Source organism: Tritonibacter scottomollicae (assembly GCF_032924845.1).
Taxonomy (GTDB): Bacteria; Pseudomonadota; Alphaproteobacteria; order Rhodobacterales; family Rhodobacteraceae; genus Epibacterium; species Epibacterium scottomollicae.
On the sequence record NZ_CP136702.1, the window covers coordinates 57,672 to 160,278 of the forward strand.

At 59.9% G+C, this 102,607-nt stretch carries 94 protein-coding genes and 1 riboswitch (1 of these 95 running past the window's edge); of the genes, 44 read left to right on the plus strand and 50 right to left on the minus strand.

The window, feature by feature from the left end; all coding sequences use genetic code 11:
• Together R1T40_RS00190 and R1T40_RS00195 are read left to right on the plus strand one after the other, a co-directional pair.
• Positions 1 to 2,702, plus strand: the 3' portion of a protein-coding gene (locus R1T40_RS00190; protein WP_317384063.1) for a PEP/pyruvate-binding domain-containing protein. 1,357 nt of this gene lie to the left of the window's left edge; only the last 2,702 of its 4,059 coding nucleotides appear in the window; its start codon lies beyond the left edge, outside the window; it ends in the stop codon at positions 2,700 to 2,702.
• Between the two features lie 66 nt (positions 2,703 to 2,768).
• Complete coding sequence (locus tag R1T40_RS00195) at positions 2,769 to 3,686, plus strand: MurR/RpiR family transcriptional regulator (protein WP_317384064.1); 918 nt, start codon at positions 2,769 to 2,771, stop codon at positions 3,684 to 3,686.
• 50 nt (positions 3,687 to 3,736) lie between these two features.
• Here the strand turns inward: R1T40_RS00195 and R1T40_RS00200 are convergent, their stop codons facing one another.
• From R1T40_RS00200 to R1T40_RS00210, 3 genes are all read right to left on the minus strand, one after another.
• On the minus strand, positions 3,737 to 5,158 hold the full coding sequence (locus tag R1T40_RS00200; protein WP_106164656.1) for an alanine/glycine:cation symporter family protein: 1,422 nt from the start codon (positions 5,156 to 5,158) through the stop codon (positions 3,737 to 3,739).
• A 101-nt stretch (positions 5,159 to 5,259) separates the two neighbouring features.
• A complete protein-coding gene (locus tag R1T40_RS00205) occupies positions 5,260 to 6,210 on the minus strand; it encodes an asparaginase (protein ID WP_317384065.1) in 951 nt (316 codons plus the stop codon).
• A 171-nt stretch (positions 6,211 to 6,381) separates the two neighbouring features.
• Complete coding sequence (locus tag R1T40_RS00210; protein WP_317384066.1) at positions 6,382 to 7,569, minus strand: pyridoxal phosphate-dependent aminotransferase; 1,188 nt, start codon at positions 7,567 to 7,569, stop codon at positions 6,382 to 6,384.
• Positions 7,570 to 7,801: 232 nt separating this feature from the next.
• On the opposite strand from R1T40_RS00210, the gene R1T40_RS00215 reads away from it, so the two are divergent.
• Entirely contained in the window at positions 7,802 to 8,455 is a 654-nt protein-coding gene (locus R1T40_RS00215; RefSeq protein WP_317384067.1) for a hypothetical protein, read from the plus strand.
• A gap of 105 nt (positions 8,456 to 8,560) precedes the next feature.
• Here R1T40_RS00215 and phnE (R1T40_RS00220) read toward each other — a convergent pair whose 3' ends face one another.
• From phnE (R1T40_RS00220) to phnD, 4 genes are all read right to left on the minus strand, one after another.
• Positions 8,561 to 9,373 (minus strand): phosphonate ABC transporter, permease protein PhnE, encoded by an 813-nt coding sequence (gene phnE / locus R1T40_RS00220; protein WP_106164659.1) that lies wholly within the window; start codon positions 9,371 to 9,373, stop codon positions 8,561 to 8,563.
• The gene (phnE, locus tag R1T40_RS00225; RefSeq protein WP_106164660.1) at positions 9,370 to 10,164 is read right to left on the minus strand and encodes a phosphonate ABC transporter, permease protein PhnE; all 795 of its coding nucleotides are present in this window, start codon (positions 10,162 to 10,164) and stop codon (positions 9,370 to 9,372) included. The genes phnE (R1T40_RS00220) and phnE (R1T40_RS00225) overlap by 4 nt, the downstream gene beginning before the upstream one ends.
• The gene (gene phnC / locus R1T40_RS00230; protein WP_106164661.1) at positions 10,161 to 10,934 is read right to left on the minus strand and encodes a phosphonate ABC transporter ATP-binding protein; all 774 of its coding nucleotides are present in this window, start codon (positions 10,932 to 10,934) and stop codon (positions 10,161 to 10,163) included. The genes phnE (R1T40_RS00225) and phnC overlap by 4 nt, the downstream gene beginning before the upstream one ends.
• A gap of 120 nt (positions 10,935 to 11,054) precedes the next feature.
• Positions 11,055 to 12,038, minus strand: a complete 984-nt coding sequence (gene phnD / locus R1T40_RS00235) for a phosphate/phosphite/phosphonate ABC transporter substrate-binding protein (RefSeq protein WP_317384068.1) — start codon at positions 12,036 to 12,038, stop codon at positions 11,055 to 11,057.
• 247 nt (positions 12,039 to 12,285) lie between these two features.
• Here phnD and R1T40_RS00240 point away from each other — a divergent pair, with 247 nt between their 5' ends.
• Entirely contained in the window at positions 12,286 to 13,011 is a 726-nt protein-coding gene (locus R1T40_RS00240) for a response regulator transcription factor (RefSeq protein ID WP_106164663.1), read from the plus strand.
• 12 nt (positions 13,012 to 13,023) lie between these two features.
• Complete coding sequence (locus R1T40_RS00245) at positions 13,024 to 15,531, plus strand: ATP-binding protein (protein WP_317384069.1); 2,508 nt, start codon at positions 13,024 to 13,026, stop codon at positions 15,529 to 15,531.
• A gap of 3 nt (positions 15,532 to 15,534) precedes the next feature.
• Here the strand turns inward: R1T40_RS00245 and R1T40_RS00250 are convergent, their stop codons facing one another.
• Positions 15,535 to 16,296 (minus strand): IclR family transcriptional regulator, encoded by a 762-nt coding sequence (locus R1T40_RS00250; RefSeq protein WP_106164738.1) that lies wholly within the window; start codon positions 16,294 to 16,296, stop codon positions 15,535 to 15,537.
• 152 nt (positions 16,297 to 16,448) lie between these two features.
• On the opposite strand from R1T40_RS00250, the gene R1T40_RS00255 reads away from it, so the two are divergent.
• The 7 genes from R1T40_RS00255 (at position 16,449) to R1T40_RS00285 (ending at position 24,826) form a co-directional block, all read left to right on the plus strand.
• A complete protein-coding gene (locus R1T40_RS00255; RefSeq protein WP_317384070.1) occupies positions 16,449 to 17,972 on the plus strand; it encodes an ABC transporter substrate-binding protein in 1,524 nt (507 codons plus the stop codon).
• A gap of 109 nt (positions 17,973 to 18,081) precedes the next feature.
• Positions 18,082 to 18,999, plus strand: coding sequence for an ABC transporter permease (locus tag R1T40_RS00260; RefSeq protein WP_106164666.1), 918 nt, complete (start codon positions 18,082 to 18,084; stop codon positions 18,997 to 18,999).
• A gap of 1 nt (position 19,000) precedes the next feature.
• A complete protein-coding gene (locus tag R1T40_RS00265) occupies positions 19,001 to 19,897 on the plus strand; it encodes an ABC transporter permease (protein ID WP_106164667.1) in 897 nt (298 codons plus the stop codon).
• Between the two features lie 3 nt (positions 19,898 to 19,900).
• On the plus strand, positions 19,901 to 20,896 hold the full coding sequence (locus tag R1T40_RS00270; protein WP_317384071.1) for an ABC transporter ATP-binding protein: 996 nt from the start codon (positions 19,901 to 19,903) through the stop codon (positions 20,894 to 20,896).
• Positions 20,893 to 21,876: an ABC transporter ATP-binding protein gene (locus R1T40_RS00275; RefSeq protein WP_106164669.1), complete on the plus strand. Its 984-nt coding sequence runs from the start codon at positions 20,893 to 20,895 to the stop codon at positions 21,874 to 21,876. The genes R1T40_RS00270 and R1T40_RS00275 overlap by 4 nt, the downstream gene beginning before the upstream one ends.
• Positions 21,873 to 23,438 carry a gamma-glutamyltransferase gene (locus tag R1T40_RS00280; protein ID WP_317384072.1) on the plus strand — a complete coding sequence of 522 codons (1,566 nt, stop codon included), beginning with the start codon at positions 21,873 to 21,875 and terminating at the stop codon, positions 23,436 to 23,438. The genes R1T40_RS00275 and R1T40_RS00280 overlap by 4 nt, the downstream gene beginning before the upstream one ends.
• On the plus strand, positions 23,435 to 24,826 hold the full coding sequence (locus tag R1T40_RS00285; RefSeq protein ID WP_317383987.1) for a M20 family metallopeptidase: 1,392 nt from the start codon (positions 23,435 to 23,437) through the stop codon (positions 24,824 to 24,826). The genes R1T40_RS00280 and R1T40_RS00285 overlap by 4 nt, the downstream gene beginning before the upstream one ends.
• A gap of 100 nt (positions 24,827 to 24,926) precedes the next feature.
• Here R1T40_RS00285 and R1T40_RS00290 read toward each other — a convergent pair whose 3' ends face one another.
• Positions 24,927 to 25,451, minus strand: a complete 525-nt coding sequence (locus R1T40_RS00290) for a CBS domain-containing protein (RefSeq protein ID WP_106164672.1) — start codon at positions 25,449 to 25,451, stop codon at positions 24,927 to 24,929.
• A 78-nt stretch (positions 25,452 to 25,529) separates the two neighbouring features.
• Here R1T40_RS00290 and R1T40_RS00295 point away from each other — a divergent pair, with 78 nt between their 5' ends.
• Positions 25,530 to 25,712, plus strand: a complete 183-nt coding sequence (locus R1T40_RS00295; RefSeq protein WP_106164673.1) for a hypothetical protein — start codon at positions 25,530 to 25,532, stop codon at positions 25,710 to 25,712.
• A gap of 60 nt (positions 25,713 to 25,772) precedes the next feature.
• Here the strand turns inward: R1T40_RS00295 and R1T40_RS00300 are convergent, their stop codons facing one another.
• On the minus strand, positions 25,773 to 26,855 hold the full coding sequence (locus R1T40_RS00300; protein ID WP_317383988.1) for a ParB/RepB/Spo0J family partition protein: 1,083 nt from the start codon (positions 26,853 to 26,855) through the stop codon (positions 25,773 to 25,775).
• Between the two features lies 1 nt (position 26,856).
• Positions 26,857 to 28,227 carry an AAA family ATPase gene (locus R1T40_RS00305; RefSeq protein WP_317383989.1) on the minus strand — a complete coding sequence of 457 codons (1,371 nt, stop codon included), beginning with the start codon at positions 28,225 to 28,227 and terminating at the stop codon, positions 26,857 to 26,859.
• Positions 28,228 to 28,899: 672 nt separating this feature from the next.
• Here R1T40_RS00305 and R1T40_RS00310 point away from each other — a divergent pair.
• Positions 28,900 to 30,189: a replication initiation protein gene (locus tag R1T40_RS00310; protein ID WP_317383990.1), complete on the plus strand. Its 1,290-nt coding sequence runs from the start codon at positions 28,900 to 28,902 to the stop codon at positions 30,187 to 30,189.
• A gap of 125 nt (positions 30,190 to 30,314) precedes the next feature.
• Here R1T40_RS00310 and R1T40_RS00315 read toward each other — a convergent pair whose 3' ends face one another.
• The 6 genes from R1T40_RS00315 to R1T40_RS00340 form a co-directional block, all read right to left on the minus strand.
• Complete coding sequence (locus tag R1T40_RS00315; RefSeq protein WP_106164676.1) at positions 30,315 to 31,163, minus strand: ABC transporter permease; 849 nt, start codon at positions 31,161 to 31,163, stop codon at positions 30,315 to 30,317.
• 3 nt (positions 31,164 to 31,166) lie between these two features.
• The gene (locus R1T40_RS00320) at positions 31,167 to 32,024 is read right to left on the minus strand and encodes an ABC transporter permease (protein ID WP_317383991.1); all 858 of its coding nucleotides are present in this window, start codon (positions 32,022 to 32,024) and stop codon (positions 31,167 to 31,169) included.
• On the minus strand, positions 32,024 to 33,115 hold the full coding sequence (locus R1T40_RS00325; protein WP_317383992.1) for an ABC transporter ATP-binding protein: 1,092 nt from the start codon (positions 33,113 to 33,115) through the stop codon (positions 32,024 to 32,026). Before R1T40_RS00325 ends, R1T40_RS00320 begins: the two co-directional genes overlap by 1 nt.
• A gap of 156 nt (positions 33,116 to 33,271) precedes the next feature.
• Positions 33,272 to 34,336, minus strand: a complete 1,065-nt coding sequence (locus R1T40_RS00330) for an extracellular solute-binding protein (RefSeq protein WP_106164679.1) — start codon at positions 34,334 to 34,336, stop codon at positions 33,272 to 33,274.
• A gap of 246 nt (positions 34,337 to 34,582) precedes the next feature.
• Positions 34,583 to 36,097, minus strand: coding sequence for a malonate--CoA ligase (locus R1T40_RS00335; protein WP_317383993.1), 1,515 nt, complete (start codon positions 36,095 to 36,097; stop codon positions 34,583 to 34,585).
• A 17-nt stretch (positions 36,098 to 36,114) separates the two neighbouring features.
• On the minus strand, positions 36,115 to 37,362 hold the full coding sequence (locus R1T40_RS00340) for a malonyl-CoA decarboxylase (RefSeq protein ID WP_317383994.1): 1,248 nt from the start codon (positions 37,360 to 37,362) through the stop codon (positions 36,115 to 36,117).
• A gap of 177 nt (positions 37,363 to 37,539) precedes the next feature.
• Between R1T40_RS00340 and R1T40_RS00345 the strand changes: the two genes are divergently transcribed.
• Positions 37,540 to 38,193, plus strand: coding sequence for a GntR family transcriptional regulator (locus R1T40_RS00345; RefSeq protein WP_317383995.1), 654 nt, complete (start codon positions 37,540 to 37,542; stop codon positions 38,191 to 38,193).
• A gap of 115 nt (positions 38,194 to 38,308) precedes the next feature.
• Here R1T40_RS00345 and nqrF read toward each other — a convergent pair whose 3' ends face one another.
• From nqrF to R1T40_RS00375, 6 genes are read right to left on the minus strand one after another with little or no spacing between them, the layout of a single operon-like run.
• A complete protein-coding gene (nqrF, locus tag R1T40_RS00350; protein ID WP_106164683.1) occupies positions 38,309 to 39,532 on the minus strand; it encodes an NADH:ubiquinone reductase (Na(+)-transporting) subunit F in 1,224 nt (407 codons plus the stop codon).
• Positions 39,533 to 39,545: 13 nt separating this feature from the next.
• On the minus strand, positions 39,546 to 40,154 hold the full coding sequence (gene nqrE / locus R1T40_RS00355; protein WP_106164684.1) for an NADH:ubiquinone reductase (Na(+)-transporting) subunit E: 609 nt from the start codon (positions 40,152 to 40,154) through the stop codon (positions 39,546 to 39,548).
• Positions 40,154 to 40,807, minus strand: coding sequence for an NADH:ubiquinone reductase (Na(+)-transporting) subunit D (locus R1T40_RS00360; RefSeq protein WP_106164685.1), 654 nt, complete (start codon positions 40,805 to 40,807; stop codon positions 40,154 to 40,156). The genes nqrE and R1T40_RS00360 overlap by 1 nt, the downstream gene beginning before the upstream one ends.
• Entirely contained in the window at positions 40,807 to 41,619 is an 813-nt protein-coding gene (locus R1T40_RS00365) for a Na(+)-translocating NADH-quinone reductase subunit C (RefSeq protein ID WP_317383996.1), read from the minus strand. The genes R1T40_RS00360 and R1T40_RS00365 overlap by 1 nt, the downstream gene beginning before the upstream one ends.
• A complete protein-coding gene (locus R1T40_RS00370) occupies positions 41,612 to 42,811 on the minus strand; it encodes an NADH:ubiquinone reductase (Na(+)-transporting) subunit B (RefSeq protein WP_317383997.1) in 1,200 nt (399 codons plus the stop codon). Before R1T40_RS00370 ends, R1T40_RS00365 begins: the two co-directional genes overlap by 8 nt.
• Positions 42,812 to 42,815: 4 nt before the next feature.
• Positions 42,816 to 44,159, minus strand: coding sequence for a Na(+)-translocating NADH-quinone reductase subunit A (locus R1T40_RS00375; RefSeq protein ID WP_317383998.1), 1,344 nt, complete (start codon positions 44,157 to 44,159; stop codon positions 42,816 to 42,818).
• 210 nt (positions 44,160 to 44,369) lie between these two features.
• Between R1T40_RS00375 and R1T40_RS00380 the strand changes: the two genes are divergently transcribed.
• From R1T40_RS00380 to R1T40_RS00410, 7 genes are all read left to right on the plus strand, one after another.
• Positions 44,370 to 45,359 (plus strand): FAD:protein FMN transferase, encoded by a 990-nt coding sequence (locus tag R1T40_RS00380; RefSeq protein ID WP_207796954.1) that lies wholly within the window; start codon positions 44,370 to 44,372, stop codon positions 45,357 to 45,359.
• Positions 45,360 to 45,399: 40 nt separating this feature from the next.
• Positions 45,400 to 45,639: a (Na+)-NQR maturation NqrM gene (gene nqrM, locus R1T40_RS00385; protein WP_106164690.1), complete on the plus strand. Its 240-nt coding sequence runs from the start codon at positions 45,400 to 45,402 to the stop codon at positions 45,637 to 45,639.
• Between the two features lie 374 nt (positions 45,640 to 46,013).
• Positions 46,014 to 46,172, plus strand: coding sequence for a YqaE/Pmp3 family membrane protein (locus R1T40_RS00390; RefSeq protein ID WP_106164691.1), 159 nt, complete (start codon positions 46,014 to 46,016; stop codon positions 46,170 to 46,172).
• A 4-nt stretch (positions 46,173 to 46,176) separates the two neighbouring features.
• Positions 46,177 to 46,623: a DUF4112 domain-containing protein gene (locus R1T40_RS00395; protein ID WP_317383999.1), complete on the plus strand. Its 447-nt coding sequence runs from the start codon at positions 46,177 to 46,179 to the stop codon at positions 46,621 to 46,623.
• Positions 46,624 to 46,681: 58 nt separating this feature from the next.
• On the plus strand, positions 46,682 to 47,710 hold the full coding sequence (locus R1T40_RS00400) for a sodium:calcium antiporter (protein ID WP_106164692.1): 1,029 nt from the start codon (positions 46,682 to 46,684) through the stop codon (positions 47,708 to 47,710).
• 115 nt (positions 47,711 to 47,825) lie between these two features.
• Entirely contained in the window at positions 47,826 to 48,431 is a 606-nt protein-coding gene (locus tag R1T40_RS00405; protein WP_317384000.1) for an exopolysaccharide biosynthesis protein, read from the plus strand.
• Positions 48,432 to 48,542: 111 nt separating this feature from the next.
• Positions 48,543 to 48,743, plus strand: a complete 201-nt coding sequence (locus tag R1T40_RS00410; protein ID WP_317384001.1) for a hypothetical protein — start codon at positions 48,543 to 48,545, stop codon at positions 48,741 to 48,743.
• A gap of 159 nt (positions 48,744 to 48,902) precedes the next feature.
• On the opposite strand, the gene R1T40_RS00415 is transcribed toward R1T40_RS00410, so the two are convergent.
• Positions 48,903 to 49,085, minus strand: a complete 183-nt coding sequence (locus R1T40_RS00415; protein ID WP_106164695.1) for a DUF3008 family protein — start codon at positions 49,083 to 49,085, stop codon at positions 48,903 to 48,905.
• Between the two features lie 189 nt (positions 49,086 to 49,274).
• Positions 49,275 to 50,198, minus strand: coding sequence for a PRC-barrel domain-containing protein (locus R1T40_RS00420; protein WP_317384002.1), 924 nt, complete (start codon positions 50,196 to 50,198; stop codon positions 49,275 to 49,277).
• A 524-nt stretch (positions 50,199 to 50,722) separates the two neighbouring features.
• Between R1T40_RS00420 and R1T40_RS00425 the strand changes: the two genes are divergently transcribed.
• Complete coding sequence (locus R1T40_RS00425; RefSeq protein WP_317384003.1) at positions 50,723 to 52,288, plus strand: phospholipase D-like domain-containing protein; 1,566 nt, start codon at positions 50,723 to 50,725, stop codon at positions 52,286 to 52,288.
• Between the two features lie 100 nt (positions 52,289 to 52,388).
• On the opposite strand, the gene R1T40_RS00430 is transcribed toward R1T40_RS00425, so the two are convergent.
• Positions 52,389 to 53,294, minus strand: a complete 906-nt coding sequence (locus tag R1T40_RS00430) for a formate/nitrite transporter family protein (RefSeq protein WP_317384004.1) — start codon at positions 53,292 to 53,294, stop codon at positions 52,389 to 52,391.
• A gap of 421 nt (positions 53,295 to 53,715) precedes the next feature.
• Here R1T40_RS00430 and R1T40_RS00435 point away from each other — a divergent pair, with 421 nt between their 5' ends.
• Positions 53,716 to 55,425 (plus strand): mechanosensitive ion channel family protein, encoded by a 1,710-nt coding sequence (locus R1T40_RS00435; RefSeq protein WP_317384005.1) that lies wholly within the window; start codon positions 53,716 to 53,718, stop codon positions 55,423 to 55,425.
• Between the two features lie 104 nt (positions 55,426 to 55,529).
• Here R1T40_RS00435 and R1T40_RS00440 read toward each other — a convergent pair whose 3' ends face one another.
• Positions 55,530 to 56,285 carry a sulfite exporter TauE/SafE family protein gene (locus R1T40_RS00440; RefSeq protein WP_317384006.1) on the minus strand — a complete coding sequence of 252 codons (756 nt, stop codon included), beginning with the start codon at positions 56,283 to 56,285 and terminating at the stop codon, positions 55,530 to 55,532.
• Positions 56,286 to 56,362: 77 nt separating this feature from the next.
• Between R1T40_RS00440 and R1T40_RS00445 the strand changes: the two genes are divergently transcribed.
• A complete protein-coding gene (locus tag R1T40_RS00445) occupies positions 56,363 to 57,052 on the plus strand; it encodes a FadR/GntR family transcriptional regulator (RefSeq protein WP_317384007.1) in 690 nt (229 codons plus the stop codon).
• A 16-nt stretch (positions 57,053 to 57,068) separates the two neighbouring features.
• On the opposite strand, the gene R1T40_RS00450 is transcribed toward R1T40_RS00445, so the two are convergent.
• From R1T40_RS00450 to R1T40_RS00465, 4 genes are all read right to left on the minus strand, one after another.
• Positions 57,069 to 57,626 carry a PqiC family protein gene (locus tag R1T40_RS00450; protein WP_317384008.1) on the minus strand — a complete coding sequence of 186 codons (558 nt, stop codon included), beginning with the start codon at positions 57,624 to 57,626 and terminating at the stop codon, positions 57,069 to 57,071.
• A gap of 1 nt (position 57,627) precedes the next feature.
• On the minus strand, positions 57,628 to 59,712 hold the full coding sequence (locus R1T40_RS00455) for an MlaD family protein (protein ID WP_243395044.1): 2,085 nt from the start codon (positions 59,710 to 59,712) through the stop codon (positions 57,628 to 57,630).
• On the minus strand, positions 59,709 to 60,344 hold the full coding sequence (locus tag R1T40_RS00460; protein WP_165798143.1) for a paraquat-inducible protein A: 636 nt from the start codon (positions 60,342 to 60,344) through the stop codon (positions 59,709 to 59,711). The genes R1T40_RS00455 and R1T40_RS00460 overlap by 4 nt, the downstream gene beginning before the upstream one ends.
• An 82-nt stretch (positions 60,345 to 60,426) precedes the next feature.
• Positions 60,427 to 61,056, minus strand: coding sequence for a paraquat-inducible protein A (locus R1T40_RS00465; protein WP_317384009.1), 630 nt, complete (start codon positions 61,054 to 61,056; stop codon positions 60,427 to 60,429).
• Positions 61,057 to 61,652: 596 nt separating this feature from the next.
• On the opposite strand from R1T40_RS00465, the gene R1T40_RS00470 reads away from it, so the two are divergent.
• Entirely contained in the window at positions 61,653 to 62,603 is a 951-nt protein-coding gene (locus R1T40_RS00470; protein WP_317384010.1) for a diacylglycerol/lipid kinase family protein, read from the plus strand.
• On the plus strand, positions 62,600 to 63,403 hold the full coding sequence (locus tag R1T40_RS00475; protein ID WP_106164705.1) for a metallophosphoesterase family protein: 804 nt from the start codon (positions 62,600 to 62,602) through the stop codon (positions 63,401 to 63,403). The genes R1T40_RS00470 and R1T40_RS00475 overlap by 4 nt, the downstream gene beginning before the upstream one ends.
• Positions 63,404 to 63,467: 64 nt before the next feature.
• Here the strand turns inward: R1T40_RS00475 and R1T40_RS00480 are convergent, their stop codons facing one another.
• Entirely contained in the window at positions 63,468 to 63,806 is a 339-nt protein-coding gene (locus R1T40_RS00480; RefSeq protein ID WP_317384011.1) for a type II toxin-antitoxin system RelE/ParE family toxin, read from the minus strand.
• On the minus strand, positions 63,803 to 64,063 hold the full coding sequence (locus R1T40_RS00485; RefSeq protein ID WP_317384012.1) for a type II toxin-antitoxin system ParD family antitoxin: 261 nt from the start codon (positions 64,061 to 64,063) through the stop codon (positions 63,803 to 63,805). Before R1T40_RS00485 ends, R1T40_RS00480 begins: the two co-directional genes overlap by 4 nt.
• Before the next feature lie 175 nt (positions 64,064 to 64,238).
• Between R1T40_RS00485 and R1T40_RS00490 the strand changes: the two genes are divergently transcribed.
• The 3 genes from R1T40_RS00490 to R1T40_RS00500 all read left to right on the plus strand — a co-directional run bounded on the left by R1T40_RS00490 (position 64,239) and on the right by R1T40_RS00500 (position 66,235).
• The gene (locus tag R1T40_RS00490; RefSeq protein WP_106164708.1) at positions 64,239 to 64,793 is read left to right on the plus strand and encodes a fasciclin domain-containing protein; all 555 of its coding nucleotides are present in this window, start codon (positions 64,239 to 64,241) and stop codon (positions 64,791 to 64,793) included.
• A 204-nt stretch (positions 64,794 to 64,997) separates the two neighbouring features.
• On the plus strand, positions 64,998 to 65,543 hold the full coding sequence (locus R1T40_RS00495) for a sigma-70 family RNA polymerase sigma factor (protein ID WP_317384013.1): 546 nt from the start codon (positions 64,998 to 65,000) through the stop codon (positions 65,541 to 65,543).
• Complete coding sequence (locus R1T40_RS00500; RefSeq protein ID WP_317384014.1) at positions 65,540 to 66,235, plus strand: anti-sigma factor; 696 nt, start codon at positions 65,540 to 65,542, stop codon at positions 66,233 to 66,235. The genes R1T40_RS00495 and R1T40_RS00500 overlap by 4 nt, the downstream gene beginning before the upstream one ends.
• Before the next feature lie 88 nt (positions 66,236 to 66,323).
• Here the strand turns inward: R1T40_RS00500 and R1T40_RS00505 are convergent, their stop codons facing one another.
• The 3 genes from R1T40_RS00505 to R1T40_RS00515 form a co-directional block, all read right to left on the minus strand.
• Complete coding sequence (locus R1T40_RS00505) at positions 66,324 to 69,440, minus strand: efflux RND transporter permease subunit (protein WP_317384015.1); 3,117 nt, start codon at positions 69,438 to 69,440, stop codon at positions 66,324 to 66,326.
• Positions 69,440 to 70,591 (minus strand): efflux RND transporter periplasmic adaptor subunit, encoded by a 1,152-nt coding sequence (locus R1T40_RS00510; protein WP_317384016.1) that lies wholly within the window; start codon positions 70,589 to 70,591, stop codon positions 69,440 to 69,442. The genes R1T40_RS00505 and R1T40_RS00510 overlap by 1 nt, the downstream gene beginning before the upstream one ends.
• Positions 70,592 to 70,678: 87 nt before the next feature.
• Positions 70,679 to 71,656: an alpha/beta hydrolase family protein gene (locus tag R1T40_RS00515; protein WP_317384017.1), complete on the minus strand. Its 978-nt coding sequence runs from the start codon at positions 71,654 to 71,656 to the stop codon at positions 70,679 to 70,681.
• Positions 71,657 to 71,952: 296 nt separating this feature from the next.
• On the opposite strand from R1T40_RS00515, the gene R1T40_RS00520 reads away from it, so the two are divergent.
• Positions 71,953 to 72,648, plus strand: a complete 696-nt coding sequence (locus R1T40_RS00520; protein WP_106164714.1) for a response regulator — start codon at positions 71,953 to 71,955, stop codon at positions 72,646 to 72,648.
• A complete protein-coding gene (locus R1T40_RS00525) occupies positions 72,648 to 73,829 on the plus strand; it encodes a sensor histidine kinase (protein WP_317384018.1) in 1,182 nt (393 codons plus the stop codon). The genes R1T40_RS00520 and R1T40_RS00525 overlap by 1 nt, the downstream gene beginning before the upstream one ends.
• 48 nt (positions 73,830 to 73,877) lie before the next feature.
• Here the strand turns inward: R1T40_RS00525 and R1T40_RS00530 are convergent, their stop codons facing one another.
• The 5 genes from R1T40_RS00530 to R1T40_RS00550 all read right to left on the minus strand — a co-directional run bounded on the left by R1T40_RS00530 (position 73,878) and on the right by R1T40_RS00550 (position 80,338).
• The gene (locus tag R1T40_RS00530; protein ID WP_317384019.1) at positions 73,878 to 74,975 is read right to left on the minus strand and encodes an ABC transporter ATP-binding protein; all 1,098 of its coding nucleotides are present in this window, start codon (positions 74,973 to 74,975) and stop codon (positions 73,878 to 73,880) included.
• 22 nt (positions 74,976 to 74,997) lie between these two features.
• The gene (gene bglA / locus R1T40_RS00535; protein ID WP_317384020.1) at positions 74,998 to 76,656 is read right to left on the minus strand and encodes a beta-galactosidase BglA; all 1,659 of its coding nucleotides are present in this window, start codon (positions 76,654 to 76,656) and stop codon (positions 74,998 to 75,000) included.
• A 45-nt stretch (positions 76,657 to 76,701) separates the two neighbouring features.
• Entirely contained in the window at positions 76,702 to 77,850 is a 1,149-nt protein-coding gene (locus R1T40_RS00540; RefSeq protein ID WP_317384021.1) for a carbohydrate ABC transporter permease, read from the minus strand.
• A gap of 14 nt (positions 77,851 to 77,864) precedes the next feature.
• Entirely contained in the window at positions 77,865 to 78,872 is a 1,008-nt protein-coding gene (locus R1T40_RS00545) for a carbohydrate ABC transporter permease (protein ID WP_317384022.1), read from the minus strand.
• A 116-nt stretch (positions 78,873 to 78,988) separates the two neighbouring features.
• Positions 78,989 to 80,338 (minus strand): ABC transporter substrate-binding protein, encoded by a 1,350-nt coding sequence (locus R1T40_RS00550; protein WP_317384023.1) that lies wholly within the window; start codon positions 80,336 to 80,338, stop codon positions 78,989 to 78,991.
• Between the two features lie 265 nt (positions 80,339 to 80,603).
• On the opposite strand from R1T40_RS00550, the gene R1T40_RS00555 reads away from it, so the two are divergent.
• From R1T40_RS00555 to R1T40_RS00565, 3 genes are all read left to right on the plus strand, one after another.
• Positions 80,604 to 81,635 carry a substrate-binding domain-containing protein gene (locus tag R1T40_RS00555; RefSeq protein WP_106164721.1) on the plus strand — a complete coding sequence of 344 codons (1,032 nt, stop codon included), beginning with the start codon at positions 80,604 to 80,606 and terminating at the stop codon, positions 81,633 to 81,635.
• A 4-nt stretch (positions 81,636 to 81,639) separates the two neighbouring features.
• Positions 81,640 to 82,971 carry a GH1 family beta-glucosidase gene (locus tag R1T40_RS00560; RefSeq protein ID WP_317384024.1) on the plus strand — a complete coding sequence of 444 codons (1,332 nt, stop codon included), beginning with the start codon at positions 81,640 to 81,642 and terminating at the stop codon, positions 82,969 to 82,971.
• A 614-nt stretch (positions 82,972 to 83,585) separates the two neighbouring features.
• Positions 83,586 to 83,912: an integrase core domain-containing protein gene (locus tag R1T40_RS00565; protein WP_317384025.1), complete on the plus strand. Its 327-nt coding sequence runs from the start codon at positions 83,586 to 83,588 to the stop codon at positions 83,910 to 83,912.
• 137 nt (positions 83,913 to 84,049) lie between these two features.
• On the opposite strand, the gene R1T40_RS00570 is transcribed toward R1T40_RS00565, so the two are convergent.
• Together R1T40_RS00570 and R1T40_RS00575 are read right to left on the minus strand one after the other, a co-directional pair.
• On the minus strand, positions 84,050 to 84,610 hold the full coding sequence (locus R1T40_RS00570) for a chemotaxis protein CheD (protein WP_106164724.1): 561 nt from the start codon (positions 84,608 to 84,610) through the stop codon (positions 84,050 to 84,052).
• A gap of 26 nt (positions 84,611 to 84,636) precedes the next feature.
• On the minus strand, positions 84,637 to 85,572 hold the full coding sequence (locus R1T40_RS00575; RefSeq protein ID WP_106164725.1) for a CheB methylesterase domain-containing protein: 936 nt from the start codon (positions 85,570 to 85,572) through the stop codon (positions 84,637 to 84,639).
• 918 nt (positions 85,573 to 86,490) lie between these two features.
• On the opposite strand from R1T40_RS00575, the gene R1T40_RS00580 reads away from it, so the two are divergent.
• Genes R1T40_RS00580 through R1T40_RS00610 form a run of 7 tightly spaced genes read left to right on the plus strand, consistent with a single transcriptional unit; the run spans position 86,491 to position 91,376 of the window.
• Complete coding sequence (locus tag R1T40_RS00580) at positions 86,491 to 86,778, plus strand: STAS domain-containing protein (RefSeq protein WP_106164726.1); 288 nt, start codon at positions 86,491 to 86,493, stop codon at positions 86,776 to 86,778.
• Positions 86,775 to 87,149, plus strand: coding sequence for a response regulator (locus tag R1T40_RS00585; protein ID WP_106164727.1), 375 nt, complete (start codon positions 86,775 to 86,777; stop codon positions 87,147 to 87,149). The genes R1T40_RS00580 and R1T40_RS00585 overlap by 4 nt, the downstream gene beginning before the upstream one ends.
• A 1-nt stretch (position 87,150) precedes the next feature.
• A complete protein-coding gene (locus tag R1T40_RS00590; RefSeq protein ID WP_317384026.1) occupies positions 87,151 to 89,283 on the plus strand; it encodes a chemotaxis protein CheA in 2,133 nt (710 codons plus the stop codon).
• A complete protein-coding gene (locus R1T40_RS00595; protein ID WP_106164729.1) occupies positions 89,267 to 89,755 on the plus strand; it encodes a chemotaxis protein CheW in 489 nt (162 codons plus the stop codon). Before R1T40_RS00590 ends, R1T40_RS00595 begins: the two co-directional genes overlap by 17 nt.
• Complete coding sequence (locus R1T40_RS00600; protein WP_317384027.1) at positions 89,752 to 90,612, plus strand: CheR family methyltransferase; 861 nt, start codon at positions 89,752 to 89,754, stop codon at positions 90,610 to 90,612. Before R1T40_RS00595 ends, R1T40_RS00600 begins: the two co-directional genes overlap by 4 nt.
• 46 nt (positions 90,613 to 90,658) lie before the next feature.
• Positions 90,659 to 91,045, plus strand: coding sequence for a response regulator (locus tag R1T40_RS00605; RefSeq protein ID WP_011536823.1), 387 nt, complete (start codon positions 90,659 to 90,661; stop codon positions 91,043 to 91,045).
• Between the two features lies 1 nt (position 91,046).
• Entirely contained in the window at positions 91,047 to 91,376 is a 330-nt protein-coding gene (locus R1T40_RS00610) for a hypothetical protein (protein ID WP_106164731.1), read from the plus strand.
• A 309-nt stretch (positions 91,377 to 91,685) separates the two neighbouring features.
• Here R1T40_RS00610 and R1T40_RS00615 read toward each other — a convergent pair whose 3' ends face one another.
• The 4 genes from R1T40_RS00615 to R1T40_RS00630 all read right to left on the minus strand — a co-directional run bounded on the left by R1T40_RS00615 (position 91,686) and on the right by R1T40_RS00630 (position 96,333).
• Positions 91,686 to 92,783, minus strand: a complete 1,098-nt coding sequence (locus R1T40_RS00615; protein ID WP_317384028.1) for a sensor histidine kinase — start codon at positions 92,781 to 92,783, stop codon at positions 91,686 to 91,688.
• Entirely contained in the window at positions 92,776 to 93,243 is a 468-nt protein-coding gene (locus tag R1T40_RS00620) for a response regulator (RefSeq protein ID WP_317384029.1), read from the minus strand. The genes R1T40_RS00615 and R1T40_RS00620 overlap by 8 nt, the downstream gene beginning before the upstream one ends.
• Positions 93,244 to 93,245: 2 nt before the next feature.
• The gene (locus R1T40_RS00625; protein WP_317384030.1) at positions 93,246 to 95,522 is read right to left on the minus strand and encodes a sensor histidine kinase; all 2,277 of its coding nucleotides are present in this window, start codon (positions 95,520 to 95,522) and stop codon (positions 93,246 to 93,248) included.
• A 79-nt stretch (positions 95,523 to 95,601) separates the two neighbouring features.
• The gene (locus R1T40_RS00630; RefSeq protein WP_106164617.1) at positions 95,602 to 96,333 is read right to left on the minus strand and encodes a response regulator; all 732 of its coding nucleotides are present in this window, start codon (positions 96,331 to 96,333) and stop codon (positions 95,602 to 95,604) included.
• 512 nt (positions 96,334 to 96,845) lie between these two features.
• Positions 96,846 to 97,051: riboswitch (cobalamin riboswitch) on the plus strand.
• Between the two features lie 138 nt (positions 97,052 to 97,189).
• Between R1T40_RS00630 and R1T40_RS00635 the strand changes: the two genes are divergently transcribed.
• Positions 97,190 to 98,416, plus strand: a complete 1,227-nt coding sequence (locus R1T40_RS00635) for an aromatic ring-hydroxylating oxygenase subunit alpha (RefSeq protein WP_317384031.1) — start codon at positions 97,190 to 97,192, stop codon at positions 98,414 to 98,416.
• A 6-nt stretch (positions 98,417 to 98,422) separates the two neighbouring features.
• Positions 98,423 to 99,490 (plus strand): hybrid-cluster NAD(P)-dependent oxidoreductase, encoded by a 1,068-nt coding sequence (locus R1T40_RS00640; protein WP_317384032.1) that lies wholly within the window; start codon positions 98,423 to 98,425, stop codon positions 99,488 to 99,490.
• 134 nt (positions 99,491 to 99,624) lie between these two features.
• On the opposite strand, the gene R1T40_RS00645 is transcribed toward R1T40_RS00640, so the two are convergent.
• The 3 genes from R1T40_RS00645 to R1T40_RS00655 form a co-directional block, all read right to left on the minus strand.
• Positions 99,625 to 101,214, minus strand: coding sequence for a 5-guanidino-2-oxopentanoate decarboxylase (locus R1T40_RS00645; RefSeq protein WP_317384033.1), 1,590 nt, complete (start codon positions 101,212 to 101,214; stop codon positions 99,625 to 99,627).
• Positions 101,215 to 101,244: 30 nt separating this feature from the next.
• Positions 101,245 to 101,958, minus strand: a complete 714-nt coding sequence (locus R1T40_RS00650) for a TetR/AcrR family transcriptional regulator (protein ID WP_317384073.1) — start codon at positions 101,956 to 101,958, stop codon at positions 101,245 to 101,247.
• 98 nt (positions 101,959 to 102,056) lie between these two features.
• Positions 102,057 to 102,590, minus strand: coding sequence for a biotin transporter BioY (locus tag R1T40_RS00655; protein WP_317384034.1), 534 nt, complete (start codon positions 102,588 to 102,590; stop codon positions 102,057 to 102,059).
• Positions 102,591 to 102,607: the final 17 nt, after the last annotated feature.

A 102,607-nucleotide genomic window follows, 5' to 3' on the forward strand; every position in this document is an offset into this window, starting at 1 on the left:
CGCTTCGCGCCCATAAGCCCGCGCTAGAAGACCTCAAATCGAGGCTTGCCCATGACCCCATGCGCAAGGCACGCGCCATTCGGGCGTTTTATGCAGACCTCGGCCTGACGCCTATGCGCAATATGGCGGCCCTGCTGTTCCTGCCGGTGATGATGCTGGGGCTGCAAGCGGCGGAACATGCATCCGGTGGCATCAAGGAAGGCTTCCTCTGGATCAGCGACCTTGGTGCGCCAGACCCGACATGGATCGCACCAGTGCTGACCTGTCTTCTGGCTGGTGTCTACCTGCTGCTTGCGATCGCAAAATCCCGCCGCAGCGGCATCCTGTGGGTGGGCCTTGGTGTTCCGGCGCTGTTTGTCCTGACCATGGGGCTGTCGGCGGCTGGCAACCTGTATCTCTGCATCAGTCTGCTCGGCCTCTTGGCGCAGTATCTTTATGTGTCAGGCACATGGGCGCGCAGTAAAAACACGTTAGGAGCACTGTCCCGCCTGCCCGCTGGTGTTGTCAAACTGTCCAACACGCCAAAGCTCAGCACCGCCGGGAACAAGGCCTACCGCCTTTCGCAACTGGCGCAAGCCGGGTTTCCGGTCCCCAAGGCCGTTGTGCTGACAACCACGTTCCTGACCCGTTTTCAGAACGCCAATGCGCGTGAACGCGACGGGTTGGCACGCCGCGTCTGGACGTACATCGAACCATCACCCTGTGCCGTTCGCTCTTCGGCGAGCAATGAGGACGGCGCGGATCAGAGTTTTGCCGGGGTGTTCGACTCCGTTCTGGATGTCAGGCAGGACACACTGCGCGACGCGATTGACACGGTGCTTGCGTCCTTCACCTCCGAGCGCGCGGACAGCTATCAAGCCGCAACTGCAGGTCATGCCAATATTCTGGTGCAGCAAATGATCAACGCCACATATGCCGGTGTCCTGTTCACACAGGACCCGCAGGCCCCCGGCATGATGCTGATGGAGTGGGTTGAAGGATGTGGTGAGGATCTGGTGTCGGGGCGCAAGACACCCGGAACGGCCAGGTTTGGCCGCATCAGCGGATATGCTGCGCCGGAGGTTCAGGAGCCGCCATTTGATGTGCAGGCGCTGCTCAAGATGGGCCGATCCATCGAGGCGCTCTTTGAACAGCCACAGGACGTCGAATGGGCCTGGGCCGATGGCGAATTCTACATTCTGCAATCGCGCGACATCACAACCGTTTCCGTCGGCAGCCCGTCAGATCAAGCCAGCGCAGAAGAATGGCGGCGTTTGTTTGCCACTCAATCGACTACAGATCCGGAGGCCATAATCCTGGAACAGGATGAGATGAGCGAGGTATTGCCGCGTCCCACACCCTTGTCGTTCTCGCTGATGGGGCGGCTCTGGGCTCCCGGCGGCAGCCTTGACCTTGCGTCCCGCGCGCTTGGGCTACCGTACCAGCTCCCGGAAGGCGAAAACGCGCATCTCGTGCGGCTCTTTGGCAAGACCTATGTCGACACGCGGCTGAAGAAAAAACTGGTGATGGATCTAGGCGGAAATCGTGCCACTCGCCTGCGCAAGCAGCTTCGCCCCACACTGGACGGGTTTGAGCGACAGATCCTGCCGGCCTTGCGGGACCGGGTCGAAAACTGGCAGGCCATCCGCTTCGATGCGCTCTCGCAGCCAAAATTGCTCGCCGCGATCACGGAGTTGCAGGCCTATTTCGTCACCGACATCTACGTCGAGGCGGAAAAGATCAACCTTCTGGCGGCCTTCGCCATGCAGGAAGCCACCGCAGCGGCACAAGGCGACCCGGCGTTGCGTAGCCATCTGATGCAGGCAGATCTGACCTATTCACCGGCCAGCCTGCTGGCCCAATGCACCGGCACTGAAGACGAGGCGCAAGCCCGCGCCTTGGACCTGATGGGGCATCGCGCGATGTTCGACTACGAATTGTCCACCCCCCGCTATCTTGAGGCACCGGGGTTGCTGTTCTCACTACTCGACGCGTCTGCGGCGCCCCTCACGCCAGAGCAGCTGCCCGACAATGTGCCAACAGAGCTCAAGCAGACCATCGAGATGGCCATTGCCTTTCAGGATCTGAAGGAACGGGCCAAGCATGAATCGCTTCGGGTGCTCGCTGAACTGCGGCGCGCATTGGTCGCACTGGGCGCAAAGAGCACGCTGGGGGCATTGGTCTTCCACCTCACCCTTGATGAAGTGCTGCAGGGGGACTGGGACAGCCCAGAGGCGCTGCACGACATCGCCCAAGCCCGTAAGACCCACGACAAGCTGTGTCACGATCATGCGCCGACGGCCGTTCAGCTAAGCCTGCTGGATTGCGAACAGCTGAGCGCCGGAGCACCACAAATCCTCGAGGACGGCGCATTGGGCGGGACCTGTGTGGCGGGGTCAGGCACCGTGACCGGACAGGTGTTCCGAGTCACCGACGAGACCGCCTATGGCGACGCCGCGTTTGAAGGGTTTACACCCGGTGACATCCTGGTCTGTCACATGCTCAACCCCGCGTGGCTGCCGCAGGTTCAACAAGCCGGAGCGGTGGTGAGCGTCGTCGGAGGCTGGCTCAGTCACATGGCCATCGTGGCGCGAGAGAAAAACATTCTCATGCTAGTGGGCGCGCAGGGCGTGGACGGGCTGTCACAGGGACAGACGATCACGGTCACGGATGCGGGCGTCATCTCGACCGAGGAAGATCAGGCGCGCGAACGGAGCGCCTGACCGCAGCTTCAGACAGACCATATGTTTTGGCTTTCCCATTTTCAGAACATATGGTCTGGTTGCCCCATGACAGCGCCCATTGATCCACGGCAGGCCAACCGCTTGCTCGACACCCTCAAATCCCGCATTGAAACGCTGCCGGCAAAGCTGAAGACGGCTGCCAAATACGTCATCGACGCGCCGGGGGACTTCGGTCTTGACCCAATCCGTGTCACCGCCGCCAAGGCGGGCGTCAGCCCCAACACGTTGACGCGCCTCGCAGAAGCCTTCGGCTATTCCGGCTTTGAGAGTTTTCGCGCCCCCTTCCGCGCCGCGCTTGTAACCGCACGGGAGGCCGACCTTGGTGCGGATTGGCTCGATCAATTGGCAGCAGGGTCTCAAACCGGGGTGCTGCAGGCAAAAGCCGCACGCAACGCGCTCAATATCACGGCGCGCTCACTCCGGCTCATGACGGCAGAGCGCGTGGAAGCCATCATCGCTGCCATGACCTCCGCCCGGCACTGCTATGTCACGGCAAGCCGTTCCAGCCATGCGCTGGCGTATTACTTTCACTATGTCGGGCGCATGGCACTGCCATCACTGGAGCTCGTGCCCAGACACATGGGCGATGCGGCCGACGACCTGTTGGACATCGGACCAGAGGATTGCCTGTTCGTAATCACCTTCGCACCCTACTCGACCAGCACGATACGCGCCCTGCGGATGGCGCGGGACGCAGGTGCAACCATCGTCCTGCTGTCCGACAGCGACACGATCGCGCCTGGCGTACACGCCGATCATCAAGTGCTGTTCTCTACGCAGTCACCGCACAGTTTTGGCTGCCTGTCCGGCGCCATGGTGACGTTGGAGTGCCTGCTGTCGCATCTCATCGACGCGGGTGGCACAGCCGCCCAAGCCCGGATCGAACGCTATGAAGCGATGCGTCAGGACAGTGGCGCCTACTGGAGCGGTCGGCAGCTGCCACGCACCTCCAGCCGAACGTAAATAGGCCGCCCACTGAGGGGCGGCCTATCGCATGTCATACCTTCAAGAGATCAGCGACGCTTCGGCCACGCCTTGGGATCAAGGTCGAGGTCGGCAAAATCCTCGATATGCAGGATCGGACGCTCCACCCCGGCTTTCAGCTGCTTGCGGAAATCCTGCAGGACGCGAAGCGCGATCGGGAACAGCATCATCAGCGCAAGCAGGTTGACCAGCGCCAGAACACCCATCATCGGATCAGAGAAGAAGAACACCGATGTGGCATTTGGTGCCACCGCGCCGACAAATACGATCGCAACCACCACGAGCTTTAGCACAATCGTTGCAACCGGCGCCTTCGTCAGGACCGTGATGGCGTTTTCACCCAGATAATAGTTGTAGATCACCGACGAGAAGGCGAACAGCAGGATCGCCAACGTCATGAAATACTGCGTCCATTCGCCCAGGTGAGACACCATAGCCGTCTGGGTGAGCTCAATCCCGTCAATCCCCGTCGCCCCGGGCACATAGACATCGCTGAGCAGGATCACAAACGCTGTACAGCTACAAATCAGGATGGTGTCGATGAACACTGAGAACGCTTGGGTGATGCCCTGGCTGATGGGGTGATTGACTTCTGCGGTCGCCGCCACGTTGGGTGCAGACCCCAAACCCGCCTCATTCGAGAACAGCCCACGCCGCAAACCCTGTGCGATCGCGGCACCCATGCCACCGCTGACGGCCTCTTCGAAGCCGAACGCGTTGGACACGATGGTCGTCAGGACGCTGGGCACCTCACTCAAGTTGGTCAAAATCACGATCAGCGCCATCAGGATGTAGCCCACCGCCATGACAGGGACCACAACCTCAGAGGCCTTGGCAATGCGCCGAATGCCGCCAAAAACAATGAAGCCGGTCACGATCGCCAGGAAAACACCGGACCACATACGATCAATCCCGAGAGAGGCTTCGGCTGCACCGGCAACCGTGTTGCCCTGGAACGCATTAAAGCCAAGCGCGAAGGCCGCGATCAGAGAGATTGCGTAAAGTACCGCCAACCAACGATAGTTTTCCCCCAGACCGTGCAAGATAGCCCGTGCCGGTCCACCGCGATACTGACCCGTCAGAGGGTCCGCGCGCTTGAACAGCTGTGCGAGAGAGCATTCGACGAGGCTGGTGGCCATGCCGATAAGCGCAATGGCCCACATCCAGAACACGGCACCCGGCCCACCCAGAGTGATCGCAACCGCAACACCGGCGATATTGCCGCCGCCAACACGCCCGCCGACCGACACCAGAAGCGCTTCGCGGGCCGAAATTTTACCGGACTCGGTGCGACCACGGCCCAGAACGCGGAACATTCTTCCAAAAAACTGAAACTGCACAAAGCCGGTAGCGATCGTGATAAATGATCCGAATATCACCAAAATTGGGACCAGGGACCATCCCCAGGTCAGATCTCCGATCACACCGAAGACCTCTTGAAGCGCTTGCATGGCGTCTCTCTCCACTCACATTGAAAACCGCAGGTCGAATACGTGCGTGATCTTAGGGATGCAACGGCCCAATTGCTACGGCAGACATTGAATCGCCTGTGTCAGAGCGCCCACTCTCCGCAAATTCGGGTTTCCAGAAGTGTCCGACGCTCTGCCGGGTCGTCGCTCACGGCCAGAACATGGAGGAGTTTGGCGTAGGCGGCCTCCACCGTCATGTCGCGCCCATCGACCGCGCCTGTTTCCACCAGCAATGACCCTGCGGAGTAGGTGCCGAGCGATATGCCGCCTTCTGCGCATTGACTGACCGCAATCACGGCGATCCCATTGGCTTGTGCCCTGCGCAGCGCCTTGTGCAGGCCGCGTCCTTCGGGAACCGTTCCAGACCCGTAGCATCGCAAGACGATACCGTCCGCATGATCTGCCGCAAGATCCACAAGCTCCGCATTCATACCGGGTGCGACTGCCGCGATCAGAGCCGTCGCATCGCCATAGCTTTGCACGGAGATCTCTGCCCCCGCGCGCTGTGGCGCGGCGTCCGTGTAGGAGGCGTTGAACGCGTCAAACGCCACCGAATGCGACTTTCGCACCCGTGCCCCGTGCAGCAACTTGCCGGCAAACTGCACCCAAACCCCGGCTGGCGTGGTCTCTGCGGCGGCAAAAGCATCCCGTAGATTTGCCCCGCCATCGCTGCCGGTCTCGCTGAGCGGCAACATCGCCCCGGTCAGGATCACGGGCTTGCGCAGCCCATGCAGGCCAAAACACAGCGCCGCCGCAGTGAAGGCCAGCGTATCCGTGCCATGGGTCACGACAAATCCGTCGCAATCCGCATGGTTTTCAGCGATTTGCGACATGATCCAGTTCCAATCCGCAGGCGCGGCGTTGGCACTGTCGATCAGCGGCGATGCGGTCACCACGCGAAAATCGGAGCGAATGTCACCGACAGCCCGCAACCGATCCAGCTCCGCCTCGACCACACCGTCTTGCGGTGCAAATCCAGTCGCCGTGGCGACCATTCCGATCGTTCCACCTGTGTGGATCACGCAAATTGTCATTCAAGCCTCTCCCGCTCCGGCTACACCGTCAGACCTGCATTTCTGCAGGACACGACACAGCACATGCCCCGCGCGAGACATGGCCGCACGGATCAGGAGGCTATAAGCCCCCTGCTCCGTTGCCGCAATCATTACAGGTTGCTGTGTGTCTGCCAGATCGCAGGCCGGGCGTTACTCTGCCGCAGCGGAGCGTGTGCGGGCGAACTCCGAAATACGATCAACCGCTTGCGTCATTTCCGCGTCATCAATGGTCAGGGCCAGACGCACCCAGTCGCGCATACAGTCGCCGAAGGACGAGCCGGGCATGACCGCAACGCCGCCCTGTTCCAACAGCGCCCAGGCAAAGGTATCGCAATCCATGCCAAGCGGGCTGACATCCACAAGCGCGAACATGCCCGCCTCTGGGCGGTGAACACGCAGGGCAGTCTCCGCTTCGAGCCTGTCTGCAAGGTAGTGCGCCCGTCTGGCAAAGCGCGCGCGCATCCCCTGTGCCACGGGCGAGCCCTGCCGCACGGCCTGTTCCGTCATATCCGCGATGAACGGTTGGTTGCCGAAGAGCATGGTCTCCGACACCGGCAGCAGCGCCTCCATGAAGGCTTTCGGCCCGATTGCCCAACCGCTGCGCATACCCGGGGCCGCATGAGATTTCGAGATCGACGACACCGCAATGCTGCGATCGGCAATCTCCGGCAGCGACAGGGGCGACAAGAACGCGTGACCCTCAAAGACCAGATCTTCATAGACCTCATCCGAAATGATCCAGATGTCATGCTTCAGCGCCAGTTCGGCAACCGCCTTCACATCCTGCGGCTGCAGGATGGCACCGGTGGGATTATGCGGCGTGTTGAGCAGGATCGCGCGGGTCTTGTCGGTAATCCGCGCGGCAATATCCTCCGCCTGAATGCGAAATCCATGCTCGGGCCGCAGCGGTACGGGCACCATCGTCGCACCAGTGGCGCGGATGACCCCCTCGTAGGTTGCGTAAAGCGGATCACCGACGAGCACCTCGTCACCCGCTTCGGCCACCCCTTGCATCACCGCGTAGAGCGCCGTCTGAGTGCCCGGAAAACACAGGACGTGATCACCATCGAACTCACGCCGGCGTCTCGCGGTGTAGTGTTCGGCCAAGGCACGACGCAAACCGCTTTCACCGCGACCGTCGGAATACTGCGTACGCCCGGCCTCCAGCGCGCGGGTTGCGGCCTCGGCCATCACGCCCGGCAAGGGCACATCCGGTTCTCCGATCGTCATCTCGATGATCTGTTCGCCGCGCTCCAGCCGTTCGCGGGCCGCCAGATGCAGATCCCATTTGGCGCCACCAAGGCCCGCCAGACGTTGGGTGATGGATGTGGTCCTCATGTGAACAACCTTTTCGTAATCCAGATTTCGCAGACCGGAGCACCGCTGCATGAAACCTTATTATACAACTGTGCGACAAAAGGAAAGCGGCCAGACGCCTTGCGCTCACTGCCCGGCGACCAAGGGCGCGCACAGTGAAAAGACTCAATTGCTGGCAACTCCGCGCCGATCCGTTCGACCTGCTCGCGCACCCCGGCTTGCACCGCTTGCAGCTTCGACGTAACTGCTGCGCATGACTTCAAAGATCCTTGTTCTGACCACGCGCGAAGATGGCAGCGGGCGGTTTTCACTGACGCATAAGGCGGATGGCACAACAGGCATCAGCCGGATGTCTTGCGATCTGTCAGCGGCGGATATGCGGCAATTGGTGCTGTTCTGCGAAGGGTGCGATCTTCGACGGACCTACGGCGATCCCATCGCCGTTGAACTGCAGCTCGACGGGTTGCTGCTTACCGAGACTCCAGCCAAAGGCGAAATTCACGTCCTGCGCCAAATCGGCTATAGCGAGAAAGCCGCGCAGGTCGAGCGCGAGATCTTTTGCGCCGAAATGGCCGGCGTTGTGGAAACCGCCCTCAACCACGCGGAGCAGTCCAAACACGGTCCTCTCTTGAAATCCATGCTGGCTGAAACGCAGCTCCCGGCCTCGTTGGTTCAGGGCCTGACGGATGATGAAAGCGCGCAGGTGCTACATCGCCTGCAGGAGATGGCGCTTCTGATCCTGAGTGATCTTTCGTTGGAAAAAGGTGGCCGCTTTGCAAAACTGTTGCGCAGTAAAAAAACGCGACCAGAGGCGGAGGCCTACGCCCGTGACTTGGTGCACAGCCTCGCCGAAAGCCTCGTGGTGCCTAAGACATCCGAGCTTGGCTCTCAGATGGGCGCGTCCTGAGACCCGGCCACTGTGCCTCTCTGATGGCAGACCCGAAGCGGCGCAAAATGACAAAGGGCCCCGACATGATCGGAGCCCTCTTTCATAACTACAGGCCTGCGCCCGTCAGAGGATCTTCTTGCGCAGATACGACGACACCACCTCGCCAAAAACAACCAACGCCAGAATGGTCAGCAGAACCATCGACACTTCGGGCCAGTTGAAGGTGTCGATCGCCCCCTGCAGGATCATCCCGATACCGCCCGCACCAACAAGGCCGAGAACGGTGGATTCCCGCAGGTTGATATCCCAGCGCAGGATCGCCACGGCAAAGAACGCGGGCATCACCTGTGGCACGATCCCATAGAGCACCACCTTGAAGCGCGACGCGCCGCAGGCCTCCAGCGCCTCTACCGGCTTGCGATCAATCTCTTCGATCGCCTCGCCCAGCAGTTTGCCCAGAAACCCGATCGACCGGAACATGATCGCCACGATACCGGCCACGATACCGGGGCCGAAAATCGCCACGAACAGCAGCGCCCAGATGATGGTGTTCACGGACCGGGATGACACCAGGATGAAACGTCCCACCCACAGTGCTGCCTTGTTCGGCGTGGTGTTCTGCGCGGCGATATAGGCCACCGGCAAGGACACCACCACGGCGATCATCGTCGCCAGCGTGGCAATATTGACGGTCTGCCAGATCGCCTCGAGGATCGACGGCAGGTTCGAGGGATCCGGCGGCATCATGCGGCCAAACAGGTCGCCCATCTGCGACGGCGCATCCCAGACCCAGGCCCAGATCACGTCGATGCTGCTGAGCGCCCAGCTGACAACCAACAGGGTCAGGGCCAACCCGCCATAGCGCATCAGGCGCTGACGCAAGGTGAAGCGAGACCAGTGGTCAAGCGTGTTTTGCAAAGGTTGAGTGCTCATCATGCGATCCGCTTCCTGACAAATCCGCTCACTGCCTCGGACACGAGGATCACGCCCACGATGACCATGGTGATGGCGAGTGCAAAGTCATAGTCATAGCGACCAAAGGCATTCGCCAATGTCGCACCAATCCCGCCCGCGCCGACAATTCCGACCACAGCAGATGCACGCAAGTTGCTGTCCAGCTGATAGATCCCAAGACCGACCAGACGGGGCATGATCTGCGGCATCACCGCGTAGGCCAGCGTCGGGATGAAACCGGCCCCCGCGGCACGCATCGCCTCAACCTGACCAAAATCAATCTCTTCAATGCGCTCGGCCAGAAGCTTGGCGACAAATCCGATGGAATAGACCACCAGGGTCAACGCCCCGGCAAACGGGCCAAAGCCAACGGCCTTCACAAAGATGATCGCCACGATCACCGGGTGAAAGCTGCGGGCAACGATGATGATGCCACGACCCAGAAAGTAGATCGGCTTTATCGAGATGTTGCTTGCAGCCATGAACGCCAGTGGCACCGACAGGGCAATGCCGCCAACGGTTGCCAGAATGGCGATCTTCAGGCTCTCCAGAAAGCCGTCAATCAGTAGGCCAGAGCGTTCAAAACTCGGCGGGAAGGCACCGCTGAAAATGCGCTGCGCCCGGGTCATGCCGTCGGCCACCCGGTCCCAGTCGATCGGCAGCGTGACCAACGTGAAGACGAAGTAGATCGCCACGGCAGCATAAAGCCCATACCGCAACAGCGGGCTGGCGATGAACGGCGGTTTGCGCCAGGTATCTCTGACCTCGCTCATGCCGCCGCCCCGACCTGCGCGCGATCCTCTGCCGGAACCCCGGCGTAGATCTCGTCCATCTCCGCCTTGCCCAGCTGTGCCGGCAGATCGTCAAAGATGATCCGCCCGTAGCGCATGCCCACGATACGGTCGCTGTATTCCTTGGCCTCGGTCACGTTGTGAATGTTGATGATGACCGGCAGTTTCAGTTCGCTTGCCAGATCGCGCAGCAGCGACATGATCTGTTCCGAGGTTTTCGGGTCAAGCGACGCGGTCGGCTCATCCGCCAGCAGGATTTCGGGGCGCTGCATCAAGGCGCGCACCACGCCGACCCGCTGACGCTCACCGCCCGACAGTTCATCGGCGCGTTTGTTGGCATAATGTGCGATGCCAACCCGCTCCATCAGCTCGTAGGCGTGGCGGATGTCATCACGGGGATAGCGCCGCGTCAGCGCCGCCCAGGTCGAGATGTAGCCAAGCCGCCCGGACTGCACATTCTCCATCACCGTCAGACGGTCGATCAGGTTGAAGCTCTGAAACACCATGCCGATACGACGGCGGGCGGCGCGCAGCTCGCGACGGTTCAATGTGGTGAACTCGGTGCCGTTCAGATCAACGGAGCCGGAGGTGGGTTCGACCAGGCGGTTGATACAGCGCAACAGCGTACTCTTGCCCGCACCGGATGACCCGATGACGGACGTCAGCTGATCGCCCTCGACGGTCAGGTCCAGCTCTTTCAACACCGGATCACCGGATCCGTAGCGTTTGGTCAATTTGGAGATTTTAAGCATAGCGGCCTCTCGGACAATGCGCGGCCCCGCCTCTGCCACGCGGTCCGACAGGCGAACACACGCGGGAAGCCGCGAAAAGCCCCGGTCGGCTGCTGCGCCGACCGGGACGGGATGTGTGGATCAGTTTCCGGCCAGGCCCTGCGGTGTGTATTCCACGCCGTTGGACTTCTGGATCTGACGGATGACCGCCCATTGATCCTTGTAGGTGATCGGAATGAACTTGCTGACGCCGTCGAACTCATCGCCCAGCTTGGTGCCGGCAAAGTCGAAGGAGAAGAAGGCGTCCTTGATCTTGTCAGCCAGCGCCGGATCAAGATCATGTGCCAGCGTGAAGGAGGTGGTCGGGAACGGATCGCTCTCCCAGATCTTGCGCACGTCAGCGGTGTCATAAAGACCGCGTTCTGCCATACGGTCGACCACTTCGGACGCCACCGGCGCCGCGTCATAGTCGCCCGCGACCACACCCAGCATCGACTGGTCATGCGACCCGGAATAGACCACCTCGTAATCCTTGTCGGGCTCTACGCCCAGATCCGGGAACAGCGCGCGCGGCGCCTGGTTGCCGGAGTTCGAAGTCGGCGAGGTATGCGCAACACGACGGCCCGCCAGATCCTTCACTTCCTTGATGTCGCTGTCAGCCTGAGTGAAGACCTGCAGCTTGTAGCCGAACTGGCCATCTGCCGCGCCCATGATCGCAAAGGGCACCGCACCGGCAAGGTTCACCGCAAACGGTGTCGGCCCGGTGGAGAAGCCTGCCACATGCAAACGACCGGAGCGCATCGCCTCAACCTCGGCAGAGTTCGACTGCACGGCAAAGAACTGCACGTCCTTGCCTGTCGCCTCTTCCAGATGGGTGATGAAGGGCTCCCAGATGTCGGCATAGACTGCGGGATCTTCGACCGGCGTATAGGCAAACACCAGCGTGTCGGGGTTGCTCAGTTCTGCCGGATCGGTGGGCGTATCGGCCACCAGGTCGCCGTTTGCATCGCAATAGAGCACATCCAACGCGCCACGCTCAGCGCAATCTTCTGCCGCTGTTGCAGCCACGGCGCTCATCGACAGAACGCCCAGTGCCGTCGTGGCACGGGTCCAGAATTTTACCATGTTTTCCTCCCTTTAACGCCAGTGGTGGAACGGTCTCCCACCCGTCACGGCGCTGGTGAAGAAAGGATAGTGACCACCTGCCATCCGAAGCGAGACAGGTTATGTTAATGAAACAGCCGGAACCCGGCTTTCATGTTAACAATGTTTCAAATGCCGTTGCAGGCCTTTTGAGCTGCTAGCGTTTTTTGACATCTGTGCCACAACAGCAGGCGCGCACCCCCGGTCAGAGCAGGAGGAGGAGGCAGGAATGCAGTCAGGCAAGTCAGAGCCACTCATCGCGATCGTGGACGATGATCCGAACGTGCGCGAGACCCTGTCCGCCCTGATGCGCGACAGCGGTTTCGCTCCGGTCTGCTGTCCTGATATCGCGGCCTTTCTTGCGCTTGGCGACCCGCCGCCGGTGGATTTGGCCTTGATCGACCTGCGGCTTCAGGGTGAATCCGGTCTGACTCTGGCGATCCACATCCGGGAGCGCTACGAGATTCCGATCGTCATGCTGACGGGCGTTGGTGATGAGATCGACAAGATCATCGGACTGGAAACCGGCGCGGATGATTATCTGATCAAACCGTTCAACCCGCGTGAGCTGGTCGCCCGCATCCGTGCGGTGCTGCGGCGCTATGGCTTGGGCAGCCAGCGGGTGCCCGCCCCTGCCCCGGGTCAGGAAATCGCCTTTGGCAGCCTGCGCATCGACCTGCAATCGCGCCGGTTGCTGGACCAGTCGGGCGATGAAATACCGCTGACCAATGCGGAATACCGTCTGCTGGAGTATTTTGCACGCAACCCGGAACGCACCATTCCCCGCCCGGAGTTGCTGGAGGAGCTGGGGTCCGACATGCAGCGCTATGTGGATCGCACCATCGACGTGCTGATCCTGCGATTGCGTCGCAAGATCGAAGCGGTGCCATCAAAGCCGGTGCATTTGCTCACGCGCAGGTCACAGGGCTATGTGTTCCACCTGTCACCGAACTGAGCTCTGCATCCGATGTCCATCCTCTCTCGTCTCAGTATTCGCTTTCGCCTGTCCGCCGCCATCGCCGTGCTGTTTGGCTTGATCCTTCTAGTCAGCCTCATCGGGATGCGCGTGCTGAACCGGACCGAACTGTGGATGAACGTCCTGCATCAGGACACGCTGACCGAGGTCTCCGACGCGCTGGAACTCTCGCGACGCTCCGCGGATCTTGCAACCTCTGCGCCCTTTCTCTACGCGCTGTTTCCGCCCTTCCAGCTGGAGCAAGAGGCACAGAGCGTCTTGCAGAACCTCCGCAGCATCGAGGAACAGGCGGCCAATGACCCCGCACTCGACCTGCCGCTGGCGCGGCTGCGGCTGGCAATTGACGATTTGACCTCAGCGCTGGTGCCGCAAACCGCACGCATCGCCGCCCTCACCGCCATAGACCGCGACATGTTGCGATTGAACCAGCGCGTGCGGCGCCTGTCCGGCGATACCTCCCTGCCGCTGCCGGAACGCGAGGTCTGGGCCGAACTTCAACAGCTGACCGCCAGTGCCATCGGTGCGGGTCGTGCAAACGCGCTGATCGAACTGGGGGAATTCACCCGCCGCTACACGACCACCCGAGACCGGATCGAGCCCGCCTTGATGCCGGTTCACCAGGCAACTTTTGCGGAGATTCAGGCCGCCGTTCGCCGCAGCGAGGGGCTGTTTGCGCTTAAGCATCGAAAAATCGCAGCCCAGCTTGATGCAGAGAACGCCCTGTTTCGCATTCGCCAGCAGGCAGGCCGCATTACCACCTATGCCGAGGAAAAAGTTGCCCAAGCCGAGGCGCGCCTGTCACAGGCCCGAACCGAGACGTCAAACAACCTCGGCATCGCAAAAAACTCCTTTCTCGCGCTGACATTGGTCAGCCTTCTGGTTGCCGTGACCTCGGCGCTTTATGTGTCGCGCTATGTCGCACGTAACCTGCGCCGCATCGCCGATGCGATGCGCACGCTGGCGGCAGGGGACCACCGCAGCGACCTGCCCCGCGCCCGCGTGTCGGATGATGAGATCGGCCAGCTCTATGCCGCGTTTCAGGTGTTTCGCGACAATGCCCGCAAACTGGACCGCCGCACCGGAGAAATCCGGCGTCAGAACGCGCTGTTTTCCCGTGTTTTTCGCAACATCAAGGACGGTGTCGCAATTTCCGCCGCCAGTGGGCAGATCGAGGCGGAAAACGACAACCTGCGTAGCCTCCTGCGGCTGCCGCCGGAGGATCAGCCCAACGCGCCAGCCGACATGCAGGACCTGATTGCGCGCTCCGCCTTTACCCGTCAGGCCAGCGCGGGCGAGCGGGGTGGCTTTGAAGAATACGTCGATGCCTCCGGCCATGTGCTGGAGCTGCGCCATTCCCCCCTGCCCGATGGCGGCGCCGTTTGGCTTCTGTCGGAAACCACTGAACGCAAGCGTATTGACGAACGGCTGGAAGAGATCCGCCGGGTGGAAACGCTCGGGAAAGTCACCGGTGAGGTTGCGCATGATTTCGGCAATATCCTGTCGAGCATCTCCGGCAACATGCATCTGATGTCCGCGGCCTCGAACGAGGACGCAGAGCGCATCCGCGAGCGCATTGGTGCAGCGCTGGATCTGGGCGTATCGCTGACCGAACGCCTGTTGGCTTTTGCCCGCAAACAACATCTGGAGCCGCAGGTGACAGATGTCGGACTATTGGTGGAGGGCATGGCAGATCTGCTCGAAATCGCGCTGCCCGAAACCGTCGAGCTGGAGTTCGATCTGGCGGCAGAACCGGTGCTGGCGCGGGTCGACCCCGGCCAGTTGGAAAGCGCGATTCTCAACCTGTGCGTCAACGCGGGTCAGGCCATTGATGGCGCCGGGCAGATCCATGTGACCGTGACGGAAAATCCCGATGGCGGCGCATGCTTGCGCATCCGCGACGATGGCTGCGGCATGTCGCCCGAGGTGCTGCAACATGCCACCGAACCGTTTTTCACCCATCGCAGCGATGGCAGCGGCACTGGTCTCGGCCTGTCGATGGTGGATGGTTTCGTCCATCAGTCCGGTGGGCGGCTGTCCTTGTCCTCCACCGTAGATGAAGGCACCGAGGTCCACCTCAGCTTTCCGCCCCTGGAGCAGCCCGTGGACCTCTCTGCCAGCACCTTGGTCAGCGGCACGGCGGTGGTGGTGGACGATGATCCGACCTATCTCATATCGGCGGCACAGGTCCTGGAAGGTCTGGGGTTTACCGTATTGCGGGCGGAGACCTTTGCCGAGGGGGCCGCAGCAATCACCCGTCTGCACGCCGTTGATCTGGTGTTGAGCGACCTCAACCTCGACCATGGCGCCTCAGGCTGGGATCTCTTGCATCTTGCCCGCACGCAGCACCCGACCTGTCGGTTGATCGTCATGTCAACGCGCAGCATCGCCGGGATGCCTGCCGCCCTGCGCACGGCAACCGGGCCCGGACGATTGGAAAAACCAGTGACGGAAACCGCCCTGCGCGATCTGCTGCGGCACGGCGCACCACCAAAACCCTAGACGTCAGCCGGGAATACCGCTCGCGGTGTCGAGCAAGGCTGGCAGCAACTCCTCCCTCACCCGCTCGATATCAAAACTGTGGCTGGAGACTGCAACTTGCAGCGCCGCATTGGCCCTTCCGTCGATGCCGACAATCGGGACCGCCAGGCTGATTTCATTCAGCATCATCTGACCCTGCGTGATCGAATAGCCGTCCTGCGACGCGCAGGCGATACCGTCAGCAATGGCCCCGCGGTCGGTGATGGTCTTTGGTGTCGCGGCCCGGATCGGCCAGGTTTCCAACGCATGTGCCACTTCATCGTCAGACCAGGTTGCCAATATCACCCGCCCGGACGCTGTACCAAGCGCTGGCACGCGACGCCCGACGATACTGGCCGCGAACTGGGTCCTTTGGTTGGGCAGGCGCAGCGAGTAGATGATGTGATCGCCGGAAATCTGCGCCAGGTTCACGGTCTCGCCATGAACACGGCTGAACTCCACCAGCTTTGGAAGCACCCGCGAAATGAGCGGATCCGACCAGTAGTAGGCATAGGCCAGCTCCAGCCAGGCATGGCTGGGCCGATAGCGACGCGTGCCCGGATCACGCTCCAGCATCCCCTCTTGATGAAGCGTATGCGCCATGCGCTGTACCGCGCTTTTCTCCAGACCGGTGAGGGTGACCAACTCGGCCAGCGACAACGAAACATGTGATTCGTCAAACGCCCGCAGCAGACGCAACCCTTTGGCCAAGGTGCCGACGAACAGCGGATTCTGCTTCTTTTCCAACATCTTTTTCCATTTCTGCCGGGTCTCGAAAACACGGATGTAACAAAGACTTGACGGACACCGTCAGCATCTGAGTATGATAGTTAAATAGCGATCATAAGTATCAAATAATGATACTGCAACTATTCCAACGTATAGTACAGGGAAATGAAATGACTGATCTCTCCTTTACCCGCTCCGCGCTCGTCGCGCTCACGCTGGCCTCCACCACCGCCATGCCCGCCCTTGCGGACAAGGCGTCTGGCACCCTGAACGTGGCGTTCACCAAAGAGCTGGAAAACGTCGACAGCTACTTCAACTCCTCCCGCGAAGGGGTCGTGATGCAGCGCGCCGTTTGGGACGGTCTGATCTACCGTGACCCGAAGACCAACGAATACATCGGCAACCTGGCCACCAGCTGGGAATGGATCGACGACACCACGCTGGAGCTGAAGCTGCGCGAGGGGGTCACGTTCCACAATGGCGAACCCTTCAACGCCGATGACGTGGTCTACACCGTCAACTACGTCGCCAAGGAAGAAAACGGCGTGAAGACGCAGCGCAACGTAAACTGGATGAAGTCGGCAGAGAAAGTCGACGACTATACCGTGCGCATCCTGCTGAAGGACAAATTCCCGGCGGCGATCGAATTCCTCTCCGGCCCCGTGTCCATGTATCCGAATGAATACTATGCCGAGGCTGGCCCCTCCGGCATGGGTCTGAAACCAGTCGGCACCGGCCCCTACAAAGTGACCGACGTGGTTCCGGGACAGCATTTCGTGCTGGAAAAGAATGAAAACTACCACGACAGCCCCAAGGGTCAGCCGGAAATCGACAAAATCGACATCCGCACCATTCCCGACGTCAACACCCAGATGGCAGAGCTGTTCTCCGGCTCACTGGATCTGATCTGGCAGGTGCCTGCGGATCAGGCCGAGAAGCTGGCCGAGATGGGTCAGTTCACCGTTGCCAATGAATCCACCATGCGCGTGGGCTATCTGCAAATGGACTCCGCAGGTCGTTCCGGCGAGGACAACCCTTTCACCAATGCCAAGGTGCGCGAGGCGGTCAACTACGCGATCAACCGCGAAGAACTGGTCGAAGCGCTGCTGCAAGGGTCGAGCCAAGTCATCAACACCCCCTGTTTCCCCAGCCAGTTCGGCTGCGTGCAGGATGTGACCACCTATGACTACAACCCGGAAAAGGCTAAGGAATTGCTGGCCGAAGCTGGCTATCCGGATGGGTTCAGCACGCCGTTCTATGCGTATCGCGACCGTCAGTACGCCGAGGCGATCTCGTCCTACCTCAACGCGGTCGGCATCGACACCGACTTCAAGATGCTTCAGTACTCCGCCCTGCGCGAGCTAAACATGAAAGGCGAAGTGCCGCTGTCGTTCCAGACCTGGGGCAGCTATTCGATCAACGACGCCTCCGCCATGGTCAGCCAGTTCTTCAAGCACGGCTCGCTCGACAGCACCCGCGACGATGAAGTGCTGGAGTGGCTGGACGTGGCCGACAGCTCCACCAACCCGGACGAGCGGATCGAGAATTACACCAAGGCGCTGAAGAAGATCACCAAGGAAGCCTATTGGGCACCGATGTTCAGCTACAACACCAACTACGTCTTCACCGGCGACGTCAGCTACACGCCGACTGCCGACGAGGTGCTGCGGTTCGTGGACATGTCCTGGAACTGATCTGCCTCTGGTGAGGGGCCCCGCGCCCCTCACCCTCCTCCCGACACGCTCCTCACACGACACATCCCCAGATGCGCGGGCCTATAGTGCCTGACGCCCGAGGTACCTCATGCTTCCATTCATCCTGAAGAGACTGGGCCTGGCTTTGCTAGTGGCTTTGACCGTCAGCTTCATCAGTTTTTCCCTGCTGTTCTTGTCCGGAGATCCTGCAGCCGCCCTGGCTGGCGAAACCGCCAGCGGCGAAGATGTCGAGGCCATCCGCCGCCTCTATGGTTTTGACCGCCCCATGTTGGTGCAATACGGCGAATGGCTGTTCTCGGCCGTGCAGGGCGATTTTGGCGAGAGCTATTATTTCAAACTGCCCGTCGCCAGCCTGATCGCAGAGCGTCTGCAAGTGACCATGCTGCTGGGGGTCTGTGGTATCCTGTTTGCCCTCCTCACGGCCGTTCCTCTTGGCGTGGCTGCTGCGATCCGTCCCAACTCCCTCATCGACCGCGTCGCGCTGTTCCTGTCCGTTGCCGGTCAGGCGATGCCGTCGTTCTGGTTTGGCCTCATTCTGATCGTTGTGTTTGCCATTCAGCTCGGCTGGCTGCCGCCTTCTGGCGCGGCAACCTGGCGGCATTTCATCATGCCGACCATCGTGCTTGGCTACTACGCGATGCCAGCGATCATGCGATTGACGCGGGCCGGCATGCTGGACGTGCTGAATTCGGACTTCATCCGCACCGCACGCGCAAAGGGCGCCGGCGAAGGCCGGGTGCTGTTCAAACACGCCCTGCGCAATGCGATCATCCCGGTGGTCAGCTTGGCTGCGGTCCAGATGGGCTTCATGCTGGGCGGCTCGATCGTGGTGGAATCGGTCTTTGCCCTGCATGGCGCAGGCTTCCTCGCCTGGGAGAGCATTGCCCGCAACGACCTGCCCACCGTGCAGGCGCTGATCCTCGTTTTCTCGATGTTCTACATCGTCTTCACCTTTCTCGCCGACGTTCTGAACGCCTGGCTTGACCCCAGAATGCGGAGTTCCTGACGTGACCGACTCCACTGATCCTCTCTACCAAGAAATCCAAGGCCCCTCTCCGCGCCAGATGCTCAAGCTGCGCGCATTTGGGCACAAGGGGCTGCTCTTCGGCATGGGCGTTGTCGGCCTGCTGGTACTGATCGCCATTCTGGCACCGGTGCTCGCCCCGCATGACCCCTATGCGCAAAGCCTGATGAACCGGATGGTTCCGCCTGTCTTCATGGGCGGCACCTGGGAACATCCGCTGGGCACCGACCATCTGGGCCGGGACTACCTGTCGCGCCTGATCTACGGCGCCCGCGTGTCGCTGTTGATCGGTGCGGTGGCTGCTCTGATTTCCGGCGTGATCGGCACCGCGATGGGTGTCGCGGCCGGCTACTTCGGCGGCAAGGTCGACGCGGTTGTCACCTTCCTCATCAACGTGCGTCTCGCGATGCCGGTGGTGCTGGTGGCGCTCGCGGTGGTTGCCATCCTCGGTGGCTCGCTCACCGTGGTGGTCTGCGTGCTGGGTCTGTTGCTGTGGGACCGCTTTGCCGTGGTCATGCGCGCCTCCACCCTGCAGGTCAGCCGTCGCGACTATGTGGCCGCTGCGCAGGTGATCGGCGCTTCCACCCCGCGCATTCTGCTGACCGAGATCATGCCGAATATCTTCAACAACCTGATCGTCGTGATCACGCTGGAGATGGCGCACGCCATCCTGCTCGAAGCGGCGCTGAGCTTTCTCGGCCTCGGTGTGCAGCCCCCTACCCCGTCCTGGGGCCTGATGGTGAGCGAAGGCAAGAACATGATGCTGTTCGAGCCATGGCTCGTTCTCATTCCCGGTGCCGTGCTGTTTGTGCTGGTGCTGGCGATCAATCTGATGGGCGACGGTCTGCGTGACGTCACCGCCCCCGAAGGACGGAGCTGAGCCATGACTGATACGCTTCTTTCCGTAAAGAACCTGACCCTCAACATCCCCACCGGCAGCGGCACGCTGAAAGCGGTGCGCGGCATCGACTTTGACCTCAAACGCGGCGAGACCCTGTCGATCGTCGGCGAAAGCGGGTCGGGCAAATCCCTGACCTCGCTGGCGGTGATGGGGCTTCTGGGCAAGTCCATCAAACGCCAGGCCGACGAGATGCGGTTTGACGATGTCGACCTGCAAAAGGCCAACCGCCGGGTGATGCGCGATCTGCGCGGCAACCGGATCGCGATGATCTTTCAGGAGCCGATGACCTCGCTCAACCCGGCCTATACCATCGGCGATCAGCTGACCGAGACGCTTTTGCTGCACCGCAAGGTCAGCAAGGCGGCGGCCCGCGCCCGCGCGGTGGAGCTGTTGGAAAAGGTCGGCATCACCGCCGCCGAAAGCCGCCTGTCGCAATATCCCCACCAGCTGTCCGGTGGTCTGCGTCAGCGGGTGATGATCGCGCTGGCGCTGATGTGCGAGCCGGATCTGTTGATCGCGGACGAGCCGACAACCGCCCTTGATGTGACCATTCAGGCGCAGATCCTGCGGCTCCTGGTCGATCTGACCCGCGAGATGAACATGGCGATGATCCTCATCACCCATGATCTGGGTGTGGTGGCCCGTGTCGCCGACAAGGTTGCGGTGATGTATGCGGGTGAGCTGGTCGAGACAGGCCCTGCATCAGAGGTCTTTGCCGCACCAAGCCACCCTTACACGCGCGGTCTGCTGCGCTGCATCCCGCAGCCGGGCAAAACCGAACGCGGCGCGCCCCTTGGCACCATTCCCGGCATTGTGCCGTCGCTGATCGGCGATGTCAGCGGCTGCGTCTTCCGCACCCGCTGTGCCCATGCCCGCCCCGAATGTCGCGAAGCAATCCCGCTCAGAGGCGACGCCAGCCATGAGTTCAAATGCGTCCACCCCGACGGCGCGTTGTCCGAAGAAGGAGAGGTCGCATGAGTGATGTTCTGACCCTGGACGGAGTAAAGAAAACCTACAGCGTCAAGCAGGGCATGTTTGGCCCGCGCAAGCCGCTGACAGCCGTCAACGATGTCACGCTCTCGCTCGGCAAGGGCGAGGTGCTGGGGCTGGTTGGGGAATCCGGATGTGGCAAGTCCACATTGGCCAAGCTATTGCTGGGGCTGGAAAAACCCACGTCCGGCGATGTACTTGTTGAGGGGGAGTCAATGGCGACCCTTGATCGGCGCGGTCTGGCCGGACGCCTGCAGCCGATCTTTCAGGATCCCTATTCCTCGCTCAATCCACGCAAGTCGATTTACGATATTATCTCCCTGCCGCTGCGGGTGCACAAGATCGGCAATACCGCCAGCCAGACCAAGGCGGTGAAGGACATCCTCGACATCGTCGGTCTGCCGCAACGGGTGATGAACACCTACCCCAGCCAGATGTCCGGCGGTCAGCGTCAGCGGGTCGCCATTGCGCGCGCGCTGGTGATGAAGCCCGAGATCGTCATCTGCGATGAGCCGACCTCGGCGCTGGATGTGTCTGTCCAAAGCCAGATCCTCAACCTGCTGGGCGAGCTGCGCCGTGAGTTTGGCCTGACCTATCTGTTTATCAGCCACGACCTCGCGGTGGTGGAGCATCTGGCGACACGGGTGGCGGTCATGTATCTTGGCCGGATCGTCGAAGAGGCGCCTGTGGCAGAGCTGTTTGAGGCCCCCAAGCACCCCTATACTAAGGCCCTGTTGAGTTCGGTCCTGACCCCGGAGCCGGGGCTGGGCGTGCCGGAAACCGCCCTTGGCACCGCCTATCCGAACCCGATCAACCCGCCCTCGGGCTGTGCCTTTCACCCGCGCTGCCCACTGGCGACGGAGCACTGCAAAACGGTCGCCCCCCGTCCGATCCAGACCGAACATGGCCGGGTGGAATGCCACCTTCACGACCCGGAGAGCCCGATGACACGTCAGGATGCCGCATGAGCGCACTGTCGAGAACACAGCACACCCGCAAGCATGTCATCGAAACCGCGGGCGGCGTCGTCGCCTCCCAGCACCGTCAGGCTGCCGAAGCGGGTGCCGCAGTCTTGCGCGCTGGCGGGGATGCCGTTGATGCCGCTGTCGCGACCTCCTTTGTCGTCGGGGTTCTGGAACCCTGGATGAGCGGCCCAGCCGGCGGTGGTGCCGCGATCCACTGGCGCGCGGACACTGGCGAGGCGGTGGCGATTAACTTCGGCATGAGATCGCCGAAGGGGTTGAATATAAACGACTATCCCCTGTCTGGCGATGGCAAGGCCGGGGATCTCTTCCCCTGGGAACGCGTGGTCGAGGATCGCAACGTCGAGGGCGCGACCGCAATCGCCGTGCCCGGCACCGTGGACGGTCTTGGCCAGGCCCACGCTCGCTGGGGCCGTATGCCATGGGCGGAGCTTCTGGCACCCGCTGTCAGTCATGCCCGCGAGGGAATGCTTGTCGACTGGTATGCAGCGCTGCTGATCGCCTCGACCGCGCGCAATCTGGCCAAGGATCCCGACGCGGCTGCGATGTTCCTTGACGATGGCACATGGCCCAAGGGCTCTGGCTGGACCGCGATCCCCGACAATCGGCTCGACCAGAGCCGCGTGGCCGCCTCGCTTGCGCATATGGCCGAGGCTGGACCGCGTAGTTTCTACGAAGGCGATCTGGCGCAGGCGATGGCGCAGGATGTTCAGGACAAGGGCGGTTGCCTCGCCGCAGAAGATCTCGCCGGATACTCCGCCTGGATGGGCGCGGCCCGCCCTGTCGATTACCGCAACGCGCGCTTTCACGTGATGCCGGGGCTGACGGCGGGCCCGACCTTCGCCCGCGTGATGGAACAGCTTGAAACCGCAGATCTTTCGACGCCTGCCGCAACCTATGTGGCCTATGCTCGCGCTCTCGACCAAGCCTATGCAGAGCGGCTCGGCAAGATGGGCGACGACGGCGAAGTGCCAGAGGCGCCCGGCTGCACCACGCATTTCTCCGTGGTGGACCGGGACGGCAACATGGTCACCCACACCCAGACGTTGCTGTCGATCTTTGGCAGCCGGGTTGTGTCGCCCTCAACCGGGTTCCTGATGAACAACGGCATCATGTGGTTTGACCCCGAACAGGGCCGCCCGAACTCCCTCGCGCCGAACAAGGCCTGCCTGATGAACGTCTGCCCGGTGTTGGGTGAACGCGGCGACACGCGCTTTGCCTTTGGCGCGTCTGGCGGGCGCAAGATCGTCTCGGCCGTGTCGCAGCTGGCGTCTTTTGTCGTCGATGGCGAAATGGATGTGGAACAGGCCTTTCATACGCCGCGCATCGACATGTCAGGCGGCGCGCAGATCATCGCGGACGAAACGCTGCCGACAGAGGTGATTTCAGCCCTATCGGACGAAAAACCAACGCAGACCACCCGGCGGACCGTCTCCCCCTATGCCTTCGCCTGCCCCGCAGGCGTGATGCGCAAGGATGGCGCCAACAGCGGCTGCACCGAAATCATGTCACCCTGGGGTGACGCAATATCCGAGGACGACCTATGACCCGCGACGCCGCCATTTCCCGCGTGACTGACTATTACGAGGCCGGAACATTCCAATCTGACCTTGCGGATCTCGTGACCTATCGCAGCGAGAGCCAGAATGACGCGCCCGACGCGCGCAGCGAATGCCTGCGCTACCTGAAGGAAGCAATGCTGCCGCGCCTGATCGCCTTGGGCTTTGCCTGCGAGATCATCGACAATCCCGATCCGCGCGGCGGGCCGCTCCTGATCGGGGAGCGGGTCGAAGGGGATGACCTTCCGACCGTGCTCACCTATGGTCATGGCGACGCTGTATTGGGCCAGGAAGGCATGTGGCGCGAGGGGCTTTCGCCCTGGGAAATCGTCGAAGAAGGCGACCGGCTCTATGGACGCGGAACGGCGGACAACAAGGGCCAGCATCTGATCAATATCGCAGCCCTTGAGGCGGTGGTCGCAGAGCGGGGTCACCTCGGTTTCAACACGCGTATCGTGTTGGAGATGAGCGAAGAAGTTGGCTCTGTTGGCCTGCCGGAGGTGTTCAAGACCTACAAGGACCGGCTGACGGCGGATGTGTTGATCGCCTCAGACGGCCCCCGCCTGCAACCCGAGGTCCCCACCATGTTCATGGGCTCGCGCGGGGGGACGACGTTCGATCTGGTGGTGGAAACCCACGAGGGCGCGCATCACTCGGGCAACTGGGGCGGCCTGCTGTCCGACCCGGCGATGATCCTTGCGCATGCGCTGGCTTCGATCACCGATGTGCGTGGCCAGATCAAGGTTCCGGAATGGCGCCCCGACAGCCTGACAGACAGCGTACGCGCCGCGTTGAAGGATCTGCCCGTTTCAGGGGGACAAGGCCCGGATGTGAACCCCGACTGGGGCGAAGAAGACCTGACCCCGGCGGAACGTGTGTTCGGCTGGAACAGCTTTACCGTGCTGGCGATGGTCTCCGGCGTGCCGGACGCCCCGGTCAACGCGATTTCCGGCTGGGCGCGCGCGACCTGTCAGCTGCGCTATGTGGTCGGCACTGAGCCTGAGGACGTGGTCCCTGCCCTCCGCCGTCATCTGGACTCACATGGGTTCCAGAACGTGGAAATCCGCTGCCATGATCGCGGGTTCTTTGCCGCCACACGGCTCGACCCCGAGCATCCTTGGGCACAGTTCGTGGGCAATTCGATCCGCGAAACCTCGGGCGATCTGCATGTGCTGCCGAACCTTGCCGGGTCATTGCCCAACGACAGTTTCACCGACATTCTTGAGGTTCCGACCATCTGGGTGCCGCACTCCTATCGCGGCTGCTCGCAGCATGCACCGAACGAGCATGTTCTGAAGCCAGTCTGCCGCGATGCACTGCGGGTCATGGCGGGCGTGTTCTGGGATGTTGGCGAAAAGGGCGGACCCTCCGCCTAAGCAGAGCCGCAAATCGCTGCTAACAGAAGAAGGCCGCCCTTGTTTCAAAACGGCGGCCTTCTTGCATTGAGGTGCGATGACCTCAGCGCGACCGAAGCCCCTACCCCACAATCAACTGTTTCAGCTGCAGCGCCTCGTACTCCAGCGCAGTCAGACGGAAGTTCACGACGTCGCCGATGGTGATCATGCCAACAAGCTGCTCCTGCTCCAGCACCGGCATGTGGCGGAACCGTCCATCTGTCATGAGGCGCAGCACCTCAACCACCGATTGATCCGGTGTCGCCGTGATCACATCAGTGGACATCAGCTCCTCTACCGTCTGTGGCAGCGTCTTGCCCGGAGTATCCGCCAGACGACGCACAATATCCCGCTCTGACAGGATCCCGACCAGATCCCCCTGCGGGTTCTTGACCAGTAGCGCACCGATTCCCTTGTCGCGCAGAACCTCCACGGCCTTGGCCACGGTATCCTGCGGATTGATCCAGAACAGATCACCACGTTTGTTGGCGAGGACATCGCCAACCGTTGCTCGTGCGGCAGACATGTTGGTGTCCAGCGTCTGGCTGCTGGTCTTCTTGTCCAGCGTTTCGTCGCCCCGTGTTTTCGGAGTATATGAAGCAGGCATGGCGTTCCCTCTCTTTATCACCTTATACGGTATTACAAATCTCGCCCGAGTAAATGTGTTCCGACAAGGGAGACCAAATTGTCTGATCTTACGCTGACGCCAGCCGGCGCAACCGTGTTGTTCGTGATCGCCTGCCTGGCCGGATATCGCTATCGCACGGTCTGGAAGATGGAAGGCCCGCGCAGCCATCTTTGGCTTTTCGGCCTTGTCGCTGCGGGCTGTCTTCTGGTGCTGGGGTTTGTGCCGCTGCGGACCAGCTGATCGCGTCCCGACTGGCGCGGGCGGCCTCAGACCGCCCTGCCCGGTTGCCACTCTTTCCGCTTAGGTATCGGACTGCAAATGCATCTCGATCAGCTGCAGCAAGGCATCCACGCTCTGGGTATCCAGAGAACGTCCTTTAAGGTCGATGCGGACCGCCGAGGGTGACACCTCTGCCGACAGATCGCCACCGCCCGCCAGAGTGCGGGCCTTCAGCCGGGTCACCTGCCGCGGACGTCCACCGCGCGCCTTGTCCTTGGGCGTTGCGTCCAGATCTGCCAAGGCCGCTTCGACCACCCGCCATTCGGCCCGGTCACTGTCCGGCTGCGCACTGCCAAGCGCCTTGCGCAGGGCGCCCTGTCCGCCAGTCCGCAACGCAGCGGCCAGTTTCAGCCCCGCCTTTTCCGACATGGCATTTGGGAACCGCAACAGATCCCCCAGCCCCTCGTGAACCGCGGCGAAACTGCGCACCTTTGAACGCTTGGCCTTCGAGGCGGCAGCAAAGAGCGTGTCCACGGCCTCCTCGACCGAGGCGAAGACCCCCTGCCCCGTCACCAGAACTGCAATCCGGCCCCGCTCATAGGGCGTCAGATTGGCGCGCAGCTCATTTTCCTCGATCATCGAGACATAGGCGTCGGCGCTGTCAGTACCCTGGCGCAGGAAGGCCGGGATCGCATCAAACCCGTCTTCGCTACGGTTCAGTCGCGCAAAAGCCTCCAGTCGCCGGAAGCCGGACACAAGACCATAACGCCCCTCGTCAAGAGCCACCACTTCGACCGGGCTGCGCAGTCCGTTGGTGCGGATGGAGGCGATCAGCTCTTGCAGCTCGTCCTCATCCACCTGCATCCGATCTCGCCGCAGGTAGTCGCGGTCGATGTCCTCCAGCTGGATCTGATGCACGGCCTGCCCGGCCCCTTCGGCGTCACGCCATTTGTTGGCGTCGGCCTTGTCGCGGGCCATTTCAACCCGATCCGTAACAGCCGCCATCCCCCGCAGCTTTGCGGTTTCTGCCGAGACCTTGGCAATGGGTGGCGCGTTATTCTGGCTGTTGTCGAACGGATTCACGCTCGGTTTCGCGGCGAAACCCTCGTCCAACGCTTCGATTTCGGCAGCATCCGGTGCGGTCAGTCGTCTGCGTTTGGCCATCTTACTCTGCCCCTTCCATCTGGGCGTCGCGCCACCAGCTGCCGATGAGAAGCTCCTTGAACTCGGCATAGGTCCGGTCAAAGGTTTCCCGCCCACGTACATAGGTATCGCGGTTGAAGTCGCGATAATCCGCTTCATAGATCCCATTCACTTGCTCTCCCGCCTGGCCCACGAGGGCCGTGACATCCTGACGGTAGGCATTCATGAAATCGCCGAAGTAAGCTTGGATCACGTTTGCCATGTCCGTCTGCTGACTGGCGTCAAAGCGCGTGATCAGCGCCCTTACTACATCCCATTCGAACTTAATTTCAGGCAAACCGGCCGCACGTTGCGCAACGTTCTCTCCCTCCTCGATCGAGGCAAAGGTGGAATAGAGCATGTCAAAGAACCGACCCGTGCTGTCAAACTCGAGAAAGGACGCACCAAGAGGCACCAGCAGAATATCAGCCGCGGCAAGGGCGTTGATGGTCAGATACCCAAGGGCCGGCGGCGTGTCGAGAAAGACGATATCGTAATCGTCCAGAATGCCTTCGTCCTGCAAAAAGTTGTTCAGCGCATCCCACAACGGCCAACTGCGCAACCCCATGCGCCAGACGGGGATTTGAAACTCCGCCCAGTAAAGGTTCAGCTGCGCACCGATCAGATCGATATTTGGCCAATGGGTTTTTTGAATGACGTTTCGCGGCGAAACCGTCAGCGCTTCATTCAGCGTTTCATCCAATGGCAGTTCAGGCTCACCAGCCGCGGCACGCACCGCGTTTTCCTCCACCATGGATTTCGCATAATCCTTGGCGATGAGCGGGAACACAGTCGACCACTCATCCTCAATCTTGCCGCCGAGGATCGACGTCATGGAGCCTTGGCTGTCCAGGTCGATCACCAGAACCTTGTAACCATCGAGCGCGGCGGACATCGCCAGATGCGCCGCAGTCGAGGTTTTGCCCACGCCCCCTTTGAAGTTGGCAACAGCTGTCACTTTCGCCGGCAAACCTTTGGGTCGGTAGGGCAGGTATTCCTTCGTGGAAATTCCCTCGCTGGCAAAGTACTGACGAAGGGCAAGCACTTCTTCCAGCGTAAACCATTTTGAGCCACCTTCGCCTTCGCCTTGCGGCAGGTCCGGATGCGCTTTCAAGATACGTCGCAGATGCTGCGGTGCCACCGGTATCAGATAGCGGGTAATTTCCCAGACCGAGAACTTTCGCAGCCGCTTCTCCCCGTCCGGCGCATATCCACGACGGGCCAGGTCCTCTCGGCCTTTGCCACAGAGTGCGGCGGCCTTGGCAAATCGGGCGGTCTGGATCGGGTCAGGGAGCTTGCCAGCGGCTTTCTCCGGGTCCAAATTGAAATACGGCGGCAAGGTTGGGGTACTCATGAGGTTGCTCGATCTCGATGAATGTATGTTGATTTTGGTTATATGTCCAAGAATAGAGAACATCTTTGGCGGTGCATAGGCCTGAAGGGACGTGCCGGCGGGTTTTTCTGGGTGCCTTTGACTGGTTTCGTGACGAAACGTTGCTGTTTTCTCTTGGAAACCATAAAAATACGGCCAACAAAGCGTTTAATTATTTAGAGTCTTTAGATTCTTTGCTGCTGAATAACGCAATGAATTCAGACTACTAAATCATCTTGGGGACCTGTTTTCAGGCCGAGTGGTACCTATGTACAGGATCAAAGGTACCCGTATACGGGCGGAAAGGGACCTCAAAGCAGGTCTAAGGGTTCCGATTCTCAGGGGCGGGACGCTGCCGCACAGCCGCTCTCGATGCGCGCCTCCGTCGCGCTTACGTGTGGCAGAGCGTTGATTTCGACACTGAACTCCCAAATTAGAGCCTAGCACAGAACGTGCGCTGTGGCGCCATACGGGCCATGGGGCAGGCGGGGCCGATTCGCTCTCTGACGGGATGCGCAGGTTCTGGTCCTGTGCATGGGTACCTTTGAAGTGCCGTTGGCTGAGTTTAGCGAGATCACCAAAGGAACCCGTGCCGGATTGTCTGACAGGTTCCTTATGTGGCAGTCTGCGAAAAAACAAGAGGCAGATGATTCCATGGCAGAGCGGAGCTTTGACGACGACCGATTGACCGGCGCCCTGACGCGCGAAACGGTCAAGAAGAACGTCGCCGCGATTCACATCAGCGGCAAGCTGACGCTGCTGCAGCGCAAACTGTCAAATGTCTTGCTGCTTAACGCGTATGACACATTGACCACAGCGAGCAGTCACACGATCGACGCGCGGACGCTTGCGATGATGGTGGGGTATAACTCCAACGACGTCGACAGTCTGCGGGCCAGTCTGCGCGCTCTGGCCGAAACTGTTGCGGAATGGGATATGCTCGATGAGCAGGGGCATCAGGAGTGGGGCGTCTCTGCGCTGCTGAGTTTCGCCAAGTTGAAGAACGGCGTCTGCGAATACGCCTACTCGCCAGCCTTGGCGCAAAAACTGCATGACCCAAAGATCTATGCACTGATCAACGTCAAGATCCAACGCAACTTCAGTTCGGGCCACGGGCTGGCGCTGTATGAGAACTGCTATCGGTTCGTGCGCACCGGCTCGACTGGATGGTGGAGCCTTGAGATCTTTCGCAAGCTGATGGGCGTGGACGGATCCGCCTATTATGAGAGCTTCAAGCATCTGAACGCAAAGATCATCAAACCCGCAGTGGCTGAGGTTAACAAGAGCTCTGACATCATCATTGAACCGCAAACCCGCAAGAAGGGCAGGGCGGTCAGCGAGATCCGGTTCCTGATCCGCGAGAACCCGCAGATGGCAATGTTCCAGATTGATGATAGCGACGGTTTGCGCAATTTGCCCGTTTACAAAGCACTGCGGGGGCAGGGGGTTTCTGATCGGCTTGCGCGTCAATGGATCACGGAGCACGGCCCGGACTACGTGCAGGAAAAGCTCAACTATGTCGCGGGGCAGGGGGATGTGAAATCCAGCGTGGGCTATCTGCGTGCGGCAATCATGGGCGATTACAGCCCGTCTGAGGGCGGTGGCGCGCGCCAGGCTCCTGTCGATCCAGAAACCCAAGCACGTCTGGAAGAGAAACGTGCGGAGCAGGCCGCCGCACAAGCCGCCGAGGACGCCGCGTTTCAGGCCCGCGCAGCAGCGCGGCGTGACCGGGCCCGTCATCTTGATATCGTCGAAACACTGGTTTCGCGGCGAAACCCCACGCAGCGAGATGCGGACAAGCGCTTGTTTCAGTCCCGCCTGGAGAGCGAACTCGACCGGGAACACTTTCGCCAGCATGGATGGAGATCGGCGCTGAATGCAGCGAGCATTATCGCCTTCTGGCAAGAGCTGGAGCCAGATGCATTCGCTGAGGATGAGGGGTGATTTGCGTGTCACAGAGCGCGGACGGCCGGTGATCCGTTGGCAAGGTTTGCTCTCCCGATGACCGCTGCGGAGTGGTCACCGGAAGAGCGTGCAGCAGTGGCTGCCAAGGGTCTTTGTGTTGAGGGTTAGCGCCGCTGGAACAGTATCATGGCCAGCGCCAGCAGGGATGATCCCAGCATCAACAGCAGCGACACGGCATTGAGGAGCGGGGTCGAACCTTCCTTGAGCCTGTCGAACATGGCGATCGTGAGCGGCGCATCAGAGCCGACTAACATCAGCGTGGTGTTGAAGTTCTCAAAGCTCATCAGAAATGCCACGACCACCGCACCGATGATTGCGGGCATCAGAAACGGAATGGTGATGGTGCGCACTGCCGTGAGGCGGGTTGCACCGAGGTTGAGGGCGGCCTCTTCCAACGTGCGGTCGAATTTCTGCAGCCGGGCGCTGATGACCAGCGTTGCAATGGTGGTGATGAACGAGAACTGCCCCAGAACCACCAGCAGCAACCCAGGGCGCAGCGCCTGAATGTCCATTTGCGCCACGTCCCAGATGCCGTTGGCGAGCGTCGAGGAAAACACCAGGATGGAAATGCCAAGAACGATCCCCGGGATCACCAGTGGCAGCAACATCAGCACGTAAAGCACTGTCTTTCCACGGAAATCATAGCGGTTGAACAAGAAGGCATTGGTCGTTCCGACGCTGACCGACAGCACCGCGACACAGGCCGCAACAAAGACCGAGGTGCCGACCGCGCGGAGAATGCCACGCTCATGAAAGACGCCGATCTGGGGCGCCTCGGCGCCAAAGAACCAGTTCCAGGTGAACCCCTCCCAGGGCAGGGACGGGAATTGGCTGTCGTTGAAGGCAAAGACCGCAACCACCGTAAGCGGGAGCGCGAGGTAGAGAAAGAACATCAGCACATAGCCGCCATAGATCAGGCGAAAGCTGCGGGATTGGGGAATGGTGGGAATCATGGTTTACCCCATTGTTTCTTGCAAGGTACGTCCCGTCAGGCGCAGCATGCCCCAGACGATCACCGAAGACAGGAGCAGCAGCATGAAGCCGAATGTGGCGCCAAGCTCCCAGTTCGAGCGCACGATGAACTGGTTATAGATCATCTCGGTGAACCACAGACTGTCCTTGCCACCCAGCATCGTCGGGGTCAGGTAGTTGCCGAGGCTCAGCATGAAGACCACGATCGATCCGGAAACAATGCCCGGCATGGCGTGGGGGATGATGATCTCGCGCAGGACCGACAGACCGTTGCCGCCCAGATCATAGCCCGCCTCGATCACGCTGTCGTCGAGGCTTTCAAGCGTGGTGACGAGTGGCACCACCATGAACAACATCGACGTATAGACCAGCCCGACCATCATGGCGGAGTCATTATAGAGCATTTCGACAGGCTGATCCGCCAGACCCACCCATTGCAGGAGGTTCGAAATCAGGCCGGTTTCCCGCAACAGGATCATCCAGCCGAATGTGCGCACCAGCTCTGACACGTAGAACGGGATGAGGCAGAGCAGGAACAGCACCTGTTGCAGTCGCCCCTTGGCCATTTTGGCGATGTAATAGGCGACCGGAAAGGCGATCAGCAGCGTGATGCCGGTGGCGAGGATCGACATGATGGCCGTGCGCCAGAAGGTGCGCAGGTAAAGCGGTTCGGTCAGCGCCTTCTCATACTGCGCCAGGCTGGTGTCATAGACGCCAAAGCTGATGCGTTCGCGCAGCGAAATCAGCAGCATGTCGATATGCGGGATGATAATCAGCAGGCCGAGCCACAGAACAAGTGGCGTCAGCAGAAGGACAAATCCGATACGGGCGTGGTTGCGCATCAGACACTCTCCCTGAAACAGGTGGCCTGTGCGGCCCCCCAGCCGATATGGACCGTGTCGCCGCGTTTGAGCGCGGCGAATTCGCCGGATTGGGGCAGGGTGACCTCTAGCGTTTCGCCGACATTATCCTGGACCAGCACGCGCGAGGCCGCACCGTTGAACAGAATGCTGGTGACGGTGCAGCGCAGCTGGTTGTCAAACGTGGCCAGTGCCGCGGGGTCGGCGGCCAGGCGGATGGTTTCAGGGCGGACAAAGATCTCGGCCGTGTCGCCTGTGGACAGTTCATTCACGGCGGTCGCGCGCATGGCCAGTCCACTATCGGTACGCAGCTGAAGCGTATCGCCCTCGACCCGCTCGATCCGGCCTTTCCAGCGATTGGCCTCGCCAATGAAGCCAGCGACAAAGGGGGTGTCGGGTCTGTAATAGAGATCCTGCGCCGTGCCGACCTGTTCAAACCGCCCCTGGTTCATGACGGCGATCTGGTCGGACATCACCAGCGCCTCGGACTGGTCGTGGGTGATGTAGACAAACGTGGTGTCAAATGCGGCCTGAAGCGCCTTCAGCTCAACCTTCATATGTTCGCGCAGTTTGAGATCGAGCGCGCCCAACGGTTCATCCAGCAGCAGCACATCCGGTTCCAGCACCATGCAACGGGCGATCGCGACACGCTGTTTTTGTCCCCCGGACAGCTCATCGACCTTGCGGTGCCCAATGCCGGGCAGGCCGATGCGCTCCAAGGCCTCGTCGACTTTGTGGGCGATCTGATCCTTTGGCACCTTGTTGCGGCGCAGGCCGTAACCGATGTTCTCGGCGATCGTCATCATCGGAAACAGCGCCAGATGCTGGAACACCATGTTCACCGGGCGTTTGTTCGGAGGGGTGTTCAGAACGGAGCCGCCCTTGATCCGGATGTCGCCTGAGGTGGGCTCGAGAAAACCGGCAATCATCCGCATGATTGTGGTTTTGCCGCAGCCGGAAGGGCCGAGGATTGAGAAGAAGCTGCCTGGCGGCACCGAAAAGGACACATTATCGACAGCGGTGGTGGTGCCGAAGCGTTTCGCAAGCTCAGCGCATTCAAGATCAGGGGTCATGCAGGGGTCCGTTGTAGACGGTTCGGGTCAACACTTGAAAAAGGAAAGATCGCGGTATGCGCTCCCCGACAGGAAGAGCGCATACCGCGTTTCAGGTCTTTTCCAAAACGAGTGGGGCGGCATCCGCAGATCAGATGCCGCCCGTGTCAGAAGAAATCAGTTGGCTGCCTGAACGCGGTCCAGAACATCACCTTCGATGGATTCCAGACCGGCCGGAACTGGCGGGTACCACTTGATGTTGTCGATCGCCTCTTGCGGGAAGCTGGCCTGATACTTGGCTTTCAGGCTGTCTTCGGCAAATTGATCGGCACCTGCGGAGGCGGTGAAGTTCCCTGCAGACGCCGTGATCTTGGCGGCGACTTCCGGCTGCATCACAAAGTTGATCCAGTCATATGCCGCATCATCCGCCTGACCCTTGGCGGGCAGAACAAAGGTGTCGATCCAGCCCAAGGCGCCCGACGCAGGCGCAACAAAGGTGATATCGGCGTTGTCGTCGTTCAGCTTCCAGCCGCCGGTGTCCCATGCCATGGAGGCCGTGACCTCGCCGGAGCGCAGCAGGTTCATCAGCTCGTCGCCGCCGCCCCAGTAGGTTTTGACGTTGGATTTGCACTCGGTCAGTTTGGTTTCGACCTTCTGCATGATCTCGGCATATTTCTCTTCGTCGCCATAGGCCGCAAACGGATCTTCACCCAACGCAAAGGCAAAGCCGATCAGGGTCGGGCGCTTGAGCCGGTAGGAGACGTTGCCCGCCACTTCCGGTGCGCAGAGGTCGGTGTAGTCCTTGACCACGTCTCCGGCTTCGGCAGTGTTGATCACCAGGCCCGAGGTGCCCCAGACATGCGGCACGCCATAGACGTCACCGCCGACGGTGGTGTTGCCCATGGTGGCCTTCAGCATCGAGGGAATGAACAGCGACTCGTCCAGTTTCGACACGTCGATGGGCTTGTAGATGCCAAATTCCATCTGCGGGCCCATGATCCGGTCCTGCGAGGGCTGTGCCAGGTCAAATCCGCCACCGCCGGTTGCGCGCAGCTTGGCGATCATTTCCTCATTGTTGGATTTTGTCACCTCAACGGTATGGCCGGTTTCTTCCTCGAACATTTCGATAACCTCGTCGGGCGCATATCCACCCCAGGTCAGCAGGCGCAGCGTGTCCGCCGAAGCTGTCTGGCTCAGGGCCAGCACGGTCAGGCAGGTTGTGGTCAGCAGTGTCTTGGTCATGGTCTTCCCCTCTAGGTGTCGGATCGAGTTCGGGCACAGGATGCGCGGGGTTGACCGAACGGTCAAACTTTTTAATGGGTTGGCGCCGCTTAGGAGGCAAATTTTGCCGCATAATCATTATTTTCGCGACTTTTGCGATTGGATGAGAGGCTGAGTGGTGCCGCAGTAACGCAAGCGCACGGCGGACACCCACAGCAGGCGGCTGCTCTTCACAGTGGTCTTTCACAAGGGGGCCTTCACCGGCGATCAAGTGGCAAACATGTCCTTATACGCCTCGCGCAGAATGTTCTTCTGCACCTTGCCCATGGTGTTGCGCGGCAGCTCGTCGATGAGGATCAGCTGCCGGGGATGTTTGAACCGCGCCAGCTGGGACTGCACGGCCTCCATCATCGCCGCGGTGTCGGGTGTTTCGCCCGGAGCGGCAACGAGAATGCCCAACACCGTTTCGCCGAAGTCCGGGTGCGGCACGCCGATGACCGCGCTTTCCAGCACGCCGGGCTGGTCATCAAGCACCAGTTCGATCTCCTTGGGGTAGATGTTGTAGCCGCCCGAGATGATCAGATCCTTGTTGCGGCCAACGATGTGGACATATCCGTCCGCATCCACCTTGCCGAGGTCTCCGGTGATAAAGAACCCGTCTTCGCGCAGTTCGGCGGCGGTTTTCTCGGGCATTTGCCAATAGCCTTTGAACACATTGGCACCGCGAACTTCGATCTGGCCGACCTCGCCGTGGGGCAGGCTGTCACCGCTGGCGGGATCGGTCACTTTCAGTTCCACTCCGGGCAGGGGGAAGCCGACGGTGCCGGCGCGGCGCTCACCCTCATAGGGGTTGGAGGTGTTCATGTTGGTCTCGGTCATGCCGTAACGTTCCAGGATCCGATGCCCTGTGCGGGTCTCGAATTGCACATGTGTCTCTGCCAACAGCGGAGCGGAGCCGGAGATGAACAACCGCATGTGAGAGGTCAGCGCGCCCGTAAAGCGATCATCACTCAGCAAGCGGGTGTAGAAGGTCGGAACCCCCATCAGCGTGGTGGCCTGCGGCAGTTTTTCAATCACGACGTCGAGATCGAACTTTGGCAGAAAGATCAGGCTGCCCCCCGCGAGAAGGGTCACGTTGCTGGCGACGAACAGACCATGGGTATGGAAGATCGGCAGGGCGTGCAGCAGCACGTCATCGGCCGTGAAGCGCCATTCCTTGACCAGCGTCTCGGCATTGGACAGCAGGTTGTTCTGCGTCAGCATCGCGCCTTTGGAACGGCCCGTCGTGCCGGAGGTGTACAGGAACGCGGCGAGATCCTCAGCGTCGCGCGCGACGGTGTCAAACGTTTCGGGCATCGCTGCTGCCTGGTCGGACAGCGTGCCACTGCCATCCGCATTCAGCGTTTCCAGCCTGGCCCCAAGCTGCGTGGTGATCGGCGTTAGCGTGTCTTCCATCCGTGCGTCGCAGACCACGACGGAGGCGCCGCTGTTTTCAATGAAATAGGACAGCTCATCCGCGGTGTAGGCGGTGTTCAGCGGCAGGAAGATCAGACCGGCCTGCGTGCAGGCCGCATAGAGCGCCAGTGCTTCGGGGGATTTCTCAACCTGTGCGGCCACGCGATCACCGGGCGTGAGACCGAGGTGCGTCAGCACATGGGCGATTTGGGCGGTGATGCCGAGAAAGTCCTGATGGCTCAGAACTTTGCCATCCGGCAGATGCAGAAACGGGGTCGATTTGCCAGCATGGGTGCCAAACAGGCGATCATACAATGGGTTTGCCATGGGCGGGGCCTTTCTTCTTAAGCTGGAACACTGCGCGCCGTGGCGGCGAGGCTCTTGACCTCGGGGGCGCAGGCCACCTCTTGCGTGGTCGCGAAACGTTCGTGGTTCTGTGCAATGTTTTCGAGATCGTAAAGGTAGTTCACCATGGTTCCGGCAGACTGCGCGCGCCCCTTGTCGGAGGTGTCAGCCTCTGCGTGTACGGCATGGACAATCGCGCCATTGCCGAGGTGGAAGCGCGCGACCGGGTCCAGCGGCAAGCCTCCGGGCCGTTTGGCGTTCAACAGGTAATCCGCCGCCAGGGCACGCAGCCTTTCGGGATCCGCGTCTGTGGTCGAGATGTCCTCTGCCTCAAGCCAGCGGGTGAAGCCGGGGATGGGGGAGAGTGTGACAAAGGTGGACAGGCCGGACAGGTCCGTCGCCAGATCCGAAGCCACCTGTTTGATCAGCGAGCTGCCGAACGAAATGCTGGCCAGACCCGCCTGACAGTTGGAAATCGAATAGAAGGTGGCCGTATCCGCTTCGGTGGCGGGAATTTCCGCGTGATTCTCGCTGAGCAGGGTTTGCACTGAGTCGGGAATGCCCTTGGTCAGCGCCACTTCGACGAAGATCAGCGGCTCGTCCGGCATCGAGGGGTGGAAGAACGCAAAACAGCGACGATCCGCAGGTGCCAGACGGCGGCGCAGATCGTCCCAGCTGTCAATCGCGTGCACCGCCTCATAGGCGATGATCTTTTCAAGGATATGCGCCGGGCTTTCCCAGTTGATCGGACGCAGCACCAGAAAGCCCCGGTTGAACCAGCTGAGGAACAGGTGGCGAAAATCTATGTCCAGCGCTTCCAGCTCCGGCTCGCCGCGCCCCAGCCGCAACAGATCCGCGCGCATCCGCACCAAGGCCCCGGTGGCGTTGGGCAGGCGGTTTAAGCGGCGGATCAGCTCCTGACGTCGGGGTTCGGAGGCCGCCATAAATGCGCGATAGGATGCCTTGGAGGGATCTCTCTCGTAGGTCTCCAGCGTGGCGCGCACCGCATCTGGTGCGATGTTCATCGCCGAGGCCAGATGGCGAAAGAAGACAAGCTTGCCGTCATCATCGAGGGGCTCGAACCGGGACAGGATCTCTTCGGCCAGGGCCAGGCCGGAGGTCTCCCCGGCGGAGCCGACCAGGGCATCGGCCAGCTCCTGCAGCGGTCGTCCGTCCGAAGGTGCGGGTTGTACCGACCGCTGGCGGCGTTCAAAAACGGTCGACAGCAGCTCTGCAAGGATGCTCATGGCGCAGCTCCATCATCATGTTTGGCTCTGAGGTCCGCAGCCCCGGTAACAGACAGGGCAGCAAGATCACGTTGGTCATGCCACAAGGGTAGTCGCTTTATGTTTTTTCAGTCAACCGTATTGTATACAAGAATTAGATTCTTGAATTTAGTTGGAGCGTTGGTCATGATCTGACCTATGGAAAAACGCCGCGCAGATACCATTGCCGAACAGCTCGAAGCACTGATTTTCAACGGGACATATGCCGATGGGGATCGCCTGGACGAGGTGCGCCTTGCGGAGCAGTTCGGGGTGTCGCGCACGCCGCTGCGCGAAGCGTTTCAACGGCTTGCCTTGTCTGGCTTGCTCGAACTGATCCCGCGACGCGGTGCCTTCGTGCGCCAACCGGGCCCGGTGGAACTGTTGGAGATGTTCGAGGTGATGGCGGAGCTTGAAGCGGTGTGCGGTCGGCTTGCAGCGTTGCGGATCTCAGAGGCCGCGCTTGCCGAATTGCGCGAGGCGAACATCAGCTGTCAGACAGCTGTCACCGCCGGTGACGTGGAGGCCTATTACTCTGAAAACGAGCGGTTCCACAGCATCATCTATCAGCAATCTGGCAACAGTTTTTTGGCGCAGGAGGCCGCGAAGCTGCACAAGCGGTTGCAACCCTTTCGCCGCCAACAGCTTCGGTTCCGGGGGCGGATGGGCCAGTCCATGTCCGAGCATGAGCAGATTGTGCGCGCGCTGGAGGCCAGCAAGGCCGAGGCCGCGGCGGATGCCCTGCGCAACCACGTTGCGGTGCAGGGCGAGAAATTCCACCAGTTGTTGGCGACGCTGAAGAACACGGCTTAGCCCGCATCCGGTTTGTGGCGCGATGTGATGCGCAACGTGGGACAGGGCAGGGGGCAGATACGAAAAAGGAGGCCACCGGCCCCCTTCTTCTTTCTCTGATCTTGAGATCTGCGGGTCAGCCGCCGAAATCGTCGAGCATGATGTCCTCGCGATCCACGCCCAGCTCCAGCAGCATGTTGATCACCGACTGGTTCATGATCGGCGGACCACACATGTAGAACTCGCAGTCCTCGGGCGCCGGGTGGTTCTTGAGGTATTCCTCGAAGAGCACATTGTGGATGAAGCCGGTGTAGCCTTTCCAATCGTCTTCGGGCAGCGCGTCCGAGAGGGCTACGTGCCATTCGAAGTTGTCGAATTCTTCGGCCAGCTGGTCAAAGTCCTCGACAAAGAACATCTCGCGCTTGGAGCGGGCGCCATACCAGAAGGTGATCTTGCGGTCGCGATTTTCCAGACGCTTGAGCTGGTCAAAGATGTGCGACCGCATCGGCGCCATGCCGGCGCCCCCGCCGATGAAGACCATTTCCTTTTGCGTGTCGCGGGCGAAGAACTCGCCGAACGGGCCGGAAATGGTGACCTTGTCACCGGGTTTGAGGTTGAAGATATAGGACGACATCTGGCCCGGCGGAATACCGGCAGAGCCCGGCGGCGGCGAGGCAACGCGGACGTTGAGCATGATGAGGCCCTTTTCGTCCGGGTAGTTCGCCATCGAATAGGCCCGCTCGATCGGTTCCGAGACTTTGGACTCATACTGCCACAGATTGAACTTGTCCCAATCCGGGCGGTACTCTTCTTCGATCTCGAAGTCCTTGTAGGACAGCGCGTGGCTGGGCGCTTCGATCTGGATATAGCCACCGGCGCGGAAGTTGACATCCTCGCCCTCGGGGAGTTCCAGCACCAGGTTCTTGATGAAGGTCGCGACGTTCTCATTGGAGCGCACGGTGCACTCCCACTTTTTCACGCCAAAGACCTCTTCTGGCACTTCGATATCCATGTCCTGCTTGACCGCCACCTGACAGGACAAACGGTCGCCACAGGAGGCTTCGCGCTTGGTGATATGGCTTTCTTCGGTGGGCAGGATGGAGCCGCCACCGGAATGCACGCGCACGCGGCATTGCGCACAGGTGCCACCGCCGCCACAGGCAGAGGGGACGAACATCTTTTCCGCCGCCAGCGTCTGCAAAAGCTTGCCGCCTGCGGGAACCGAGATGGTTTTCTCGCCGTTGATGGTGATGTTCACATCGCCCGAGCTGACGAGTTTCGAGCGGGCTGCCAGAATGATCGTCACCAAGGCGACAACGATCAGGGTGAACAGGAGAACGCCTAGTCCGAATGTAGTCACGTCTGGCCTCCGATCAAAGTTTCACGCCGCTGAAGGACATGAAGGCCATCGCCATCAGACCCGCGGTGATGAAGGTAATGCCAAGTCCCTGAAGACCATCCGGAATGTCGGAATACTTCAGCTTCTCGCGCACGCCGGCCATGGCGGTGATCGCCAGCGCCCAGCCAAAGCCGGAGGAAAGACCATAGGTGGTTGCCTCGGCAAAATTGTAGCTGCGTTCCACCATGAAGAGGGAGCCACCAAGGATGGCGCAGTTCACGGTGATGAGCGGCAGAAAGACCCCAAGCGCGTTGTAAAGCGGCGGGAAATACTTATCGAGCAGCATCTCGAGGATCTGCACCATGGCCGCGATCACGCCGATATAGGAGATCAGGCCAAGGAAGGTCAGATCCACGTCCGGGAAACCGGCCCAGGCCAGCGCGCCGGGGGCCAGCAGGTAGGTCAGCAGCAGGTTGTTGGCGGGCACGGTGATGGCCTGCACCACCATGACCGAGATACCAAGACCGATCGCTGTCGAGATCTTTTTCGACACCGCGAGGAAGGTACACATGCCGAGGAAGAACGACAGCGCGAGGTTCTCAACGAATACGGCCTTGACCGCGAGGGAAAGCAATCCTTCCATCAGTGCGCCTCCACCGTCTGGATTTTATATTCACGTTCTTCGACCTGTGCCGGCTTCCAGGTGCGAATGCCCCAGATCAGCAGACCAATGACGAAGAAGGCCGAGGGCGGCAGGAGCAGCATGCCGTTTGGCACATACCAGCCGCCATTGTTCACGGTCTCAAGCACGGTGACGCCAAACAGCGAGCCTGCACCAAAGAGTTCGCGGAAGAAGGCAACGATCATCAGCAAGAGCCCGTAGCCGAGGCCGTTACCAGCGCCGTCGATGAAGCTCGCGACGGGCGGGTTCTTCATCGCAAAGGCTTCGGCACGGCCCATCACGATACAGTTGGTGATGATCAGACCGACAAATACCGAGAGCGTTTTTGAGATCTCATAGGCGAAGGCCTTGAGCACCTGATCCACGAGGATCACCAGAGAGGCGATGATCACCATCTGCACGATGATCCGGATCGAGGAGGGGATCTGGTTGCGCAGCATGGAAATGAACATCGACGAAAACGCTGTTACCAGTGTCACGGCGATGGACATCACGAAAGCCACCTGCATCGAGGAGGTCACCGCAAGCGCAGAGCAGATGCCCAGAACCTGCAGGGTGATCGGGTTGTTGTCGACCAGCGGATCGACGAGTTGCGAACGATAGGTTTGTGCCATCAGTCGATCTCTCCTGCTTGGAGCCGTTCAAGGAAGGTGCCGTAACCGGCCTGTCCCATCCAGAACTTCACCAGATTGTCCACGCCGACAGAGGTCAGCGTTGCACCGGCCAGCGCATCGACGTGGTAGTCCTGACCGGCGGGCGGAGCAGCTTTTGCCACGGTGATGGCCAGCTGACCCTCTTCGGTAAAGAGTTTCTTGCCGTTCCACAGCGATTTCCAGCGTGGGTTGTCCACCTCAGCGCCGAGGCCGGGGGTCTCCCCATGCTGATAGAACTGCAGGCCAAAGATGTCGTTGCCGTTCTCTTCCAGCGCGATGAAGCCATAGAGCGTCGACCACAGGCCATAGCCTTCGATCGGCAGCACCACCTTGTCGAGGTCGCCTGCATCATCACGCAGCAGGTAGATCATCCGGTAGGCCTGCATCTGGCCACCCAGACCTGCGGGATCCTCGTCCAGCGCCCGCACGATGGCCGGGTCATCAGAGGCCGCCAGCGCATCGAAGGTCTCGATCTCGAACTGGTCGCTGTACGCGCCTCTGGAGAGGTCCAGGACATGCGGTTCAAAGTCGGCAAAAGCCTCGGCCACGGGCACGTTTTCGTCATAGACGCCAGCGACCTGCAGCACGTTGATGCGCTTGTCGCGCAGCTTGTTCTCTTCCTGGATCGGGCGCAGGGCCACGGCGGCGGCGGACACGACCATCGAGGCCACGAGGCAGAGCGCCACGGCGACGAATACTGTCTTGCCGACGGAATCGGGCGGCGCGTCGAGGAAACGACGGATCATGCCCTTTTGCTCGTTTGTGTCAGACATTGCGCTTCGCCCTCCGTTTGATGTTGGCTTGCACGACGAAGTGGTCGATCAGCGGGGCAAAGACGTTGCCGAACAGGATCGCCAGCATCATGCCTTCGGGGAAGGCGGGGTTGATGACACGGATCATGACGACCATGAAACCGATCAAGGCGCCGTAGATGTAGCGGCCCATGTTGGTGTGCGAGGCCGAGACCGGCTCGGTCACCATGAAGGCCAGACCAAAGGCATAGCCGCCGATCACGAGATGCCAGTACCAGGGCATCGCGAACATCGGGTTGGTGTCGGAGCCGATCCAGTTCAGCAGCGTCGAGAAGGCGATCATGCCGCCAAGGCAGCCGACGATCAGTCGCCAGTTGGCGATCTTGACGATCAGCAGGAAGGCCAGGCCGATCAGGATTGCCAGCGTCGAGGTTTCGCCAAACGATCCCTGAATGGTGCCGACAAAGGCGTCCATCCACTCGATGCCGCGCTCCGGGAAGGCGGCCACGCCATCAGACGCGCCGATCGCCAGTGCGGTGGCACCGGAGAACCCGTCCACCGGGGTCCAGATCGAGTCGCCGGACATATAGGCGGGATATGCGAAATAGAGGAAGGCACGACCCACCAGCGCCGGGTTCAGGAAGTTTTTGCCGGTGCCGCCAAAGACTTCCTTGCCGATCACCACGCCAAAGATGATGCCAAGCGCCACCTGCCACAGGGGCGTCGTGGCGGGCAGGATCAGCGTGTAGAGCATGGAGGTCACGAGGAAGCCTTCGTTGACCTCATGGCCGCGCACCACGGCAAAGATCACCTCGAAGATGCCGCCCGCAACCAGCGTCACGACGTAGATTGGCAGGAAATACAGCAACCCGTGCATGATGTTGGCAAAGGGGTTGTTGGGATCAAAGCCGATGCCCAGCGTCTCGATAATGGCGGCGCGCCAGCCGGAGGCGCCATATTCGGCAATCGCCATATTGGTCTGCAGGCCGGTGTTGTACATGCCAAACAGGATGCAGGGGATGGTCGCCAGCACCACATAGGTCATGATCCGTTTCATATCGATATATGAACGGGCATGGGGCGCGGCGGTGGTCACCGTCTTGGGCGTGTAGATGAAGCTCTCCACCATCTCGTAGACAGGGAAGAATTTTTCGTATCGGCCACCCTTCAGGAATTGCGGCTCGATCCGATCAAAGAAACTGCGAAGACCCAAAGTCTTATCCCTCTCTTTCGATCTTGCTGAGGCTGTCGCGCAGGGCGAGGCCATATTCATATTTGGCCGGGCAGGCAAAACCGCAGAGGCCCAGATCTTCTTCGTCCAGCTCCAGCGCGCCCAAGGCCTGTGCCTGGTCGGTGTCCATCACCAGCAGCGCCCGCAACAGCTGCGTTGGCAGGAAATCCTGCGGCATCAGCTGTTCGAATGTGCCGATCGGCACCATGGCGCGGCGGCCGCCGTTAAGGTTGGACGTCAGCGCGTGCAGCTTCTTCGAGAAGGCAGAGCCCAGCACCGGCTGCACCGCGTATTTCGACGCCATCGGGCGAATCCAGCCCAGCGGGATCTGCTCGCGGTCTTCCTTGATCAGCGTGATCTGGCGCGCATAGCGACCAAGATATGCGGTTGGACCCTCTCCGGCGCGCCCGGACAGGATGGAGCCGGAGATAACGCGGATTGGCGTGTCGCGGCCAAGATCCTCGGCGCAAAGATCGGTCATCGACGCGCCCACGCGGGTGCGGACCAGACGCGGACGGCTGCATTCGGGGCCCGAAAGGGCAATGGTGCGGAACGGATCCAGCCGCCCGGTCAGCAGCAACTGACCAATGGCGATGATGTCATGATAGCCGATGGTCCAGACGGTTTTCTCGCCGCTGGGGGGCTCCAGGAAATGCATATGGGTGCCCGCCAGACCCGCCGGGTGCGGGCCGGAAAACCCGACAGCAGTCACGCTGGCCAGATCGGCGCCGGGAATACTGGCGCCGCTGTCCTGACACAGGTAGGTCTTGCCGTCAGTGAGCACCGTCACGGCGGACAGGCCGCGCGCAAAGGCTTCGGCGTGTTCGTTGATGATGGTGGCCGCATCGCCCGACAGCGGTTCGCTGTCCATCGCCGTTACATAGATGGCCGCAGGGGCGGCATCCGATGGCGGCACCTTTGAATAGGGGCGCGTGCGGAAAGACGTCCATAGCCCGGAAGCGCAGAGCCGCTCACGCAGGCCTTCGGCGGTGCTCTCATCGCCAATGGCGGAGAAATCCACCGGCTCGGCGGCAGAATCATCCACTTCGATCTCGACGCTGACCAGTACACGGCGCGCGCCGCGGTTGATCGCTTTTACGCGTCCCGAAACCGGTGCGGTGACCCGAACCTCTGGCGTGTCCTTATGCGCAAACACCGGAGCGCCTGCCGCAATCACGTCGCCTTCCTGAACTGAAAGCCGAGGCTTCAGGCCAATATAGTCCTGCCCGAGGATGGCGACGGTCCGGACTTCTGCTGCGTCTTCGATTCTGGTGTCAGGTGCCCCCAGCACCGGAACATCGAGACCTTTTTTCAACGTATGTTGCTGCACGTCTTCATGTCCTGTCCATTTTCCGGCGCTCTTATGCGTTACTGCGACGCGGTTTGAAAGTTCTTTAGAGCGAAAAAATCCGATTTACTGTTGAACCCGCGTTCTTTCTGTCCCAGAAGCTCTGGGAACCTCGCGTCCCTTAACAGAAGCACTAGCGGAGTAGGCCCTTTGACGAACCCTCTTCTCCTTTCTCGCCGTAGTTTCATGGTCATGCCACTTGCACTGATGGCTTGCAAGAAAGGATGGTCCCTGCTGGAACTTAGTGGGCTGACGATGGGCACCAACTACTCGATCGTCGCCATTGACCACAGCAAGTCCATCGACCAGGCTGAACTGCAGTCCGCAGTCGACCAGGCACTGGGTCAGGTCAACGTGCAGATGTCCAACTGGGATGCGTCTTCCGAGATTTCGCGCTTCAACGCGGCCGCGGCAGGCGAGAGCCTGTCCGTGTCCGGCGAACTGCATCACGTGATGCAGACCGCGCAGGACGTGCATGTGGCAAGTGATGGCGCATTTGACGTCACCGTTGGTGCGTTGATCGACCTCTGGGGCTTTGGCGCCGGGCAAACCCGCAGCGACATGCCGTCCGACGCTGAGATTGCACAGGCCATGGCCTGCTGTGGTCAGGCTCAGTCGGTTGAGCTGGAGGCCGGTGGTCTCAAGAAACTGAACAGCGGTGCCGAAGTCTACCTGTCGTCGATCGGCAAGGGCTTTGGTGTTGATCAGGTGGCTGCTGTGCTCAAGGGCTATGGTATCACCGACTATATGGTCGAAATCGGCGGTGACCTTTATACTGCAGGTCGCAACCCCGAGGGTCAGCCCTGGCAGATCGGCATCGAGACGCCGCAGGCATTTGATCGTGGCGTGACGCAGGTTGTTGGCCTGTCCGACATGGGGATGGCGACCTCCGGCGACTATCGCAACTTCTTTGACTACGACGGCACCCGGTACTCGCATATCATCGACGCCACCACTGGCCGTCCGGTGACGCATGACACCGCCTCTGTCACTGTTCTGACCGACAATGCGATGCTGGCGGATGCTTGGGCGACCGCAATGCTGGTCATGGGCCGCGAGCGCGGGCTCGAGATCGCAAATGATCGTGATATGGCGGTTCTGTTTATTGACCGTGCGGCGGCAAACGGCGAAACCGGGTTCAAATCCACGGCGTCTGATCGCTTTGCTGCGCTGACCGCCTGAACCGACTGTCCGGCGTTTCGCCGGAAAAGGGGAGCATGACATGTCGACGTTCATCCTGACCTTCGGACTGTTCCTGATCGTGATGCTGGGCATGGCCTTCGGCGTTCTGTTCAGTGGCCGCACCATCAAAGGCAGCTGCGGCGGATTGAACGCGATTTCAGATGCGGATCAATGCGTGGTCTGCAAAAAGGACATCGACCCCGACAGCCCCTTGCGCGAACGTCTGGCGTGCCCGCGTGCGCGTAAGATGCTCGAAGACATGGAGCGCGAGGAGGGCTGACGCCTCTGTCGCATGACGTTGTTTTGACATGAACCTGCTGCCTCCGTGGTGGCAGGTTTTTTGTATTTTTCCATAGGGTTGTCGTCTCAGTCGGCCAAATTGGACCAAAGATATCCGGTGCCACGAGGCCGGCCTGGGTGGTGCTGAATCTGACGTGAGCCATGCGTTCACGCGGGATCATTTGCATCCCCTGATGCGAGGGTGCTGGGACGACGGTGCGGCACCCGGCAGCCTGCCCCCAAGGGGCCGTGCGGAGGCCGCGCGCGCACGCGCATTCCACACCAATCCCTGCAAAAAGCGGAACAACGCGCGGTCGTGATGGTTACCCAAGTGTCCCGCGTCGAAACGGCGCACTCTCAACCGGAGGCCCAATCATGGATCTTGTCCGCATCATTCTATCTATTCTTCTGCCCCCTCTGGGTGTCTTTTTGCAAGTTGGCCTGAAGGGGCACTTCTGGCTCAACATCCTGCTGACCTTGCTGGGCTACATCCCGGGCGTCGTGCATGCCGTCTGGATCATCGCGCGGAGATAATTCGATGGCGAGCCTGGATCATTCCCATCCGACCAAGCCCATGCGCCGCCGTCGCACCGATGCTGAAATCACCGCCGAAGTGGCGCGGCTCGAAAACTTGGCCAAGACGCTGGATGCGCGGTTTCGTATTCCCCTGACGGGGTTTCGGGTCGGGCTCGACGGCCTGATCGGGTTGATCCCGGGCGTTGGTGACACGCTGGCGGCTCTGCCGTCGGCCTATCTGATTACGCGAGGATGGCAGCTGGGGGCAAAGAAGCGCACACTTGCCCGGATGAGCGTAAACACCGGGCTGGACTGGATGCTTGGCACCATTCCGATCGTAGGCGATCTTTTCGATATCGGTTTCAAGGGCAATCTGCGCAATGTGCGTCTCTTGCAGAGCGACTTGCGAAAGGGACAAACAGCCCGCGCCCCGCAGGGCGACATCGCAGCCGAAACGCATAGAGACTAGTTTTCGGTCCCAAATCGAAAAGAAATGAACCAACCTGAGTTTCGAGCGTTGCCGCACCATGTTTGTTGATCTTTCCACTCCACTCCTTCTTGTGCTCTTTGCTGCGGCTGCACTCTGCATCCTTGCGGGCGGTGTGAAAATGACAGGCCAGGCCGACGTAATTGCCGACCGCACCGGGCTGGGCGAAGCGCTTATCGGTGGCGTGCTGCTGGGCGCGGCGACATCTTTGTCCGGCACGATCGTGTCGCTGACCTCGGCGCTCGACGGGCGCGCGTCACTGGCGTTTTCCAATGGCATCGGGGGCATCGCCGCGCAAACTGCCTTTCTTGCGCTGGCCGACATTCTGCATCGTAAGGTCAACCTCGAACACGCCGCCGCTGACCTCGTCAATGTGTTTCAGGGCGCGCTTTTGATGTTCATGCTGGCGATACCGCTTGCTGCGTGGCTGGGCCCCGATGTTGCAATTCTTGGCATCCACCCGGCCTCCTTCCTGCTTCTGGCGATCTACATCATGGGTATCTACGCCTCTGGTCAGGTGCGAAATGATCCAATGTGGACGGCGGTCGACACCGAAGAAACAGCGCCGGACGAGCCGGATGAGGAGGCGGATGAATTCCCGTCAACACCGAGACTCGCCGCAGCTTTTGGCGGGCTGATGCTGGTCATGGGGGGCGCTGGCTGGGTGATCGCGGGCACCGCGGGCGTGCTGACCGACAGGTTGGAGATGTCGGCCTCAGTCGTCGGTGCGCTGGTGACCGCTGTGGTGACCTCCTTGCCCGAACTCGTCACGACGCTCGCCGCTGTCCGGCGCGGTGCGCTGCAACTGGCGGTGGGCGGGATCATCGGCGGAAATATCTTCGACACGCTCTTTCTGGTGCTGGGCGACGCGGGCTATCGCGCCGGGTCGATCTACCACGCGATCGGCAAGGACGATGTCTTCTGGCTTGCCGTCGGGTTGATGATGACCGCCATTCTCACTCTGGGGCAGCTCTATCGCCAACGGCAGGGGCCGGCGAATATCGGTCTGGAAAGCATGGGTATTCTGGCGACATACGGCGCAGCGATCGCGATCCAGACCCTGCTCTGAGTGAGAGCTACGCATCCGGCATACCGTCGAAGGCTGGCTTTGCAAGACAAGCGCAATGGAACGTGATGCAGAGCAGGACGTTGGATAGGTAGCCAACAGCACAAGGAACCGTTCAATGTCCGACCCCGCGCAGACCACAAGTGTCAATCAGATCGTTGATCGTCTTGCCCGCCTTGCGGATCAGGATCGGGTTGCCGTGGCCAAGATCATCGAAGTGTTTGGCACGCAGTCCTTTCTGCCTGTCTTGATGGTGCCCGCGCTGTTGGTCGTGTCACCGCTAAGTGGTATTCCGCTTTTCTCCTCCCTCTGCGGGATCACCATCGCTGCGATCTCGTTGCAGATGGTTGCGGGTCGAGAACATCTCTGGCTGCCGCAGTTTGTGGTCAAACGGTCACTGGAAGGCAAGCGTGCCCGTGAAGCGATCGACAAGCTCCACGGAGTTGCCAGTTGGCTCGACAATCACTCTCGTGACCGGTTCCAGCCCTTGCTGCGCTGGCCGGGGCGTAAGCTCATTCAGACGCTGTGTCTGTTTTGCGGTGCCGCGATGCCATTTCTGGAAATTGTGCCTTTCTCATCGTCGATCCTTGGCGCTGCGGTCTTGCTGTTTGCGACGTCTTTGCTGCTGAAAGACGGTCTTTTTGCGGTGTTTGGATTGGTCGCGATGTCGTCCGCGGCAGCTGTCCTTCTGACGGTCGCTGGATCCATCCAAGGCGCCATATAGCGCGCTCGTCAGACTTCGCGCCCTGCCTCCAGAGTATCAGCTGGAACCTATGCGCGCGCAACGCGTTCTCCTTCTGAACGATCTTTTGCAAACACAAAGGAGGGTGTCTGAATGAAATATGGTTGGAGATTTGTTTTTATACCGCTTTGGGTTCTTTGTATTTCAGGTGCCGCTTTGACGGCATTTCTGGTTGCAGATTGGCTTGCATGGCAAGCGTTTGCGGTCGCCATTACAATCGGCCTGATCGTTGGCGTGCCTGCGGGGATATGGACCACTTTCAAGGTCCGACGTGATGATCCGGCTTGGTCGTGAGTGAGCGAAGCACCTAAGACAATAGCGCCCGTCGTTGAACAGCGACGGGCGCTTGTTGCATCGTAGGCTGCTTTGGCAGTGCAGCCATGTTTGGCCAGAACTAGACACGCCCTGTAATCGAACTGGTGGCCGTTTTTCAGGGCTGCGCACGATCAGAATTTATTTCACATGGTCAGGTTTCTGCTCGCGATCACCGCTGGCAAACTCCTCCAGCTGTTCTTCCGACATCGATTCATACATGTCACGGGCGGCGCCCTTCAGATCGTTCTTAGCCGTTTCTCCACGTTTGGCAGAGAGCGCAGCGCCGGCTGCCTTTTGTTGTGCTTTGGATTTTGCAGGCATGTCTGATCCTCCGATTTTGCTATTGGGTTGAGATCCTAAGTTGGGTTTCAAGGCGCGATGAACACTCTGCCGGTCTTGCCTATGGCGTGGCCTGAGTGTGCGCGAGACCTGTAGGTAGAAAGAGGGGGTGCGCCGTAGCGCACCCCCCTTCAGCATATTCTGAAATGATTCACCGGTCATGCCGGCGACTTAGCTCTCATCCCAGGCCGGCATTGCCTCCAGCTGTTCTTCTGTTGCCTGTACATGCGCGCGCAGGTCGTCGCCTCCGACGCGGGTGATCTCAACTTGATCCACCTCCAGCGCGACTGCCTTTTCGCCGATGCCAAGGAAACCGCCCACGTCGAGAATGATCGCGTCCAATTTCCCCTCATCCGTCAGGGTGAGCTCGCTGACCTCGCCGACCCATTCGTCATTGGAGCCGTAGGCTGCGGCGCCCAGAAGCTCATCCGTGGTCATCTGCGCCAACTCTACATCGCGGGTCTGGCTTTCACGCTCTTGCTCCCACATGCGGGCGTCTTCGGTTTCGCTCGCTCGGTACCAACCTTGGTCTTCGGCGCGGGTTTCGTCAAAGTCCTCAGTTTGGTCGAACGTGGATTTCCCACCGGAATAGACCATGAAGAACGCGCCCTCATCGTCAGCATCCTCGACAAACTGGATTTGGTTCAGCGAGATGTGTTTTTCTGTCTCGCCCACGCCCAGAAAGCCGCCTGCATCGACGATCAGACCCTGAACCTCGCCATCGCGGCGCATCAGAACGTCTTCTACTTCGCCGACCATCTGCCAGTTGTTTTGAACATCGGACACGGCCCTCATATGGCCCGCAAACGACGTGTCATGGCTGTTGGTCTGCATGGGTTGCTCACCGGTCGCGGTGTTTGTGGCAGTGTCACTGGGCATCTTGGCGCCCGTCTCGGCGTCGCCCGAGCCCGACAGTGCGTCCCCTGTTTCATCAGTGGGCATATAGATTTGGTGATCCAGCAGGTTGCTTACCTTGATCTCCATGCTTTGCATCTGATCATAGCCGGTGGTCTCTGCTTTGGACATCGTGTCCTCGGCCGCCACGGGCAGTGCGATCATGGTGGCGAGAGCGGTGGTTGTGAAAAGATGTTTCATAATTGGCTCCTCGTATCGTGTTACTCGGATACAGGGTGTTAGCCTGTCGATCAGTCAACGCATCGCGGGGGCCAGTGTTTCATTGTCACAGAATTTTTTTGCAGTACCTTCAAATAGTATGTTCTAACAAAAGGATAGCGCGGTTCATCCGACCTGCTCGTCACATCTGGCCCGAACCGTGCGGGTTGATCGTCATCGCCTGCGGTTCATCACTGCGTCAGCCAGGCAGTGACCGACAAGCGCTGCGACGAAAACTCTCTCAAGATCGCGGGTTTGTTATGGAACGTTCAAAAGGGCACAGCGTTGGAACCTGTAAACAATTGCGCGGGTTTGAATGAACTAACCCCGTGTCAAAGGGCCCATCACCAAGAGGAGTAGACCCAAATGATGGCGCAAGACCAGCCGGGATTGTTCGCATGGCAGTCCCGCCATTGCTCTGTCGCAGAGTGTTTTGACTGCGCCATTCACCCGATTTTTCTCACCCCTAAGTCAGTCTGCGAGCTGCGCAAGAAAAAGGACCTGTCATGACGTGTTCCGAGGATGCAGCGCGAGTTCCGAGCGAAGGGGTGGAAATGCTGATGACCGCCGCCGAGGCCTTTCCGGAAATGGAGCGCGCCTTTCTCAACTCCCGGACCGAAGTATGGGCCAGTTTACGGGTGTTTGACCTGCAGACCCGCTTGCGCAGTGAGGTCGGTCAACGGATCGGCTCGACGTGGGAGGATCTGATCATCTATGTCCTGCGCCGGGGTGTCACCCTCAATATTATTGTGTCCGATTTCGATGCGGTGATGGCAAATCCGCTTCATGTTGGCACATGGCAGACGATGCGCCACCTGCGCGCCGCAGCTCTCCGTGCAGGTCCAGACGCGAAACTGAACCTCACCGCGGCGGCGCATCCTGCGCGGGTTGGGGGGATGTGGTGCGCGTTGTTCTGGCCTGCGGTACGCAGTCGTCTGAACGGCGTGCTGGAGGACCTCAACCAGCTTGAACCTGCCGAGCAGGACCAGCGACTGGCCGAAATGCCGGGTCTGGATGGCTACGTGCGACGCGACCGCAACGGGCGGCTTTGTGCGCGGCTCTTGCCGGTGCGTCCGCTCTTGCCTGCAACACACCACCAGAAAATCGCCGTTTTTGATCGCCAACGCCTATATATTGGCGGGTTGGATCTGGACGAGCGCCGGTTTGACGACACGGGACATCACCGGCGCCGTGATGAGACCTGGCAGGATGTGCAGCTGATGCTGGATGATCCCGAAATCGTGGCAGAGGGACAGGCGCATCTGGAGAGCTTCCTCGACATCTGCGCTGGCACCAAAGAACCGCCAAAGCGCAAACACCTGCTGACCACCCTGTCGCGACCGCGCGACTGGCCGAACCATGTGCCGGGGCCGCGACAGGTCGATGCGACCCTGAAGGAGACGCATCTGCGTCGGATCAGGGAGGCCAAGCATCTGATCTATCTTAAATCGCAGTTCTTTCGGGACACGGAGCTTGCTGACGCTCTGGCAGAGGCCGCACGGGAGAAGCCCGACCTTGGCTTGGTCATGGTGCTTCCTGCCGCTCCGGAGGATGTGGCTTTTGACGGCAACACCGGATCAGATGCGCGATACGGCGAATATCTTCAGGCGCAATGCATCGCCAAGGTTCAGGATGCTTTCGGCGCACGGGCGGTTATCATGTCGCCGGTGCAGCCCGTGGCAATGGCCAGTGATGGACGTGACACGCTTGCGGGATCGCCGATCATCTATGTTCATACCAAGTTTTCCGTCTTTGATGATTGCCGCGCAATCCTGTCTTCTGCCAACCTGAACGGCCGGTCGATGACCTGGGATACAGAGGTGGGGGTGGAGCTGCGCCAAGCGGATACGGTGGCCGCCATGCGCGAGCAGGTCTGCGGACACTGGCTGCAGATGGCCCCTCCGTCGCGGTTCCTGGACCCTGAACGCGCAGTCGAGGCTTGGCGCGCGCAGGCCGATGCGAACCTGGCCGCCTCCCCGGAAGAGCGCACAGGGTTTCTGGTGCCCTACGATCCTGCTCCGGCTGCAGAATTCGGACGCCGGCTGCCTTTGGTGTCGCAAGCCATGGTGTGACGCTTCGGTAGGTGCCGGGGGCGGCGCCGCGTGGAACGGTTGCGCTGAGCGTCAGCGTGCATGACCCCACGCGGCAGCAGGTCAGGCCATGCCATTGGTCTCAGCCGTCCTGTCCTCCATCGCCAGACCCGGCCCCGTGGCGGACCTCATCATAGACCTGTCCCCAGGCAAGGATCGCAAAGATCGCGGTGCCGCCGATGATATTGCCCAGCAGGACAGGGAAGAAGTAGCCGAAGGCGGCAGCAGCGGGTGTCATCGTGCCTGCAAGAAGCATGATCCACATCTCTACGGAGCCGGCGATGACATGTGTGAAATCTCCCGCAGCAATCAGCCAGGTAAAGGTCAAGATGACGAAGAATGCATTGCCTTCAGCCGAAGGCATCATCCAGACGATCGCCGCGACCAGAACACCGGCGGGAATGGCGCGAATGAAACTGTCGCCCGCGCCCATGGTGACGGCGTGGTCGGACAAGGCAATGACGGCCTCGGTCAGCTCCGCACTCAGCATATTGGTTTTCGACATCATCAAGGCCGCCAGTAGGGCTCCGACAACATTCGCGGTCAACACAACCGCCCAGAGCCGCAGCATCGCAGACAGCGCTTTGCGGGACTGACGTGCGAGAACCGGAAGCACCGTGGTGATGGTGTTCTCTGTAAACAACTGCATCCGGCCAAAGATCACGACGAGAAAGCCGAATGAGTAGCCGAAATTCTCGATCAGGTAGCGGCCCGCCATATCCTGCGGCAGGTGCTGACGCAAAATCCCTTCGCCAAGCACGGAGAGGCTGATCAATATTCCAGCTGCCAGCCCGGACCAGATCAGGGATGGCATCGGTCGTTCCAGCTCCTCCTCGCCGTCGCGGCGGATGACCTCGTAGATCAAGCGGGATGACAGGCGTGTCGCTTTTGTAACCGATTCCTCTTCCGCCTCATGCTGGATGGCGTCTTTTTCCAGGTTGTCGGTTTCGCGGTGGGCGCTCTTGTGACCGGCTTTTTGGTCTTTCATGATATCCGTCCGTTGCGGCCACAGAGGGCCAAGGCGCGCGCTTTTGGCCTGAGAGGAGATGCATGGTTTCTTGCGGATCGGGCCACCATGTGCGTCGCGCGCGGCGCTAGGGCCGTGTCGGGTTGGCGGGTATCCATCGGTTGCCCCATCTCACACGCATCCTTTCTCATCACTCGGCGCTACCTAAAGAACACGCAATGGCGTTGGTTTGTTCCGCGTGTCTGGCGTGGCTGTCGTGCAGCCGCACATTGGCTTCGGTCAGGAAAAGGCAATTTTTTCGGAACAGCCACGCGGTGCCGGGGGTTCTGTCATCAAAGTACAGCGCGCTTTCCGACTGATCCGCATCGAAACAGGGCGAACTGTCGGTTTGGGGCGGCGCTGTTGCTATCGCCACTTGAGGGACGGAACACAGTGAGCCACGATGATGCAACATCGCTTTGATATATTTCGCAGTCTTGCATTTGGTGCCTGTGCCATTGTGATCCTGTGCCTCGCTGCGGTTGCAGGGCGGGCGCAGGACACGCGCGGATTCTGGTACGAGACAGGCTCCATCAATCAAGGGCTGGCGGCGGTGGAAAACGACCTGCTGGAGCGGTCGACCCCGAGACAGACGATCCGTGCATTTCTGGCTCAGACAGAAGCGGGCGAATTCGAATTCGCCGCCCACTACCTCAATTTGGCGCGGACAGATCCGGCACAACAAACCACCTTGGGTGCGGAAAAAGCGCAAAAACTCAAGGCGATCATCGACCGTCAGGTGTGGATCGACTGGTCAGACCTCTCGGCCCGCCCGGACGCATTGAGGGACGTCGCCGCCAAGTCAGGGTCCAGCCCCCGTACCCCGCGCCGCGACCTCCACATTGCAACTCTGGAAACGAGGGATACGGCCTATGATATCCGGATTGCACGGTACAAGCCCGAAGGTGCCCCGGCGGTCTGGTTGTTTTCGCCGCAGACGGTCAGCAATATCGACCCGCTCTATCGGGCGTTCGGACCCGGACGCTATGAAACCCTGATCCCCGCCGTACTCAAGGACAGCTTTCTCGGGTTATGGATCTGGGAATGGCTTGCGTTGCCCACCCTGGGCCTGGCGGTGTTGTTGCTGGGCTGGGGCGTTCATGCGGTCGTCTCATCCATGGCGGGCAGGGTGGAGCGGCCCTGGCTGAAACGCGGCCTTGAGCGCAGTCGCCTTCCGCTGTGCATTCTGTTCATGGCGGGTGCCGGACAGACCGTGCTGTTGCAGGTTTTTTCGTTTTCCGGTCCCGTTCAGACCCTGCTGAAGCCCACATTGATCATTCTGATGGTCTGGGGTGTGGGGATGACGATCCTGCGTCTGTTCGATGCGCTCTTGCAACGCCTCACGCTGCGTTTTGTGGGCGAGATCGATGACAAACGCGGACGGGACGAGCGAGAATTCTATACGTCGATTTATGCTTTGCGACGACTGATTGTGCTTGTGATGGTGGCGGTTGCGCTGATTGTCATCCTGTCCCAGCTCAACCTGTTTGAAAGTGTTGGGATGACGCTTCTGGCGTCTGCGGGGGTGTTGACCGTTGTCTTCGGCATCGCGGGGCAGGCGGTGTTGGGCAATATTCTCGCCTCGCTTCAGATCGCCTTTGCAAAGCCGGTGCGGATTGGCGATGCGATCCTGTTCGAAGGCGACTGGGCCTATGTTGAATCGATCTTCTACACCTTTCTGCGTCTGCGCACCTGGGATCAGCGCCGGATCGTCGTTCCGGTCACCTATTTCGTTGCCCGCCCGTTCGAGAACTGGTCGGTCGCCGACGCCCGCATCATGCGGGTTGTCCATCTGTGCCTGGACCCGCGCGCCGATGTGGAATGCCTGCGCCAGACGTTCGCGGAGCTTTTGCGTGCCGACCCCGATATCGACGAGGTGGAGGGGGCCTGTACCTTCGCCACAGAACAGACCGCAGAGGGGCTTACGGTCAGTTTCTATGCCATGATGCCCGACCCATCGACCGGGTGGATCATACAAAGCCGGTTGCGGGAACAGTTGCTGGCTCATGTGCGCGACACTCATCCCGATTGGCTGCCCCGTGAGCGGGTGATGGACGTGAGCCAAGATGCCGACGGCGGTAGCACGCGGACTGCTGTCCGCACCGCTGGGTAAGAGGAGTGCGGAGGTCCAACGGCTCAGGCGTGTCTATAATCTCTGGACTCTTATGAGGCGGCTTGCCTCCCCCGATGGGGGACTTGCGGCTTCATTTTCAGGTCTCACCCCGAATTTTGTAGAAAAAACAGAACGGTCATTGCGACGCCGACCGTCACGATGAAGGCACGCAGCAGCCCGACCCTGCGTATCCGCTTGGCACAGAGGGCGCCGACATATCCGCCGAGCGCGCAGGACAGGCCAACAATGAACAGCGATGGCCAGTCGATCAGTCCTGCGGCTGTATAGGTCAGAACCGAAACGACGGAGAGCACGGCCGAGACCAAATTCTTGAGCCCGTTCATCTGATGCAGGTCTGTCATGCCGATCAGGCCAAAGGCGGCAAGCAACATGATGCCAAGGCCGCCGTTGAAATATCCGCCGTATATGCAGACCGCCAGTAGCAACCCCAGTGCGACGGGGCCGGTCACGCTTTTTCCGCTGCGCGACAGCTGGCGCACTACGATCGGGCCAAGGGCAAAGGCCAGCGTCGCCAGCAGCAGCAGCCATGGCACCACGCCTGAAAACAGATCCTGCGGGGTGATCAGCAGCAATACGGCGCCAAGAAACCCGCCGACCACAGTTACCGCAAGGATCCGTTTCAGGTCTGCGCGCGCGTTGCCGGATATGTGATCCCTATAGGCCCATGCACTGCCGATATAGCCGGGCATGGCCGCGAAGGTGGCGGTGGCATTTGCCATGATGGGCGGCACACCCGCCCAGACCAGCGCGGGGAAGGACAGGAAAGTGCCGCCTCCGGCGACCGCGTTTAGAACGCCAGCGCCAAAGCCTGACAAGGCAAGCACGAATAGTGTGAGCATGGTCAATCTCCCGAAACGACTGGTCTATTGCATGTGGGTCGAATGGTCTGCAAATTGGTCTGAAATGGGAGATGCGCGTGGCACGTGTGCAGCAGGTGTTGTTGGATCTGAGGGGGCTGCTTGGTCGCGGCGGCATCGGCGCGGGGGAGCGCCTTCCCTCGGAACGGGAGCTATCGCGACAGCTGGGATGCAGCCGTCAGACACTGCGCGCGGCGCTTGATGTTATGGAACATGCCGGTGAGATCTGGCGACATGTGGGGCAGGGCACGTTTTACGGTCCCCGGCCTTTGGGGCATCCGATCCGGGAGAACATTCTGGTTCACGGGGCCTCGCCCGACCAGCTGATGCAAGCGCGACTGACGCTAGAGCCGTCGGTCGCAGCCGAGGCGGCGCGGATCGCCTCCCCGCAGGCGGTGGCCTATCTGTTGCAGTTGGTGCGCAAAGGACGCGCTGCCACCACCCGAGGGGCCTGTGAGCAGCTTGATGCGGCCTTCCATCGCGGCCTCGCAGAGGTGACAGGCAATCCGATCTTGTTGGGATTGCTGGATTACCTTGCGGGGGTGCGGCGGCACACGGCCTGGCAACGGGAGTGGGAGGCAACCTACCGCAGGCTCGGCGTTGCGGAGTTCACTGACCACCACAGTGCGCAACATCAGGCGGTTGTGACCTGTATCAGCGCGGGTGACGCCGCCGGGGCGGCACATGCAATGCGACGCCACCTCGACACCGTGGCGGATGCCATGCGCGCGACCGGGGCGCAGTCCTGACAGATCGTGCAGAGCGTTACATTGACAGGGCGACCTGACGCGACAGCTCTGCAAGGGCGGTGGACAATGCGCGTGCGGCAGAGGCCGCACTGGGGTCCTCGACAGGCGTCTCAATCTCAAAGCGTTTGACGAATTCGCGAACGCGTCCCTCGGGAGAGGAGATCGCAAACTGGCCGGAGAGTTCGAACATGCCGTCGGCGCGGGCGTAGCTCTGGTCGACACGCACATCCAGGCGCACGTCGGCGGGAGTATTCAGCGGCCAGGGTTCCACCGCGACGGATGCACCTGTCCGATCACTTAGGCCGCGCGCCAGCGCGACCGACATGCCACGCGCCGGATCATCGGCCCATTGGGCTGCGTCCTCGGCAAACAGCGCGCCACCTTCGCCTTCGGACACGATTTCGGAGGCCGAAGCGTATGTGGGGAGCGACACAAGACGCACTTCGATCGAGCGGGACTGCAGGTTGGCGACGCGCTCGCCCGGCGTCGCTGAAATCAGATATCGCGCATCATTCGACCCCGCACAGGCCGTGAGCGCAGACAATAGACATACGGCTGACAGAAACTTTTTCATCTTACCTACCAAATACCAGAGAGTTCGGGTCCCGTTCGATCTTGCGGGCCAGTTGTGACACGGCGCGCGCGGCTGATTTGACCTCACGCAGGGCGTCGAGGGTCTCGGAATTGAACGTGGAGCGCCCCCCATAGGACGCAATGAGATCTTCGGACTGGGCCACGAGCCGCTCCAGGCGTGATGCCAGTTGCGGTAGCCCTTCGGTGGCGCTGGCCACGGCGTCAGCCGCATCGCGCGCCGAGGCCATGGTGGCGTTGGCATTCTCCACCAGACCGCCCTCGCGCAGCTCGGCCAATGTCCTGCGCATTTCCCCCAGGGCATCGGAAAGCGCGGCGGGCAGGGCGCGGGCCTCTTGCGTGCCAATCACCGCATCCGCGCTGTCCATCAGCTGACTGACTGAGCGGATCAGCTCCTCGGCTTCGAGTGAGTTCGCCTTGGCAGCAAGGGTGCGCAAATCGTCGACCAGTGCCGGGAGTTCGTTCGAGGCGGTGGCAAAATCGGTCGCGGCGGCGCTGCCCTGCTCCAGTGCTGTGGTCAGGTTTGCGACGGCTCTGCCCTGTTGCAGTTCGGTCAGAATGGCGCGCAGATCCACCACCGTGGCATGAAGTTCGCCGGGCAGGGCGCGGGTGCCGGGATCGCTGACCAAGGCGCGGGTGTCTTCCAGGAGCGCCACAGCTGCGGCGGGGGCTTGACGCGTGCTGTCCGCCGAGGCCAGCGCCTCGATACTGGACAGGGTGCTGATCGCCTGCGCCATCAGCTCCTCGACGGGAAGCTGGCTGATGCGCTCCATTGCACCTTCTGCTGTGGCGGTGAAGTCGGGCAGATCCGACGCGGTGCTGGGCAGTTCCGGGTAGGGCTCAGCGGTGCGGTCAAATTGCGCGGCTTCCGGATTGTCGAGCCGGACAAGCTCTACCATCAGCTCCGGGCTGAGCAGACCCGCAGACGCAAGCCGCGCCCGCAGCCCGCCGTCCACGGCTTGTTCGAGAAAGTTCAGGACATCTTCTTCGCCGGCGCCGCGTGGCAGGCCGAGCAGCGAGGGTTGCAGAAGCAGTTTCGCCACCAGCCGCACATCCGCATCGGCGGTGTCGCTTTGGATACTTGCGGTCAGGCTGTCGACTTCGCCGACCTTGATGCCGCCCAGTTTGACGGCGGCGCCGCTGCTCAGCCCGGCGACGGACTCGCCAAAGGCCACGGACACGGCCACGCCACCTGCCAAGGATCTGGAGAAAGCAGTCCGTCGCGCCGTGGACTCGTCGGGATAGATGTCGAAGACCGCGCTCGAATTGACCGGGCGGCCACCTTCGAACACGGAGTCGAACTGGATGCCCCCCGACACCAGAGAGGCGAGGCTTTCGACATCAAGCGACAGGCCTTCCGCGCCGAATGAGACGGTGAAACCGGATGAATCCCAGAACCGGGTGGCAGAGGTGATCCGCCGGTCATGCGGCGCGTCGATAAAGGCATCCACGACGATGCTGTTGCCACTGACGGTCAGGCGTGGATGCTCCAGCCGTCCGACTTCGATGCCGCGAAACAAAACCGGCGCGCCTTCGGTGATCATTCGGCCATCCTCTGTGCGCAGGGTGATCCGCCGCCCGTCCCGGCCGGGTTGCACCAACGGCGGGCGGTCAGTCCCGACAAAGAGTGTCTGTGCCACGCCGGGCGTCTGATCCCATGCGCCGGCGATATAGACCCCGGAGAGGACGGTGCTGAGGCCGGAAATCCCCTGTGCGCTGACCTCGGGGCGCACCACCCAGAAGGCGGCGTCTTCGTCCAGGAAGGGGGCAATATCCTTGTCGACCCGGACCGCAACGGAGACTTTGCTCAGATCCGGGGCAAAGCCGACCTCTTCGACCCGTCCGATCACCACATCGCGGTAGCGCAGCGTGGTTTCATTGGCGACAATCCCGGAGGCGTTCTCAAAGGTGATATAGACCAGCTCGCCACGGTCAGAATAGCTCTTCCACGCGATCCCCAGTGACACGACCAGCGCCAGCAGCGGCACCAGCCAGACCAGCGACAGGTTGCGCCACATGGACGGGCGGTGATCGGAAACCTTCAGGCGGGCGGGTTCAGGGGTGCTCATGACTCATCTCGCTTTTCCGCGAGCCACATCAGCCGCGGATCGAAACTCTGGGCTGCCAGCATGGTGAAGGCAACCGACAATGCAAAACTCACGGCCGCAATACCGGGACTGATCGCGGCGGCAAAGTCCAGTTGCACCAATGCGGTCAAAATAGCGACAACAAAGACATCAATCATCGACCAGCGCCCGATGAATTCGACCACCTCATAAAGGAGCAGCCTGCCATGTGTGTCGAGCGTTGGGGGTTTGCGCACAGACAGCGCGAGAAACGCAATGGCCAGGAATTTCGCGATGGGGATCACGATGCTTGCAAAGAACACGATAAAGGCAACACCATAGGAGCCATGGTGCAACAGTTCCAGAATGCCGCCCATCAAGGTGTTCTCCGACGCACGGCCAAAGGTCACGGTGCGCAGCATCGGGTAGATGTTGGCGGGGATATAGGCAATCAGCCCGGCAATGAGCCAGGCCCAGACACGTTGCAATGAGGCAGTCTCGGAGAGCTCCAGGCGGCTTTGGCAACATGGACACACCCGCGTGCCGCGCGGTGCCACGGTCCCGCAGGCGCGGCAGCCGACCAGACCGGCCTCTGCGGCCGTCAGGTATTGCTGAGAGTTTTCAGGAGGTTCCAAGCGAAAATATGACCTTTGGCGGCTGTCGGCAGCGGAATAGCAGTCGATCTCCTGTCCGCATATAGCGCATCCGCGCGAATTATTAAATTTCGCTCTGGCCAGAGCTGCGTATTTTGAGTGTTTTCCATACTGTAAGTCTGCAGATCGCACTGTCGGTAAGGATTGTCACCACCAGCAGCGCGGCGAACGCCCAGAACGCCGGGCCAAGTTCAACGCGGGCGAGGCCGGAGACTTTGACCAGAGCCACGGCCACGCCAATGATGAAGATCTCGGCCATTGCCCATGGTTTGAGCCGCTCTGCCCAAGTGTAGACCCTTGCCGCCTGCGGTGCTGGACGCCAGCCGATGGCCATCGGGGCAAGAGTGTATATCAGGGCGCAATACCGGGCAGCGGGGAGGAGGACGATCAGAAAACCGGTTGCCAACGACAAGGGCGCCATCGGGCCGCTGGAAAATGCCATTACCGTATCAAGCACGGAGGCCCGGTGGGAGAAGCCCTGAGCCTCCAGCGCCAGAAAGGGAAAGCAAGCGGCGGCGATCAGCAGGATCAATGCTGTGAGCGATAGCATCGCGATCCGGGTCATTGCGCCCGATTTCGGAGCCGCGAGGACCGTGCCGCAGCGGGCACATTTGGCGGTTGAATGCTTTTTCACATCCTGATCGTGGTGCAGGGCGTCACAAACGGGGCACGCGATGATCTGGTCTAGGTTCATGGGATGAAATCCGGGACAAGGCCCTTGTGTGAGGTTGCATGCGCGCACGGCCTGTTACGGCGGCACCTGCATCAGAGGCATTAGTGGCAGCCGCTCCTGAGCGAATAGACACCTTAGGGAAGCACATAGAGACTCGCAAATCCAATTCGGGTGTGAGGACCGTATCAGCGTCACTGTGACCCGTCACCTTTAAGGGTTTCGTGTCAGTCGCGAGTGCATTTTCATCGCTTCGCTGTGTCGAGATTGGCATGGTGTTTTGAGCTTCCGTTGCCGAGGCTTGGTCCTATCTTGGCAAGGAAGTGCGCCCAAGCGCTTGGGCGGGGGGATGTGTTGCATCGAAACGCGGGAACTTTTCGCGATCTTGGCCGTTTTAAGTCTGAGAAACACAAATCAAGCCTGCTTAGAGATGATGGCAATGCATCAGGGCGGGCTTAGATTGATCGCATGATGCGCGGCGGCGGCCTCCGGAGCGGTATCAAGCGCGATAAGGAGCCATTTTGTCGCCAACCGCTTGCCGCGGCCCCAACCGCCAAAGACTGCCCGTCCCTTTGTGACACATGACGATATGTCGGGGCGCCCAAACCAAGGAACGGCTTATGTTCGACGTCAAATCCTCCGTTACTTCTACGGAGCGCCAGTCCTCCCTGTGTATCCTGCACAACTCTCGTTCAGGTAAAAAGGAAGCTGGCGACACGTCCCAAGACCTCACGAACGCGTTTCAAGCATATGGGCTGTCGCCGCACATCGTGGAACTTGACCCCGCGAAAGACCTGTCTGAGACCGTGCGACAGGTCGTGGCGGAGGGCTATGACACGATCGTTGCGGCGGGCGGCGATGGCACGATCTGCGGTGTGGCGCAGGCGCTCAAGGGCACCGGATGTAACATGGGCATTCTGCCGCGCGGCACATTCAATTATTTCGCCCGCTCACTCGGGGTCCCGGAGGACCTTGATGGTGCTGTGGAGGTGATTGCCAAGGGTCACATTCGTGCCCTGCGCGTGGCCATGTTGAACGATCAGGTGTTTCTCAACAACGCGAATTTCGGCCTTTATCCGCAGATCCTGCGCTCGCGCGAGGAGATCTACAATTTCTGGGGCCGCAGTCGCGCTGCCGCCTATTGGTCGGCGCTGAAAGTTTTGTTCCAATGGCCCCGGCCGCTGGAGCTGGATATTCTGGCTGACGGGGAGCGCACCACCGTTCGCACGCCGCTGGTCTTTGTGTTCAACAACGCGTTTCAGCTGCATCAGATGGGAATGGATGGCGCGGAATGCATCCGTGACGGCCAGCTGGCGTTGATGATCGCACCGGATTGCGGGCGTTGGGGCATGATGCGCAGTGCGCTGGCGGTGCTGTTTGGCCGGGCCACGCGCGGGCGCGATTTTCAGCTGCTGTGCAGCGACAGTTTCGAATTGCACGGGCGGCGCAAGAAACTTCTGGTGGCCCGTGATGGCGAACGGGCGCGCATGAAGGGCCCTTTCCGCCTGCACCTGAGCGACGATGCGCTGCAGGTGGTGGTGCCGCAGCATTTCGGGGATGCCACCCGATGAAACGCCTGCTGCATCTCTCCGATCTGCATTTTGGCCGCGACCGGCCCGAGCTCTTGGACCCGCTGATCGCGCAGATCAACGCGTTGGCACCGGATCTGGTGGCTATTTCCGGCGATCTTACCCAGCGGGCCCGTGATCGGCAGTTCATGCGCGCCCATGAGATGATCGACCGCATTGAAGCCCCTTGCCTGATCGTGCCGGGTAATCATGACACGCCGCTCGATAATCTGATCGAACGGGTGCTGATGCCCTGGCGTCGCTATCGCAAGTGGATCGCCTCGGATCTGGAACCGCAAACCCACGACCCCCACTGGTCCGTGGTCGGTATCAACTCGGTGAACCCACTGGGGTGGCAGCGCGGCCGCTTTAGTGCGCGCGATATCCGACGCGTCGAGGAAGGCTTTGCCGGCACCGCCCGTGACGCGTTTCGCATCGTTGTTGCCCATCACCCGCTAGAGCATCAGCCGGGCGAACCCAAGCGGCTGACGCGGGGTGCGCGTCGGGCGCGGGCGGCGCTGGCGCGATTGCACACCGATATCATCCTGTCCGGCCATCTGCACAGCTGGCACGCGGATGTCTTTGCCGCGCCACGCCCCGATGCGCCAGCGATGCTGCAGGTTCATGCCGGCACCGGCCTGTCCGACCGACTGCGCGGAGAAGAAAACGACTTCAACCTGCTCACGCTGGATGGGCCGACGGTACATGTGCAACGCTACGCTTGCCGCGCTGACCGCTGCGGTTACGACCCCGCGCGCGAGGTCCGCTTTCGCCGCTCAGAAAACGGCTGGCGTCCGGCCTGAGTGCCTCTGCCAGATTTCGAAATAACCTGCGGGGCAAGGCAGTGTCGGAGCAGGCAGGCTGATGTCAGCCGGTGGTATCCTCTCCAAGCGCGGCCAGGCGGCGTGGAAGATCGCATCGCACATGCAGAAAGTCGATGACGATCAATTGGTCAGGCCCGTCGATGAAGACAACATAATGTTGCCCCGCACGGACATAGCGCAGATCGTCCGGAAGATCCGGAGCGACCAGCGCCCGGCAGGGGCGTGACGGAACATGTCCTTGTGCAAGACCAGTGCAACGGTCAATCAGCTCTTCGCCGTAGACCTGTGCCTGTCGCGGACCAAACGTTGCAAAGGTCCAATCCGCAATGTCCTGTAAGCTGTCTTCGGCCTGGCGGGTCAGGACCCAGGGTTTGGACGTCACGACGCGGTATCACGCGGCCCGGCGAAGGCGCGACGGATCACATCAGCGCCTGACCCTTCGGCGAGATGTCCGCTTCGGGCCTGCTCGACGCCACGGGACACCCGCGATTTGAGATCGCGCATTTCGTCTTCTTCACGTTCGAGCAGACGCAGTCCGGCGCGCAGAGCTTCGGAGGCGTTCTGATACCGGCCCGAGGCGACGAGCTCATCTATGAATTGCGATTGCGGGTCTGTGAGAACGACGTTGCGCGTTGCCATGGGGGCCTCCGGCTTGACTATTGGCAATATATGCCACTCGGTTGCCGCTGTCCACCAATCTGCACGCAGCAGCGCGGTGCAAATTTATTTTCTGCCGCCTGAAACTTTCTTCGCCGGGGGTTCGTGTCTTCTACAGATCACGCCCACACCGGGTGTGACAACAGGAGGAATTCGAATGAAAACCTACATGTCTCTGATCGCCGCACTCGCCATCTGTACTGCCGGTACTGTTTCGGCGGAAACTGACAACCCGATGGTGGGTGGCGCGCCGATGTATGCCGAGAAGAACATTGTGGAGAACGCGGTCAATTCCAAGGATCACACGACGCTGGTTGCTGCCGTGCAGGCCGCAGGTCTCGTGGATACGCTGAAATCCGATGGCCCTTTCACTGTCTTCGCTCCGGTGAACAGCGCTTTTGAAAAACTGCCAGATGGCACCGTTGACACGCTGCTGAAGCCTGAGAACAAGGACATGCTGACCAAGGTTCTGACCGCCCATGTGGTGGCCGGTGACTGGTCTGCTGCCGAAATCGCCCGCCAGGCAAAGGCCTCCAGTGATGGGTTCTATCACTTCAAGGCGGTTTCGGGCGACGCGCTGTCGGCGCAGGTGAAAGGCGATAACGTCTATATCTACGACGAGAACGGCACCGCAAGCCTGGTGACCATTCCCGATGTGAACCAGTCCAACGGCGTCATCCACGTTGTGAACACCGTGCTGGTGCCGAAGTAAGTTTCGCCACATTGCGTGGCCGCGCCTGACTGTTGCACTGGATAGAACAGGGGCGCGGCAGCGATCAGACCTCCGGGTGTTGTGACGCATCCGGAGGTCTCTCGGACCGTGCGCGGGCAGGGAAACGTCGCAGTGCGAGAACTTTTCGCCGTGGAGGCGCATGGAAGAATTGACAGCCCGCCCTCGCATGCATCTGTTGGGCGCATGACATCAAGAGACGACATCGAGCATTTGATCGCCCGCATTGCGCTGCGGGATCAGTCTGCCTTCTCAGCGCTCTATGATGCCACCAGCAAAAAGCTGTTCGGGATCTGCCTTCATGTGCTCGACCATCGCGGCGACGCGGAGGAAGTCCTGCAGGAGGTTTATATCCGCATCTGGCACAAGGCGGACAGCTATGCGGTGACCGGGCACAGTCCGATGACCTGGCTCATCACCATCTCGCGCAATTTGGCGATCGACAAGCTGCGCAGCCGCAGAGCCGCAATGACCACCCTTGATGCCGAAGCTGTCACGATTGCGGATGCACGTCCGGGGCCGGAGGCCAGCGCCATTTCCCGCTCCGAGCACAGCGCCATGTCTGCCTGCCTCGAAGAATTGGATACGGACCGGGCTGACGCCGTGCGGCGGGCCTATCTTGATGGCGATACATACAAGGATCTGGCGCATCGCTATGATGTGCCCTTGAACACCATCCGAACCTGGCTGCGGCGCAGCCTGATGACATTGAGGGACTGCCTGACCCGATGACCGGCCCGGACGACACATATGGTGACAAGGCCCTGGCGGCCGAATACGTCCTGCGTCTGCTGGATCCGGATGCACATCGTGCATTTGAGGCCCGCCTGCTGGACGAGCCGGAGCTGCGTACCCTGGTCCTTGACTGGGAACAGCAGCTGGCAACATTGGCAGAGGATATTGCCGAAGAAACCCCACCGGCGCATCTGCGCGGCGCCGTGTTGAAAACGGTTGCGACTGACCCGGCGGCTGCGTCCCGGCGGGGGTGGTTCACGGGGCTGTGGGCGCGCCTCCTTGGCGGAGGTCTGCTGGCAGCGGTCGCCATCACGCTGGCGGTTGTTGTGGTTGACAGGCTGGAGGAGCAGGGCCCGTCCTACCGTGCGGATCTGATCAGCGCCGATCAATCCATCTCTCTGATGGTGCGCAGTGGTGAGACCTCAGACGCATTGCAGGTGGAGGTCGCAGCGGGATCGCCGCCCGATGGTCGGGTGTTCGAACTGTGGCTGATTGCAGAAGATGCTGCGGGGCCGGTGTCTCTTGGGGTGCTGAACGCCTCGGCGCTCACCTCTATCCAGGTGCCAGAGGCACTGCTGGCGGGGCTGGCAACCGGCACACTGGCGATCTCGGACGAACCGCCCGGAGGCTCTCCCACCGGAAGCCCGACGGGCACGGTTCTGGCAGCCGGGCAGGTCCAGAAAATCTGACCTCACGAGCTCATCAGTTGAGTGTTCCCACTGTTCGCGGCTTCACCTGCATTGGCCCCGTCAGATGCCGCCGCATATGATAGAGGCGCTATGACGGCTCAGGCTGTTCTGGCACAGGTCGAAACAGGGCCACGATGTCCGCAATAATCGCCAGCAAAACGGGAACCAGTATCAGCATCAGCGCCGTGCCGAACATCTCTCCAAAGGCGAGCGAGACTGCAGCCGGGATCAGGTATTGCGCCTGTTCCGAGGTTTCGGTCATCAGGGGCAGCAGGCCGATGACGGTGGTGGCCGTCGTCAGGAAAATCGCCTTGAACCGGCCGAGCCCAGCATGAAGAAGCGCCTGTTCCACGCCGATGTCGTCTTCTCTCAGCTGATTGTAGCGCGTGATCAAAACAAGGCTGTCATTCACCACAACCCCCGTCAGGGCCAGCATCCCAAAGAACGAAAACAACGACAGTGTCGTGCCGGTCATCATATGCCCGACGGCGGCGGCGATAAAACCGAAGGGAACGATGGCGAGAACGACAAGCGGCTGCCAATAGCTCTTGAGCGGGACGGCCATCAGCACGTAGATCAGGACCGCTGCCAGCAGAAGTGCGCGTTGCAGGTCGCCACTGATGTCGGCCATATCTTCCAACTCTCCGGCTGGCAGGACGCTTACACCGGGGTATTTTGCGGTGAGCTGTGGCACCAGTTGCTCAAAGACGGCTTGTGCCACCTCTTCTGGGGCAACCACCGTACGATCAATTGACGCCGCGACGGCATTCATCCGTTTGCCATCCCGCCGATTGATCGCCCCTGATACATAGCCACCTTCGATATCGGCCACCGCGTCCAGCGGCACCCACGCGCCAGTGGCGCTCCGCAGGGTTGTTTGCGTCAGGTCCGTGATCGTATCGCGGTGGGCCAGCGCATTCTGCACGACAACCCGCACCTCTGATCCATCGCGACGCACCTTGGCAACCTCTGCGCCGCCAAACCCATAGCCGATCTGAGTGGCAAGCGTTTCGGCATTGAAGCCGAGATGCCGCGCATCGGGGCGCAGTCGCAGCCGCAGCTCCGGCTGGCCGCCCGCCATCTCATCGCGAATATTGGTCACCCCTTCGATGGTGCCGAGGAAGTGCTTCATCTCGGTGCTGGCGCGGCGCAGCAGCTCTTCGTCCCCGGAGATCAGACGGATGCTGAACCCACCGGCCAGGGTTTCCGAACCGGTGAATTCTAACTCCGTCGCGCCTTCGACCTGGCCGACTTGAGCGCGCCATGCCTGTACCACCTTCAGGATCGGCACCTCGGGGCGTTCGGCCACGGGGAGCAGCTCTGCGAAGATCTGAGCGCTGCCCGCGTTGCTGATGATCGTAAAGACTGATCGTATCGGCAGAGTGTCCATACCGGCGCGATCCGCAAACTCTGCGTTGAGTTCATGCGCAATGCTCTCAATCCGGTCGATATTGGCGCGTGTCAGGGCAAAGGGCGCGCGCGCATCCATTTCCAGGTTCACCGTGATCACCTGTCCCGGAACATCGGGGAAGAAGACCGTCTTGACCTTTCCGTTCGCCATCAGGCCCAACCCGAGCATGGCGGCCGCGATGAAGAGGATGAGCACCGCGTAGCGATGCCGCAATGACGCGATGAGAACCGGCTGGTAAATGTGGTCGCGAAACCCATCCAGCCCGGCCTGTGCAATGTCCTGAACCCGCCCCCAGATACGTGTCAGCAGATAGCGACGGGTCTGCGTCATGGATGTCTGGGCCAGGTGAGCGGGCAGGATGAACTTGCTTTCGATCAGCGAAAAGATCAGTGCCAGAATAACGATGCCGGAAAAGCCCGCCAGAGCCTTGCCCAGCGGGTTGTCGATCATCAGCATGGGAAAAAAGGCGGCGATCGTCGTCAGCACGCCAAACACGGTCGCCACTGCCACCCGCTCGACACCGCGTTCGGTGCCGAGGACCGGATCCGGGGTGCTGCGGCGTTCTTCGAACACGCTTTCGCCGACCACGACAGCATCATCCACCAGGATGCCCAATGCGATGATCAGGCCAAAGGTCGTCACGTCATTGAGCGAGTAGTCGAGCCATTTCGACCCCGAGACCGCAATCGCCCCCATGACCGATATCGGAATGCCCATCGCAACCCAGAATGCCAACCGAACATTCAGAAACACCGACAGCATCAATGCGACCAAGAGCAGGCCCTGAACCCCGTTGGAGCGCAGCAGCGCGAGGCGATCTGCGATGTAGTTGGCGCTGTCCCCCCAGGCCACCGCGTGTATGTGCGGCGGCAGCTGGCGGCTGAATTCATCGAGCGTGCTGCGGACCACGCGGCTGACATCAAGCAGGTTTTCCTTTTGCCCAATCAGCACTTCCATCCCGACCGTCGGATCTCCGTTCAGCCGAAACAGGAAGTCGCCCTCGGCAAACCCATCGTGAATCGTGGCAAGCTCTCCCAGTAGAACGACAGAGCCATCATCGCGTTCGATGATGGGCAAGGCGGCATATTCTGCGGCGTATTTGGCAGTGGTGTCAGCACGCAGGAAGATGGTCCCGGCGTCGGTGCGCAGCTCGCCCGCCTGAAAATTGAGCGAGTTTTCCTGGATCGTTCGGGTGATATCGGCCACGGTCAGCCCGTACTGGCGCAGCTGTTCGGGGTCGACCTCGATCCGCAACTCACGCGGGATCAGTCCCCAGATCGTCAGGCGAGAGAGCTCCGGCTGGGCCAGCAGCTCGTCCTTCAGCCGTTGCGCCAGCACCTGCAAACTCGCGGGGTCGGCATCGCCATGCAGGTTCACATAAAGCGCCGGAAAATCAAAACCCGATGCCTCGATCACCGGGCGGCGCGCCTTGTCCGGTAGGTCAGTCATCCCATCAATGCGGATGCGGACCCGGTCCAGAACCGCCTGCAAGTCCTGCCCTCCCGCCCGGCGTATGGTGAGCGAACTGAAGCCGTTCTCTGATCGCGATGTGATGCTTCGCACGCCATCAACGCCTTCCAGTGCCTGCTCAACCTTTTGCGTGATCAGTTGATCTACTTGCTCTGCGGTTGTGTCAGGATACTCGATGGTGATGGTGACGCTTTCCGGCGGAATGCGGGGGAACCCTTCGATGCGGATGTTCAGTACTGTCTGAACGCCAAGGAAAAGGATCAACGCCATCAATAGGTTGGCGGCGACGGGGTTGCGAATGAACCAGGACGTCAAGGCGTGCATTATCTGTCCTTCCCCTCAATCGGGGTGACACGCTGGCCCGGCAGAAAGGAGGACAGCGGTGTTTTCGCCACGCGCCATTTCGTGCCTCCCTCCGGTGCCCTGAGCGTGATCGCTCCGCCAGATCGAAACAGAATATCGGGCCGGGTGCGGTGGAGCAGATTGTCCGCATCGACCCACCACAGGAACCCTGCACGCGACACGGCGCTTTCCGGCACTGTCAACGTGTGCGCGATGCTTCGACCCGGAACGGTGACCCTTAGAAAGTCACCTGCGAGGAGCTTCTGCGATGCGTTCGGTCGCTCCAGAAAAAGGCGCATCTGGCGCGTGGTTGGGTCCAGAAAGCCGCCCCCGCTGCGAATGCGTGCCACGCCCAAGGGACGCCCATCGCGCTGGGACAATGTCGCCCGCTGGCCTGACACCGGATGCTTCAGCAGCGCCCACTCAGTCGGGGTGACGTCCACACTCAGCTCAAACGCGCTGTTGTCGGACAATCTGACAAGCGGATCGCCCGGGGTCACCGTTTGCCCAAGGCTGGCAATGCGCTGCGTGACCACGCCTGCAAAGGGGGCGGTCACGTTGGTATCCGCCAATGCACGCCGCGCCGTCTCCAGCTGTGCCTGTGCCGAGGCGGCCGCCTTCTCCGCGATCTTCAACTGCGGCAGACGCAGGGCCAGCGCCGCAGGTGGGGTGGTCCCATCGCGCGCGAACTGCTTGCGGGCCACGATGACATCGTTTTGCGCGCGGAGCAGCGCCAGCTTCGCCTCTTCCAGCTCCATCTCGGCCACGGCGACAGCGCTTTTATATTGGGTCTTCTCGATGGACATCAGCGCGGCATCGGCGTTGACCTGCGCCCCGGCGAGCGCCCCGTCATAGACCTCGGTGATGCGCCCGGACACGGCGGACCGAATGTCTGTCTCCCAGCGTGGGCGTACTTCGGCAAAGCCCGAGACCTGCGCCACGACCGTTTCCGGAGCGACGGTAATGATGGACACGACGGGCGGCTCCGGCGGTGTCTTTGTTGCCTGTATGTCAACGGTGTCTTCGGCTTCAGACACCACCAGCAACACACCGATCAAGGTCGCCGTGGCCAGAGCGAGCCAGAGCCATCTTGCCCGTTTTCGGCTTTGGGCATGCGTCGATTTGGGGGGCATTCTGCGTCCTTGGATTTGAATCAAGGTTCAAGGGATAGGTCTTCAGGCCGCGACACTGGAGCGGACGGCAACACATGCCCGCATGCGTTACTCTTGCGCTGCGATCCAACGGACGACCCGCCCCACAGCGTCATCGGCGAAGGCATCGGCCCCGAAAATATCTATCTTTATCAATCTCTTCATGAGGCCAAAGCCGGAGGTGACCAGCCGGTCTCTGGATGCAGGCAAAAGCGAGTGGTCGGCGTTTTTCAGGGTCACGACGCGCACCTCTCCCGGCGTTTGCCCGAGAATGTCGCGATAGGTTGCGGCGCTTTGCATGGCGTCGACGTTCAGATCTCTGTCACCAAAAAGTGCCAGGACAGGGATATCAACATGGCGAAGTGCTGCGGTGGCGTCGCTTCGGAAATTGGTTTTGGCAAAGATCCAGCGCGCCTGGCTCATCGCGCTTCGGCAGCAGCTGGGGGCACCCTCCACGAGCGATGTGTAGGTGTGGTAGGGCGCACCCTTTGACATCAGATCGACCAGAAGCCGGTCGAACTCCAGGGCTTCGCGAATTTCGGCATCGGTCGCGCCTTCCAGCCGCAGCCTGTTGCGGGTCATGAACTCCGATTGTTCTATCCAGTTTATGGCGCCTGAAATTGACACCATATAGGCGAAGTCCGAATGCGCGGTGATGGCCTTCGGCATGACCCACCCGGCTTGGCTGAACCCCAAGAGCCCGATGCTGTCTGGCTGTATGCGTCCATCGCTGCGCAGCGTGTCGGCTGCTGCGATGACCTCGTCTGCGCGGGCTTGCATGGATTGGTTCAGCCAGTTTCCAGTCGATGCGCCCACACCAGGTTTGTCCCAGGCGTAGACCGCAAAGCCAGCGTTTGTGAGCGCTTGCATGAAGGGCGTGTAGTATCCGTGGGCATCCCAGGGCAGGGCGCCATCGCCATGCACGAAAATGACCGCGGGATGCGGGCCGGGGTCTTCGGGCAAGAGCAGGCGCCCGGCGAGTTTGTGGTCTGCCCGGTGGACGTCCAGACGCAGGGGGTCCGGCATTACCGAAGTGGCCCAGAGCATGATGCATAGGCTCCCCAACACTGTCAGGCCGAATATGCGAAGGCGGCGATTTATCGTCACTGGGATCCTCGTTTGATGTCTCTGCGATGATGCGGATGCACACGCGTGGTGCCCGAAGGGTCGCTGTATGGTCGCTGGTTCGAGATGCAAAACTGGAGGACCATCATCAAAGCCTATCGAAGATCATGTCCAGATTTGATGAAGGTTTTCGGCCTCTCCATCAAATCTCCATGGTCTTTGGTTCAACAACTCATGGAACTGGGCTAATTTCGCCGAAAAGAGGTGCTGCGCCGCGCATGAGTAACGACCTGATCCTTATCGTCGAAGATGAACGCGAAATCGCTGAGATCATCAGATCCTACCTGGAGCGAGGCGGCTTTCGCACTGTCACCGCGTCGGACGGGGCGTTGGCGCTGTCGCATTTTCATCATCTCAAGCCAGCGCTTGTTCTTCTGGATGTGAAAATTCCAAAGCTCGATGGCATCGATGTTCTGCGCCGGATTCGACAAACGTCCGACGTGCCGGTGATCATGATCACCGCAATGGCGGAAGATATCGAAAAGATTTCCGCGCTGCGACTGGGGGCGGACGACTACGTGGCCAAACCGTTCAATGCGCTGGAAGTTGTCGAGCGCGTCAAGGCTGTGCTGCGTCGCGCAAATTCCGGGGGGCAGGCCAGCGAACGGCCGGTTACAATCGGGTCACTGATCATCGACCACAGCGTTCATTCCGCCTTTGTGACACGCGGGACAGAACGTCTCCCAATTCAACTGACCCACACCGAATACACGCTGGTTGCCCATATGGCGCGTCTGCCGCAGCGGGCCTTCACGCGGGCCGAGCTGGTCGATGCCTGTCTCTCCGAAACCGAGGTGCTGGAGCGTACGATCGACAGTCATATCTCGAACGCGCGGCGCAAGCTGGAACTTGCGGGTGTTTCCGGTTTTCTTGAGACGGTGCGGGGTGTTGGATACCGGTTGGAGCCACTGTGATGAGGTCTGGCCCATGGAGGTTGAGGACGCAGCTCTCGCTGTCGATGATCTGCGTCGCGCTGACCGCGCTGGGTGTTTTCATCATCGGGATGATTGCGTTCTACGTGACCCTTCAGACGTCGTGGCTGGCCAGCCTGAGCCACGAAAACCGCGCCACGCTTCATGCTTTGATCGAGGATAAAACCGTCTCTTCGGAGGCGCTGACAACGCTGGTGAGCGCCTTCTCGCTCTCCTGGAGCGGCACTTATGAACAAGCCGAGCTCGCGGCCCTCAGCGCGCTGGTCATCCTGGCAACCTTGACGGCGATCTTTGGTGGGATCGTGGTCGCGCGAAAACTGAGCGCACCGATCGAGGGGGTCACACGCGCCGTACTCAAGGTGGCAGATGGCAATATCCGGCAGGAGGTATCGCCAGTTGCGGGCGGAAGTTCCGAAACCGAAGACCTTGTCGCTGCGTTTCGATCCATGGTGCAAAGCCTGGAGCAAGCCGAACGGGACGCCGCCGACTCCTCCGCCGCGATCGCGCACGAGCTGCGTACTCCGCTGACCATTCTGCGTGGTCGACTTCAGGGTCTGGGCGACGGAACATTCGCGCCGTCGGAGGAGATGACCGATGGGCTGATTGCACAGGTCGACACACTCTCCCGCATCGTTGGCGAACTGAGCTTCCTGTCCCGGCTCAGTTCCGGCCATTTTATGTTGCAGTGCATCGAAATCAATCTGGCCGACGAGGTGAACCGGGTCATCACGACCGTGCGTCCGGACATGGATAGCGTCGGTATGATATTGGATGTTTCACTGGACCCGGTCGTTCTGCATGCAGATCCCGTGCGCGTGCGACAAGCGTTGTCCGCGCTGCTCGACAATGCCAGACGATATGCTGAAAGCGGTCGATACGTGAAGATCTCCACCTTCGCTGCGGGGACATTCGGATATTTGCAGGTACGCGACCATGGTCCCGGACTTGAGCAGGGCGATCATGACAGGGTGTTCGAACGCTGGTGGCGGGGCGACAAATCCCGCAATCGCACCGAAGGGGGTACTGGGCTTGGATTGGCTGTCGTGCGCGCGATCGCCCGCGCTCATGGTGGCGAGGCCAGTGTCCGTGACCTCGACGACAGATCAGGCGCGGAATTTGTCCTGAAATTTCCGTTGCAGGCCACCGGAGAGGCCATGGATTAACCCCATGGCCTGCTGCTCTTCTGCCTGAGGCCTCCGCGCCCGGACGCCTCAGCGATACAGCAGAGAGCGACCATTGTGAAAGATATGGACCTTGTCTGGCTGCGCATACAGCCGGATTTGCTTACCGCGTAGCCCGGCGTGGATGCCCGGCAGCTTTGCGATTAGCGGGTCGCGACCCTCTTCCGGTGTGAAATACAGCACGGTGACCTCGCCCAAAGCCTCGACGATATTGACGGTTGTGTCGATCACCGCACCGTCATCACCCTCCGTGTCTTCGGTCAGATCCTCCGGTCGCACACCGATATTGACAGACAGCCCCATGTCGCTGTCTCGGGTGGGCACGGTCGAGGTGACTTCCTCGCCGTTGTAGAGCCGAAGCCGGGTGAGCGTACCGGTGCCGATCACCTCGCCCGGCAGCAGGTTCATCGCCGGAGAGCCGATAAACTGCGCCACAAATTCGTTCTCGGGGCGTTCATAGAGGTCCAGCGGCGTGCCGACCTGAGCGATGCCCTTGTTGGCCAGCACCACAATGCGGGTGGCCAGGGTCATCGCCTCGACCTGATCGTGGGTCACGTAGATCATGGTGCTGTCGGGCATCGACTCCTTCAGCTGCGCGATCTCGATCCGTGTTGCCACCCGCAAGGCCGCATCGAGGTTGGAGAGCGGTTCGTCAAAGAGATAGACCTTCGGGTCACGCACGATGGAACGGCCGATCGCCACCCGCTGCCTCTGCCCACCCGACAGGGCCTTAGGCAGCCGGTCGAGATAGTCCTCCAGCTGCAGGATCTTGGCCGCACGACTGATGGCGGCGTCGATCTCTTCCTTGCTCTTGCCAGCAATCTTGAGCGCAAAGGCCATGTTGTCGCGCACCGTCATATGCGGATAGAGCGCGTAGGACTGGAACACCATGGCGATGCCGCGTTGCGCGGGCGGGATGTCGTTCATCACCGCGCCGTCGATCTCCAGCGTGCCGCCGGTGATCCGCTCCAGCCCCGCGATCATCCGCAACAGCGTGGACTTGCCGCAGCCCGAGGGCCCCACAAAGACGATCAGCTCGCCCTGTTTGATGTCGAGGTCGATGTCGTTCAGCACATTGACCGCGCCGGCATAGGTCTTTTCCACTCCGGTCAGTTTCAGGTTCGCCATGGTGTCCTCCTCCCAGAGTGTTTTATGCGCGCCGTGCGAGGCAGGGTTGCCAGGCGGCCAGTGTCAGCGTGCCGACCGTGGCCGCCACATCCGCGCTGCCGAGGTCACCGCCCAACTGTTCCCACGCGCCCGCGGGCAGGGTGATTTCCGCCGGTGTGTCACCGAGGTTGAAGGCGCAGAAGATCTCCTCGCCCTCCGCCGCGCGGGTGAACTGCACCACATTGCCGGTCGCCTGCACCCGGTCATGGCTGCCCCGCGACAGGGCGGCATGGGCGCGGCGCAGGGCAATGGCGCGGCGATAGTGGTGGACCAGCGCGTCTGGATTGGCTTCCTGAGCGCTCACCGCCAGTTCGGCATGTTCCAGACTGACCGGCAGCCAGGGGCGTGCCTCCGTGAAGCCGCCATAGGTGTTGCCCTTGTCCCAGACCATCGGCGTGCGGCAGCCGTCGCGGCCCTTGAACTCGGGCCAGAACTCGATGCCATAGGGGTCCTGCAGGTCCTCAAAGGCGATATCGGCCTCGGGCAGGCCCAATTCCTCGCCCTGATAGATGCAGACCGACCCGCGCAGGCACATCATCATGGTCGTGTACAGCCGCAGCGCCGCGTCCGACAGATTCCAGCGGCTGACATGACGCACGACATCATGGTTGGAAAACGCCCAGCAGGCCCAGCCATCGGCTGCCACGTCGTCGACCTTGTCAAACACCTCTGCCACCCGTGCCGCGTTCAGCGGATCCTTGGCAAGGAATTCAAACGCGTAGCACATGTGCACGCCGGTGTTGCCGGCGGTGTACTCGCCCAGGATCTCCAACCCGCGCTGCGCGTCGCCCACCTCGCCCACGGCGGTCTTTGCCGGGTATTCATCCAGCAGCGCCCGGAACCGGGCCAGGAATTCGAGGTTTTCCGGCTGGTTCTTGGAATAGAGGTGTTCCTGATGGTTATAGGGGTTCACCGAGGGGGCGATATTGGAATTGCGCTGATCCTTGGGCAGCGCCGGGTTCGAGCGCAGCTCCTTGTCGTGGATGTAGAAGTTGATGGTATCCAGACGGAAGCCATCCACGCCGCGTTCCAGCCAAAATCGCGTGGCGTCCAGCAGCGCGTCCTGCACCGCGTCGCAGTGGAAGTTCAGGTCCGGCTGCGAGACGAGGAAGTTGTGCAGGTAATATTGTTCGCGTCGCGCGTCCCAGTGCCAGGCAGGGCCGCCAAAGATCGACAGCCAGTTGTTCGGCGGCGTGCCATCGGGCTGCGGGTCGGCCCAGACGTACCAATCCGCCTTGGGGTTGTCGCGGCTGGCGCGGCTTTCGACAAACCAGGGGTGCTGGTCGGAGCTGTGCGACAGCACCATGTCGATCATCACCCTGAGGCCGAGGTCATGCGCCCGTGCCACCAGTGCGTCGAAATCCCCCAGCGTGCCGAACATCGGATCGACGTCGCAGTAGTCGCTGACGTCGTAGCCGTAGTCCTTCATCGGCGAGGTGAAGAAGGGCGAAATCCAGATCGCATCCACCCCAAGCGAGGCGATGTGATCCAGCCGCGAGGTGATGCCCGGCAGATCGCCGATGCCGTCACCGTTGCTGTCCTGATAGCTGCGCGGATAGATCTGGTAGATCACCGCGCCGCGCCACCAGTCGGGATCGGCGGCCAGCACGGAAGCAGGATTGATGGAGGTCTGAGCGTTCATGTCGTGAGGTCCGTCATCGAAAGTTGTAGGAAGGGGCACAAGGGGTCACTTGACCGACCCGGCCAGAAGTCCGCGTACGAGATACTTCTGCATGGCAAAGAACACGGCGAGCGGCACTGCGATGGAGACAAAGGCGGAGGTCGCGAGGATCTCCCAGTTGCCGCCGCGGGTGCCCAGAAGCTCGACGATCTGCTTGGTCATCACCGTGGTCTCGCCCGTCGCGTCGATCAGGAACACCATGGCCACGAGGAGATCGTTCCAGGTCCACAGGAACTGGAAGATCGCGAAAGAGGCCAGTGCCGGGAACGACAGCGGCAGGATGATACGGGTGAAGATCTGGAAATCGGTGGCGCCATCGACGCGGGCGTTCTCGATGATGTCGCGTGGGATGCCCACCATGTAGTTCCGGAGCAGGTATATCGCCAGCGGCAGGCCGAACCCGGTATGCGCCATCCAGACGCCAAGGTAGCCCTTGCCGATGCCGATCTCGTTGTGGAACTTCAACAAGGGGATCAGCGCCAGCTGCAGCGGCACCACCAGCAGGCCGACGATGGCTGCGATCAGCAAGGCGCGGCCCGGGAACTCCATCCATGCCAGCGCATAGGCGGCAAAGGCGGCCACCAGAATGGGGATGATGGTCGCCGGGATCGTCACAGTCAGCGTGTTGAAAAAGGCGCGTGCCATATTGTCGGTGGCACCGCCCGAGATCAGGATGGTCTCGTAGTTCTGCAGCGTGAACTCCGGTGGTACCACGGCGGTGACAAAGACACGCGGGCCACGGCGTCCGCCCATCTCTTCTGTCGCTTCCATCCGGTAGCTGCCGTCGGCCTCGACCGTCAGTCGCTCGCCGCCGCGCAGCTCGGCCATGTCACCGGGCCCGTAGGCAGAGATGTCACGGGCGTTGGTGCCCCAGGCGGAAATTTCAGCGTCGCTCTCACCTTCAAACAGGTTGCCCTCGATCACCCAGAGGTCCCCCTGCGGCACCTGCGTCTCCGGGGCGGCGGTGCGCAGGGTGAGGTTTTGTTCGGTCGGGAACAGCGCCTTCCACCAGCCCGAGGTGGCGATCTGGTCGCCGGTGCGGAAGGAGGAGATAAACAGGCCAACTGTCGGGAAGAGCCACAGCCCCACCAGCACGATGACCGAGATACGAAGCGCCCAGATCAGCCCAGGCTTCTGTCCAGCTATGGCATTCATGGCTCAGCCCTCCCTCAGCGCATTTCGCGGCGTGCGTTGTAGACGTTCCAGACCAGGATCGGCATCACCAGCAGCATGATGATCATTGCCGAGGCGGAGCCGACGCCCCAGTCATTGGCGCGGAACAGCTTGTCGTACATGTAATTGGCCAGAACCTGCGTCTCCCACTGGCCGTTGGTCAGGGCGAACACGATGTCGAAGATCTTCAGCACCACGATGGTGATGGTGGTCCAGACCACCACGATGGTGCCCATGATCTGCGGCACCTTGATCTTGAAGAAGATCTGAAACGGCCCGGCACCGTCCACGATGGCGGCCTCGATGGTTTCTTCCGGAATGCCACGCAGGGCGGCGGACAAGATTACCATGGCAAAGCCGGTTTGGATCCACACCAGCACCATCATCAGAAAGAAGTTGTTCCAGAACGGGATGGTCAGCCATTGCTGCGGCTCCACGCCGCCCAGCCAGACATAGATCGCGTTCAGGATGCCGATCTGCTCGGTGCCCGGCGGACGGGCGTCATAGACCAGTTTCCAGATCACCGCGGCGCCGACAAAAGAAATCGCCATCGGCATGAAGATCAGCGATTTGGCGATATTGCCCCAGGCCAGCCGGTCCGTCAGCTGGGCCGCCAGCAGGCCAAAGGCGGTCGAGACCGCAGGCACCACAAGAAGCCAGAGGAAGTTGTTCTGCAAGGCTTCCCAGAATTTGGCCTCGCTCAGCATCTGGCTGTAGTTGTCCAGTCCGACGAATTCCGAGCCACCACCGGGCAGACGCTCGGTCAGCGACAGGCGCATGGTCTCCACCACCGGATAGGCAAGATACAGCCCCAGCGCCAACAGCGCCGGCAGCAGAAAGAGCCAGGGACGCACCATATTGGCACGGCGGATGTTGCGGGCGATGTGCGGGCCGCGGGCGGGAAAGATCAGCTTGTCGAGGATCACGTTGGAGAGATAGAAATAGCCGACACAGCCCCCGACGCCAAAGGCAATGGTCAGCAGCCCCTGAATGGCTGGATGCATGACTGGCTCCTGAAAAAGAGTTGAATGCCGGAAGGTGACGTGCAGCCTGTGCAGCACCGCTTAGCGGCAAAGGGGGGCAGGGCCGCGCGGGGCGGCCCTGCGGTGGAGGCGACAGGTTACTTCAGCGCGTCCCAGGAGGATTGGATCTCTGCAGCCACGTCCGACGCGGCAGCGCCACCGGCATAGTCGACCATGCCGGTCCAGAAGGCCCCTGCGCCCACGCCACCCGGCATCAGGTCGGAGGCGTCAAAGCGGAAAGTGTCGGCGTTCAGAAGGATCTCGCCCATCTTCTTCAGCGTGTCGGTGGCGTAGAGTTCGGTGTTCACGCCCTTGTGGGGTGTCAGGAACCCCTGCTGGGCCATCCAGACCTCATGCGCGATGGGGGATTTCAGGAACTCCATAAGTGCCCGCGCGCCATCGCTGTCGTTGGTGATCGACCAGATGGTGCCCGCACCCAGAACCGGGTTGCCCAGCTCTTTGCCCTCATAGGCAGGGAAGTAGAAGAAATCCGCGTCCAGACCCATTTCGGTGCCTTCGGGGAAGAACGCCGGAATGAAAGAGGCCTGACGGTGCATCATGCACTGCGGCGGGCTGGCGAACAGACCCTTGGGGCTGTCGCGGAAATCGGTGGAGGCCACGGCTCCGGCGCCGCCGGAGACATAGTCCTCGTTGCGGGCGAAGTAGCCAAATTCCTCGATCGCCTCGACCACACGCGGATCGTCGAACGCGATCTCGTTGGCGACCCACTGGTCATAGACCGACGGCTCCTGCGTGCGCAGCATCATGTCCTCGACCCAATCGGTCGCCGGCCAGCCGGTTGCGCCGCCGGATCCCAGGCCGATGCACCATGGCGTGTTGCCATCCTCGACCATCTGATCGGTGAGCGTCTTCAGCTCCTCCATCGAGGAGGGGATCTCATAGCCGAAATCCTCGAAGTTCTCCGGGTTGAACCAGACCAGCGATTTCACGTCGACCTTGTAGAACAAACCATACAGATCATCGTTGCCATCGGGACCGGAGTAGGTGCCCAGATCGACCCAGGACTGACCTGCGGCGTAGTTGTCCGTGACCCAGGTTGCCGTGTCTTCGCCCAATGGCGCGATGAAGCCGCGCCCGGCCATGTCAGAGACCAGACCCGGCTGTGGGAAAACTGCGACATTGGGGGCGGAGCCGGCCTCGGCATCGACCACGATCTGCTGCTCGAAACTGTCAGAGCCAGCATAGCGCACATCAGCACCGGTTGCGGCGCCGAAATAGGCCAGAACGTTTTCAACCAGCGCCTGATCCGGACCCAGCCAAGGGCCAAACACGGTCACCTGTTCGCCGTCGAGGTCGATTTTTTCCAGTTCGGCGTAGCTCGCCCAATTGAAGTCACCTTCGCCGACCGGAAAAATCAGCTCCTGCGCGCTGGACGTTCCCGCCATCAGCGCCATGACGCCCGCGGCCGTCATCAATGTCCGTTTCATGTCATCTCCTCCCAAGATTTCGACACTCATCGCCGTGGTTCTGGTCTGGGCCATCAATCCCGATTTGCAGGATGCCTTCAACCAAATAACCAAAGCGCTTTGACTTTCTCCAAACTTCTAGATTCGAAGCGATCTGTCAATGAGTCTATGTTAGCGCCAAATATATAGGGTTGAATTTTCTTCTTCTCCTCGGCGATAAAGAGGGGCACTCTGGCCGTTCTGAAACCAGCCGCACGATAATTTAAAGCGCTTTGGAGATTTGCAGATGAACCTCAAGCAGCTGTCCACGCTTCTGGGCCTGTCCCAGACCACCGTGAGCCGGGCGCTGAACGGCTACCCCGAGGTCAGCGAGGCGACGCGCCAGCGTGTGATGCAGGTCGCCGATCAGCACAACTATCGCCCCAATACGCGGGCCAAGGCGCTGGCCACCGGGCGCGCCATGGCGATTGGCCATGTGATCCCGCTGTCGACCCAGCACGAGATGATGAATCCGATCTTTGGTGATTTCATCGCCGGGGCCGGGGAAAGCTACAGCACGGCCGGCTATGACATGGTGCTGTCGTTGGTGGCGGATGAGGACCAGTCCCGCGCTTATCATGACATGGCGGCAAAGCGGAATGTAGACGGTATCGTGCTGCACGCGCCCAAGATGCAGGATGCCCGCATCACCCTGCTGCAACAGATCGGTCTGCCATTTGCGGTACACGGGCGTGCCACCGATATCGCGGGCCCCTACAGCTGGCTCGACGTCAACAACACCAGCGCCTTTCAGCGAGCAACCGATTTCCTGCTTGACCTTGGCCATCGCCGCATCTGCCTGGTGAACGGTCAGGAGAGCATGGATTTCGCCTTTCGCCGCCGACGTGGGTACGAGGCCGCCCTGCAGGCCCGCGACATCGCCCCCGACCCGGCGCTGCTGTTCGCGGGCGAGATGACGGAGGTCTACGGCTACGATACCGTGCGGCGCACGCAACTGCTGGAGCAGCCGCCCACCGCCTATCTGGTGTCCTCGATCATCGCTGCCTTCGGGGTGCGCCGCGCGATCGAGGAGGCCGGCCTGACAATGGGGCGCGACATCTCCGTCATCACTCATGACGATGATCTGTCCTACCTGCGCAACGGCGCCGATGTGCCGGTCTTCACCGCCACGCGCTCTTCCGTGCGCCACGCAGGCAGCCGTCTGGCCAAGCTGCTGATCTCTCAGATCGAAAACCCGGGCGCGCCGCCGCTCACCGAACTGCTCGAAGCAGAGCTGACTGTCGGCCGTTCCACCGGCCCCGCTCCCAACAGGATCTAGCGATATGGACCATTTCACCTTCACCCGCAAAGACTTCCCGGCGAACTTCCTCTTCGGCAGCGCCACCTCCTCCTATCAGATCGAAGGTCATGGTTTTGGGGATGCCGGGCCGACCCATTGGGACAGTTTTGCCGCCACGCCGGGCAATGTGGTGCGCGCCGAGAACGGTGAGATCGCCTGCGATCACTATCATCACTTCGAGGCAGATCTGGATCTGGCCGCCGCAGCGGGGCTGGATTGCTACCGCTTTTCGACCAGCTGGGCACGTGTCCTGCCCGAGGGCACTGGCACGCCCAACCCCGAGGGGCTCGATTTCTACGACCGCCTGACAGATGCGATGCTGGAGCGCGGGCTGAAACCTTGCGCGACGCTCTATCACTGGGAGCTGCCGCAGCCGCTCGCGGATCTCGGCGGTTGGCGCAACCGCGACATCGGCAACTGGTTTGCCGAATTCACCGAGGTCATCATGGGGCGGATCGGCGACCGGATGTATTCGGTGGCGCCAATCAATGAGCCTTGGTGCGTCGGCTGGCTGTCGCATTTCCTCGGCCACCACGCGCCCGGCCTGCGCGACATCCGCGCCACCGCCCGCGCCATGCACCATGTTCTGTTGGCCCATGGCCGTGCCATCGAGGTGATGCGCGGCCTCGGCATGGATAACCTTGGCGCGGTATTCAACTTTGAATGGGCCACTCCGGTGGACGACAGCGCCGCCGCGCAGGCCGCTGCCGAGACCTACGACGCCATTTACAACCGTTTCTTCCTTGGTGGCGTGTTCAAGGGCGCATACCCCGAACCGGCCCTGAAGGGTCTGGAGCCTCATTTGCCCAAGGGCTGGCAGGAAGATTTCAAAACGATAACACAGCCAGTCGACTGGTGCGGTCTGAATTACTACACCCGCAAGGTGATTGGCGCCGATGACGGTCCCTGGCCGCACTACGCGGAGCTAGATGGTCCGCTGCCCAAAACACAGATGGGTTGGGAGATCTATCCGGACGGGCTCTACCAGTTCCTGAGCCGGACAGCCGCAGACTACACGGGCGATTTGCCCTTGATCGTGACCGAGAACGGCATGGCCAACCCGGATGTGATCACAGCGGGCCGTGTGTCTGACCCCGAGCGCATTGCCTATGTCGATGCCCATTTGGCTCGCGTCCGCCGCGCGATCGCCGACGGCGTTCCGGTGCAGGGCTATTTCCTGTGGTCACTCATGGACAATTACGAATGGGCGCTGGGGTACGAGAAGCGCTTTGGCATGGTGCATGTGGACTTCGACACCCTGGTCCGCACCCCCAAAACCTCATACTACGCCTTGAAGGAGGCATTGACCGGGTGATGTTGCACAGACCGCCTATTGATTTTATGGCTAACAGTCATCGATATTCATCGGCGAGGAAAATGTGAACCCATACAAGTGGTTACATACGCGCTAGCAGGTTGTGTGAAGCGTCTTATTCCGCGAGATGGCGACTGTTTGCAGCTTGTGGAGGATTTTCTGTGTTCCAGAAAATATACTGGCTGCGAGCAGGATTAGGGCGGCCATATGGCCCGACCGGTTTGCGCAGTCCCACCGCAAGCTAGTGTTGTCTTGGAGGGATGGGTGATGCTGACTTCCGGCAGGCCCTTGTCAAGATTACGGATAATGGCATCAGTCGCTTCGGGGGCAACGGCAGGCAACCGGTCTGTTTTGAGGGTCCTGTTCTCGAAAGGTCACCCAGAAAGGCGGCCCCGGAAATTCGGGCCAATTGTTGATGCGACTGATCGCAATTCTACTAGAAGCCCAAACCCAGCAAGGCCACGAAAAACCACGAGATTTACCCTTAACTTTTGCGTCGCCTGCGCGTGGATCTGCCCAACCATGTCTGGTGTGCGGATATCGGTCACGCTGGAAGCCGAGTTCTGGGTCGATGCGCTGACCAAACGACCCACAAGCTTGGCCCGCCTGAGATAATGAACGCGGATCAGGGCAGCCAGTTCACTTCTCTTGTCTCGAATGACCGGTTGCGACGACCCGGCGTTCGTATGTCGATGGATGGAAAGGGGCGGTTTCTCGACAACATCTTAGTCGAACGATTGTGGCGGAGCTCGAAAACCGGACGCGCCTATCTGCGCGCCGGGGAAGCGGGATCGGAGGTCAAGGCTGGCGCCATAAACTGGATCGAGTTCTACAATCTCAGGCGTCTGCATTCTGCCCTTGGCGGAAAAACACACGCCGTGGTCTATTGGCAGCGAAATGAAACAACAAACCCCGGTCAGCAGGTGCAAAGAGTAGCTTAAGTTGCGCCGGATCCTGTCCAACAATTCGGGAATAGCTCAGGACGCAGGCTGACTCTCGAGAAAGGACTGAATGTAAGCGAGGGTCCGATGCATCTAACATGCTTCGGACCCTCCGTGATCGTTGCGCGTAGGCAAGCTCAGAACAAAGTAACGTTATCCGCCGCTGCAGGCTTGCGGACGGGAGCGGCTTGCGTCCGGGCCACTGCCGCGCGCTCCTCCTCGCCGAGGCGACGATCATCTGCCACATGTGTCTGTTGCGCAGCACCCGAACAAGCGTGAAACCTGACTCGTCGAGCAGATGTACCGCCAACCGAAGATGAGATCACTGGAATACCTTCATCACGAAGGAAGCGCTGCACAAAATCAGCGTTGTTCGCACCGATATCAGACAGGTTGGCGGACATCTTTGCACCACCAAAAACCTTGGCTTTCAGGTTAGAGCGCTGCGCGCCTTTTTTCATGATGCCGTTGATCAACAGCTCCATCGCGTGAACGCCGTAGCGGGCGCTGACACCACCACCCGAGGACGACGCGAGCAAGAAGTGATTCATCCCGCCGACCCCGACTTTTTCATCATAAATGCAGGCTGCGATGCAGGACCCTAGCACAGTTGAAAAAGCGACTTTGGGATCCGTTGTCACCTTGTAGTCACCTTGTAGCACGGTGACCGTACTCGTATTTTGAAAAACAGTCGACAAAGCGGCTTCCTTCCAGATCTCTAGGCTCAGGTCTTGCAGGCTTGCAAGAGTGCACCGGCCATTTGGGCCAGAGGTACTTGTTTTTGGGCGGCTCCGGTTTCCCAAGCCACCCTGGGCATGCCGTAGACGACGGCGGTTTTTTCATCTTGGGCAAAGGTTGTCGCGCCAGATTTGCGCAATTCCAACATGCCCTTGGCCCCATCTTGCCCCATACCGGTTAAGATTGCGGCAACAACATCCTGTGCAAACGGAATTGCAGACGAAAATAATGCGTCAACGGATGGCGTATGGCCTGAAATGTTTGGCCCTTCCTTCATCCGAAGGCGATACGGCTTGCGTGGTGTCACCCCCATGTGGCGAGGTTGGCCGGCCGCGATGTAGACATGCCCCGTTTGCAAAGTGATATTGTCGTCCGCTGCAACGACCTTCGCCGGGCAGATTCGGTCCAGCAACGAAACCAGTCCCGACCCAAAGCTCTTGCCCGTGTGTTGCACAATCAAGGTTGGCGGGCACTGTATCGGAAATCCGACGAGGACATTGCGCAACGCTTCAACACCCCCGGTTGACGATCCGATGAGGATGATTTTCTTAAAGTTCTCCCGAGACGCTACAGTCTTTCCGGTCGCGGCGGGGGGCGCGTTGCGACGCGGTGCTTTGATCATCATGTCAAAGTACTGGATGAACTGGCGCGGTGTGTCGGATTTTGTCAGCTCGAAAATGCCCGCTCCGACGTTCAACAATGGCGAGGAGCGCCGCGCGGGTGTCGAATTCGTGCTATCCATCACGGACACCCAGCGCACATCGAGTGCGGAGAACAGGGCGAGCATCATTTCGAACTCGGGCAATTTCGTGAACCCGTCTTCTACAAATGCAAAACTGGGCTGACCCGCTTCTGCTTGGTTGTAGGCCATCATCAAATTGTTGGCCAACAAGACCTGCATGCCTGGGTAAGCCGCCTCCATCTGCTTCTGCAGAGTCCGAGCAAAGTTTCTATCAGTCGTTACAATCAAGACGCTTAAGGAAGACAATGGCTTACCCACTTGTTTACCCCGACGATCCGGGAGTTCCTATTCAACAAGACAACATCGGCCTCGTCAGTTCATTTTGTATTCGTGCCAAAGCTCATCCAAGGCGCCGCCATATCACATGCGCGCGCCCTCGGGCCTAAGCGTTCAATCACTCACCACCCGAAGACCGAACCTACCGCGGCGCCCATCATGAGGCGTCAGAGCGGGACGTCCTTTGCCACCTTCGCACTGGGGGTAGGTGGCATCTGTGCGCGATAGGGTGGGACACGTCTCAGCAGCGGGTGTGAAACTACGCTGTTTCATTGCGAGCGGAGCGTCATAAGCCGCTGAAAACCGACTCAAATTACTGTCTGTCAGAGTGTGCTTTCCCGACTTTGCGCAGTCCTGCTTATAATGAGCGTCCTGCGCGACAATTGCGCGGCTGCTCTGCTCGCCCAAAGAATGCGAATTCCGACAGCGTGGTTCACCCGAGGGAACCGTGAGTCGTGTCCGAATCCTCAATCGCTGAGACGCGTTCATGTAATGCTCCGGAGATTCGCGCACGAGAGGGTGCGCATGGTACTTCCAGTTATAACTCCATCAGTAGGGGTTAATTTGCGCCTTACGCGGGCAAATTCTATCTGACTATATCTTATCAACTGGCTCTGATGCCCCTCGCAGCCTGAATGGCTGACACCTGATACGCATTGCACGGGTGGGTCGTTGCGGCAGTTATCTTGGGGTGCTGACAAATTGTCTGAGCAGTTCCGAGTTTCTGCAGTTTGGCGGAAATCAAATGTTAAGGCCCTGCGGCTAACACTACTCTCATCGAACTGAAATTTGTCGCCGCAAACGGGGGTGCGAATCGCGAAAATGTCCACCGAAACGCAAAAGCATACATTGGACTTGCCCAATGCCTTCGCGGATCTAGACCCATTGATCGCATTTTTCAACGCGTCTCGTGATAAGGCCGTTGAAGTGGATTGCAGCAATGTCGGCGTGATCCCATCGCGCTGCCTGCAGCTGCTTCTGGGGGCAGAACAACAATGGCGCTCCGAGGGCCTGGGTTTCTCGGTCACTAATATCAACGAAGGGTGCAGAAAGTCCCTTACCCTTCTGGGCCTGGAACCCAATCGATTTGAAGACGAGGAAACAGTATGAAAACCAAAGTTTTGGCAATCGACGACTCCCGAACCATTCGCAACCTTCTGGCAGCGACGCTTGAAGAAGCAGGTTTCGAGTACCATTGCGCCGTTGACGGACGTGAAGGTGTCGACATGTATGACAATGTCGCACCAGATGTCGTCATCACCGACATCAACATGCCCAATCTTGATGGATTTGGTGTCATCGAGGAGCTACGCGGTGATGGGATCAACTCCAAGGTTCCGATCCTGGTTTTGACCACCGAAAGCGCGCCCGAAATGAAGGCACGCGCTCGTGATGCCGGTGCAACCGGGTGGATCACCAAGCCCTTTGACGATCAGTCGCTGATTTTTGCGCTGAAACGTGTAACCGGGGCGGCCGCGTAAAATGTCGGGGTCGATTCAAGACACATTCTTCGAGGAGTGCGAAGAGCTTCTCGAAGCGATGGATGAGGGTCTGACCGCTATCGAAGGAGGCGATCACGATCCCGAGGTGGTCAATGCAGTATTCCGCGCAGTTCACTCTATCAAGGGTGGTGGCGGAGCATTTGGCCTGGACGAATTGGTGGCGTTTGCACACAAGTTCGAAACAGTCTTTGATGAGGTGCGGTCAAACAAAGTCCAACTGGACGTCAAACTTATCCAGCTTCTCCTGCGATGCAGCGACCATCTCGCTGACTTGGTCAGTGTCGCCCGCGATGGCGGCAGTGTCGATGAAGAGCATAATGACGTTCTGGTTGCCGGTCTTGAAGAGTACCTCGGCGAAGAAGAAGAAGAGTTGACCTTTGAGCCTATGGGCCTTGGTGGACCTGCGGTTCCTCTGCCTTTGGATCTCGAAGAAGAGAAAACCTATCAGATCCGCTTCCAGCCTCTCAAAGAGATGTTCGGGACCGGGAACGAGCCGTTCTTCCTTTTCCAGACGCTTTCCGAGCTGGGCACGCTGAAGGTCACGCTTGACGAAACCGAACTTCCGGGTTTCGACGCCATGGCGATGGATGACAGCTATCTTGCATGGGACCTGACACTGACGACGAAAGAGCCGAAGTCGGCGGTAGAATCCGTCTTCGAATTTGTCGAGGGCCTATGCGAGCTTTCGATCGTGTCTGACAAAGATTCTGAAGATGAAGCCGCTGCCCTGGCTGCACTCAACGCCGCATTTGGCGTGCCCGGGGAAAGTGCCGAACCCGAGCCGTCCGACCCTTTTGAAGAGCCGGCACCTGCAGAGGCAACTCCCATGGCGACACCAGAAGCGACAAAAGTCGAAGCCGTTAAGCCAGAGAGCAACAAGTCAGAACAACGCGGACCAAAGCCGACCTTGCGTGTTGAACTGGAGCGGGTGGACCGGCTGATCAATGCGGTTGGCGAACTTATCATCAACCACTCCATGCTGGCACAACAGATTGCCAATCTGGATGTGGCTGACCTTCGGGATGTGGAAACCGAACTCGAGGGCTTCAAGAATCTGGCTCGAGATATTCAAGAAGGCGTCATGTCCATTCGTGCGCAACCGGTCAAGCCGCTGTTTCAGCGCATGGCACGGATCGTCCGCGAAGCTTCGGCTGCGACAGAGAAAACAGCGAAGCTGGTCACCGAGGGTGAGAATACCGAGGTCGACAAAACTGTCATCGAACGCTTGTCAGATCCGTTGACCCATATCTTGCGCAACGCGGTGGATCATGGCGTCGAGAAACCGGCAGATCGCGAAGCCGCGGGAAAGAGTCGTGCGGGCGAAATACGCCTTTCCGCGTCACATCGCTCTGGCAGCGTCTGCATCGAGATTAAGGATGACGGCGCTGGTGTGAACCGGCCGCGTGTCAAGCAGATTGCCATCGACAAAGGGCTCATCCCTGAGAATGCCGATCTTACAGATGCCGAAATTGACAACCTTCTATTCTTGCCAGGCTTTTCCACAGCCAAAGAGATCTCAAATCTCTCCGGACGTGGTGTTGGCATGGACGTTGTCAAAAACGCGGTCACCGCTCTGGGCGGTAGAATTAACATCTCCTCGTCCCCCGGAAAGGGGTCGACATTCACCATTATCCTGCCTCTGACGCTGGCGGTGATGGACGGCATGGTTGTCTCCGTTGCGGATCAAACAATGGTGGTACCGATCACTTCGATTATCGAGACCATGCGTGGCAGCGATGATATGATCAACAGCTTGGGCGCTGATGGGACGCTGCTATCCATTCGCGGTAACTTTGTTCCCATCTGCGATGTCGCAGGTGCCTTGGGCCTGCGAAAGCCCGAGGGTGACAAGCCGCCCGGAGTGTATCTTCTGGTTGAGACGGAAACAGGCCAACGCAGTGCCCTGGCCGTCGACGATATTCACGACCAAAGGCAGGTCGTGATCAAGAGCCTCGACGGCGTCTGCGGCAATGTCCCCGGCGTTGCGGCTGCCACAATCCTCGGAGATGGCAAAATCGCCATGATTTTGAATTCGGAAAGCATCATCGCGGCCTCCCCTTCCTCGGCCACCTTTGATTCAGAGCGGAGAATGAGCAATGCAATCGCAAGCTGAAGTACAAATTGGCGATCAGGAGATCAAGCACGCTCAACAGAGTGAGTTTGTCAGCTTCACGGTCGCAGGGCAGGCCTTCTGCCTGCAAATCACCCAGATCCGAGAGATCCGTCGGTGGGCTCCGGTCACAATACTGCCGCACGCACCGATGGACGTCCTTGGCGTTATGAACCTACGCGGCGCAGTGATCCCCATCTATGATCTTGCGGCCCGTTTCGGCCTACAGCAGACCGAAGCAAGCGAACGCAATGTCGTGATCGTTGTCGCGGTTCACGGTAAGCCAGTCGGGCTACTAGCGGAGTCGGTTTCGGAAATTATTTCGATTAATCCTGAAGAGATCCAGGAAACCCCTCAGGTCGAGAGCCGCTATACCATGGAGTATATTCAAGGGATCATTTCCCATGATGAAACCATGGTGCGTATCATCAATCTTGACGCCGTTATCTCTGCACCGGAGCAAGGTTTGTCGTGAGTATCGCTGGTCCAGTAGAGTCCTTTGACGGTGGTGGTATCGTCCTGTCAGATCAGGACTTCGAGGCCGTCGCTCAGTTCGCGTATAAACACTTTGGCTTGGCGATGTCGCCAAGCAAAAAGCCACTGGTGTCGTCACGCTTATCACGCAAGCTTCGGAAGCAGAACATAACTGACTTCAAGGAGTATCTAAAGCGCTTAGACGGTCAAAATGCAGACCACGAACGTAGCGAGCTGTTGTCTCTTCTGACCACCAATGTGACTCAGTTTTTCCGTGAGCCGCATCATTTCGAGACGTTGCGCCAAGATGTACTTCCGCCTCTGATTGAGCGCGCGAAGAAAGGCGGACGAGTTCGAATTTGGTCGGCGGGATGCTCGATCGGACAGGAGCCCTACACGATTGCTGCAATCCTGCACGACCTCTGCCCGGATGCGGATCGATACGATATCAAGATCCTCGGAACCGATATCGACCCTGTTGTGGTGCGCAGTGCAGAAGAAGCTCAATATCCGCTCGAGGATTTCGAAGGCATCCCGCAGCAGTATAAGATGCAACTGGAACCGGGAAACAAACCAGAAACCGGCCGGGTTCCGCAGCATTTGCGAAAGCTAGTGACTTATGGCGTTCTAAACCTAATTCAGCCGTTTCCCTTTAAGGGGAAGTTCGACGCAATATTCTGCCGGAATGTCGCAATCTACTTCGACAACCAAACGCAACAGAAAGTCTGGCAAGCTTTCCAGCGCACACTCACCCCAGGAGGCTACCTTTTTATAGGTCACTCTGAACGCATGTCCGGCCCGGCAGCTCAATACATGAAGACGGTCGGCATCACCACATACGTCAATACCCCCGGCTAAACACGCACTCACGGTTAGCCAAGACGAGAACACGAGGAAAAAAACCATGAGCTTGAAAGACTCCCTGCGCGTGATGGTTGTCGACGACATGTCGACCAGCCGAGGCATTCTTACCCAGTGTCTTGATGAACTCGGCGTGAAGAACTATCTCGTTGAAAATAATGGACAGTCTGCGTTCCAGAAACTTGCGACCAACCCGGTGCATCTTGTCCTGTCGGATTATAACATGCCGGGAATGGATGGACTGGGACTATTGCAGGCCGTCCGCGGCAATGCAGCGACCCAACGTGTCGGCTTCATTTTGGTGACGGGGAAGCCGACTCCAGAAGTTATCGAGGTCGGTAAAAAACTTGGTCTGAATAACATCATCCGCAAACCGTTCACGGTTGCGTCGATGCGCCAGGCTATAGAACAGGTTGTGGGGCGTTTGTAAGATGAGCACGAAATCTTCTAAACCGCTAGATACGGTATATGCGAATTCGGCGCGCGAAATGCGTCAGCTGCAAAGCCAGATTCAGCAGCTGGAAGATACCGTGTTGACCATTGTTGAGCGCCGCACGCCCCCGACAAGCGCGGAAATACGCGAGTTGCAGGATTTTGATTTAATCTCTCAAACACTTGGTGGCTTGTCGACGTTCTTTGACTCGTTGAGGGAACAAGTGGGAACTCAAGATTGCACCGACATCAATCTCGCTACGCAAGACGTGACCCTTCAGCTGCTGCGGGATCGGTTGAGAGAAAGAAATGCACTCTTTGAGCTTTAAGAGTTCCTCTTTCGACGCAATCTGCTTCGGCGGATAAATTAGAGAACCCGGTTGCTTTCACCGTAAGCAGCCGGGTTCATTTTATTTATGAAAAGGCCTAAAGTCTTATCCCCCTAGGAGGATCTATTGCATAAATCCCGCACGCGATCTTTGCGAACCAAAGCGCCGGGAAGCGGGAAGTGCGCTCACAGAACGATTTGTCCAACAAATCTGTCGCGAGGTGTGTAATATAAATTGAGCTCGACAAATGACGTTTGCAGGTGGAGTTCCGAATAAAGGCAATTCTCTACATTGAGGGTGCATCAAAATTCACCTGTCGTGCACTGCATTCCTGTGATTATTACGCAAATTGAGAGTGAAATTGATTCTTGTGCCTCTCGATACATCCGGGTCACACCATATTGCACCGTCGTGGCGTTTCGCGATCTTGGCACATGTTGCCAACCCCAGACCGCTCCCAGGAAGGTCGCTGCTGCGCTGAAGACGCTTGAAGGGCTCGAAAATCCGGGTGCGATATTCCTCCGGCACGCCCATCCCGTTGTCCCTGATCGAGAATTGTACGCCGGAGCCGTGCGCCTGCGTCGAGACAACGATGTGAGGAGGAATGGCACTGCGGTATTTAATCGAATTGCCGATCAGGTTTTGCAGAAGCTGCGAGATGTCTGGCGGGAAACAGAAAACTTCGGGTTCCTCCAAATCCAGTTCGATATTGGCGTCGGAACTGGCAATATCCTGCGCGACGGCCATACAGGCGGCTTCGACCAGGCTTTCAGTTGACACTAGCTCAGGAGTGCCCTCGCTGTGCGGGTTTATATGGCTCGCCAAACGCTCAATCAGATCAGACATCTTGGTTACGGAACGTTTCATGAGGTCGAATTCTCGTTTCACCTCGTCGAGATCTCCGGCTTCAAAATCCTCAATGATCTGATCGCTCAGGAACTTGATGGCGCGAATTGGTGCCCGCAGATCATGAACGAGAACGTCGGAGAACTGCTGGAGCTCCTTCTGGTGTTCTTCGATGCGCCACCGCATACGAGCAATCTGCAGACCATTGCCGATCATTCGATGCAAGGCGCCTGGCGTGATCGCCGATTTTGCTATGTAGTCAGCGGCACCGCTCAGGATCGCGCTCTTGGCAATGTCTTCGTCGCCCTGTCCTGTCATTATAAAAATTGCGCAATGGGGCCAGCGCCGAAAGAAGACCGACATGAGATCCAGGCCGGATTCCCCTGGCAGCAGGTAATCCAGAAAGATTACCTCAACCTCTTCGTCAGCGAGAGTTCGGGCCTCATCACCATTTTCAGCTTCCAGTATTGTCACGGCAGGGTATAGAGCCGCGAGGTGTCGCCGGATCAGCTTGCGGTCACCACCGTCATCATCAACGATAAGTATGCTTTTTTCAACCATGTGGTGAGCTCCGCGTCTCTATCACCGGCAGCTCTACGATCCGCCAAAAGTTATCCATCACAGCCATGAGTTCGATAAACATATAACCTGCGCGAGATTTTAAGATGTAGCCGGCAACGTGATTGGAATAGGCGGCAGTGATGTCCCGCTCGTCGTCGGATGTGGTCAGAACGAAAAAGAGGGTTCTTTGGAGGCGGGGGTCTTCTCTCAGCGCTTCCAGAAGTTCCAAACCGGACATGCAGGGCATGTTGATATCGCTCAAGACAACGAACTGAACGGGGGGATCCTGATCGCCTTCCCCCTTGAGGAAGGCGAGAGCCTCTTCACCGTTCCTGAAACGTTGAATCTTGTTCGCGATGCGCGCTTTTGAAAAGGCTCGGCGAATGGCCTTGGCATCTCCATCATCGTCTTCGACGAGAATAATCTGAACGTCACGGGAGTCGGAGTGGTGGGATTGCATAGCTACGCTGCCTGATCCTGTTGAGGTTTTTCGAACGGCCAGAAGAATTCGAAGATGGTACCGCGTTCGCCATCAGATAGTATTTTGATATCTCCGCCGGCTACATCGATGTACTTTTTTACAAATGCGAGGCCCATGCCGCTGCTTTCAAGCTGATCTCTGGATTTCAAGGTCTGAAACACCTTGAAAATTCGCTGATGGTAGACGGGTTCTATACCTGGGCCGTCATCTTCGACGCGGAAACGCCAACCCGCCCCGCATTGCTCCACATTGACAGTTATTTGCCCGACATCGCGATCATGGTGCTTGATACCGTTTCCGATGAGGTTGACGAAGATCGTTTCCAAGGGAAACTTCCGCATATGCAGGTCAAGAAATCCATCGGAGAAAGAAATGCTCATGCCGTCAGGCACCTCAAGCAATTGCAGAAGTTCTTCCGCCATGGTCTTGCCGGGTATTCTGGTCTCTGGTTCCGCGACTCTGCCAATCCTTGAGTGTTGCAGCAGGTCATTCAACAAGCGTTCCATTCTGCTGGTGCGACTTTTCAGCAGGTTCATGCTCTCTCGCGTGTCATCCGTCAAATAGGGTTCCAGATCTTCTTCGAGCCAAACCACGGCGTTGCTGATAACCCTGAGTGGGGCCTTCAGGTCATGCGAAGCGACATAGGCGAATTGATCGAGTTCGGCGTTGGATCTCTGCAAGGCCGCGATCAACGCCTCTGAGCGTTCTGTGGCGGCCGCCCGTCTCGTTACATCCCTAATCATGGCAATAAACCGCCCCTCACCTGCATATGTGGCGTGCTGCAATGTCAGATTGAGCACGATACGGGAGCCATCCGATCGAGTCATCGTGAGTTCGCGCATTCCAGCCTCCTCGGCGGCATGCGCATATGCAGCATCTTCTAGCAACCCTTGCGTAGCCTCTGCGTCAAAACCCAAAAGTTCCAAGAAGCGTGCGCCGCGTAATTCCGGTTCAGAGTTGCCGAGGATACGGCTGGCGGCGGGGTTTGCATCTTCGATGCTCCCGTCCTCGGATAAGGTCAGGATGCCTTCAGAGATATTGCTCAGAACCATGTCGAGGCGCTGTGTTTCGTGGATCAAGTCATTGGTCAGGCGTGTGAAATTCTGCGCTATGTCGGAGATTTCATCGTTGCCGCGGTACCTGTTGCTCAGTGGGTGAAGGGTCTGGCTGCTCTCGTTGATCTCAGACAGCAATACTTGCAGGGGGCGGAGCAATTTTGCAGAGAAGAGGTACCCGAGACCCGAGGCAAGGATGGTCAGCCAGAGCGCGTTGCCGACGTTCCGCCAAAGCTCATCCCGTGCCGCAGAGTACAAGTCATGCAGGTCGACCGTGGTTGCGATTCTGAACGTAAACGGGACCATTTCATTTCCGGTGTCGACCCGGCTGATGTACACGCCAATTTGATCTTTAAAGTGAACCAATCTACGTTCTGGAAAACTGGCAAGTTGCTCTAAACTTATCGTGTCTGGTTTGTCTTCGATATTGGCGTAGAAGTTTCTGTCGCCATCAGCGACAGGAATGCCCGCGATTTCAGAATTTTCAACTGAATAAAAGGTTTGTCCCAAGTCTTCGGAGCTGGAAGGGACAGTAAGCAGACTCGCAATATCTGCGTTTACCACGATCGCCCCGAGCAGGTTTCCGTGTTCGTCAACAACGCGTTTCATCGACCGCAGCATCGGAGGTCCTGATACCCTTTGGTGCTCCCGGTTGCGGGTAACGTTCGAAAACAGAATGTCTGAAGTGGGATCGGCCTGTAGAGCTTTAATATATGGTTCTTCGCCCTTGGACTGAAGGTCGTCTTGAGGAACGACTTGGACATCTCCATTGTCTTGATCTACGCGGGCGAATTCAGACCAGTTGTTTTCTGCCAGGATCAGCCGAATCTGACTGTAGCCACTGCGATTGCCGATGATGCTGATGAAAAGCGTTTCAAGCCGAGCGCGCCAATCGGCGAGTGTTGACCCATCCAGCGGATCGCGGTTGTCGATCGCTTCGCGGGTCCGGATGATCCCGGAAATTGGCGGGAAGCCAACGATCATCTCCGAATCCTGGCGCATTTTTGTCAGCGTATCAACGATGTAGCGCGTGTGTGTTTCGTGATTGCGCTGTATCAGCTCTTCTGCGTGAGCGTGAATACGTTGAATGGTGTCTTGATAATTGATGGCGAAGAAGACACTGAAAGACGCTCCAGAAACAAGGCATACTACCAGCGCGACTTTTAGCTTTATAGAGATCCACCTTGGCGACACGATAGTCACCTCTCCGGATAAGGAATTCAAACCTGCGCTACAGTAAAACCGCTGCGCCTAACTCATGTGTATGCCGGGGCGGGTACCCCTACTGAAGGCGTTTTCGCAACTCGGTGACCGTAAGGCGACGACCCTCACCCACGACGCTTTCAAGATCGTCCATAAAGGCTACCAGATCCTTTGCACCGCGTTCAAACATCGACAGGTTCGAGAGCAGCGTCGGGTCGATAGCATCATCGCTGCGCGCCTGCATCTTGACCGCTCGCACGCCCATCATGCTTCTGCGCAGTAGCTCGCGCATTTCTGGCCCGCAGCTCACCATGAAACGTTCAAAAATCGACTTTAGCTCTGACTCTGACGCGCGCGCATCCGTGAGCGCCCCGTAAAGCGCACGTCGTTCGATGGCCGATGTCACCGATTTTATCAGCGCATCAACCGTGAGTTCGTCCTTGACGATATAGTCGGCACACCCCCGACGCATGGCTTCGACTGCAACATGGTAGTCGACCGAGGACGTGAGCATGATCGGAACCGCGCCGACCTGATCTTCATGCGACAGCAGGATGCCAAGCGCGTCGAGGCCTGTATCCATGCCCAGATCGTGGTCGATGAAGACCAGATCGAACGCGTCCACATCGAGGCATTCACGCATTTCAGCCAGGTTTGCAGCTTCGGTAAAATCTACCATGAGCCCGGCTTTGCGACAGATCTTCAGCAGTCGCATACGATCAATTTCGTCATCATCAATGGACAGGACGTTCAGGAGAACCGGTTTCGCTCCCGACATCAGTGCGTAGTCTTGTACGTTCATTTTTGACATGTTTTGACCTTTTACTAACAACAAGTTGCGGTTGAAGCCGTACTGCTCCTTGCACCGCACCTGAATGTTATCCCCAAAGATAACGTGTTTTCAAAAGAAAGACTTGTCGAATTGAATTAATGAACTCCTGCTTGAATGCGGAAAGCCGTACCATTTAATTCGCCAAACCATCGCATATGTTGCTTTTATTGGAGCGTTTGCGCCCACTTGATGATGGTAAAACGGACAAAAGCACGTCTCGATGTTCTGAACACCGACATCGTGTGCGGCATGGATACGCGGCGCGCCCTTACCATCTGCGGCATGCGGTCAGGACCATCGAAGATCCCTGTGCGACCCCCGTGTTCGCCACGCCGAATGCATCGGCGCGTATTGAGCGCTCCGTTGCGGTCATGTCTGTCTTGGGGGGCGGTGTGGACGACGCCGAGCAAGAATTGTGGCGCGGGCGTCGCGCTTGTCTCGAACTCAATAAACAATGTCGCAATTCGCGGATCTGGTTTTTCGAATCTCGGTACAACTCAGTCTCAAGAGGTGCTGCGCGGAGCGATCCGTGTGGAGAATTTGGGAAGCCGGTGAAACTCCGGCGCTGCCCCCGCAACGGTCATGGAACCCGCGCGCGCGACATCAGCCACTGGGTGGAGGACCCCGGGAAGGCGTTGCGCTCCGACCAATTGGTCAGTTCCTGAGCCCGGAAACCAGCCTCAACAGATATCGTCAACCGCGGGCGGCGGTTTGGGCATCTTGCAGGGCGCGGCTTCCTCCGCCGCGGCCTAACGGGTTCCCTGTGCCGTCCGAACAACCAACCAACCGCAGTCGCGCCGCACATGTCGGACGCAGGCGGCAGGGGAGTCAGGAAATGAACAGCAATATCAATGCGCTGATCGCAAACCACCAGCCGGGACACGGGCTGGCGCAGGCATTTTACAACAATGCTGATGTGTTCCAGACCGATCTGCAGGAGATTTTCTACAAGGAGTGGCTGTTTGCCATTCCTGCCTGCGAGCTGGAAAAATCAGGCAGCTACGTCACGCAGCAGATTGGCACGTACAACGTGATCATCGTGCGCGGGTCCGACGACGTAATCCGTGCGTTTCACAACTCCTGCCGTCACCGGGGATCGGTGATCTGCAAGGCGAAGAAGGGCAACAACCCAAAGCTGGTCTGTCCCTATCACCAGTGGACCTATGAGCTGGATGGCCGCCTGCTGTGGGCCCGAGACATGGGACCGGATTTTGATGCCAGCAAACACGGTTTGAAGACAGTGCACTGTCGTGAACTTGCCGGGCTCGTCTACATTTGCCTTGCGGATGAGGCGCCGGACTTTGAGCATTTTGCAGAGATCACACGCCCCTACCTGGAGGTGCACGACCTGTCGAATGCCAAGGTTGCCTATGAGAGCTCGATCATCGAGCAGGGCAACTGGAAACTGGTCTGGGAAAACAACCGTGAGTGTTATCACTGTGGCGGCAACCACCCGTCGCTATGCCGGACATTCCCGGATGATCCATCGATCACCGGTATCGAAGGCGGCGAAACGCCCGCAACTCTGCAGGCGCATTTCAACCGTTGCGAGCAGGCAGGGATGCCGGCGGAATTCTATCTGAACGCTGATGGTCAGTTCCGCGTGGCCCGTATGCCGCTGAAAGAGGGCGCCGAGAGCTATACGCTCGATGGTAAGACCGCAGTGCGCCGCTGGTTGGGGCGGGCGCCGTTCGCCGATGCCGGATCGCTGTTGAAGTTCCACTACCCGACCACCTGGAACCACTTCCTGTCGGACCATTCCATTGTGTTCCGGGTCACTCCGATCAGTGCGACCGAAACCGAAGTCACCACCAAATGGCTGGTCCATAAGGATGCTGTTGAAGGGGTGGACTATGACCTCAACCGACTGACCGAGGTCTGGATCGCAACCAACGACGAAGACCGCGAAGTGGTCGAGTACAATCAGATGGGCATCAATTCACCTGCCTACGAGCCCGGTCCCTATTCCCAGGTTCAGGAAAGCGGCGTGCTGCAGTTCGTGCAGTGGTACCTCGATACCCTCAAGCGCAATTGCGCCCCTCAGACCTTGGCGGCGGAGTAACAGAACATGCCGAAAATCAGTGAACGCACAATCTGGAAAGATACTGAGATGCTGGAATGCGTCTCCATCATTCCAGAGATGGAGAACACCGCCTCATTCACCTTCAAGGCGCCATCCGGGGCGTTGTTCGACTTTGATCCCGGTCAGTTCATGACGTTGGAAATCCCGGTTCCGGGTGGTCCGTTGCACCGGACATATACAATCTCCTCGTCGCCGTCGCGGCCACGCAACGTGACGATCACAGCCAAGGCCCAGGCGGACAGTATCGGCACCCGCTGGATGCTCGACAACCTGCGCCCCGGCAGCCGGATCAAGGCGATCGGACCCGCTGGTCTGTTTACGAATGCAAACAGTTCAGCAAAGAAATTCCTCTTTATTTCTGCGGGCTCCGGCATCACCCCGATGATGTCGATGACCACCAATATGTGGGATGACGGCGATAATCTGGACATCGTGTTTGTGAACTGTGCCAAACGCCCGTCGGAGATCATATTCCGTCAGCGACTGGAGCAGATGGCGAGCCGCTCAGAAAAGCTGGACCTGAAGTTTGTTGTTGAAGAGCCGGACCTCTATCGGCCCTGGACCGGATATCAGGGTGTGTTCAATCAGCTGATGCTGGGCCTGATGGCCCCGGATTATCTTGAGCGCGAGGTCTATTGCTGCGGGCCGGAGCCTTTCATGCAGGCGGTGCGGGATGCGTTGGCCGGTCTCGGTTTCGATATGGACAACTACCATCAGGAGAGTTTCCACGCGCCGGTTGCGAATGAAGCCGAACAGCCTGATCTCGATGATGTTGTTCTCGATGACGAGACCTCGGCAGAAATCACCTTCGCAACATCCGGGGTGACCGCCAAAGTTGCGGAAACGGACACGGTTCTGGCTGCGGCACGGGCCAACGGGCTGAACATTCCGTCCGGCTGCACATTCGGGGTCTGCGGCACCTGCAAAGTGAAGAAAACCGCTGGCGATGTGCACATGGTCCACAATGGCGGCATTTCGGATGACGACATCGAGGCCGGCTATATTTTGGCGTGCTGCTCCAACCCGATCGGCAAGGTTTCTGTCGAAATTTGAGCCTGCTGACGGTCAAAAGAATCCCCCGTCGCGCCTAGGGGCTGGGCGCGACGGGATTTATGACGCGGGAAACAGCCAGCTCACAGCCGAGCGCGAAAGCCGCATTGGGCGCGAGGCGGTCGCCGCAGACGTTCTCAATCGGTTGGCGAAGAGTGGCCCTGCATGTCGATTTCCAGAAGCAGAGGGCCGTCAAGCGGCAGGATCTGCGTCAGTGCATCACGCAAGTCGTCTGGAGATGTGCGCTTGAAACCAAGGCGATAAGACGCAGCGACGGCCTCAAAGTCCGGTGCGCCCGGATGGCAACCTGTGGCGGTGATGCCTGCACCTTCCATAGCATTTGCGATCTCGAGAAAGGCATTGTTGTTCCAGACAACAAAGAGGATCGGCAGGTTCTCATCGCTTGCCACGCCAAGTTCCGGAAGGGTGAATTGCGCGCCACCATCTCCCATCATCGCCACGATTGGAGCAGTGGGATCCGCCAGGGCCGCACCGATGGCTGCGGGAATCGCGTATCCCAGCGCGCCAAATCCGGTGGCGCCATTGAACCAACCGCCAGGGCGATCATGATCATAGGCCAGATTGGCAGCATATATTGCTTGGGTTGAATCCCCCACCATAATGGAGCCGGGCAGGGCGTCTCGGAGTGTCTCCACTTGGCCAATAAGCGCACCGTAGCTTGGCGCAAGGGCCTCGACTTCGGCCAAAGCTGCGGCACGGGTTTTGTGGGCACGCTCCGCGCCGTCGCCGGGCACGCGCGCTGGAATTGCGCTGGCAAGCTGCGTCAAACAAGGGCCCACATCGCCCACCGTAGTAGCCTCTGCCGGATGACGGGCGAGCTGTTCTGCGCAGATGTCGATGCGGAGCAGGGACGCCATGTCGGGATAGGTCCCGGTGGCATACATATCGTAGTCCGTCGGGCCGAGCTCGGTTCCAAATGCCAGCACGCAGTCGGCCTCCTCGATCAGGTTGCGGACGGTTTGCAACGAGGGGCTTGCCGCCACCGTAAGCGCATGACCGTGCATCAAGCCGCGCGCGTTCACGGTCTGGATGACCGGGGCGTCGAGCTTCTCGGCAAGTTCGGCCAGGGCTGCGTCCGCGGTACGGCAGCCCCCGCCAGCGAGGATCACAGGGCGTTCGCTTTGCGCAAGCCGTTGCACGATGGCGGAGAGGTCAGGCACAGCGGCTGTCGTGGGAGCAGAGATTTTGAGCGCATCTGGCCCTTCAAGGTCCATGACATCGGTTGGAACCTCGATATGGACCGGGGCAGGGCGCCCGCTCAGTGCATCGAATGTACGATCCAGCGCGCCTTCGAGGTCGGCGGCGGCGCAAACCTGTTCGGCATGTTTTGCAACAGTTTGGGAGAGCTTCAGCTGGTCAGGCAGTTCATGCAGCAGCCCCAGCCCCTTGCCAAGGCTATCGCGCCGGTTGACGCCGGTCACTACGACCATCGGAATACTGTCGGCCCTCGCCTGAGCCATTGGGGTCAGCGTATTGACGAGCCCGGGCCCGGTAATGACAAAAACCACGCCGGGCTTGCCCGAAATGCGCGCGTATCCGTCCGCCATGAACCCTGCGCCCTGTTCGTGGCGGGGGGTGATGTGCCGGATGTCGGCGCCCTCGATCCCGCGGTAAAGCTCGATCGTATGGACGCCGGGAATGCCAAACACAACGTCGACACCGCGATCCACAAGGTTCTGTGCCAAGGCCTGGCCGATCGTTTGCATGAGTTCTTCCTTGTCGTACTGGTGCTTGGTTCAGTCTGTTGGAGAGAGACCAAGAATTGCAAAAAGTGTCGCTTCGGCGACGTCGGTCAGCCGGTGCGCGGGCAGCATCTCAGGCAGCATCGACCCTTCAAGCCAGAGACCGTCGAGGACCGCGTTGCAGGCGATGGCCTTTTCTTCCACGGTTTTGGGGTCTGCAGGCGCGCCTTGTGCTCGCAGGGCCTCGGTGATCAGAGGTTCCAGCGCATCACGGAACCCGAGATAGGTGTCGATGTGAATTTGCTTCATGCGCGCGTCATGCGGGACCATCTGGATAAAGCCCGCCCAAATCTGCAACCCTTCACCGCTTGCAACGGGCGCTGAAAGTGTGTCGCGGACACATTGGCGCACACGGTCTGCAATCGGACGCGACACATCAGTCGCCGACGAAAGAGACAAATGCGCCATTTTGCGCATATGGTAGGAATACGCCGCGTACATCAGATCTTCTTTGGTACGGAAGTGATGACGGATCAGGCTGAAGGCAACGCCAGCTTCGGCCGAGATTTCGCGAACGGTCGCCGCAGAAACGCCTTTACGGGCAATGACCCGCAAGGTCGCCTCGATCAGCTGCTCGCGACGATGTTCGGGGCTTTCCCGGCGAAATTTCGGTTTACTGTCTGACATATCATGCCCTGCTGTTTGTTGCACAATCGTGCAGCAAACATGGGAGATCAAGTATAATTTTAGTTTTGTGTCCGGATGCACGTCCAAGCAGGGGATCTTCACCCCCTGCCCGACGTATATCTCGTAATATGAATTATGTTAAAGCTATGCCTGCGCGATGCGAGCGCGCTTTGGCACCACTACAGATTTGGAATGGCCTTGCGCACCTCGCGCAGGATCAGGCTGGCAAGCACGGCTTTGGTGACATCGCCCGGCAGGAAGGCCGCGGATGCGGCAAGCGCCTGCCAGATCGAGAGTTCGGCGATGACAGCCAACCAAGGCACCCCAAACAAGTACACGACGCCAACGCCGCCCAGGAGCATGAACACTATCGACGGGAAGAGCGGTGGGCGACCTGCATATTTGTCGAACAAATAGCCAATCACAAAGGCCCCGACCGGAAAGCCGATGAGAAACCCGCCGGAGGCTCCGAAAAAGACGCCTAGTCCGCCACGACCGCCGGCCAGAAGTGGCAATCCGACTGCCAGGAGCGCGAGAAACAGAATGATTGCCAGACCGCCCCGCTTGGCCCCCAAGAAGGCACCTGCCAGCATCACCCCCATGGATTGGGCGGTGATCGGCACGCCCATCGGTAGGGTGATTTGAGGTATGACACCAAGCGCGGCTGTCAGCGCAGCGAACAGGGCGATCAGTACGATGTCCTTCGTGGTCATGAATGGGCTCCTAACTT

Coding starts and splice junctions, on each gene's coding strand:
- R1T40_RS00315 (WP_106164676.1), bottom strand. CDS start 31,163: ATGATTCCCACCATTCCCCAATCCCGCAGCTTTCGCCTGATCTATGGC.
- R1T40_RS00485 (WP_317384012.1), bottom strand. CDS start 64,063: ATGGCAACGCGCAACGTCGTTCTCACAGACCCGCAATCGCAATTCATA.
- R1T40_RS00505 (WP_317384015.1), bottom strand. CDS start 69,440: ATGCACGCCTTGACGTCCTGGTTCATTCGCAACCCCGTCGCCGCCAAC.
- R1T40_RS00605 (WP_011536823.1), top strand. CDS start 90,659: ATGAGCTTGAAAGACTCCCTGCGCGTGATGGTTGTCGACGACATGTCG.
- R1T40_RS00195 (WP_317384064.1), top strand. CDS start 2,769: ATGACAGCGCCCATTGATCCACGGCAGGCCAACCGCTTGCTCGACACC.
- R1T40_RS00630 (WP_106164617.1), bottom strand. CDS start 96,333: ATGTCAAAAATGAACGTACAAGACTACGCACTGATGTCGGGAGCGAAA.
- R1T40_RS00545 (WP_317384022.1), bottom strand. CDS start 78,872: ATGCATCCAGCCATTCAGGGGCTGCTGACCATTGCCTTTGGCGTCGGG.
- R1T40_RS00585 (WP_106164727.1), top strand. CDS start 86,775: ATGAAAACCAAAGTTTTGGCAATCGACGACTCCCGAACCATTCGCAAC.
- R1T40_RS00330 (WP_106164679.1), bottom strand. CDS start 34,336: ATGACCAAGACACTGCTGACCACAACCTGCCTGACCGTGCTGGCCCTG.
- R1T40_RS00455 (WP_243395044.1), bottom strand. CDS start 59,712: ATGAGCACCCCTGAACCCGCCCGCCTGAAGGTTTCCGATCACCGCCCG.
- R1T40_RS00515 (WP_317384017.1), bottom strand. CDS start 71,656: ATGCTCTGGGCCACTTCGGTAATGCCGGACCCCCTGCGTCTGGACGTC.
- R1T40_RS00430 (WP_317384004.1), bottom strand. CDS start 53,294: ATGAAAGACCAAAAAGCCGGTCACAAGAGCGCCCACCGCGAAACCGAC.
- phnD (WP_317384068.1), bottom strand. CDS start 12,038: ATGGTAAAATTCTGGACCCGTGCCACGACGGCACTGGGCGTTCTGTCG.
- R1T40_RS00300 (WP_317383988.1), bottom strand. CDS start 26,855: ATGGCCAAACGCAGACGACTGACCGCACCGGATGCTGCCGAAATCGAA.
- R1T40_RS00620 (WP_317384029.1), bottom strand. CDS start 93,243: ATGCAATCCCACCACTCCGACTCCCGTGACGTTCAGATTATTCTCGTC.
- nqrM (WP_106164690.1), top strand. CDS start 45,400: ATGTCGACGTTCATCCTGACCTTCGGACTGTTCCTGATCGTGATGCTG.
- R1T40_RS00575 (WP_106164725.1), bottom strand. CDS start 85,572: ATGGAGGCGGCTTACCCAGGCATGCAGGTCTTGTTGGCCAACAATTTG.
- R1T40_RS00475 (WP_106164705.1), top strand. CDS start 62,600: ATGAAACGCCTGCTGCATCTCTCCGATCTGCATTTTGGCCGCGACCGG.
- R1T40_RS00255 (WP_317384070.1), top strand. CDS start 16,449: ATGACTGATCTCTCCTTTACCCGCTCCGCGCTCGTCGCGCTCACGCTG.
- R1T40_RS00200 (WP_106164656.1), bottom strand. CDS start 5,158: ATGCAAGCGCTTCAAGAGGTCTTCGGTGTGATCGGAGATCTGACCTGG.
- R1T40_RS00270 (WP_317384071.1), top strand. CDS start 19,901: ATGACTGATACGCTTCTTTCCGTAAAGAACCTGACCCTCAACATCCCC.
- R1T40_RS00495 (WP_317384013.1), top strand. CDS start 64,998: ATGACATCAAGAGACGACATCGAGCATTTGATCGCCCGCATTGCGCTG.
- R1T40_RS00305 (WP_317383989.1), bottom strand. CDS start 28,227: ATGAGTACCCCAACCTTGCCGCCGTATTTCAATTTGGACCCGGAGAAA.
- R1T40_RS00560 (WP_317384024.1), top strand. CDS start 81,640: ATGGACCATTTCACCTTCACCCGCAAAGACTTCCCGGCGAACTTCCTC.
- R1T40_RS00450 (WP_317384008.1), bottom strand. CDS start 57,626: ATGAAAAAGTTTCTGTCAGCCGTATGTCTATTGTCTGCGCTCACGGCC.
- R1T40_RS00205 (WP_317384065.1), bottom strand. CDS start 6,210: ATGACAATTTGCGTGATCCACACAGGTGGAACGATCGGAATGGTCGCC.
- R1T40_RS00390 (WP_106164691.1), top strand. CDS start 46,014: ATGGATCTTGTCCGCATCATTCTATCTATTCTTCTGCCCCCTCTGGGT.
- R1T40_RS00325 (WP_317383992.1), bottom strand. CDS start 33,115: ATGACCCCTGATCTTGAATGCGCTGAGCTTGCGAAACGCTTCGGCACC.
- phnC (WP_106164661.1), bottom strand. CDS start 10,934: ATGCTTAAAATCTCCAAATTGACCAAACGCTACGGATCCGGTGATCCG.
- R1T40_RS00365 (WP_317383996.1), bottom strand. CDS start 41,619: ATGTCTGACACAAACGAGCAAAAGGGCATGATCCGTCGTTTCCTCGAC.
- R1T40_RS00275 (WP_106164669.1), top strand. CDS start 20,893: ATGAGTGATGTTCTGACCCTGGACGGAGTAAAGAAAACCTACAGCGTC.
- R1T40_RS00520 (WP_106164714.1), top strand. CDS start 71,953: ATGAGTAACGACCTGATCCTTATCGTCGAAGATGAACGCGAAATCGCT.
- R1T40_RS00310 (WP_317383990.1), top strand. CDS start 28,900: ATGGCAGAGCGGAGCTTTGACGACGACCGATTGACCGGCGCCCTGACG.
- R1T40_RS00320 (WP_317383991.1), bottom strand. CDS start 32,024: ATGCGCAACCACGCCCGTATCGGATTTGTCCTTCTGCTGACGCCACTT.
- R1T40_RS00595 (WP_106164729.1), top strand. CDS start 89,267: ATGCAATCGCAAGCTGAAGTACAAATTGGCGATCAGGAGATCAAGCAC.
- nqrE (WP_106164684.1), bottom strand. CDS start 40,154: ATGGAAGGATTGCTTTCCCTCGCGGTCAAGGCCGTATTCGTTGAGAAC.
- R1T40_RS00470 (WP_317384010.1), top strand. CDS start 61,653: ATGTTCGACGTCAAATCCTCCGTTACTTCTACGGAGCGCCAGTCCTCC.
- bglA (WP_317384020.1), bottom strand. CDS start 76,656: ATGAACGCTCAGACCTCCATCAATCCTGCTTCCGTGCTGGCCGCCGAT.
- R1T40_RS00280 (WP_317384072.1), top strand. CDS start 21,873: ATGAGCGCACTGTCGAGAACACAGCACACCCGCAAGCATGTCATCGAA.
- R1T40_RS00425 (WP_317384003.1), top strand. CDS start 50,723: ATGACGTGTTCCGAGGATGCAGCGCGAGTTCCGAGCGAAGGGGTGGAA.
- R1T40_RS00210 (WP_317384066.1), bottom strand. CDS start 7,569: ATGAGGACCACATCCATCACCCAACGTCTGGCGGGCCTTGGTGGCGCC.
- R1T40_RS00345 (WP_317383995.1), top strand. CDS start 37,540: ATGGAAAAACGCCGCGCAGATACCATTGCCGAACAGCTCGAAGCACTG.
- R1T40_RS00435 (WP_317384005.1), top strand. CDS start 53,716: ATGATGCAACATCGCTTTGATATATTTCGCAGTCTTGCATTTGGTGCC.
- R1T40_RS00525 (WP_317384018.1), top strand. CDS start 72,648: ATGAGGTCTGGCCCATGGAGGTTGAGGACGCAGCTCTCGCTGTCGATG.
- R1T40_RS00260 (WP_106164666.1), top strand. CDS start 18,082: ATGCTTCCATTCATCCTGAAGAGACTGGGCCTGGCTTTGCTAGTGGCT.
- R1T40_RS00380 (WP_207796954.1), top strand. CDS start 44,370: ATGCCACTTGCACTGATGGCTTGCAAGAAAGGATGGTCCCTGCTGGAA.
- R1T40_RS00645 (WP_317384033.1), bottom strand. CDS start 101,214: ATGCAAACGATCGGCCAGGCCTTGGCACAGAACCTTGTGGATCGCGGT.
- R1T40_RS00510 (WP_317384016.1), bottom strand. CDS start 70,591: ATGCCCCCCAAATCGACGCATGCCCAAAGCCGAAAACGGGCAAGATGG.
- phnE (WP_106164659.1), bottom strand. CDS start 9,373: ATGATGAGCACTCAACCTTTGCAAAACACGCTTGACCACTGGTCTCGC.
- R1T40_RS00405 (WP_317384000.1), top strand. CDS start 47,826: ATGTCCGACCCCGCGCAGACCACAAGTGTCAATCAGATCGTTGATCGT.
- R1T40_RS00290 (WP_106164672.1), bottom strand. CDS start 25,451: ATGCCTGCTTCATATACTCCGAAAACACGGGGCGACGAAACGCTGGAC.
- R1T40_RS00360 (WP_106164685.1), bottom strand. CDS start 40,807: ATGGCACAAACCTATCGTTCGCAACTCGTCGATCCGCTGGTCGACAAC.
- R1T40_RS00540 (WP_317384021.1), bottom strand. CDS start 77,850: ATGAATGCCATAGCTGGACAGAAGCCTGGGCTGATCTGGGCGCTTCGT.
- R1T40_RS00640 (WP_317384032.1), top strand. CDS start 98,423: ATGCCGAAAATCAGTGAACGCACAATCTGGAAAGATACTGAGATGCTG.
- R1T40_RS00340 (WP_317383994.1), bottom strand. CDS start 37,362: ATGAGCATCCTTGCAGAGCTGCTGTCGACCGTTTTTGAACGCCGCCAG.
- R1T40_RS00240 (WP_106164663.1), top strand. CDS start 12,286: ATGCAGTCAGGCAAGTCAGAGCCACTCATCGCGATCGTGGACGATGAT.
- R1T40_RS00245 (WP_317384069.1), top strand. CDS start 13,024: ATGTCCATCCTCTCTCGTCTCAGTATTCGCTTTCGCCTGTCCGCCGCC.
- phnE (WP_106164660.1), bottom strand. CDS start 10,164: ATGAGCGAGGTCAGAGATACCTGGCGCAAACCGCCGTTCATCGCCAGC.
- R1T40_RS00655 (WP_317384034.1), bottom strand. CDS start 102,590: ATGACCACGAAGGACATCGTACTGATCGCCCTGTTCGCTGCGCTGACA.
- R1T40_RS00285 (WP_317383987.1), top strand. CDS start 23,435: ATGACCCGCGACGCCGCCATTTCCCGCGTGACTGACTATTACGAGGCC.
- R1T40_RS00410 (WP_317384001.1), top strand. CDS start 48,543: ATGAAATATGGTTGGAGATTTGTTTTTATACCGCTTTGGGTTCTTTGT.
- R1T40_RS00465 (WP_317384009.1), bottom strand. CDS start 61,056: ATGAACCTAGACCAGATCATCGCGTGCCCCGTTTGTGACGCCCTGCAC.
- R1T40_RS00440 (WP_317384006.1), bottom strand. CDS start 56,285: ATGCTCACACTATTCGTGCTTGCCTTGTCAGGCTTTGGCGCTGGCGTT.
- R1T40_RS00580 (WP_106164726.1), top strand. CDS start 86,491: ATGTCCACCGAAACGCAAAAGCATACATTGGACTTGCCCAATGCCTTC.
- R1T40_RS00400 (WP_106164692.1), top strand. CDS start 46,682: ATGTTTGTTGATCTTTCCACTCCACTCCTTCTTGTGCTCTTTGCTGCG.
- R1T40_RS00635 (WP_317384031.1), top strand. CDS start 97,190: ATGAACAGCAATATCAATGCGCTGATCGCAAACCACCAGCCGGGACAC.
- R1T40_RS00420 (WP_317384002.1), bottom strand. CDS start 50,198: ATGAAACATCTTTTCACAACCACCGCTCTCGCCACCATGATCGCACTG.
- R1T40_RS00610 (WP_106164731.1), top strand. CDS start 91,047: ATGAGCACGAAATCTTCTAAACCGCTAGATACGGTATATGCGAATTCG.
- R1T40_RS00590 (WP_317384026.1), top strand. CDS start 87,151: ATGTCGGGGTCGATTCAAGACACATTCTTCGAGGAGTGCGAAGAGCTT.
- R1T40_RS00550 (WP_317384023.1), bottom strand. CDS start 80,338: ATGAAACGGACATTGATGACGGCCGCGGGCGTCATGGCGCTGATGGCG.
- R1T40_RS00500 (WP_317384014.1), top strand. CDS start 65,540: ATGACCGGCCCGGACGACACATATGGTGACAAGGCCCTGGCGGCCGAA.
- R1T40_RS00555 (WP_106164721.1), top strand. CDS start 80,604: ATGAACCTCAAGCAGCTGTCCACGCTTCTGGGCCTGTCCCAGACCACC.
- R1T40_RS00395 (WP_317383999.1), top strand. CDS start 46,177: ATGGCGAGCCTGGATCATTCCCATCCGACCAAGCCCATGCGCCGCCGT.
- R1T40_RS00215 (WP_317384067.1), top strand. CDS start 7,802: ATGACTTCAAAGATCCTTGTTCTGACCACGCGCGAAGATGGCAGCGGG.
- R1T40_RS00530 (WP_317384019.1), bottom strand. CDS start 74,975: ATGGCGAACCTGAAACTGACCGGAGTGGAAAAGACCTATGCCGGCGCG.
- R1T40_RS00615 (WP_317384028.1), bottom strand. CDS start 92,783: ATGGTTGAAAAAAGCATACTTATCGTTGATGATGACGGTGGTGACCGC.
- R1T40_RS00490 (WP_106164708.1), top strand. CDS start 64,239: ATGAAAACCTACATGTCTCTGATCGCCGCACTCGCCATCTGTACTGCC.
- R1T40_RS00565 (WP_317384025.1), top strand. CDS start 83,586: ATGAACGCGGATCAGGGCAGCCAGTTCACTTCTCTTGTCTCGAATGAC.
- R1T40_RS00415 (WP_106164695.1), bottom strand. CDS start 49,085: ATGCCTGCAAAATCCAAAGCACAACAAAAGGCAGCCGGCGCTGCGCTC.
- R1T40_RS00335 (WP_317383993.1), bottom strand. CDS start 36,097: ATGGCAAACCCATTGTATGATCGCCTGTTTGGCACCCATGCTGGCAAA.